Source organism: Vibrio sp. Vb339, assembly GCF_902751245.1.
In the GTDB taxonomy this organism is placed as follows: domain Bacteria; phylum Pseudomonadota; class Gammaproteobacteria; order Enterobacterales; family Vibrionaceae; genus Vibrio; species Vibrio coralliirubri.
Genome location: NZ_CADDIS010000002.1, coordinates 403,567 through 518,909, shown reverse-complemented (window position 1 = coordinate 518,909; position 115,343 = coordinate 403,567). Strand labels below are relative to the sequence as shown.

Here is a 115,343-nt window from a genome sequence, read left to right as displayed (position 1 = left end):
AGTCCAGTAGTTGAAAACAAACTCGCTAGGTTATTTTAGTTCTTGTTCTCTCTTTAACTTAGCAACCGTCTATCCAGGCATGGTTGCCAATGAACGTTTCTGGCAGCCATACTTCTTATGTGAACCATGAAGGTTTAATTTCCAATTGCCCGATTAGTAGGGGCTCGTTTATCCCAGCCTACAGCGCTGCCTATTGAAGTGTCCGGGATCATTAGACTAGGACACTAACAAAAGTTGTAGAGTTGAAGGGTAATATAGTTTGTCGGAAATGAACCTTTAAAATATTGCCATAACGATACGATTACCAAAGTTTGAGCAATTTTCAGCTCGCTTTGGGCAATCCTGAGTTACAGTTTTTAGTTAGGGTATTACAAAAAAGCTGTAATCTGGCTGAAAACTCACAATACCACTGTCAATAGCTAGCTCTCAGCTCCCCTAACATTGATAGAATTTCTATATTTCAGTGGAGTCTCTCCGCATCGATTTTTAAACGCACGACAAAAGTTTGCGGTTGATACATACCCTAACTGTAAAGCAATCTCTTCAATAGACCATCGATTATCATTCAAGAGCTCACAAGCCTTTTCGATCTTTATCTTTAACAAAAACTGGGGAAAAGTTAGCCCATCAGATTTAAGCCTACCTTTAAACTCACGGACAGACATACCAGCCATTGTTGCAACTTCTTTCATCGTTACACGTTTAGCCTTGTTAGTTGCGAAAAGCTCCGTCGTTATAGTTTCTGAGTAGTCTTGGTTAATAGTTGTTATGGTACAATTCGAACTATAAACTTCTAGCCATGCGCTAGGAAATTGAATAGAAATATGATTCTTAACAGATTTAACCATGCTTTGCTTCGGGATCAACTCGTTAGGAATTAGGCTAGGGTCTGTGAGCTGTATAAGGAATGAGTCACCTTGCCACTTATTTGTGATTTTGCTTTCAATTAAACCTAAGAAGAAACCTACAAAAGTTGCATCGCCTTGTCGCCTATCATTGACTTCTGAGTCGTAGGTACGTTTACCTGAAATCGTTACAAAGTCACTGCTCACTATATATTGATGGCTACCTGCAGTAGACTCTGAATCAAAATGACGAATAACAGCGCTCAAACAGTCATTCAGTGAACAATCTTCACTTAAAAATTGAGCAAATGGCCCATTTTTTTTCTGCGCCATCTCCCATCCAATATTGAAACCTAGTGTTTTCTCACCCATCAATTCAGACATTTGAACAACCGCTATATTCATAGTTTTAGAAGTAAGCAATTGGTTAGGGTCTAATAAAGTTTCAAAAGAAATGCCTTCTAATATTGTAATATCTTTAATGTCAAACCCCTTTGATAAGTAATACTTAACAAACGGAATGAGCATAGTCATTTTATTAAGCGGGGCAGGTTTACTTGGCATAGAAGCTCTCAATTTCGTCAAAAACATTCACTACAGGATGTTCTATATCCTATCACCATCACAACTCTTTGAAAGGGTTCAGTTTCCTTCTCAGTCAAAACATTCATCATCGCTCGCTCCTTCAGGAAATTATCAATCCATTGAATGAAAAATCTCATATGTAATTGTTCTAGTAACTGATATTGATCTAGTCTAAGTAGGAACTAATATGTGTTTGCTTTCAGTGCAAATTTATAACATGGACTGTTAAAAAAGGAACTTACATGAGCACTTCCAAATATTCACGTCGCGACATGCTCGCAATGTCGGCAAAAGCAACAGCAGCTGCTGCTTTTGCAAGTCAAATGCCTTTCGCTTTTGCCGCTGGCAAAGAAGATATTTATGGTGGTTACAGCGGTAACAAAGACTACAAATTCATTAAGACACCCGCTACAGTTTACGATTTTGGACTGACTCCAGAACAAGAGCTTCAGGCGGCCGAGATTCATAAGAAAAGTATTGTATTCGATGCGCTAATGGAATGTACTTTCTATCCTGAGTTGATTCAAAACGCAAAAATTGGTGGCCTTACATCAGGTAACTTCTCAATTGGTATTACTGACATGTTTGGTTGGAGACCTGACAACATGTTTGACCCTGATGAATGGTGGACTTGGGAAGCTGTTACCAAAGATTTAGCAAGAATACCGGGCTTAATGCGTACGTTCAGTGATGATGCAATGGCCACTTATAATGCTGCCGATATCATTGAAGCTAAAATGCAAGGGAAAGTCGGCTTCATGCCTGGCACTCAGAACTTACAGTTTATGGGGCGCGATACTCGCCGAATAAAAGAAGCATACGATATGGGGCTTCGTATAATCCAGCTAACTTATAATCCTACGAATATGATTGGTTCTGGTAGCATGGAAAAAGTAGACTCTCGTTTTGGTTTATCTACTTTAGGTGAGCGCGCAGTTGGCGAAATGAATCAACTAGGCATGCTTGTTGATACTGGTCATTGTTCTCCAAATACAATGATCAAAGCGGCTCAAGTTTCAGAAAAACCAATAGCAATCTCTCATGCTGGCATGATCTCAAAAGTCGATCAGTTCCGTGCTACTACTGATGAAGCATTACGTGTTGTCGCAGATCGAGGTGGTGTTGTGGGTGTTATCAGCACACCAGGAGCTATCGCAGGCAGTGACCGCTGTACTGTAGAGGACTATATTGACAATATCGAACATGCAATAAATATCGCTGGTATTGATCATGTGGGTATTGGTTCTGATTTCATCATCCCAGGTTCATTCGAGCAAATTTTAACTGCACCTTCTTGGGATCCTGAGGTTGCTGCAAGTATTGGTAGCTTCGAAGTGTGGCCATGGTCTGACGGCCATGTAGGCTGGGAAAATAACGCAGCTTATCCAAATATGACACGTGGACTACTAAAACGTGGTTATAAAGAAGATGAAATTGCCAAAGTTCTTGGTGGAAACTTCTTACGTTTGATTAAAGATACAATAGGTTAATCTAGTCTCATTTAATATTTAACTCACAAGTTAAACTGTTCCTACATTTTTCTTGTGAGTTTTTTCGATCTCATAACTATAGGATGTATTTATGACTTCAATTTTTCGCCCAAAATCGATATCACTTATTGTACTTCTTTCCGTAATTTCTCATAACAGTTTTGCCATTGATGCATTCGCAAAGATTAAGAAAGAACGACCAATGCACTTAGATACTTCAACGCAGTTAAGCTCAGGTGGTTTGACAATTGGGTATATACCCTTAATGAGTCATAGCAATGTAATGTCAGAAGATATCAAGCATGATGTACCACTGAATAAGATTCACAATTGGACGTTAATGCTAACCCGTAGAGATGGCAGTCCAGTAACGAATGCGGAAATTGAGACCATTGCTGAAATGCCTGAACATCTGCATGGAATGACCACCACACCGGTTATAACTGAAACGATGGTGGAAGGTGAATACTTAATTGAAGGAATGAATTTCCATATGCCTGGTTGGTGGGTGGTAAGCTTTGATGTGTCTGGCTACGGCTCTCGCGCACTTGTGCGGTTTCATCTAGTTGTAGGCGAGGATGGTGAAAATGCTAGCGTGGAACAGATGGATCACAGCAAGCATGGAGATCATTCAAATATGGAAATGAAAGACCATGAGGGTCATTAAGTACATTAAATGGCTAGTAGTTGGTCTACTTGCCAGTTACTCTCTTACAATACCTGCAAGTGACACTTTGCCGCATAAGCTTACATCTTCAACGTTAGATTCGTCAGTAAATTGGAACAACCGAGAATTAGCGTTGATAGATTCGCTACGCCTGTCAAGTTTGCCCTCAATACCAAGTTCGCCTAGCAACCAATATGCGAACAACAAACTAGCGGCTTATTTAGGCGAGAAAATATTCAATGACACACGTTTTAGTCAAAATGGACAAGTAAGTTGCGCCACATGCCATAAGTCAGAATACAATTTTACGGATGATAAACCCGTAGCGATTGGAGTAGGGACAACAAATAGACGCTCTATGCCGACTGTAGGCATGGCTTATCAACATTGGTATTTTTGGGATGGACGTGCTGACTCATTATGGTCGCAAACATTAGGCCCTTTGGAAAATCCATTAGAGCATGGAATATCTCGAACCAAAGTAGCTCAACTAATTCAGCAACACTATTCAACCCAATATCAAACCATAGTAGGTTCTCAACTTGGGGACTTCTCTTTGTTTTCTTCTGCTGCCATGCCAAATGAATTAAATACCAAAAATTCTCAAGCATGGATGAGTATTCGTGAAGACAATCGCGAGGAAATTACTCTGGTATTTGTTAATACAGGAAAATTCTTAGAAGCTTTTTTAAGAACCATTAATCCGCAACAATCGCCTTTTGATAGTTATGCTGATCAGTTATTAGATTCTGATAACAACCTGAAAGAAAATCCATTTTTATCCGCAAAGCAAATTCAAGGACTCAAACTATTTATTGGTAAAGGTAGCTGTATTAACTGTCATAACGGTCCTATGCTGAGTAACGGCGAGTTTCACCATGCAGGGACGCCCACTAGAGACAAAATCGATTTAGGGAGAGCTGATGTTTTGCTTCAAATTGCAGACAATGAATTTGGATGCATGAGCCAATGGAGTGATAATACCAACCCAAATGATTGCCTACACGTGCGTTTCCTGAACAAGCGCGTTGACATTATGGAACAAGCCTTTAAAACCCCATCGTTAAGAAACGTTGCAACTCGCCCACCTTACATGCACGCGGGGCAATTTAAAACCCTTGACGAGGTTCTCAAGAATTACCAGAAAATTGCCAACACAAGCCCTTTAACGGATGAGTTATTCCATGGTGAACTCAGTGATTTAGATCTCGAATACTTAGAAGCCTTTTTACACACTTTAACGACGGATTAAACTAAAAAAACCTATTCCATTGATATTGGAATAGGATTTGAATCCAACTAAATCACTCTATTTTGGTGGATTATAGTTAGACAGAATATCTTGCGCGTTTTGTGCTGACTCTTTCATTTCTAATGTTGAAATAACTTGAGTCGCCGTTGAGTTACCCGCACTTTGAGCGTTTGAGCCATATAATGCAAACATGATAGCAGCAATATCCGTGTCTTTATCACAATCGGCTATGATGTAGGTTTTCAAGTTGTGGACACCTTGGTAGTACCCTGTCACGTCACAGCCAGCGCCTTTAAGTAGTGTTTTTGCGGCTGGGCCTCGGTCTTGTGGGTTCTTTACTAAGCCATTAAATACAGCTGGTGTAGTCACCGCTTCAAAAATGAAACTGTTTTTTCCTTCGTCGCTCTTCGCCGACACAGGTGCAACAAAAACCATAGAAACGGCTAGACCCAGTGTAGATATTACTTTTGTAACAACATTCATATATGTACTCCGATTAAGCTTTCTCTCTATTGTTAGAGAAATAAAAACTATAAAGATTACGCTGCCAACTAATCCTGTGTAGACATCAACTCATGAAATGAAGTGCTCACTTCGTTTCAACTGAACACAGTAAAGCCGATTTAATGACACATATAAATTGAATTTTCGTGAAAATTATCATCAGAACAAAAAATAATAAAACCACCTATCCTAGAGATAGTTTTTTAAGCCATAGTATTGATATTGAAATATTTTTAACTACTCTTGCCTACGAACAATGAATCTTAAACTACATAAGGCTTACTTTTTCAACCTTATGTTTTTAAAGAACAAGCATAGTGCCAACAATGAACTAAGTTCCCCCGAACTAAGCTGGTTAAATAAACTAACTTCAAGTGGAAGTCCTAATATGAACCGTAAATACATAGCCCTCTCTGTTCTCGCTTTATTGATGTCGCCGTTCAATGTGCATGCAGAGAAAACGGAAGAGACTAACGAGCATAAGGCTGGCTATGACAAAAAGCCCGACTTTGGCGGTCCAGATAGTCCACAAGGGCAGTTAGAAGAAGATGACCGTATCAAATCCTCAGCATTTCGTTTCCCCGTATTTGATGAGATGTTCGCTGGTTGGAACCAATACAAAAAAGAGTTAGATCAGAGGATTGGACTAAGATTTGGTGGTCACTACTCCATGATGTATCAAAATAATGGTGACGATTCGGGGTTGGCAGGAAACTTAAGGTTAAATGCTCAATGGACACTTGTTGGACGAGGAACTGACACCCCAGGTTATATTTCATTTCTCGCAGACAATCGCCATAGCATTGGAAACGATGGAGCGCCAGGAACCTTCGGTAAATTTGGCCAGTATGGTATATCAGCGGTTCATTACGGTGATTTTGATGGCAACTTCAAAATACTGACAATGGCATGGAACCAAAAACTCACAGACAGTACTGGGTATATTATCGGCTCATATGATCCAAATGATTACATCAATGTTCAAGGTTATGTTAATCCGCAGACCACTTTTTCCAACATCAATATTCTTTTAGAAACCTCACAGGCATTGTCCGATACGTCTTGGGGCGTTGCAGGTGGGCATTGGTTCAATGATTCTTGGTATGTCCAAGGAGGAATCAATGATGCCAATGGCTATGGTGGCGACGGTAATGAATGGTTTGTCGATGGCTCTGAGTTTTTCAAGTGGGCTCACCTTGGTTGGAGCCCTTCAAAGGGTGAACGTTATTTCAAGAACGTTCATATTGCGGCTTGGCATACTGATGAAAGAACAAGCTATGGTCCAAACGGCCAAGAAGCCGTATGGGGAGCTTCAGCTGGATTAAATTGGACTTTTAATCAAGTGTTTATGCCTTTTGTTAAAGCAGGATTTTCGGAAGGTGATCATGACTTCTTTAATAATACTGTTGCTGTAGGTATGTTATACCAGTCAACACCAAACTCAGATCTGCTTGGTATTGCAGGTCATTGGGGCCGATTCTCTAATAATCACTCTAATGGTTTAGGTGGAGAATCCCAATTTACCTCAGAGGTATTTTATCGTTATCAACTTTCTCAAAACTTAGCTATTACACCGAGTCTGCAATTTATCGATAACCCATTACTCTCCGTCCCCTCTGAAAACACCGATTTGATCTTTGGTATAAGAGCTCGTGTCGCGTTTTAGATATCAGATTAAAATAGATATTAAGCTAGAGGCTTACACCAGCACCTAAGCTTTGAATTTAGTACCTAAGTGGACGTTGATAGTTACTAAAGGCTTTCACCAATAAGTTCAAGTCTGTCAAAAGATAATAAATGATGTACTTTTCCTTGGCAGATTACTTCGACTTACCATAGAACAGTTACAGACTGATTATCTACCTAAGTACTGTTCCTAGTGTTTGTTACGTTTCTAAATAAGTTAGAGGTGGTCAGCTAGTTTTGATATACAAAAAGTAATGCTTAGCAAAACGCAAGACGTTCGAACAGTACAGTAACGGGGATTTTCTATTGACAAAATAGCTATAGTAAATGGAGTCACAAATATAACTGTAGTGGATAAATGAATTTGGCCCAAAGGTTAGAGATTTTGCAATAACCCAGGTAATCCGTGAAAAGCTAATTTAGTAAAATCACTGACAAACTTTTGTCCAACTCCGTGCTAGCAGGTACCAGGATATTCCGTGATTGTTAAGTTCGATGAAGAGATAAAGCCTTCAAATCAACCTAAGTATGTTTTGAAATGTGATTAAAAAGGCTGAATCAATCAACTGATCAGCCTCTATCGATTTATTCCATTAAAGGTAGCGGCTTCTTAAATGATCTTTGAAGTATTGCGCATTCAAGGTTTCACCGGTTGCGCCTTTCACCAAGTCATCAGTGGTCAGCAGGCTGCCTTTGCTCCAAATGTTTGATTCTAACCAAGTGAAGATTGGCGATAGGTCACCGCTTTCAATCACAGAGTTCACATCGACCGTTTTCTTCATTGAAGCCATGAACTGAGCCGCGTACATCGCGCCTAGTGTGTAAGATGGGAAGTAACCGAATGCGCCGTCTGTCCAGTGAATATCCTGCATACAACCGTCAGTGAAATTGCCTTGAGTGCTTAAGCCAAGGTATGACTGCATCTTGGTATTCCATAACTCTGGAACGTCGGTGTGTTTAATCTTGCCGTTGATCAAGTCACGCTCAATCTCATAGCGCAGGATAACGTGTGCAGGGTAGGTGAGTTCATCAGCATCGACACGGATGAAGTCTTTCTTCACGCGCGTGTAGATCTTCTGGAAGTTCTCTTTCTCAAATTCTGAGCCTGAGAATTGCTGACCAGCCAAGTTCGCTAAGTGTCCAATGAACGGGTCGCTGCGGCCGACTTGCATCTCGAAGAATAAAGATTGAGATTCATGAATGCCCATAGAACGCGCTTCGCCCGCTGGTTGTCCTGCTAGGTGTTTTGGTAAGCCTTGTTCGTAACGTGCGTGGCCTGTTTCATGCACAATTCCCATTAAGCTTTGAACGAATTCTGCTTCGTCATAGCGCGTTGTGATACGTACGTCTGAAGGTACGCCGCCACAGAATGGGTGGACACTTTCATCCAATCGGCCGTGTTCGAAATCGAACTGAAGCAGCTTCATGACTTCTAAACCCAGTGCTTTCTGTTTCCCGGTCGAATAGACACCTGATGGTGCGTTAAATTGCTCGCTCGATTGTTTTTCGATCACTTCATCAATTAAACCTGGAAGCCAAGTTTTAACATCTGCAAATAGGGTATCAAGTGAAGCAGAGCTGGTGCCCGGTTCATAGATATCCAGCATCGCATCATAAGGCGTTAAATTAGCTGCGTCGGCGCGGATCTGTGCTTCTTCAAGAGATAGCTCAACCACTTCACGCCAGTTCTTTTCGAATCCAACCCAGTCGTTTTCTCCACGCTGGCTACGCCACGCATGTTCACATTTTGAACCCGCTAGAGATTTCGCTTCCACCAGTTTTTCTGGAAGTAGGTTAGCTTGTTGCCATTGGCGTTTAATTTCACGTAGAGACGATTGTTGATCGTTGCTCAGTGCTTCGTTTTCGGCGTCTGCAATCCAGTCACCAAGCTGTGGTTGCGTCATCAACCCGTGAATATGAACCGAAAGCTCGGCCATCGCTTCACTACGCGCTTGGTTACCACCGGCAGGCATCATTGAAGCTTGGTCCCAACCACAAATAGAGGCTAGGTGTTGAAAGCGTGAACATTTTTGAGAGTGTTCGACTAGTTTTTTGAATGCGCTCATTTGACTACTCTTAATTTGGTTTCTTTAAATGATCCTTAGCGCTGCGTCAGCGTTAAGGTTCATCTCTCGTGTACTTTGATTATGGCTCTGCTTTTTAAAGACGCTGACCTTCGTAGTTGAAGGTATAACGAGAAAAGCATGAGGCGGTACGATGCCTTGAATTTACTATTTCTTAACAAATTAAACTGTTCTATTGTGCACAAAATCAGTGAGTTGTATAGCTGGTAGCAATTGTTGCTTGCGAATTGTTCAGATACACGGTATTGATGATAGATCGCTGAACAAGAATGACAATGATATGGATATTTTGAACTTTGAGGCATTTCTAATTGCCATCACTATTTTAACGCTAACGCCGGGCTTAGATACGGCTTTGGTGATTCGTAATACCAGCCGCTCTGGCTTAGCTGACGGTTGTATGACGAGCTTTGGTATTTGTAGCGGCTTGTATGTACACGCGTTTTTCTCTGCTGTGGGTATTTCTGCAATCCTCGCCCAATCCGCTGAGCTCTTTCAAGCCGTTAAGATGGTAGGTGCGGTTTACCTCATCTGGCTTGGCTTAAGCAGTTTACGAGCTTTGATGAAAAACGGTGGCGGTTTGAAGGTAGGTGAACAAGCTCAGCAAGCATACAGCGCCAAGCGTTCTTTGCGTGAAGGCTTTCTGTCTAACGTTCTTAACCCAAAAACGGCAGTTTTCTATCTGGCGTTTCTACCCCAATTTGTAAACCCTGAAGGCTCGCCTTTATTGCAATCTATGTTGATGGCTTCGGTACACTTTATGATTGCGATGGTATGGCAATGTGGTTTGGCTGGCGCTCTTAACTCGGCTAAAAACTTGCTCAAAAACGCGAGTTTTATGAAGTGGATGGAAGGCGTGACGGGCATGGTGCTGGTTGGGCTGGGTGTTAAGCTTCTGATGGAAGAGCCTGTGTAGTTCACCGTTTCCAGTTGAACATGAATATATGAAAGCCCACGATGTGTCGTGGGCTTTGTGCTTTATTACTGGTAGATCTTTGTACCGATCTTATTCAACAGCGCAGTTATTCAACGACGCTAATGTTCATCTCAGCACCTTCGAAACCTAAGTCACTCAACTCATCAGCATTGAAGTTGGTGGTAACTTCGATATCGCCAATGCGCTCAGTAGATTCGTTGACGGAATCAGTACTTCTTTTGCTGCGTAGATTGTTAGTAATTGGTGTTGCTTGTCCAATTTCAATAGTACCTGCAAATTGAGATTCAGCGTAGAAATCACCAGACACGTAAGAGTGGAATGGGCGCAAGCTTCCGCCAGTCGCGTATTGCATGCTTGATAAGCCAGCTTCTTTAATCGCCCAGCCCCAATCCCACCATTTTGTTTCACCTGGGATGTAACGGTGATCCCATTGGTAGCGAATGTCGGCAGATTCACTGCTGCCACGACCCATGGTGAAGGTATGAGCCTTGTATGAGCGGTTATCTGGATGAGAGTGCCACGCGTTGCCACCCCAACGAAGGAAGCCGTTGAATTCAACATCGTAGCTAATATCGGCGTTGAATCGGTACGGGTAAGAAATGCTTGAACGATACAGCTCAACTCGAATCGGTAGCTCTGAGTTTGCTGGAACCATAGGTCGCGCTTGAAGTGTTACTTGTTCGCTAGTGGAGTTACCATTTGTTTCAGCGAAGCTTTGGTTAGCCTCGAACTTAACGGTGAGCTTAGTTTCGCCAACCAAAGGCCACTTGAAGGTATTTTCTGTTTGAACGCTCTGTGAGAATCCATAGCTGTTCGTTTTCGACCAGTTTGTTGATTCGTCTACTTTTAGGTCGACCACCACTTGTTGTGCGATGTTGCTGTTGTTTCTTGCCGTCGCGTAAACCGTCTTCACTAGTTCACGATCCGACTCGACAACGTCACCATGCCAAAAGTTGTCATCGTTAACGGTGTAGGCAAAATTGTCGACGGTGATTTTGGTTTTTTCATCACAGCGATAGCCACTACAAGAGCCATTGTTATTTCCCTGTATCACCCAGCTGTTGCCAGAGCGCTTTATCGTCATGTCTTCGCCAACGTACTGACTGTTATTACCGCCAACCCATGCGTAACCTAGGTTGTGGGCTAAATAGCTTAATGGGCGAACAAAGTCGTTTCGGTTGTTCACTAATTCATACTGAACATCGATTTCGCTACCTTCCTGAACCGATTTGGCGGAATAGTTAGGGATTTCAGATTGGTCGTTGTTTGGGTAACAGAACGTTGACCCACTGCTTGATTGTTTAATTTCGCCATGATAACCCGGCCCCATGATTACCCAGTTTCCTTTTAACCCGGTGATCTGCCAAGTGCCCATACGAGCGACCAAAGCACTCTTCTGCTCTTCGGCTTCATAACGGTCTATAGGGCGATAACCAGAGCGACATACATCTTCACCAAGTTGGTCAAACACTATTTGGTCTGGGTAAATCTTCGCATTTACACCGGTTGATAGAACAGACAACACTGCGGTTGCTAAGAGACTTCTGTTTACTGTGATCATTAACAATTCCCTCATTTGTAATTTTTCTATTTTGATAATGTTTTGTGTGCCGTGCAGTTAACAAGACAAGTTCACTTTTTCATGTTGATAAATAGATAGATACTGAAAAGGGTTGAATTAAATTACCCAGCTAATTCAATGGCTTGTATTGTCATTAGTGTTTTTACGGTGAAAGAGTATGCAACTGAACGTAAATTGTTTGATGGGGCTCAAACCGTTTTTAGAAAAATGAAGGCCCATTATTCGGGCTTAGACGTCAAAATTATTTGACGTTATTTTTGGCGCTTGTATGAATGGTTAATTAGAAGAACAGATATAACCATTCACAATGCTCGTAGTTTTAAGGTGGGCAAGTAGTGAGTGATAAGGAGTAAAAATCTAACTTGAATATTTTGATTTGCTATCGGTTTTAAAATGCAAACACTTAAAGTAAGGAAAACGGTAATAATTGTATTACTGATAAAATAATGAAAATAACCATCCGTTTTTTATGTGTAATATCGGAAAAGCTTGCTACTTGATAATAGGGCACTTGTTGCTAGTGGTTAAACTATCTCTAATTATCGTTTGGCCAGAAGTTGCGTTCGGCCTGTATTACACGTTTTAATGATGGCAAATAAATCACTCGAACTTAAGATATCAATCTTTACCGTTAATGGGTCATTGTTGATTAACAGGTAAGGCGACAATCGGCTGTCATTCATTGTTTTATTTATTTTTTGCACAGAGACTAAGTCGATGGTGCCAGAAATAGAAAAGAAAAGTGATTGAGAAGGGCGGGCTGTTCCCCTGAATCGCAGAACAAGTGGGTCGGGCATGTTGTCATCTTGAACGGACATCAGGTGCAGCACCTTGTTGTTACTTATTTTCGTTAATCCGTCGGTACGTAATACATTGTCATTCACTATTAGGTCCACCACGCTATGTTGGTAGCGATGCTCTTCTTTTGGTTGGGGCGAAGGGATACTCCATATGCCAACCAATAAAACGAATGCAGAAATGAGCGCAACGATTGGCATCATAATTGACCTCTTTCTAGGAATAACGCCAGTTCGGTACTGGCTTGATCTAGTTGGGTTGGCGTGTAAAAGATGTTGACGGACTGGCGTGTGGCTTTGTTGAGAATAGAGAGCTCTGAATATTCAGCTTCTTCGCTAATGTACGCCACACAATCACATTGATATTGATAGAGAATGCTTTCTAGATCTGGCGTCATCGCCATTTCAGGGGCTTGGAAAACTTGTATTTGACCTATCCATTGCTCACTGAGCCGGTTAACGGGATTGATATCGCTGAGGTTTCTCTCATTAACCTTAGCAAAAGCCAATAACGCTGATGCCAACAGTAAGCAACCAGTGGCGAAGTAGCACAACTTGTTTCGGTTTTCAGCAGTAGGAAAGTAAGCCGACGAACTTTGTTTAGGGTAAGGCTGAGGTTCGACTGCAACGGCTGCACCGATAGCAATACCGTTATTGCCGACGGGTATTAGGTTGCTCGCATCAGTAAGGGGAGTTGTGGCTGCATTATTGATGGGGGAGTCGATTACCACGCACTCATCGATAAGGCGATAGCCCACCTTAGGAACGGTGACGATTGGGGTTTCTTTGATGCCTAATCTAACGAACCCTTGGCGCAGTAAACTTATACTTTTCGCTAGTGACGTATCCCCTATGAACTCGTTTCCCCAAGCGAAGCTAATAATATCTTGTTTGTTAACAATATCGGGGGAGTTTTTATGTAATAACTCCAGAACTCGAGTTTCACGGTATCCTACTTTAATAGAACGTTCATCGTTATAAATACGGTTTTTAATCGGGTCGAATCTGATCATATAGCCAACGTTTTATTTTTATTATAATTCTCTCTACAATGTAGATGACTATAAACTGACTAATATATGAATTAAAGTCACATGTTTTATTCTTCTGGTTTTTGTGTTGTTGAAACAAAAAGAAATTTAATCTATTTGTGACAAAACGCCCGACACCAACGCACAATCTGTTAAATATAAGTAATATCTAATTAAGTGTTGGTTTTATTAGTGTCCTTTTTATTAGTCTTCTATTGGCTTTGTTAAATCGCATAGTAGTCGATTTAATATTCTTGTTATTTATAAGGGCATATGTGCTGCATAATAATTTAAGACGTTTCGCTATGTGATGAAAATAAAAAAGCCCGCAGTTGAGTGCGGGCTTGGTATTCAATCAATTCAGGTTACGCTTTAACTGCTTCACAATCTTTTGAAGAAGTTAACGGTTTGAAGAATAGCTTGGTTTCTTCGATAACAACGTGGCGCAGCAAGATAAGCCCGATTAAGTTCGGAATTGCCATTAGGCCGTTCACGATATCAGCTATTATCCAGATCATGTCGAGCTTCAAGAATGCACCAGAAGCCACCAAGGCGATGAAGATAATCTTGTAAGGCAAGACTGCTTTGGTGCCTAGCAAGAACACAACACAGCGCTCACCGTAGTAGTTCCAACCTAAAATTGTTGTAAACGCAAAGAAGATTAAACCAACAGAAACCAACATAGGGCCAAGGGTGTCTGCATTCAAACCAACAGCGAATGCGTGAGTGGTCATCGCAGCGCCTGAAAGATCAGTCTGCCAAGCACCCGTTAAGATAAGCGCCAAACCTGTCATCGTACAGATGATGATGGTGTCGAAGAAGGTACCTGTCATAGAGACAAGTCCTTGTTTCACACATGAGTCTGTTTTAGCCGCTGCTGCAGCCATTGGTGCGCTACCTAGGCCAGATTCGTTCGAGAACACACCACGAGCGATACCTGATTGGATAGCAAGCATGATGCTCGCGCCAAAGAAACCACCGGTTGCTGCTGTGTTGGTAAACGCAGAAGTAACAACAAGAGTAATGGCATTCAGTAGTTGGTCGGCATTTGAAATCAGAACGCTTAAACACGCGACGACGTACATAACCGCCATAGTAGGAACAACTTTCCCTGCCACTTTAGCGATAGATTGGATACCACCAAGGGTTACAACTGCCACCAATATCGTAAGAACGACAGCAGACATCTCACGAGAAGCGCCAAATGAGATTTGAGTTGCGTCTAAGATAGCGTTGACTTGTGAGAAGGTACCGATACCGAAGCAAGCAACGCCGAGCGCGAAGACAGCGAACATTACCGCTAAGATTCGTGAGCCGACACCGTATTGCAGGTAGTACATTGGGCCGCCAACCATTTCGCCATTACTATCGGTTCTGCGGTATTTAACGGCGAGTAGACATTCTGCGTATTTGGTCGCCATACCAAATACAGCGGCAAGCCACATCCAGAATAGGGCACCAGGGCCACCAATCTTGATTGCGGTCGCTACACCAACGATGTTACCTGTACCAATGGTTGCTGAAAGTGCAGTACACAAAGCCGCGAAACTCGATACGTCACCCGTACCAGATTTGTCTTTGCTGAATACCATTTTCAGTGCAGTTGGGAGGTGTCTAAACTGGAGTAAGCCTAAGCGAAAAGTAAAGTAGATACCTGTACCCACTAGCAGAATAAGCAGTGGTGGTCCCCAAACGAATTGGTTGATGGTTTGTAGTGTAGCTTGTAGGTGGTTCATAGATTCCCCTTAATAAATTAAAAATTTAAGGAGAAGAGGGAAGGCAGTGCAGATCACAGGGATCAAGAGCACTACTTAATACATACGGATTTCTAGATAGAATTCTTTTGTTAATTAAGGCTGTTGCTTTCCACTCCTCTGTCCTTTTGCCTGAGAGTTTCACTTAGCGAATCACTTATAGATAAGTAACGGGCACTAAGCTTGCTCCTTCGGCGACCGATCTAACGGTTCTCTCCAGAGGTTCCTCCAACGACAGTCCTCACTTTTCTGGATTTCTCCAGCATAAAGCACCTGAAAGATTTACTTCTTCGGCGGGTCAATCTAACTAAATGTTAATATTTAGTTAAAAACCACTCTCCTGCAGTCTTCATCGGAACAATTACCTAAATAATTAGGTAATCTGTAGGCGTATCCTAGATCATATAAAATGTGATGTCAGCTACAAAATATCTGTTTGCACAAATGTTGTTCAACTAAATGATCAAACAACGAGTCTCTGACGTAACTTGCTTATTTAAATGGTATAAAATAGAGAAACAAGGAGGAGTTATGACTCGACTAATAGCGATTGTTTTTTTATTGGCTTTGGCATTTGTACTATTTCGTTACCGGACAAACGAAAAACTGCAAAAATGGGTAGTGATAGTTATCGTTAGCAGCTTCCTTTTGTATACTGCCAGCTTGATGATTTCGGAGTTAACTCGTTAAGCCTGCCTGTAAACAGGTGGGATGAATGTGTTAGCAGAGCTTAAGTGCTTAAGTGCTTCTGGCTTGAGCGATAGGTTTAACTGAGCCTACACTATCAGTATTGGCATTCGTGTCAGTGACCGCGTAACGTTAAACAAATTTTTGGGAGTACCCGCTAGTGAACCAGCAATCTGGACAAAGCGAACAAGATGAAGTGGTTGTTATTGAAGAACGCGATAAGCGCAGTCAGCTTTATATCGGCATTGCTGCGGTTATAGGTTTAGCACTGGGTGGCTTAATTGGTTCTACAGTTACGGCTTCAAAGTGGGAGTCCACTTATCAGGTACTCGAAACTCGTTATCAAGAACTGCATGATAGCAGAGCACAGTTGATGACATCCGTTGAAACTAAAGTGGCAAAAGTTGATACCGAAATCGATGCGAAAGTAGAAGCCGCTCTAGTGAAACAAACGGAAGAGCATCAAAAAGAACTCCAAGAATTAGCAAAACAGTCTTCGGTTTTAGAGAAGGCTAACTACTCGTTAGAGCAACAGCTAAATGAACAGAAGCAAACGTTAGAGCAAACTCAGCAAGACAACCAGAAACTGAATCGTCAGGCTGACATGCAATCGACTTTGTTTGAGCGTTCGCGTGAAGTTTTCCGAAAAGAACTGCAGATTTCCCAAGAACTTGAAAAGCTTGAGAAAGAAAGAGATCAACTCGAGCAGAACCTTGGCTCTCTTAAGAAAGCGTGTGATGTTTACTTAGATGGCACATCATGGGACGCGAAATCTGACGCGTGTGAGAAGCAAGATAACGCTAACTCTCGACTGAGTGATATCAGACAAATGATTGAAGTCCACACCATGGATCTCAAGCAGATCAAAACGCTAACCGAAGAGATGGGTCTATAAGTCGAAGGCTTTACCAACCTAACGTTAGTTTTACAGTAAATATTGAAACGCCCACATCACACACGTGATGTGGGCGTTTTTCGTTTTCTTGGGAGCATAGATCCGGTTCTTTCTCATTATTGACTATTTGCGTGTTTTCATTATTTAATTAGATATTTGTGAATAGTTACGTATAACCATAATGATATGTCACTTGTTGTCTATTGAATGACTTTGCATACATATTTTCAGATCAGAGTCGCTGCATAATAGTATTGTTCAGGATGAACACGCAGTTGATTGCTCGCTCGCATTTGGCTGCTTTGACGACAAGGGATGGAGTGATGCCAGAGTATCTTTGTGAGAACTGCACCATAGCTTATTGTTTCGATGATTGTCGCTCGCCATTAGCGCAAAAAGAGATGATCGAAGTAGAAGAGTTGGTTCGTCGTGTCGATGTTGAACACGATAGTGAAAAGGGCGAAAAGAGTGAGCAGGGTATTGAAGATAACAATTAACCTAATCATTCAGATATAAAAAATCCCCACAAGCCAAGCTGGTAGGGATTTTGGATAAGTTGCAGTCCTGTTCTCGCTTTCTCAAGCAAAGGGTCTTACAAAAATTTTTAGAACAGTTTCGTTTATTCGAGCTGTATCGTTTCTTAAAATCCAGTTAGCTACTAGAGCAACCTCATTCCACTAAACGTTATTTCTCATACGTTTTGATTTCGCCTGATTTCACACGAGCAACAAACGATTGGAGTTCTTTCTTCACAACTGGCATCAAGAAGTACAGACCAAGAATGTTGAAGATAGACATCGCAAAGATAGCTGCATCAGAGAAGTCGATTACCGCACCAAATTGAATCGTGGCACCAATAACAACAAACACACAGAACATCACTTTGAAAATCAGCTCCGTTGTTTTGCCTTCACCAAATAGGTAAGTCCAAGCTTTAAGACCGTAGTACGACCAAGAGATCATGGTAGAAAACGCAAACATGATTACCGCGAGAGCGAGTGTGTATTTGAATACTTCTGCCGTTTCAGTAAACGATGCAGCAGTCAGCGTTACACCTGTTAAACCAGAACCATCGAATGGACCTACGTTTAAACCAGCGATAGTGATAACCAATGCGGTCATTGTACAAATGATTACCGTATCAACGAACGGTTCTAATAGTGATACTAGACCTTCGGTGATTGGTTCTTTTGTTTTAACCGCGGAGTGAGCGATAGCTGCTGAACCTACACCTGCTTCGTTCGAGAACGTTGCACGCTTCAAGCCTTGAATTAACGCACCAATAAATCCACCAACAACACCTTCACCAGTAAATGCACCTGTAAAGATTGCGCTGAACGCAGGGCCAACTTGATCAAGGTTAGAACCGATAACAATCAGAGCCATACCGATATACAGAGCAGCCATCCAAGGAACAACTTTTTCCGTTACCGATGCGATAGAAGGCATACCACCAACAATCACAGAGAAAACTAAAGAGGCAAGTACAAGGCCAGTGATCACACCGTATTCGCTTGGTACATCAAATGCGTAAGTTAACATGGCGTGTGCTTGGTTAGCTTGGAACATGTTACCGCCGCCCAATGCGCCTAAAATACACATTAATGCGAAACCAATAGCGAGCACTTTACCTAGTCCGCCTAAACCTCTTTCACCAAGACCTTGACTTAGGTAGTACATTGGACCACCCGAAACAACACCTGAAGGTAGGATAGTTCGGTATTTCACACCTAAAGTACACTCACAGAACTTAGAAGCCATACCCAGAAGGCCACACAAGATCATCCAGAATGTCGCGCCAGGACCACCAATCGCAAGTGCAGCACCCACACCGGCAATGTTACCAAGCCCGACAGTACCAGAAAGCGCCGTTGTTAACGCTTGAAAGTGAGAAACCTCGCCGTCCTCTTTAGAGTTAGGATCGGTATACTTACCTTTGATAATGTCTATCGCCATGCCGACACGTTTAAATTGAACAAAGCCAAAATAAACAGTAAAGATGATCGCAGCGAGCAACAGCCAGCCAACAATCACGGGGAAGTTAGCTTCACCAATCGGTACACTTTTAAATATCAGCCCAACGAACCAACCTGTGTATTCGTTGAAAAACCCATCAACACTTTGACTTAAGTTGCTGATAGCTTGGTTAAATGATCCTTCTTCTGCAAATGCACTGGAACTAAACAATAATATAAACCCAAAAAATAATTCACGTATGTTTTTCATGGTTTTCCCTGTCTTTTTAATAAATTATGTTTGTTGCTGTTGTGTTTGTTTTCTATTTGATTTGTATATCTCAGTGGTTTATCTACTTCATTCGACGGCAACATAAACGGCTGTAGCTAGGTCGAAAAACGAAATAAATATAAGTACTGATCTTGCTTTGTATGGATATCCTTTTGGTATGTGCACCAATAAGACTATGGTATTCGGGTTACCAAGCCCTACTGATAATCCTATACATAAAGATAATACCAACAAAGAAATTTTTACAATAAATTTACAATTGTTCGGGTTTTGTCATCATTTGGGAATAAGTCGATGCTTTTTTTGCTGAGAAAAGCATATGCAGTAGCTGTTATAGAGGCGAATGAAGGAGAATTCAGAGTGATGGGCTGTCGGGACATAGGGGGGACATAGAGGGAACGTAGGAGAATTCGAGTATTCGATATGTTTTGGCGGTGTTTAAACACTCGAAGGCTAAAGGTGTGTTCGGGTCTGAGGATATTAAAAAAGCTCTTTATCAGAGCTTTTTGATGAGCGGAAAGCATGAATACTTTGCGCTAGAACATAACACTAAACGGCTCGATGACTATTGCTATTGCCAACCGTGCCTTTGCTGGATTTGTGGTAGAGCTTAAGTGCCAATAACGAACCCCACAACAAAACCTGTCCCCATAGCAATGTCCATTGAGACGCCACCTCTTGCCAAGATGCGCCCATCTGATTAAGTGCTAAGAAACCTTGGATAGCCGGTGTGCTTGGGAACAGCTGTGATAACAGAACTAACCATTCTGGCATCATTTCAACTGGCCAGATAAACCCAGACGAGAAGATCAGTGGCATTGAACTGATTAATACCACAACCGTGACTAGCTCTCTTCGTGGTACTAACTCACCAATAAAAATCCCGATCAAACAGCTGGCCAGTAAGAAGGGCAGAAGTAAGGTTAAGATCTGTGTTGTTGAGGCGAGCTGGTTTATCCCATACATCGAAAAGCTAGCGCCGAAGTAGTACATCGACAGCAAGTAATAAATGCCGACTAAGGTACAACAGCGAGCAAGCATCAGTTTCGCTGGAGAGGTTTTACTCCAGTAGCCAAACGTTGATTGAGCATTTTGGGTTGCCCCCACTAAACCAGAAGCCATGGCTAAGGTTTGTTGCAGGATTAACACAAAGACGGCTGGAACTACGTAATCGATGTATCCCATGCGACTATTAAACGTTGGTTTCAGGTTCAAGCTGAATGCACTGTAGCCTTTCGCTGCCGATTCTAAAGGCACACCTTCGACTAACAAATGACTGACCTTAACTTGCGCAGCTAACGTACCTCCTGCTTTGGCAAGCCCTTCAACAATCGTTCCGTAGACCAAGAAGTAAGAAGCATCACCAGCGTAAGAAAGTGTCGGGCTCTTACCGAGCAGCAAGTCTTTATAGAAGTATTCTGGAATGACAAGGAACCCGCCAATCTCTTGATTAAGCACGGCTTGTTTTGCATCGGCGATGGTGGAGTCTCGACGGACCAATTCGATTTGAGAGGTGGCATCCACCATTCGCTCTAATTGGTAGCTGCTTTGACTCTTATCCAAGTTCACAACCGAAGCTTTCAGTTGTTGAGGAACTTGGTTCGCGTAAGGCAATGGATACAAGAATGAATAGAAGACCACACCACCAAATACTGTAAGAAGCACGACAGGGTTGCGCAATACCGCTAAGAGTTCTTGCTTGAGCAGTTGAGTAAAGCTCATCGTTTTACTCCTTGTTGTGCTGATGCTTCTGGCTGTGTTGATGGCGTTGTTTTTGCAGATATAGCTACTTTTGTAGATAGATCCGTTTGTGCAGTTAGAGTTGATTGCGCCAAGTGTTTCTTAATTAGCAACATTACCACCAAAGCAGGAACTGTGTACCACAACATAGAAGAGAGGCTGATCAGCGACTGTGCTGCGCTCACACCATAACTAGACTGCGCCGTTTGTACTTCGATGTAATGACTCACGGGCAATAAGCTTCTCCAAATTTGAGCAGCTGTGTTCATGTCTGTTACTGGAAAGGTAATACCCATGAACGCAAAACTTGGTGCCGTAAACGCGCCAGCGAAACTCATCGCCCTCGCTGGGTCAAGTGTTAAGAAGAAAAACAAACAACCCATGATGATGCAACTAATCACGGTAAGCAGTTGGGCAATGGTCAATGCCACAAAGCTGCCGTTAAATGGCCAGTCTAAGAGCACATAGAACCAAAAGCTAAACGCGATACCAAACATCAAAAACAAGACAAGGTAGGGCGCTAATGTTGATGCGAGTGACTTCATAGGGGCGTTGGATAACCAAGCGTGAAGCCCACGAGCTCTAACGTTCGCCGTCAAAACCAATATCGTGCCCACCACAATCATGATCTGCCACAGTGCAGGAATAACTGCAGACACCAAGAACTGAGCATAACTGGTGTTCTTGTTGAACAGCGGCGTGATTTGGCTTTGCACTGTTACTGCTTGGCCTAATGCGGATTGCACCGTGGTATCACCGTGTGACAGCTGTTTCACGACTTCAAGTTGCGCGTTAAAAGTCCCTTGAGCCTGCAGCAACGCAGAGTTCACCAGCTTACCGATTAAGATAAATTGGCTGTTATAGAATACAGACACTTGCGGATTCAAGCCGAGCAGAAGGTCTCGGTCGAAGTGCCTTGGTATCACAACATAACCATAGATATCACGTTCGATCATCGCTTTCGCCGCATCACTCGCAGAGCTGTATTTCTGAGTGACTTGCAGCGTTGGTGACGCATCAACAAGGCGTGTGAACTGTTGCGAGATTTGACTGTGTTCCAAGTCAACAACTGCAACCGGTAAGTCACGAGCGATCCCTTGTGAAAAAATCAGCCAGATACTGGCAGCAAGCAGCAAAGGGATCCAAGTTAGGCAAGACAACAACCATTTGTCTTTGCGGACAATCGCCCACTGCCTAAGCAAGGTATTCTTCGCTCTATGATGCTCAGTTGATTGCGAGCATCTAGATTGCGATCCAGTATATTGAGAGTTAGCAGACATAAGTCACCTAAAGCTCAACCACTAGGCTCATGCCCATACGCAGTGTTTCGCTCGAATCGACAGGGTGCGCTTCTACTTCAAAAGTACGTAAGTCGAAGCCTTGTGCTGCGTCTGTTGAGCGCCAAGTTGCGAAATCACCCATTACGGCGATGTGAGTCACTTGGAAAGTTAATGATTTATCCAGAGCCGGTAGGTAAGCCTCAAACTGGCTGCCTTTCTCGAAATGCTTAAGCATGTCTTCACGGACATTGAGCACAGCCCAAGCATCCTTGGTGTCGATAACAGTCACAACAGGGAAGCCTTGTGGTGCAAGCTCTCCACTGCTCAATAGAACCTGAGAGACTTCGCCATCAAACCAACTGTGGATCTGTGTGTCTTTTGCGTAAGCTTCAACTTCCGCTACCGCACCCGCTGCCATTAACGCTTTTTGAGCGGCGGCCACTTTGGTTTCGTCACGAGCACCTTCTTGCGCCAATTGATACATTTGGAACGCAGCGCTTTCGGTGTACTTCGCCGCTTGCCACTGTGTTTTGGCTTCATCACGCTTCTGTTCGGCAACCACACCATCGTTGTAAAGGTTGTTTACTCGTTGGTAGGTTTTGTCCATCAGATCGGCAGCTGCTTTGGCTTTTAACCACTGGTCTTTAGCGGCTTGGATCTGTTGAGTACGCGCGCCATTCTCTGCTTCTTGTGCTAATGCACCAGCGGCTTTCTGACCAGCTTTTGCTTGCTCTAGCTTCGCATCAATCTCAGGGCTTAGTAGAGAGTAGATCAATTCGCCTTTTTCAACCGAATCGCCTTTGCGCACGAATATTTCATCAATTCTGCCAGGTACTTTCGATGAGATGCTGTATTGCTGCGCATCGATTTGACCTTGAAGCTTAACCGGCTGAGGTTGATAAGCTTGGTAGAAACTGTATCCGACCCAGCCAATAACGCCGATACCAACTAAAGATAGAAGAAGGGGCTTAATAGGTTTCATGAATTATCCTTTTGACTGGCTATCAGTGTCTGTATTTGAGTCGAAATCAGACGTAACAGAAGAGGTTAAGTAACTGGAGTAAGCATTCATTTCGCTGGTTAGCGCTAACAGCTTGTTGAGAGAGATTAGGTATTTGAATCGCGCAGCAGATTGCTGGGTTTTAATGCTCGCAAGATAGAGCTCTGCATCAACCACTTCTAATGAGTTAGATAACCCTTGTGTGAAGGCTTTTTTACGAAGCAATAGATTTTCCTGAGCTAAAGACAAGCTAGAGTTTAGGCCTTGAACCTCTTCAATCGCTTGGTTTGCTTCAAGGTAAGTTTTTTGTACCAACACGGTTAAGTCTTGCTTAGCTTGTGATTTAAGGAATTGCACCTGTGAGACGGCACTGTGAGCGGCGGCGACTTTGTCGGAACGGCCTGAAGTGTCAAGCAGTGGTACATTCACACCAATGCCAACCAACCAATCGGGTTTCATTTCACTGGCTAAAGAGTCATCTTCATACAGGCTGTAATCACCATAAAGGTATACCTCTGGGTAGTATTTACCTTTCTCGGCTTTAATTAAGCTGCTTGCTTGTTTCTCTTTTGCATCAAGAATTTTAAGGCCGGGGTAGGTCATGAGTGTTTGGTCAATGAACACGTCCATATGAGGCAGGTTCTTATTGATAAACAGTTGTTCAGAGGGTTCTACACTTTCACTTTGACCAAGGATCTGAGTCAGCGCCAATTGAGCAATTTTAAGATCGTTCTGAGCTTTCGCGCGTTCAACAATGGCTTTATCTAAAGAAGCATCGGCTTGCAGGCGTTCTACTCGGGCTATTTGTCCTTGCTGTTCAAGCTTGATGGCGAAATCACGATGCTGAGTTAAGCCTGCTTCAACGGCTTGACGCGTTCTCACGACGTCTTCCGCTAAGATCACCGAGAAGTAATACTTACTTAAGTCTTCGTAGCGAGCTTGCTTCTCCATTAAGAGTTGGCTTTGTGCTTCTTCGCTTTTACCTTCAGCTGCTGTTTGTGCTGCGGTTATTCGACCACCAGTGAAGATAGGCCACACAGCACGAATGGAAGAGCTAAAGATGTCTTGTTCGGTAATCGTTGAGGTAACGCCACCTAATATGGGCTGAAGAATCCCGCCAATAGCCCCCAAATTTGGTACGCCACTCAAACTGTTTGAAAACTGTTCACCATTAATCGTCACATCACTATCAAGGTGCGTGTAGTTAGCCCCTAAGGTAATAGAAGGTAGATTAAGGCTACTTGTTGAATTCTGAAGATGTTGATAACGTTCAACGTTGGCTTGTTGAGCCGCAAGTGAGTTGTTGTTTTCTTGCAATATTTGCCACGCTTCAGAAAAAGTGAGCGGAGCTGCATAGCCTGGCGAAGCCATAGTGCCGAGAAGCATACTGGCGATCGCAAGGTATCGGAATTTTGGTTTGGTCATCTGCATTAAATACCAATTAGAGTATTAACTCTAATGTTAACAGGGCGATAGTCATTTGTCTTGAATAGATTGTCTCATATGAATAGAAATTCTCATAACTCGTTAATCAAGTGTAAATAAGATTGAGTGACGTGAATATCAAAGATAAATGAAACTTAAAAAGCACGCATAAGCGTGCTCTTTAAGTTCAGTATAGAAGTGTTTTTACAAAATGAAGTGGCTTATTTAAAGCTAGGACAATGGTGATCGGCGCGCCATACCAATTGTCTTGAACCTTGCATTGTTTGTAATAAATCTCTACCTGACATTTGCGGGAATGCTAACAATACCTTGAGATCGAGTGGGGAGGTGCCATCTTTCTCATAGGCTCTTACGTGAGTAAAAGTCGATTGTAAGTGTTTGAACAGCATAGTCTTAGTAAGACAAATTCCAAAGTTATCGCGTTTCATTGCCTTGTTTCCTTTTCAACAATGTTTATACGTTATGTTTTTTATCCTGTTTCTATTGGACGTTGCCACTGATCGATACTTCCTGCTCATCAATGCTTTATTATTGGGTGCTGCTTTTATCAGTCACCTCTTCGTTGTCTGGCTAGCCGAGTTTGAAATAGCGATGGATGAATAGGGGAGAATACTTAATCCGTTTGTCCATCATTCGTAACGGCGAACGAGTAACTTTTACTTATCGATACGTCCAGCGAGTGAAGAGTTGTTGCCTTTCTGTTAACCGAAAATCCGGTTTAAAGCGCAGTCTTAAAATTGCAACGTATAGCTTGGCAACAATAAACTTCTTCATATGCAACCATTATAATTGTATTTATTTTAAACAACCTAAAAAACACCTAAAAGCTTAGTGATCTAGCTCAATATTTATTCGTTTATTTTGGTTTTTAAGCTAATCCGTTCTAAAAATGAACGATTAATCGAGATGAACAACGTAAAGGATTATCAATTAACAATCTGCTCAATTATTTAGTTGAGTAGCAGTCACAAATTCACGTCCATAGAAAGGTCATGCGATTAACTTGGTGTTAACATTGATCGTCTAACACTAGGGACGGTGGAATATGAAATGGAGCAGTATCAGTTTCCGTAAAAGGTTACTGATTATCATGACGGTCACTGGCCTCGTTGAACTTTTGATTCTTGCAGCGGCTGGTTTTTACTACATCAAACAATCTCAAGAACAAGAGATGGGTTTGAAAGCGTTAGGTGTTGCTGAATTTCTATCTGAATCGCCGCTTGTCACCAGCATTATTCAAGATAATGGAACGTTGGACCCTAATGGCGTTCCCTACGTTTTGTCTGAAGAAACCCAAGTTAAATTTCGTAACCTTACTCAGCTAATTGGCGCGGCGTTTATCGTTGTGGGAGATGATAAAGGTATCCGCCTGATTCATCCTTATGATGACAGGCTCGGTAAACCCATGCGTGGTGGCGATAACCAAAAAGCATTGGTATTGGGCGAGTCTTATGTGTCGACAGCCAAAGGATCGCTTGGTTTCTCAGTTCGTGGTAAATCCGCGGTAAAAGACCCCCAAGGTACCGTTATTGGCGTGGTGTCAGTTGGTTACTTATTGGATTCTTTGCAAGATCGAATCGAACCTTACTTAGCCTTTTTGATTGTGATGGCGTTGCTGGTGGTTGCGGTCAACGCTTTGATTTCGAGTTACGTATCTCGCCGTTTTCAGCGTGCTATTTTGGGCTTTGAGCCTGAAGAGATAGGCAGGTTGTATGTTGAGTTAGACGTAACCATGAGTACCGTGAAAGAGGGCATTCTGAGCATCGATAAGCACGGCATTTTACGTTCAATTAATAAAAGTGCCTGCGATATTTTATCGATAGACAGGGATAAAGCACTCAATCAACAGCGCCTTTCTGATGTATTGCTAGGCAGTGATTTAGAACAACTGCTATCAACCGGCGACACCGACCACGATGTTGAGTTGTATTTAAACAATAAGCGAATTATTGCCAACCGTAGCCCCATTATAGTGGCAGGTGAAGTGGTCGGAGCGGTATCGAGTTTCCGATTACGAGATGAAATTAACGATTTAACAGACCAGCTCTCACAAACCAAAGAATATGCAGATCTACTGCGTTCACAAACCCATGAGCATCAAAACAAGCTCAACACCATTAGTGGCTTGATCCAGATGGGCGAGTTGGATTCAGTACAGCAACTGATTGGCCAAGAAACGGCGCACTATCAAAGCTTGATCGAGTTCTTGCGTGAAACCGTTAAAGACCCGCTCATCGCAGGTATGCTCCTTGGGAAAACGGAGCGCGCGAGAGAAATTGGTTTAGAGCTTAAAGTGGAAGAAGGCTCAAGGCTTGAAGCGCTGCCTAGCTGGTTAAACGCGGATGACGTTGTCACAATTCTTGGCAACCTGATTGATAACGCCTTTGATGCCACCATGACGGCGATTAAGCAAGAGGGTCAAATTTCACCAGCGCGTCGGGTTATTGAAGTTTCAATCAGTGATTTTGGTAATGAAATTATCGTAGAAGTAGAAGACAAAGGGTGCGGTTTGCCGAAAGAGTTGGCAACCAAAGCACTTACCGAAAAAGGCGTATCGAGCAAAGCGAAGCAAAATCGTGGTGTGGGTTTGTATCTGATAAAGCAGCTGGCAGACCGATATCAAGGGCAGCTTGAAATGGTCGACAACCACGATTTTGGCACGCGAATGACGGTTTATCTGCCAAAAGAAGAACAATAATAATTAAGCACGAATCGATCTTGTGAAGATCATCGTGACGGAAAAAGCATGGTTAAAGGAAGAACATAAATGAACGCAATCACGAGAGTCATGGTCATTGAGGATGATATTGCGATTGCAGAGCTACACCATCGTTATTTAGAACAGATGGGTGGCTTTGACGTGGTCGGCATTGCCACAACACAGTCTGAAGCGCTCATGCAACTGGACATCTTAAAACCGGATTTGGTGTTATTGGATGTGTATCTGCCGGACGGATGTGGGCTCGATATTCTTAATCACGTAAGAGGGAGCAATCAAGGCTGCGACGTTATCTTGATTACTGCTGCTCGGGATGTGGATACGCTGCAGCAGGCAATGCGCGGTGGAGTGGTCGATTATCTATTGAAACCAGTAATGTTCCCTCGTTTGGAAGCGGCGCTGAAAAAGTATCAATCTCAACAGCAAGAGTTTGAAAGTGTGTCGGATTTGAATCAAGGTTTGGTTGATAAGATGCTGCAAGCCAATGCCAAAGCGGACTCTGGAAAAGTATCCACCTTACCCAAAGGCATTGATGGCGTAACGTTGGATAAGATCAGAGCCATTTTTCAACAAGCTGGTGCCGTTAATATTACCGCCGATGAAGCCGGAGAACGAATTGGTGCTAGCCGAACCACCGCCAGACGCTATTTAGAATTTTTGATTACCACTGGTGAGTTAGTTGCGGACTTAAATTACGGTACCGTAGGTCGCCCGGAGCGCTGCTACAACAAAGCGCAAAGATAAACACGACACCATTAAAATAAATATAAAGCCAGTTGAATAAGCTGGTTTTACTTTTCTCTTCCTTTCCTATTGCTCACTCCACCGACCAGATACCGTTCTTTCTTGACTACACTGTTTGAGAATGCCGATTTGCTTCTCCCTCGGGTCAAATGAATGGAACTATCGATTAGAATTTGTTCGAAATGAGTCAATATTTAATCGATTGCTTTCACAGTGGTTGATGTAAATCAAATAGTCATAGACAATACTGTCCCGAATAGAGGTGATAGCTTTCACCCTCGTTTACCAAACGCATTCTCAAATTTAATAGGTGCTTACTATTGATGTAATAGTTAAGACCTATTATCTATTTTCGTATGTCGCTGATACCTTTGGCGAATACTAAAAACCTTGTTTTTATAGGAAAGATGATGGTAATACCTGAAAACAGCAGCATCGTTATTTTTGGTGCGTCGGGAGATCTAACTTACCGCAAGTTAATTCCTGCTTTGTACCACCTGTATGCTAGCAATCAACTACCAGAATCCTTTGCGATTCTTGGAGTGAGCCGTACTGAGTACAGCGATGAGTCTTACCGTGAGAAGCTGAAGAAGTCTCTTCAGGAAATGGAAAAAACTGAACCTGAGACGCTGAATGCATTCATTGAACATCTGCATTACCAAGCGATCAACACTTCAGATGTAGACGATTATGCTCGTTTAGCACAACGTCTAGACAAGCTTGAGCAAGACTACCAATTCGAAAACCATAACACACTGTTCTACTTGGCAACCCCGCCAAGCCTATACGGTGTGATTCCAGCAAACCTTGCTGCGCATGGCCTTAACGATGAATCGAACGGCTGGCGTCGTCTGATCATCGAGAAGCCATTTGGTTACGACTTAGCATCAGCTCAAGCGTTGGATGAAGAGATCCATCATCACTTCCAAGAACACCAGATCTACCGTATCGACCATTACCTTGGTAAAGAGACGGTTCAAAACCTTCTAGTGCTTCGTTTCTCAAACGCGATGTTTGAACCACTGTGGAACCGTAACTTCATTGAATACGTTGAAATCACAGGTGCTGAGTTCCTTGGCGTTGAAGAGCGTGGCGGATACTATGACGGTTCTGGCGCAGTTCGCGACATGTTCCAAAACCACCTGCTGCAAGTGCTAGCGATGGTAGGTATGGAGCCGCCTGCACAAATTAACGCTGATTCTATTCGTGATGAAGTGGTTAAAGTGCTTCAGTGTCTGAAACCATTAGAAGAAGATGATCTGCGTAAAGACTTAGTATTAGGTCAGTACACAGCATCAGATGTTCGTGGTCAGCACCTACTAGGTTACCGTGAAGAGCATGGTGTAGCGGATGACTCTCGTACCGAGACTTACATCGGCTTGAAAGCTCACATCAATAACTGGCGTTGGAATGGTGTTCCTTTCTACGTACGTACAGGTAAACGCTTACCAACACGTGTGACTGAAATCGTGATTCACTTTAAGAACACGCCACACCCAGTATTTGGTCAAGATGCACCAGAGAACAAGCTGATTATCCGTATCCAACCGGACGAAGGTATTCAGATGAGCTTTGGTTTGAAAGAGCCAGGTGCAGGCTTCAAAGCAAAAGAAGTGAAAATGAACTTCTCTTACTCTGACTTGCCTGAAACTCAGATGCTGACGGCTTATGAGCGTCTTCTTCTTGATGCACTGAACGGTGATGCAACTCTGTTTGCACGTACCGATGCTGTAGAAGCGTGTTGGAAGTACGTTCAACCAATCTTAGACTTCAAGCAAGATCCTCAAGCACTGTTTGGCTATGCTTGTGGTACTTGGGGCCCACAGGAAGCAGATGAACTTCTGCAACGTGATGGCCGCGCATGGCGTTTCCCATGCAAAAACTTAACAGACACGGATTACTGCGAACTATGATCAATCACAAGATCTTTGCAACGCCTGAACTGGTTGTTGAAAACCTAGCAAATGAAATGAAAGCATACAGCGAGCAGGGCACACCTGTTCACATTTCACTGTCTGGTGGCAGCACGCCAAAAATGCTTTTCAAGCTTTTAGCACAGGCGCCTTACGCCGAAGGTATTCAATGGAATAACCTTCACTTCTGGTGGGGCGACGAACGTTGCGTTGCACCAGACGATGCTGAAAGCAACTTCGGTGAAGCGAATGCATTGTTGTTTACTCAAGTAAACCTTCCTGCTGAAAACATCCACCGCATCCGTGGTGAAGATGAACCAAAAGCAGAAGCAGAGCGTTTCGCAAAAGAGATGGCAGACGTAATCCCAACAGAAAACGGCACGCCTGTATTCGATTGGATTCTGCTTGGTGTTGGCGCAGACGGCCACACAGCTTCACTATTCCCGGGTGCAACTAACTACCAAGATGAGAACCTATCTGTATTAGCTTCTCACCCTGAGTCTGGTCAAATCCGTGTTTCTAAAACAGCGAAAGTTTTAGAAGCAGCAAAACGAATCAGCTACCTAGTACTGGGTGCAGGTAAAGTTGAGATCGTTAAAGAAATTCATACAACTCCTGCTTCAGAACTGCCTTACCCGGCAGCGAAAATCCAGTCTAAAACTGGCGAAACAGAGTGGTTCCTAGATTCAAATGCAGCAAGTGCTATCGCATAAGTGCGAATAGCCGCAAGGAGATAAAATAATGAAAGGTGATATCGGTGTAATTGGCCTAGCAGTAATGGGTCAGAACCTTATCCTAAACATGAACGACCACGGCTTCAAAGTTGTGGCTCATAACCGTACTGCTGCTAAAGTAGACGAGTTCCTAGAAGGCCCAGCTAAAGGTACTAACATTGTTGGTGCTTACTCTCTAGAAGAGCTAGTTGAGAAACTAGAAGCGCCACGTAAAGTGATGCTTATGGTTCGTGCTGGTGACGTTGTAGACACGTTCATCGAAAACCTAATCCCACTTCTAGACGAAGGCGACATCATCATTGATGGTGGTAACACTAACTACCCAGACACTAACCGTCGTGTAGCGCATTGTCGTGAGAAAGGCATCCACTTCATCGGTACTGGTGTATCTGGTGGTGAAGAAGGTGCTCGTTTCGGTCCTTCAATCATGCCAGGCGGCGCGGCTGAAGCTTGGGAAGCGGTTAAGCCAATCTTCCAAGGTATCTCTGCAAAAACTGACGCTGGTGAGCCTTGTTGTGACTGGGTTGGTAACGACGGTGCTGGTCACTTCGTTAAGATGGTACACAACGGCATCGAATACGGTGACATGCAGCTTATCACTGAAGCATACCAGTTCATGAAAGATGGCCTAGGTATGTCTGCTGACGAGATGCAAGCAGTATTCGCTGACTGGAACAAGACTGAGCTAGACAGCTACCTAGTTGAAATCACTGCTGACATCCTTGGCTACAAAGATGAAGACGGAGAAGCGCTAGTTGAGAAGATCCTAGACACTGCAGGCCAAAAAGGTACGGGTAAGTGGACGGGTATCAACGCACTAGACCTAGGTATCCCGCTAACTCTAATCTCTGAGTCTGTATTCTCTCGTTGCCTGTCTGCCCTTAAAGACCAACGTGTTGAAGCTGAAGCTTTGTTTGAGAAGACAATCACTCCAGTTGAAGGCGACAAGCAAGAGTGGGTTGATGCACTACGTCAAGCTCTACTGGCTTCTAAGATCATCTCTTACGCTCAAGGTTTCATGCTAATGCGTGAAGCGTCGAACGAAAACGGCTGGGACCTAAACTACGGTAACGTAGCGCTAATGTGGCGTGGTGGTTGTATCATCCGTTCTGCATTCCTAGGCAACATCCGTGATGCGTACGAAGCAAACCCAGACATCGCGTTCCTAGGTTCTGACGAGTACTTCAAAAACATCCTACAAGGCAGCCTAGTTGCATGGCGTAAAGTAGCAGCGAAATCTCTAGAGTCTGGTATCCCAATGCCATGTACGATTTCTGCGCTATCTTTCCTAGACGGTTACACAACTGCACGTCTACCAGCGAACCTGCTTCAAGCTCAACGTGACTACTTCGGTGCTCACACTTACGAGCGTACTGACCGTCCACGTGGTGAATTCTTCCACACAAACTGGACTGGTACAGGCGGCGACACTGCTTCTACAACTTACGACGTATAATCGTTAGTTAGAATCAGTTTAGAACCTTGTTGTTCTTATCAGCTGTAAACTAGAAAACAAAAGGATGCCGATTGGCATCCTTTTTTGTTGGTTCTGCAAGAGAGTCAAGTAAAGTAAATTTAATACAACCCGTTAAGCGAGCGCAGCTTGTGGACTTTGCACATCACTGTATTGCTCTCGTATCGACATGAAGTATTCTAGGTTTTGCTTCAGAGCAGACACACACTCTGGATCAAACATCAGCCCAGTATGCGCTTCAATGTAGTCCATTACCTTAGATGCTGACCATGCGTGTTTGTAAGCTCGTTTACTCAGTAAAGCATCGAACACATCTGCTAGCGTGACAATTCTTGCCTCCAGTGGAATCGCTTCTCCAATGAGCGCATCTGGCAATCCCGAGCCATCAAACCGTTCATGATGGTGACGTACAATATTCTTGATGAACTGAACTTCTTCGCCGCACATTGAGCTGTGGTGGGAAAGGGCAACCACGTCATCAATCATCTCTTCGCCATATATCGTGTGATTGTTCATGATGTTTCTTTCTTCTTCCGAAAAACGCTCAGTACTGAAGAGCACTTTGTCTGGGATTCGGTACTTACCAATATCGTGAAACGGGGCATACAAGCGAATGCGGTGAACGAATTGGTGGGTAATCTCATTGTTACTATGCGAAAGCGTACGTGCCAGCTGCTCGCTGTATTTTCCCATGCGAATCAGGTGCTCTTTAGTTTCAGGATCGCGAGCGTGCCCCATATTGAGGGCGATCGCTAATGAGGACTGAAAATGTCTCTGACGTTCGAAGAGTTGCACAAACAGGTTCGAAATCGCTTGAGTGAGGTACGCGATGTCGCTTTGTATTGTCTGCTTAGCAAAAAAGTCAGTGCATGATGCGTTGATGAAAACGAACCCAAGGTTACTCTCTTGGTAGTGGATTGGAGTGGTGTAGCTACTTTGGTGACCAAGCTCGAGCAGATGAGAGATTTGCTTAGTCGGATTCATCAAAGAGAGGTCATCAACAATTCTTGTTTCCAATGATTCAGCCAGACGACTCAAAGCAGAGTTGGGTTTGATCTCCTGTTCGATGTAGTGATGCTTGGCGTTTTGGCACAGTGAATCTGATACAAAATAATTCGATGCTTTATTTTCACTGCATAGCACCACGGATAGCCGAGATAATATGGGGTAGTGTTCACGAGCTAGCTGGAAGAGGTCATCGACTATGGCGACGATGTCTTTGTCTTGGGCCGCTGCTCTACTGAAATGGGAGTAGTCAAACATGTGGCAAGCCAACCTTTAATTATAATTATGTCATTGTTTAATCGAGTTTTTTACCGTTTCGATATTCAATAAAACCATAGCACTGTGTTATTAAAATGTAATACTGCGTACTGAAAAACTTTAATGTCATCACTAAATATATGGTTTTTGCATACGGTTACCGTAGGTTTTGTTAAGTTGAACCAGTTTCATAACCTTTGGGGTGAAGGTTTGTTTGCAGAATGTGCTTAGTCTGTATAGCGAGCTAAGGTAGGGTGTTAAGTGACCAATTCGAAATTAATTTCAAAGATAAATAGGATAACGAGTATGCTTTATGCCATCATAAAGGCATAAATAAGGGCAATGGATGTAATGCCCAAGTGATTGAGCTAGAAATGGTCAGTGATGACGGTGTTCTAGAGTAAATTCAAGGCCTTTAGTTGCCTTGAAAAAGGTATTGTTATGACTGAAGAAGAAAGAATCGAACTGCAACAAAATAACCCGCTACACGGCTTAAAGCTTGAAACCATGATCACTGAATTAGTGGATCACTATGGTTGGGAAATTTTAGATGCGGCAATGCGTATGAACTGCTTTAACACTAAACCTACAGTGGCAAGCGCAGTTAAATACCTGAAGAAAACCGAATGGGCTCGTGAGAAGGTTGAAAACTTCTACCTTTACCGTTTCAAGCGCATGCCTAAAGCATCGGACATTGAATACCAGATGCCTCCGCGTTCACGTACATTCCGCCATGGGCTAGAGCCTCGTGAGCCAATGGAACTAACGGTTGAGTCTATCCACGCTTCTCAAGCTAAAGCTGCGTCTGCATTTAAAGAGCGCCGCGGCGGTAACGGTCGTAACTTCCGTCGTTAACAAGAAGGCGTCGCTAGAAAGGACCGTCGTTAAATAAGGCGTCGGCGATTAGTACGCCTAATTAGATAAGCGAAAAACACAAAAGGAGCCTATGAGCTCCTTTTTTAGTTCGTTCGATTTAAACCGTAAATGGCTAAGCTTCGCGGTTCTTTCTTTGATTCTTCCAAATATCGGTGACATAAACGATCGCACTGACCAGTAAGAATAGCGCTGACACAGAAAACAGAGCGGGCATTTTTAGAATCCACGCGAATGTGGCAGCAAGAAAAGCGACAAAGCAAATGAGTCGACTTGATGACATGACATGACCGAGTTTAGTGTTCATAACGCCTCCTAATGAAGTCTCACTTTCGACAGGAGAATTATCCCACCTTTGGCAAAATAAAGGCTAAAAAACAGTCTAAATTGTTATCAAATTTGCTAATTGAAAGACTCGTCTCACATATTTTGGCTTGGCTATTTTATAAGCAATAAAATAGCGAAATAGGTATGAGGACGGCGTAGTCTTTTTGCTTTATCTTTCCAGTTACAAGCCTTATTGACCGAATGTCTAGTTAGCTTAAAACCGAGTTGGCACAGAACTCACTTAACATAGAATCTAGTTGGTATAGAACCTACTTAGTATAAAACCTAGTTAGCATAGAAAAAGTAAGCGGTGATCAAAAAGCTCGCGATGATCACTGTGGTACGAATATATGGTTGAGGGATGCGGCGAGAGATTTTTGCTGAATAATAACCACCAACCAATGTACCCAATAATACAGCCATGCCAGACGGCCAATCAATCGAACCATTGACGATAAAAAACACGATCGCTGCTAGGGAAGCACACGCGGACACGAGCAGTTTGATGCCATTCATCACGTTGATGTTGGTGTAACCGGCCAGCGCCAAATAGCTCAATGTCACAATCCCCAAACCTGCATTAAAATACCCACCGTAGATACAGACAATCAAAAGCAATAAAGCGGAAAAGAATGCGCCTGCGCTGGTGGCGTGCTTATGTTTTGCTGTAGCTTGTTTAAGCCATTTATTGAGCGTGCCGCCAAACGTGAATAGCAAAGCTGCAAACAGCAGCAGCCAAGGAACGGATTGAGTAAACAGAGCTTCTGGTGTGTGAAGCAGCAAGAAAGCCCCGATACCACCGCCAATGACACATAAAGCTATAGTCAGTTTTAGCTGCTTAGTACCAGATTGAATTTCGTGGCGCAGAGCGTAGGCTCCGCTAATGTACCCAGCACACGAAGCAAAGGTATTGGTCGCGTTGGCTGCTATTGGTGGAACCCCAGCAAACAATAGAGCAGGGAAGGTGATGAAGCTACCGCCACCCGCAATGGAGTTAAGCACACCGCCAATCACCCCTGATAAGAACAGAATCAACCAATCCATAGTTTTAGAATCCAATACGTTAACTAACTGGTTACCTTACTTGAATTTGTTATGAATATCAGCGCGATGTGTGTTGTAAAGATAGGTTTGTGAGTTTGCTACCATCTTTAACCGCTGGTTTGAATTGAGGCTCTAAATGAAAAAAGGAGCCAATGGCTCCTTTCGTTGAGGTTTAGTTGATTCGGTAGAGCTTTACACTTCTACTGGCTTCGCTCTAAAACTCTTAAATAGTTTCACTAGAATCGGGCTAGACAGCACCAGTACCGCCAGAATAGTGAAGGTCATCGTAATAGGGCGTTCCCATAAGAAGTTCAGCTCACCATCACTGATCATCAATGCACGTCTTAAGTTCTCTTCCATCAAGCCGCCCAATATGAAGCCTAACAGTAATGGTGCCAATGGGAAGTTGGCTAGCCTTAATGCTATCGCTGCCATCGCTACCAGTAGCATCACAAATACGTCCATCGTGTTGAATGACACCAAGTACACGCCAGTGATTGAGAAGAAGATAATCATTGGCAGTAGAACCGTTCTAGGTACCGCTAGCAGTTTAGAAATATAAGGGATTAAAGGCAGGTTCAAGATAACCAGTACGATGTTGCCAAAGTACATAGAGATGATGACTGACCAAAATACATCTGGGTGTTCAACGAACAAGCGAGGACCTGGTTGAATACCGTAGGCAATCAATGCACCAAGCATAATCGCAGTTGTACCAGAGCCCGGAATACCCAGCGTTAGTAGCGGAACGAATGAGCCACTTGAAGCTGCGTTGTTTGCTGATTCAGGTGCAACAAGACCACGAATGCTGCCTTTACCGAACTCTTTCTGTTTGTCTTTTGGCGCTAGGCTACGCTCCATACCGTAACTTAGGAATGCCGCAATAGTGGCTCCTGCGCCCGGTAGAACACCGGTAAAGAAACCGAGAATAGAAGAGCGGATCGAAACTGGCGCCACTTCTTTGAACTCTTCTTTGGTGACTTTCATGCTACCAATATCAGACATCTTTTGGCTTTCTTCTGCGCTGGTATCTTGCTCTGGCTTAAGAATACCCATCAAGGTTTCACCCAGTGCGAATGTTGCCATCGCTAATAATAGGAAGCTGAAGCCATCCATCAGATCCGTTAGGCCAAAAGTGAAACGTTCAACGCCAACCCCTTTGTCGATACCTACGGTTGATAGCATTAAACCAAGAATAGTCATCATCCACGCTTTAATTACCTGACCTGGGCCTGCAAACGCCGCTACAGCGGACAAACCTAATAGCATCAATGCAAAGTAGTCTGAAGACTGGAAGCTCAGTGACACGCTTGCCAGAGCCGGAGCTGCAATCAAAAGCATGATTGCTGAAAGCGTACCGCCAGTGAAAGAAGAGTAAGCCGCGAGAGCAAGTGCTTTACCTGCTTGACCTTTTTGAGCCATTGGGTAGCCGTCAAACGCGGTTACTACCGTTGAAGAACAACCCGGAGCATTGATTAAGATGGATGACGTTGAGCCACCAAATACAGCGCCGTAATACACACCAGCCATCAAGATTAGGCCAGAAGATGGGTCAAGGCCGTATGTAATAGGGATCATCAACGCGATTGCTGAAATTGGACCTAACCCCGGTAGCATACCGATGAAGGTGCCAACGAAACAGCCCACAATTACCATCATGATGTTCATTGGCATCACAGCGGTAGAAAGTCCTTGTAAAATTCCGTCTAACATAATGTTATCCCTACCAAAGAGTGAAGATTAAACCAGGCTCTAGGTAGATATCTAAGCCTTGAGTTAATAAAAGAAAGAACGCGATAACGAAAGGGAACGACGCGCCAAATAAAACTGCTTTGCGGCGCTCACCCAGTAGGTAAAAGCCTGCAAGTAAGAAGAAGCTGGTTGCTAAAACAAAGCCAAGATAAGTCAGCCCAACACCGTACAGTGCCATTAACACCAAGAAGCCAATCAGCAGTTTCCAGTTCAGCGGCGTTGTGTCACATGTGACTTTCTTATCCGGTTGTCCTGTTATTAGCAGGATCAACGAAAGGCCAATGCCGATAAACGTCAACAAGGTAGGTAAGGTTCTTGCTGTGAAGGGTTCGTACTCGTCACCGGGAAACAAAGGAATCAGCGTGGTTTGGTAGCCGTAGCACAAGCACGCCAGCATAAAGATCATGGCTCCGATGCGATCCTTCGAAAGCAAAGATTCCTTACTCAGAAATTTGGTTGGTAAGTCCGACATATCCAACTCCATTTGGGGTGGTATAAAAAGTAAAAAAAGCCGTACATGAGCGAGTTAATGAAGAATGTCTGGGATCACTAACCAAAGGTGAGCGAATTACATGACTTGGTTAAGCCACTTGCCTCTACAACGAATCAGCAAGCTTTAGCAATACACTACGAATAAACAAAGGAGTTTTAGTTAACTCATGTACGGCGAAACAGGAAAGAGTAAGAGGGCACATAGACCCTCTCTGGTTGTTGGTTACTTCAAGAAGCCAAGCTCACGCATTAGGTCGCCCATCTGTTTTTCTTGGTCTTCTAGGAAGGCGTAAAAATCTTTGTCAGCTTTGTAGTTGTCGATCCAACCGTTACGGTCACGAACCACTTGCCACTCATCGGTTTTGTACATTTTGCCAAGAGCTTCGTTCCACTCGTCGATTTTTGCTTGGCTTGTACCCGGTGCCGCGAAGAAACCACGCCAGTTAGCAAATACTGTCTCGTTGCCGTATTCCGTCAGTGTTGGGATGTTAGGCGCAGCGTCAAGACGCTTTGGAGCCGTTACAGCAAGCACTTTTACTTGGCCAGACTTAGACATCTCTAGTACTTCACCAAGGCCAGTTGAAAGCAGCTGTGTTTCGCCAGAAAGCAGTGCCGCCATCGCTTTACCACCAGCATCATAGGCAATGTAACGCACTTTCTTCGCATCAAAACCTTCGCCTTTGAACGCTGCAGCTACCACAAGGTGGTCCATGCTGCCACGAGCTGAACCGCCAGCAATCTTAACTTTACGTGGGTTGGTTTCGAACTCTTTAACGACGTCTTCCCAAGTGTCGTATTTAGAATCCGCAGACGCGACGATTGCACCGTAATCGGCAATGGTTGCTGCTACCGGAGTTAGGTCACGGAAAGATTGTGGGAAGATACCTGTTAGTGAACGAACAACGATAGGCGTTGAGTTCACCATTAGCGTGTCTTCTTGGCGTTGTGCCGTTTCGATTAGGTGAGCAATCGCTTTACCGCCACCGCCACCAGACAGGTTTTGGAAAGATACATTTTCTACGATGTCTGATTTCACCAATACATCACCCGTACCACGAGCTGTCATATCCCAACCGCCACCAGCGCCGCCAGGGATTAGGAAGTGGATTTTTTCTACGTCAGCAGCAAAAGTGTTGAAAGAAAAGGTTGCTGCGATGATAGAAGCCGCAAGAGTAGGTTTCAGTGCCTTGAACATGGTTCACGTTCCTTATGTAGGGGATCTCTTCAATGGAGAGAAACTTATGTTTTATTTCCAGCTACTAAACAGATGAGTAGAATATTGCTTAGCAGATGAAGCTAAAGTTAACGGTGTGTTAATGGAATGTCTGTAATGCGGTGATATTGAGAATAAAGAACATTGGATTAATATTGTTCATAAAGTTCACGGTGACGTGTTGTGCGAAGGTGAAAAAAAGAGAGCCATGTCAGGCTCTCTATAAAATTTGGAATTTTTGTAACGAATTCCTTTATTTGTCAGACGGTTAACCAGACAAGGTCGATCCTTTTAAGATCTCAGTTGCCTTGTCAAAATCAAACTCTTCCAACGAAACTTCGAGTCGTTTGAATTCTGAAGGGGATAATCCAATCTTAGCGCCATCTTCAATGTTAAGAATTATGGTGAGCGCATCGGTGTCATCATTGGCCGTCGCCTCCAATAATTGGCGGTAGAGTTGATGATCAGTAGTCGATTGTTGCTGCTGTTCAGAGCTCTCTTCTGACTTCGCAGAATTGGTCGCTACTGAATCTTTCGATACTTCAATTTGAGACAAGGCTTCCGTAAATGATTGGCTTAGTGATTTGCTTAGTTTAAGCGATGTGTCGATCACACTGTTTTTTAAATCGGCATCATCTGGCTGTGCTTCTAGGTTTTCACACAACGTGTGCAGTTGTTTCGCCCCCAAATTACCAGCCACCCCTTTCAGTGTATGAAGATAGCGTGGTGCGCTGCCGACTGTTAGCTCGCTTTCAAGCTTATCTTTGTCAGAGTAGGCCTCGACAAATCGATGCAATAGCTTGCTATACAGTTGGTGATTATTGTTGGCTCTGATTAAGCCAAGAGTAATGTCTAGACCTTCAACTTTGGAAAGCGCTTCATTAAAGGCACTGTTGTCTTCTGACTCGTTAGAGCTAGAGTTCACTGATTCTGCTTGATGTGATATTGGATCAACAAACGCAACAGGACGAGAAGGTGAGACCCAATTCGCAAGAGTGGCAAACATGGAACCGACATCGATAGGTTTAGCAATAATGTCACTCATACCACAATCGAGCGCCTTTTCCTTGTCTCGCTCCATGACATTAGCTGTCATCGCGATGATCGGTATATCTTGATCGTTGATCTGCTGACGGATGTACTCTGTTGCTTCATAGCCGTCCATTACTGGCATTTGGCAATCCATCAAAATACCATCGAACGGTTGTCCGTCTGCAATGGCTTGTTGGTAAAGTTCGATCGCTAGCTTGCCATTTTCGGCTATCGAAACCTGAATTTGCTGTCCTTCTAATAGCTCAGTCGCGAGTTCTTGGTTGATCTCATTATCTTCAACTAGGAGTAACTTGGCTCCCGCTAGTTGCTGGACGTTGGCTAACTGAGTTTGTTGCTCAAGTTCACTGCGTGAGACACGGTCTGAGTCGAGCCCATAGAGTGAGACAATAGAGTCATAAAGGTGAGAGGAGGTGATTGGTTTGTCTAGAATACTCGGTACTTTAAAGTTTCTTTGTTCAATCGCTTCAGCAAGCTCTTCTCGATCGTAAGCGGTCAGCATCATGATCTTAGGTATTGTGTTTAGCTGCTGCCCATTGTTGAGCTCTGCTAATAAGTCTACGCCATCTCGCTTAGGCATCTTCCAGTCGGAGATAACCAAATCAAATGGCTTGTTCTGAGCGTCAGCGGTATGTAACTCAACAAGAGCGTCATCGACCGATGAACTTAGTGTTGGCGTTAGCTTCAACGACTCTAGAATATCACCCATGATCAAGCGTGCGCTGGAGTTGTCATCGACGACCAACACTTTCAAGTCGTTAATTGATGCAGGCACCACCACGCGATGCTGCTGGATAGAATGACTGACGCGAGTGGCAATCGTAAATGAAAAGGTAGAGCCTTTACCAAGCTCCGTTGAGACATGAATATCGCCTCCCATCAGTTGGCTCAGTTCTTTACTAATGGCGAGGCCTAAGCCCGTACCACCGTATTTTCGTGTGGTTGAGCTATCAGCCTGAGTGAACTTGTTGAATAACTTGGCGGCTTGCTCTTGCGTCATACCAATCCCACTGTCTGAGACGGCAAAGTTCAGCTTGATGTCATCGCCTTCTCTTTCTGCAACCGAGATAGCGATTTTCACTTCGCCTTTCTCTGTGAATTTGACAGCATTGTTACTTAGATTAATCAATATTTGCCCAATTCTTAACGGATCCCCAATCAGGTTAGTCGGCACGTCTCTGTCGACTTGAATGAGCAGTTCTAGGTCGCGTTCTGAGGCTCGTAAGCCAACCAAGTTAGTAATATTGTCGAGTACATTTTCAAGTTGGAAGTCCACTTTCTCAATGTCGAGTTTTCCGGCTTCAATTTTCGAGAAATCGAGAATGTCATTGATTAGGCCGAGTAGGGTATCGGAAGAGAGCTTCACTTTATGGATGTAGTTACGTTGTGCCTTGGTCAAATCTGTTTTTAATGCCAGGTAACTCATGCCGATGATGGCATTCATTGGTGTACGAATTTCGTGGCTCATGTTGGCTAAGAAATCGGATTTTGCTTGGTTTGCGGCATCTGCTTCATCCCTTGCTGCAGCTAGACTTTGCGCGAATGCTTCTAAGGCTGAGTGTGCTTTACTGGCGAGCAAGCCCATTAACAAGATAATGACGAAGAAAATCACACCACCTATGGCTAAATGGAACGTCACGCTAGAAGAGTCTTTTACATTGACGCTTTCTGAAAGGTGACGTTGAGAGACGAAATCTCGAAATTCTAAGAAGCTCTCATCCATCGCGTTGAGTAGTTGGTGACCTCGCATTTGTGAACTGACTAACTCCATAAATTGCGACTCGTAAACACTGATATGCTCGTCAAAGGCAGTGATTTTTACGTTTGGCGCATACAGGGTAATAAGTCGTTGCGCGTTGCTAGATTTGGATTGCATCTCATTAATCACATGTGACACTTTGTCGGCGATGAGCTTCTGTTCCTTTGAATTTGCGAGCAGAAAATCTCGGTTGAATCGATTTGAACGGCTTAATAGCGTGCGAATCGCCAGTAGGTCTTGCCCTATGAGCAATTGGGAAGATAGCTCTGCTTGAGATTGAGAAACGAGATGACTCAGTTCCGCGACTTGGCTCTGTTTGGTTTGATAGAGCAAGCTAACTGAGCGTGAGAATTCAGAGCCACTAAGGGTGACTTGATTGATAAGGGGTGCTCTTAACTTTTTCGAAGACGCCGGTATGCCTTGCAGCTGAACTAAGTTGGTGTAATAGCGATTTTTTGCCTTATCTACAACCTCTAAAAGTTGTTGTCCTTTGTCATCCAAAATCTGCTCTTGCAACTCTGAAATGAGCCGTGAAGCCTTTTGCATCTCAAGTTTGACTAACGAGTGAGTCTTTAGGTTGCCGTCGAGTAAATACTCTTTTTCAAGGTTTTGTATGTTAACAGCGAGAGTAGCAAGTTGACTGGTTTTTAGTGCGACGTTGGTCAGTTCTTCGCTGTTTAGTCGTAGACCGCGAATTTTCTGATTGTTTTGATTGAACGCTTGATTGTGTAGATCCCTCATCTCTCGCAATAACTCTGTCGCGGCATTGGAGCGCTCGTCCATAAGCGTTCGAGTTGATTGGTTCAACTCAACAATGTCGACATATTGCTTGAATTGAACCAAATATTCTGTGAGTAAATTGATAGGAAGGGACGTTGCATACTGGTCGGCATAATCATTGGCTAGAACCACGGTTTGTTCTGCTTCTTGATCAAAGCTAGAGATGACTTGTTCGCTGTAGTCGTTACTAAAAGACAACTCATAAACGCGGAGCTTATCGAGCGAGGTCAATAATCGGGTACTGGAAGCGTATTGTTCAACGCCGATGAAGCGATCGTTGAGATTGATCCAAGCGCCTACCGCGACAGAAAACACCACAATGGCTGCGACCAGAAAAGAGGTTAAGATTAATTTCGAATCAGTAGCAAATCTTGAAACAGTATTCATAAAGTGCCTGTATTGATAAAGTACCAGCGAACTTAGTGTTCTTGTTCATCAGTAAAAGAGTCTTTGATAGTGAGCATTTCATCGAGCTTACTAATGAAAATAGGAACCAAGTTAGGATCAAAGTGATGGCCAGCTTGCTCTTGTATTAACTCAATCGCTTTTTCAATCGGCCAAGCTTTCTTGTATGGGCGTTCGCTGGTGAGGGCATCGAATACATCTGCTATTGCAACAATACGTGCACTTAGAGGGATGTCTTCGCCTGATAGCGTATGAGGGTAGCCGCTGCCATCCCATTTCTCATGGTGATAAAGAGCGATCTCTTGGGCGAGTTTTAGCAATTTAGAGTCGTTGTCTCCGATAATATCCCCGCCAATCGTTACGTGTGTTTGCATGATTGCCCATTCATCCGCATCAAGCTTGCCAGGTTTACCTAATATGCAGTCAGGAATACCGATTTTGCCAATATCGTGCATTGGAGCTGCTTGGAATAACAACTCTACCCACTCTTCACTGACGTCTAACTGCTGAGCCAGAATCTTTGAGTAGTAACTCATTCTTACAACGTGCATTCCGGTTTCATTATCCTTGTATTCAGCGGCGCGGCCGAGCTTGCGGATTATCTCCAATCGACTCATGGCGAGGGCTTCCGTTCTCTGTCTTACCTTGCGAGACAGTGCCAAGTTTTGGTCATACAAGGAGATATGTGTGACAACGCGAGCTTTCACGATAGGGGGGCTGACTGGTTTAGTGATGTAATCAACAGCGCCGAGTTCAAAGCCTTTCTGTTCGTCGACCACATCCGTCTTAGCTGTCACAAAGATAACGGGGATGTCAGAAGTGACAGGGTTACTTTTAAGTCGGCGGCATACTTCATAACCGTCCATCACAGGCATCATGATATCGAGAAGAATGAGATGAGGCTTTGGGTGAGTAGAAGCAATTTTTAGCGCTTTTTCTCCGGATGTCGCAGCCTTAATTTTAAAGTCGTCGTTCAGGATCCCTGAGAGGGTATGTATGTTGTCCGGAATGTCATCAACAACCAGAATGATCGGTTTATCTGTCGTAATTTGATTCATTTTTCGTCCCTAAAAAATTTAATCAGATTGCTATGTTTTATATTAATAAAGCGTAGTGGAATTTGGCGGAAACGCATGATTTTAGGAGGGTTAATTGTTGATTCTGGAATCTAACAAAATAATGGTACGCCTTTTTATTAATAGATATTTTATATATTAATCGTTATTTGACAAAGAATAACCAAATGGATTGTGTCGTAGTGCGATCAAGGTTGAATAGTTCAGGTTCTCGTTTGCTAACACTGAATCATTCAGAGTTACTCAGTCGTTCAATTAGCTTTTTAAATCTATCGTGAACTTGCTACAGGGGAAAACACGCGATGCCGAATATCGGGCTTATCTATGCTGTTTCAGTAGAACCTGATATCGACTTGGCAGTGCCGCAGCATCTAATAGTTCTTCTAATATGACGGCAAGTGCGAACCAATCATCCAGCTTGTTTGTGACTGATTGATGCCTTGAATATCGAGGTGTGTAGCTTTCAAAGCGAAGCGCAGTACGTTCAGTCCGTATTTTAGTGACGGAGCCAAAGTCGATGAGTTGGGCTTGTCCTTGTGGGCTGAGCACGATATTGGATGGCTTAATATCTCCATGAACAAAACCAAGAGTATGGATTCGGTTGATGGCTGATTCTAAAGTGCTAATCCATTGAGAGGGCATATCGGCATTGATATTTGATCTGTTTTGAATTTCCAGCAGTGTGTTACCACTCAAGTGAGAAAGAACGAGGCAGTCAGTCTGATGAATCGAAAAGTAATCACAATATGTAGGCCAAATATCGTTTGTGCCGGAACTTGTAAAGGAGCTTGTATCGGAATGAAGAAACTCCGCCTCTTGTTTTAAAAAGTGGCGGTGCTTGAGCTCTTTAGCATATTTGATGGTCACCAGTCCCCAACTAGGGTGTTGGGCTCTGAAAACTCGTGGACTTAAGCGAGTGAGATTAGTGTAGCCATGAGCTTTAAACGCTTGTCGAAGCTTTTCATCTTTCACATGTCCTTTCACGTCTTCTCTGTTTGAAGATACATTATCCTCAAAAGGTTGAGCTCGCCTTGATGGACAAGACGAGCTGTTTGAAAATGCGTTATCAGATACCACTTGGCAGAGAGAATCCAGAGAAGAAGCCAGGAACAAACGGGTTCGATTGACCCTGAGTCTTGATTGTTAACTTCACCTTGCTGTCGCCGTAAACAAACTCCACCTGAGTGTCTTGTGCAGACGTAAAGTTCACGTTTGGTTCGAATAAACGGAACCAACTCCATGTGCCTTTTACTGTGTTCTGGCCAATTGTAGAGTCCTGCGCATTAAGCTGAATACCTAGTTTTTCGATAAACTTCGCGTCACCTTGCCATGATTGCTGGCTCCATAACGTCGGCCCATGACGATAGGTAAAGATTGGCTTATCCGAAATGATCGAAAACTCCGTGATGTTTGGCGTCATATCGACCGCTTTCAATTGGAAATTGATCAGGATGTTCGATGGGTCAGCTAAGAATAGGGCACTCTTTATATCGCCGGCTTTGTCCATCATTGTCCAAACCTCTGGCGTAATCGATAAACCTGTACCCGGCAATAGTCCCGGTAAATAAGGCGCTTCGTCACTATCTTTAACGAATCCATTTAGGCGATTTTGAGAGAACTTGTCGACTATGCCATTCGTAACGAAGAAGGCTTTGACATCCGCCACACTGACGTCCGTTTTAGACTTTCGATTGAACGGATAAAAAGCGGCCAAGCGCTGTTGATAAGGTTGATAAATTTCGTTCGACCACGCCGTGTTTAAGTAGTCGTGAGCCAGTGACATCACCGTTTCATTACTTTGGTGTACCACCTTGTTAACCAGCTCTTCAGCGACCGCTAAATGACTGTTGGATAGGCTCGATAGTGACGCTATAGGGTTACCGGCTTGCAGAGTGACAGACAGCGTATCAAAGGCAACCTTTTGCGGCTCTTTGGTTTCGTAAAACTTGTCTCCCCACTTTTTAGCGTTGATAAACGCAGTAAGCAGGTTGTCGATTGGCTTCTTACCTTGGTCGTTAGCTGTAACTTGCTTTTTGTAGGCTTGGAAACTGAGTGATATCTGACGAGCGGATTCTTTTTTATCAGGGTCTTGAATCGGCATACTCGCAGGATCTTGTTGCTTGTCATCCTTTACAGGGATTTCAAGCTCAACATAGGTGTATTTAGCGATCGTCGAGTACAAGCTGACTAACGGGTTATTGCTTGCTTCCGACAGGCTCGTTAATGCGCTTTTCAGTTGTGTAGGATTAGCCACTTCTTTGACTTCGACATTACGAACTAAATCACGCCAATAGTTGATGTAATCATTCTGGTAAGTTTGCTTTAACTCTCGACTGATTCGATGCAGCTCCAGTGCGCTAGGGTAAGCCCCTGCGACGCCTTCATAAGACTGTAAAGCGGATTTTAGAGTAGGGGAATTCACCGATAAATCGAGTTGGTTAAACCCCGTCGGGGTAAAGATATACGGAACCAAGTAGCCAGCGTAACTCGGTGAAAACTGAAGCACTGAGCCGAAATTGTCACCTAGCTCACCGCGAATATCGACGCGCTTAGCATAGGCCGTAGAACTCTGAATGTGTTCGTACAGCAGGGTTTCAATGCCCGTTTGCGTGATGACTTTCTTCGCTAGACTTTCTAAATCATGATTCGATTTTACTGGCGTCAGGTTACGAGCAAAGATGTCATTGAGCAGTACGTCAAGCTGAGCGATGTTGACGCTATCTGCTTCGCCTTGGTCTTGGAGCGTGCGAATGTAGTAGTTCTTGAGCTCTTGGACGTTGGTTCTGTCTTTGCTAAACAACAGACGATAGTTGTTTAACAGAGATAGCGTCTGAGATTGATCCTCAAGGTTTACATACACAAACAGGTCTTTCTCTAGCGTGTTTTCCATAGAAGGAATCAGGACTTGTTGTAGCTCGGTGAAATAGGCTTCTTCGACTTCTTCCTTTATGCTCGGATTTGGCATAAACGGCAGGCTGTACCAAGGCTCTGGCTGCTTGTAGAGGTTATAGATACGCTGCAGTGAGAATAGGTTGGGGATATTATCAGCCATATTCTCGATGTCATAAGGCGATGCCGATATCGCCTCTTTATAACGCTCAAGCATGATATCCGCTCTGGTTTCACGTTGATTCTGGAAATCAAAATCAAACTTAATCACCAGCAACACTGCGGCGAGCAAGGCAATCCAAGATAGGGTGAAAACGACTTGGTTAACGAGCAGAGTGTTCTCTTTGCGTTTGTTGACGCCGACCAGCTCATGTTCCGATAGGATCACGTGAGTCATTAGGTATTGAGCAAATAAGGTTTGGTTAACCGGGATTTGCTCGTTTTGTTGATAATGCTCGTGACCTACTGAGTAAGAAACAGCGCTCGCCAATAAATCTGACTGCGCTGAACTTTGTCCATCATGCGTGAAGTAAAAGCCGCGGAATTGCAGAGCATCACTAAGTTGTTCTCCTCTGTATAAACGATTGAGGAACAACCAAAGATTCTGCTTTAATAATCCAAACTGGAAAGGGGCACTGGCTATGGAGTTGCGATAATCTTGATTGAGTTGTCCGGCAAGCGCATTGCTCATATTAGCAATCAGCTCGCTGATTAAGTGATCATACTCATCGTTAAACCAGTCTGCATCGATCCCACCGTGTTTAGAGTAAGGCGCGGTGGCACCAAACACTTCGTCTCTTTTGGATTCATCAAACGCTGAGAAGAACTGACAAAAGTCGCTGATGCTACCCATATTCGAGACAACATTATAAATCGGTAAGCTGACCCCAAATGCTTGATTAAAAGTCTTAATAGTCGATTTAAGCTCATCAGCTTGCTGTGTAATTTGCTCATTGTTTTCTAATAACGAGGAAACATCGGTGGTAAGCAATAAGCCATTGGCTGCTTGTCTTGGTCGCCACGCAGTTAACGACTGACATAGCGTTTTCAGGTACTCAGGGTGTTGGTCTTCTCCCATACTGATAGAAACCAAAATCGAGTGCTCACTGACCCAAAACAGGATTGGGAATTCAATATCATTGCCGAAGTCATCGAGCTTATACGCTTCATAGCCCATTTGAGTGATGATGCTTTTGTCTTTATTCGGGTTCTGACTTAGCAGTAGATAGATTGGCTGGTCGTAACGGCTGGTTAAGCGAGTTTTACGTTTCTGCCCACTGATCATTCGTTTGAAATGACTGGCTAGTTGCTTTTGTCGCTTTTGAATCAATTCTTTATCTAATGACTCTTCTTGTGATTTTGCGCTGCGTTTGATCAGCACCCAGTAACAAATGAAGCCGATAAGCGTGGATATAATGGCGATAGTGGCCAGCGCCCACACCAAATAAGCGTTGAGAGGTGTTAGCAGAATGACGCTAGAAGCGACGGTAAAAAAGGCGACAGAGGCTAGGGCAGAAATGCCTACTGTTTTTTTTACATTGCCTGACTTGTTTGATTTGGCATCCGGCATAATCAGTTAGACTCTTCCTTGTTTAACTCGTGTGCAGAAGTGCGAACGATAATGGCGTTTATTTGGTCGTTTTCGACATACCACGCCTTGGTGCTTCTCGCTTCTTCTGAGGTGTTTGTTCTTAGTATCACTCGGTAGTACTTCTTGTAAGGAGAGATAATCGGCTCATAAGCTGAAGGTGATAGGTTCTTGATGAAAGCTTCGGCGTTTTTCTTACTTGAGAAGGTGGCGAGTTGAACCAACCAATTTGCTGTACTTGGCGTAAAGTCGTTGGTTTGTGATGCTTCTATTGCGTCCGCTTTGCTGGCGTGACGAGGTGGATTTACCAAGTCTTTATCATCGCTGATGAATACGATGTCTTTGATTTCGCCCGATAAGACGTAACGTTCGCTAAAGCTTGGCAAGAATGTGAAATCACGCGCTCTTTGCTCGTGGGTCTTGGTGTACCAAAATTCAGTTAAGCCAATGCTGGTGGCGATTAAACAGAAGAAAAACAGGCTAGTGATGAAGTAACGTTTACGCCTAGTCGGTTTCCTTACTTCTGGGAGTTTTACTTTAGTACGACAATGCACACCGCTAGCCGAGCGATATTGGCTGATGGTTTGTTCTAGCTGGTGAACAAATGCTTTTAACTGTTCAGCGCCGCCTTCACGATATTGGCCTTTGAATCCGATATTGATAAATAGGTAGATGATCTCTAAAAGGTCTATCAGCTTGTGGGGTTGTCTTGCGGCTTTTTCTGCAACAGAGAAGAACAGTTCGCCACCATTACGCATGCCAAACAGTTCGCTAAGCAGGGTTTTGTTTTCCCAGCCGCGTTTCTCTCCCCACTCGGTGTAGATGATGAATTCATCAATGACTACAGCGTATAAAAAGCACAGCTTATCGATCACCGCGATAGGGTAAGTGAGCTCGGTTGCTTGAGCTTTTATGTCGTTGATGCCTTGAATAAATTGTTCACGAAAGACCGTGAGATCTTCGGGTTCAGACAGTGTGGATATCTTGAGTGTTTTAGTCAGTAAATCACTGCTGATGTTGATCAGTTGATTCTCTGCCTTATCAAAATGACGCAGAAACTCTTCTTGAGTGCTGGTGGAGTGCACCGCAACCAATTTAGATAATGCCTGATCAGACTCTGTGTTAGCAGAGCCTTTTGATGCTTTATCGATGACCAGTGTTTCTTCGTCTAAATAATCCATAGCCATTATCTCAACGCGTATAGAACGACTTCGAGAGCAGGAATGCGCGCATCAACGTGAAGGGCAATCGCGTCACGTGTGTCTAGCATGTCTAACCAATTGCGATCCTTAGTATCCACTTCGAAATAAGCGACGCCTTGCATCGGCTTAAGCTCGCTTGGTGCAATCGGAAGCGGTGTTAATGAGATACCAGAAAGCGAGCTTCTTACTAGTTCTACGATCTTGTTGTTACTGCTTAACTTAGCCGAAATAGGGAACAACTCATTAAGCTCTGTACTGCTGATGTCGGATTTAACACTTAGAACGAAGCGACGGTTATAAACGCTGCTTGGGTCTTTGATTAAGGTGCGAAGTAGACGACGTTTCTCAAACAGAGAAATATCCCATTTGAACTCGATGACTGAATCTTGTTGAACCAGCGTGAGTAGGTTTCGTAGGCTCGAAAACAGCGGGTTAAAGTTGTCATAGAGCTTGTCATATTTTAAAGGCTGACACTCACCTGGAATCGCTGGTGTTAACGCCATGACTTGAGCTTCAAATTGTTTTAGTTTTGAATACAGTTCATGGGTCGGGTATTTGGTGTTGCTGATGGTCAACTCAAACCACGGTAGCCAGGCGTTGAGAGTTTGTAGCCATAGAAAATCTTGCATCATAGACTGAGGGCTTTTTTGACCTTGGCCAGCTTCAATGCGTTTTAAAAGGTTTTGAGCTCGGTTGCTTACCAGCGCGTGGATCTCTTTGACTCGTTCGCTGAGTAGGGTTGAAGCACCGTAATGCAAGCAAGCAGGGATGAAGGCTCTATCAAGCATGACTTCGTCTGAGTCGCTGATTTCTAAAATCTTAGCCACTGGAATGAGGGTAAAACCAGAGGTGTCTTCTCCCGCGAATTTGAGCCCGATATTCAGTTGAGCTACATCGACTTCTACACTGGCGTTTTCGGAGGTAGAAGTATCGAATACATTGATTGAACGGGTGATGTAACGACTCTGTTCTTGACCATCTTCGCTGTAGTCATTATTGCCTTGCAAAGAGATTGGCAGAGCAAGGTAGACGATGGTTTCAATGGTGCCTTGCGGAATATCGACAACAATCTCTTGTTTGAGGTTGAATTGGGTTCCATCGGGGAACACACCTGAACAGCTCGGTATAGATAGCTTACCGATCTTTAAGAGATCGTGGTTAAGCACTAGCTCAGTGATGCCAAAGAAAGGGGCAAAACCAGCCAGTGTTTCAATGTTCTGACGAATGTAGTTTTGCACATAGCGATCTTGCTGCTGAAAGTGCTGAGGGGCAATAAACATCCCTTCTTGCCACACTACTTTTTTGAAAGCGTCCACGTAAAATCCTTTTCTATTATTTTTATATATTGGCTTTTTTATTAAAAGATTTGCCACCAGCTCGAGTCAGGCTGTATCACGGCTAACTCTGCTTTCTTCCCTGTAATCGTTAACTCTAAGGTTTGCTCTGGATCGGAAGGCATAATCAAAACGGTCTTGGTTGTGCCATTCTGGTAATCCGCGAATTCGACCAGAGCTGCAATGTATTGCGTGTTTTTGTTGATGTCTAACGTCAGCTTTTGCTCTGAGTTAGGCAGTACTATCGGTAACACCTGTTTTGAAACTAAGTTTGCCGCCAATAACTGCAAGTCATTGTTGTACAAATCAATAAACGGCAGCTGTTTGAACAGCTGTTGATCCGTGAGTTGGTAAAGCCTAACCACAACAGGGTTCGCTTGGTCATCATTGTATTGGTTGACGGTCGCATCAGCTTTAACGGTCAACGAATATTGAGTGACAACAGGAGTTGGATCTGATGAAGAACATGCTGTGATCAATACACAAAGAGATAAGAGTATGAGACGTTTCATTCTCTTTCCTCACTTTGCTTTTGCATGTTCTCCATAAACAACGCTTTGAATTGGCGTCTGAAATCTCCGTTGTCTTGACGGTGTTGAAAATGCTTTCGGTAAATCTTCCAATACTTTTTATCTTTATTGGTAAAAATGCCGCTACTGACATACTCACTAAATTGGCTCTCAAGCTGCTTTGGTGCGAACTCATTTAAGAACTGATCAACGGTTTGTTCTAGGGCGTCGAACAGCGCTTTTTGTTGAAGCTGAGGATTCTGTAAGTATTGTTGGTTCTTTTCGGTCAGCGTGATGAGTTTGTCGATCGACTCTTCAATGCGAGTATTGTTCTCAACATTGACGGGCAGATATTCTAACTCTGCAGAAGAGAGTGTGTTGTTATCGGCGTGAGAGATTTCGTCTACTTCAATGTTTGGTATGACTTTGTCATCGTCTAAATCTTCAAATGGGTCAGATGAGAAGGGGTCGTCACTCAGAACATTCTTTGAAGAGAAATTCGAGGTCTTCTGAACGACTGCAACTTCTGGTGAGTCATCTAAAAAGTCAGTATCGCTGTCATCAAGCTTTAAGTTAAAAGGTTCAATAAAAGTGTCATCCTGTGTGGTGTTATTGGCCGCGTTGACTTTTGGGTCACTCAATAAGCTAATCAGCAGTGTATAGCCACCAAGTTTGATGATGTCGCCGTCGGTAATGACGTACTCTTTCTCTTTTGCCAAAGACTTGTCGTTTAGCGATACGCCGTTGTTACTGATGTCTTTAATCACGTAACCTCGATCTGTCGGGTAGAGCTGACAGTGAGTTCTAGAGATCCATTTTGATTGATCGGGCAGCGCAATATCACATGACGGAGAACGGCCTAAGCTTCCGCCACTTTCGGGCAGATACGTCACTCTAGAGGAAACAACCTCTTCAGCAGGTACAGAAATCATGTGGACACTGATGGACAATGGCTACTCCTTGCACTTGGATATGGCTGAATTAAAACTGTCTAAGAAACCCGAATAGGTTTTAAGGAATCGATTCGAAAAATAGACCCCCATATCCTTGGTATCTAAATTCGTCGAATTGAAGTAATCGAGTGGTAAAGAAGCTTTATTCAACTCTCTTTTAAAGACCAACTCATCTTCTAAAACAACATCAATTTCCCTTTGTTTTAAAAGTCTTAGTAATACTTTAGCATCTCGTGGCTGCTTAACGACGTTAAATCCATTACGTTTTAGCCAAAACCATTTGTTTGAGCCAAATTTGGCAGAAAAGTTAAGGTTTAACTTTGACAATTCATCAACCTTCGGCTCCACTCCTGGGCCAAAATACCAATTCAACGTCTGTTTTGCGATGGGTGCCGAGAGCGTAGCGTATTCATCACGCTCAGAAGTTTTAGTGGCGACGAAAAAGCCGTGTTGGCTACCGCTATGCACGCGCAGTTGTGCGTCCGACCAAGTTGTCATTGTGAGTTGGTAAGGCTGTCCCATGATACCTAAGGCACATTTAACCTTGTCCAAAGCAATTCCTTGCATTGTCGCGTTTTCGTAGCTTTGGTAAGGCGGCCAATCTTGTGTGGTCAGCATTAGGCGAGATGGCCCAATTTTTACTTGAGCAAAGACACTCATCGACCAAAGCGTCGAGATGAGTAGGGTGACTAACGATAGTCTGATGGTAGAGGCTCTAGTTAACGTCATTAGAGTGTCCTATCACTTCAGAAATCTTCAAAATAGACACTGGCGGGTAATAGTCGAGCTTGTGTGCAGCCTCGATATTAACAATATAGGAATATTGGCTTAGTGATTCTATTGGGATGTCTGAAGCTTTTTGAGTTCCTTTCAATATGTTCTTCGCTTTGTATCCAGCGAATTGACCAACATTGTAGTAACGGCTAACAATGCCAAACAGGGCCTTATGTTTTCTTATCGGACTCTCGGTCGCCGAAAAAGTAGGTATACCTGCGGAATGTAGCCCCGATACGACTTCCCCACCTTGGGTGATAATGTATGAATCCGGGGGTAAATAAGCCATATCGATACCATCACGTTTCATATTGTTTATCGTGATGTTAATTAAGTCGCTGTTTGACTTGGTTTTATCAATGTTTAATGGATACAACATAACACGCTTGTTATAAATTTCCGACAACTCCATCATTTTATTTGCGGTGATAATCGAATTATTTTCGTCAGCGTTATATATAACCCCAAGGCTCGAAATGTTATTGAGCTTTTCTATCGCTTTAAACTGTATTTCATGGGGTACGATGTGCGATACACCAGTAAAGTTTCTGTCTGTTGAAGACAAATCAGTGATTAACTTAGAACCCACAGGGTCGGTCACGATACTGAATACAACCGGCGTCGTGTTGTTTATTCTAAACTCGCTAGGTTCTGTATAAGTTCCTAATAAATTCAATGTGATAGTGGTACCAAATGAATAAATGAGGTCGGCTTCTTTATATTCTAGATCTCGAATATGTTGTTTGAGCTGAACTTTATCTCGGTTTGCATCAAGAACGGTAAATCTCACATCAATATGTTGGGATAAATAATCCATGAAGCCTTGTTCAGCATCCGTTACTCCTCGCCATAATAAAAGAATGACGTGTTTTTCATCACTTTTAGCGAATGAGGGGGGCGACATTAAAATAAAGCTAAGAACGAACACTATAAATCTCATGATTGAACCCCTAGCTTCTGTTTATCAGACTTCAGGAATATCGAGAAAAACACAATTAAACTAAAGGAGCTCGCGAGAAGCGACGCGCCAAATATAAGAATAGTTTGGTCGTAACCGAAGATACTCAAACAAACCCCAGCCAGCATTGGCCCCGCGATATTACCGATACGCTCTGTAAGTCTAAATATACCGATGATTTTTCCCTTCTCTATGCCCTGTCCAGACAGGAGGTCGATGACCAAAGGTATTTGTGGAGAAACACAGATGCCGTGTGCGATACCAATAATGATCACGATAAGTAGCAGCCCTAATGTGCCTTGGAAGAAGTAGAAGTTGAGCAAGGCAAGGGATGAAAGCAAACCACCGATAAAAATGAAGGCCATTTTGTTTTTAAGCTTATCAACTAATATCGCGCTTAATGGTGAAATTAATATGATAGCGAGGCCATACGCCATAATCACCCGTCCAGAAACAGAGCTGCTTTCGCCTAGGAATTGCAGATAGACAGGGCAGATGTAGTAGAGGAAGCCTGTCAGTACGATCTTCGCCGGTATCGCACTGAATATCGTAATTAATGCAAAATACTTATTACTCAAAAGAAGCTTAAAGTCTTTCAGCTGAACGGGTTTACTCGCGTTGCTGGTGGTCGACTTTTCAAAGAACACATACACGAGTAACACACTGAGCGTTGCCAATAATCCCGCAAGCATAAACGTTTCTGAATAGCCTAGCTTCTCTGCAAGAATTCCACCGATCGCAGCACCACATAACGAACCAGAGAAGAAGGCTGACAAGAAAGTCGCCATTCCTTTGGTGCGGTTAGTGTCGTTTGTGGTATCTGACACATAACCTTGCGCTGAAATAAATACGATACCGTAGCCTACAGCGGTAAAAGCCCGAGCTACCAACAAGAGTTCAAGAGATTGAATGAAAGCAGTAGCAACCAAGCCTATACAAGTGATGAGCCCACCTGTCATCAATGAATGTCTTCTACCTACTTTATCTGACCAGTAACCTGCAAATGGCAGTGAGATAGCCCAACACAACATGAACAGAGAAATGGGTAAGCTCGTGACTAGGTTTTCAGGGATCCAACCGGTTGTGTTTTCCAGTGAAGAGACAAACCTAGGGAAGAAGGCGAGTGAAGATGCTTCTGAGAACACCAATAAAAACAGTGGCAAGCGAATGAATCGAAAGTCTTGCTTATCGATGTCTTGTGATGGTTGAGTCGGGTTTAACTTAGTGATCGCTTGGTTAGTCAGATTGAGCAGTTTGCCAATTTCGTCGCGCGTAGAGATCTTGGCTAAGTGATTCACGATGTCGCGGTTGACCAACATGAACACTTTCTTTACCTGATTCCAAGGCGAAATAATCATGAAGTTACACATGAATAGAATGATTTCTGCAACCACAAGGCAAGAGGCAACCAACACGGTAATCATGTCCATGACGCTTTCTTTAAGCAGGTTAATGATTAAGTTGTTGTCGGTGGTGACGTTCAGTTGAATCGTGTGGCTGTTGTTGAGTGAGAATGTCGATTCGCGGATAAAAGGGTGCTCAACTTGCTCTGCAGGATAACGATAAGAAGTGCCCGATTGTCCTTCAAAGTTAATCGATAGAATCTCGCTATGATGATCAACGAAGAACGCAAATTCGTTTTCTAAGCCATGTAGCTTATCGGCAGGAACGCCTTTATCGAGTAGCTCTTTAATCATTTGATTTAAAGAGTCGCCAATCAGATTGGACTTTTGTTCGAGCTTAACCTCGTAAATCTGTGAAAACTTGTCTAGAGATTGATACGAAACCCCTAGGTTAGCAATGATCGTCAACAGGATGGCAAGAGAGATGATAAACACTGGGAAGTGCTTGTTTTTCAACTTCTCAAACTTAGACAATGAGTTTGGGGATTGCAGCGCCTTGTGAGCTTGGGTAATCGTTGGCAGTAATTCATCCGAATCGGTCGCGGACTCAAATATTGCAGTTGCGCCTTTTACTCGGCCGACAATACCTTTCAATAGGTACTTCAAAGCGACAAAGGCAAACAGGCAAGAGAGTAGTATCCAAATTGCCGAGTAGAGGAACTGGAGCTTGAGCAAGAAGGTTTTTTGTTGTTCTAACAGAGTTGTGGAGTAGTAGAGCTTTACTTGCCCCTCAACCAATCCAAAAGAGTTGGTGATATCGAGCGATAGCTGACGGTTATTCTCGTTGTTTTGTTCTCCGGTACCAAACAGTCGTTCGCCAGAGCTTGAGACGACAACCAAGGCGGTAATACCGTCAACGATTTTTAATCGACGATCCAGCATGCCTTGTATGTTTGATATTGCAGAAAGCGGCAAGCCTAAACTGATCGCCTGGTTGATATCGTTATGTGTTTCTTCTAATACAATTTCATAGATGGAGTCGGAGGTTTCAGTGAGCCTTTTCTCGAAATTAAAGTAGTTTAGCGTTGCATTTAAGGTGATGGAAAACAGCAAAACCGCCATGATAGCAAGCATCAACTTAACCCTAAGTGACAGGTTAACTAATGAAGGTTTGGTCAATGTTTGGCTGGCTTTGCTGTTCATAGTTAAAACCTACTTAATCGATAAATCGAAGTCAGCACTATTGTTGGTTGCGCTAACGGTGACTTGAGTAATAGGTTCGCTTCGGCTTAGCCTTCCAATACACTCTTCAGCTAATCTCGGCATCAATGAGCGGTTAATGATTTGCTCGACTGCACGGCCGCCTGTTGTTGGATCGGTGTTACGGTCAACCACGAATTGAATGAAGTCTGCGTCCCAAGTAAAGGAAGCTTGATACTGTTCAGCCAGCTTTTTCTTGATTCGATTTAGCGAGATCTCAGTGATTTTCGCTAACTCTTCATCGTTAAGTGGGTAGTAAGGGACAATGGTGGTTCGTCCTAAGAAAGCGGGTTTGAAATATTGCTGCAGATCTGGACGAATCGATTCAAGTAGCTCGTCGTTGTCGATACGGTCTGTTGTCTTCGCACACACATCACAGATAGCTTGGTCAGCTGCGTTCGACGTCATGATGATGATGGTGTTTTTGAAATCGACAGTTCGGCCTTCACTGTCTTTGATATGGCCTTTATCGAAGATTTGATAGAACAAGTCGTGTACGCCAGGGTGTGCTTTTTCCATCTCATCCAACAGTAGTACTGAGTATGGGTTACGTCGGATAGCTTCCGTCAACACACCGCCTTCACCAAAGCCGACATAGCCAGCAGGTGAGCCGAGTAGCATCGAAATCTTATGTTCCTCTTTAAACTCGGTCATGTTAATCACGGTAAGGTCGTTGCTACCTCCGTACAGTTGCTCCGCAAGTGCCATGGCGGTTTCAGTTTTACCCACACCACTCGGACCACACATCAGGAACACACCAATCGGTTTACGATTATCGGTTAACCCAGCGCGTGATATGCGAATCGCTTTTGCGAGCTCGTTTTTCGCGACATCTTGCCCAATAACTCGAGTATTAAGCTCGTCTTCTAAGGTCAGCAGCTTGGCGATTTCATCACTCATCATGTTACCAACAGGAATACCGGTCCAATTTGCAATCACTTGAGCAATGGTGTTGTCATCTACCATGGCGTAAACAAGAGGTTCTTCACCTTGCAGGTCGGCCAACTCAGTACGCAGGGTGTCGAGCTGTTTTCGTTTGTTAGCGTCGACAGCATCTTGCTCTTGTTCTTCGGTGATCTCCTGTTGAACGGATTTGATTTGGTCAACTAACTCAATCTCTTTTTCCCAACGTGTGTAATACGCTGCCAATGCTTGTTGGTTTTCTTCGATTGATTGTGTGAGCTCTTTGATCAATTCAGCGCTATTTGAGAACAACGCATCTTCTTTTTCTAACGCCGACTTCTCATTTTCTTGGTAACGAATAGTTTGCTCTAACGTTTCCAATACTTCTGGTTTCGCACCTTGTGTCAGTGCGATTCGCGCACTCGCAGTATCAAGCAGGCTAATGGCTTTGTCTGGCAGTTGGCGACTTGGCAGGTAACGGATCGATAAGTTGACCGCCGCTTCAATCGCGGATTCAGCAATAAAAGCGCCATGGTGAGCTTGTAGTGAGGCCGCTACACCACGCAGCATTTGCATTGCATCTTCTGCGTTAGGCTCTTCAATCGTCACGACTTGGAATCGACGTGTCAGGGCAGGATCTTTTTCGAAGTACTTTTTGTATTCCGCCCATGTTGTCGCGGCGATGGTTTTGAACTCACCACGTGCCAAGGCTGGTTTTAGAAGGTTGGCCGCGTCGTTTTGTCCGGCAGCGCCGCCTGCACCAATAAGGGTGTGGGCTTCATCGATAAATACAATGATGGGTACTTCTGAGCTTTTTACTTCGTTGATGACGTCTTTTAAGCGGTTTTCAAACTCACCTTTAACGCTCGCACCAGCTTGCAGTAAGCCAAGATCTAAAGAGTGGATTTGTACGCCTTGTAGAGCACTAGGGACTTCGTCGGCTGCAATTCTTAACGCTAAGCCTTCAACTACGGCGGTTTTACCTACGCCGGGTTCACCGACCATAATCGGGTTGTTTTGGCGTTTACGACACAAGATATCAATCGCTTTTCTTACTTCGGCATTACGGCCAGAAATAGGATCGATATTGCCGTCAATCGCTTGCTGAGTCAGATTCACCGTGTACTTGCTCAGTGCGTCGTTTCCTGCGGGTGTGGTATCGACAGAGCCACCGGCTGAAGGCGTTGCAGAATTACGGGCAATAGGGGTTTTCTTTATCAGGCCTTGAAGAGATTCGAGTGAAACACTGCTCAGTGTTTCTAGCTGCAGGGTGCTGACGCCTAACACGTTCTGTTGCATCAGCGCTTGAATAAGATGCAAGCTGACGATTTCGCCATGACCATAGTTTACCGATGCAATCATCCAAGCATCTTTGATTAATTCAGTTAAGCCATGGCTTAGTGTCGGCTGACCTTCGCTGCCTTTTGGAAGCATAGATATTTTTTTGGAAAGCTCATTCACTAAGGCGTCTAATGACAGCTTTTGAGATTCGCACAACGCCATTAGCTTCGGATCTTTTTGGGAAATAAGCTGAAGGATCCAGTGTTCTGTTTCTATCGCTCCAACACCTTGGTTCATCGCCGCGCCCGCAGACGCTTCCAACGCTTGCTTCAGTTCGGGAGATAGCTTTCCTACTAAGTTAGTGAGAGTTACTTGTGTCATAGTCAATTCCTTGTATCTCTAAAATCTACACATTCCGTATTTATGAACTACAAAAGCAAAATCTTTACGGTTTCATTGGGGTTACGCTCAGGTGCAAGGTAGTCAATTTCACCCAAGCGAGCGGCTATAGAAACCTTGCTTGATAAACGGGGTTTGGTTAAATATGAACGTTTGACGTTCAGATAAATGGCAACAGGCGTGCTGTCTTTTAAATAGTGCTGAGTCAAAGACAACACGGCTTTTGCAAATTGGTCATCTTTTTGAATCTCGAGGAACTCATTTCTGTTCTTTGGGGTAACAAAAATACTCAAGTTGTTGAAATGAGCTAAACAAGTTTTGCCGACCAAAAAACCTTGTCCTAAGCGACTGTTAAAATCTCGATTAACACCAATGCGAGTTAACGAGTCGGTTGGCAATAGACGCTGTTCAAATGCCTTGCACTCCACTTCGATGGAGTAAGGGAAGAAGTCATTTAAAATCTTTTTCAGAGTCGTCAGGTTTCGGCTTTGTTGGCTTAGCAGTAGTGAATATTGGAGATACTCTTTGTGCTCTTTTCCAAGCGCAGCAAAGTGATTCAATAATGCAGTTTTCTTTGGCTTTTGCTCACTTTCAACGAGTAGCCAACGTCGAGCATTGGTTCGATAGGTGATTTCAAAGTGTCGTTGATTAAATACGTCCAGAAAATCTTGCAGCGAATGATCTTCATTGTGGATCGCGGCTAACAATTCTTCGTATATGTAATTAGGTATCACGCCTTTAACGCCCGAGAGCGCTTGTTTTGCCAATCTGAGTTTGGCTTTGTTTCCCTTTAACGAGAAGTATTGGATCTCTTGAGGGTTGCCAGTCGGCATCGCCTCCGATTTCAATTGGATCTGTATCGGCGCGCTACTTTGGGACTGAAGCTGCTCCAATAGCCTCATTGCCTGAGCGAAGTCGTACTTTTCAGGCTGAGCGGCTAGGTCTTCGATGAAAGGCTTCATATGTCCCCCTTACAGCCTAAGCTCTGGTTATTTTCAGTTCGCATCATTGCCGATATTCGCTGAGTTATAAGCACAATTGACTACCGTGAATCTTAGGATATTTTTTAACGACACCATCTCGACCGTAGATTCGGATCTTGAGTTGGATATATCGATCAAAGCTACAAAACTGTTGGAAGAAGCGATTCAGTACATCTGCAAACGCCAAGTAGGGTGAGGTTGCATCGAGTGTGAGTTCAATCTCTGTTCCTGGAGAGAATACGTTTTTGCCCAGAACGCGAATCGCAGACACTTGAGAGTTGAATGTGATCGAGTGAATCATCTGAATTTCAGCGCTCGATACTTGTTCTCGACTGCACAAACTCAACATATGCTTGAGGTCAGCAACCGGATTACTAGACTGCACCAGTGATGAAAAGTTTGTGTTCAGTAAGCTAATGAATTCCCAATGGATATTTTGGTCGACTTCCTTTGTTATGGGTGCCGAAGGCGGATAAATAGGTGAAAACTCACCGGGTAAATCAATACTCTCCAGGCATTCCAAAGTACCGCTTACGCCACACGCTTGCTTACCATTTGTACACAATAAGTGAGTACCAAGTAGCTTACTAAATTCAGCCTCTGGCGCTTCAGATAGCGAGATTGCGATGCTCATTTCACCAAAGTGATTGTGTTTACTTTGCCAGTAGTCGTATTGCTGATTGTGGGTGTATTTCTCTTTAAAAAGAGGAACTAACGGTATTTCACCGTTAGGCGTGATTTCATACACCTTCTGAATTTCGATGATTTCAATATTGTTGTCGCTATGCGCGTCGGCATTGACAGGAACTGAAAGGGTTCTGTGATCGTACGCAATAGGTTCGCCTGTCTGCTTAAACAAGTTAATCGCTGGCATTACGTTTAACTTGAAAACATCTTTATTGAATAGGCGGATAAATTCGGACGGCAAGGACGACATGAACAAGTTAATGATGATTTCTGACTTATCAAATTGGCCTGCGTAATCAGCAAAGTTCTTAAGCCTAAAGAACTGTCGCTTCTCTTTGAAAAAGAAGAACTCGTTAATCAGTTGGTAGCCCGTGAATTGATTACCATGCTCAGGTAAAAACTTAAACTCGAGATCGCTGATTCTATTTTTAAGCTGGTGGCTGTCAATGGTGACATGTCGAGTACATTCGTTGTCTGAGATAGAAATCGCTAAGGTGTTGTTGAGAAGAAGCTCGACTAGAGAATCCGCATTGTTTTCAAACCCTTTGACGAAGAAGTCGAGGTCATTCAGTTCTAAATGGCTGAAGTGTACTTCGGGGTCGCCGGTGTTCAGTGAGATCTGAACGACCGCTGAGCTTTGATTAGCCGATTTGGGTCTATTGAAGCTAAACGGAGCGCTTAGCGCTTTGATGTTGCCTAAGCTAAATGGCGCTATTTTGAGTTCATCAACCGTTCTAAATAGACATTCGTTCTTGGTGTTTGTGCTCGAAAACAGCGAACCCTTTGGCAAAGTACTCGATTCAATTGGGCCTTCTTCTGCGAGTAACTCAAGATAAGCAACGCTAGGAACGGTTTGTATATAAGAAGGATAGAGCACACCTAGTATACCTTCGATGACCTCAGGTAATTGCTCTGATAGTTTCTTTTCTACCTTAGCATTTAACAGTGCGACGCCATCTAATAGGCGAGCCATGCTAGGGTCTTCAATCTTCCCCTGATGAATATTGAGCTTCTCAGCGTGCATCGGGTATTCCTGACCGAACTGACCTAATGAACGGCGCACAAATGCCAGTTCTTGCTCGAAGTAACGCATAATAGGTTCAGTCATAGTTATCTTCTTCTAATGAGGTTGTTAGGTCACTTAATGCGATTTTGGAGTCAAAGATAAGGTCTTGTTCGCCATGACTTGTCTTAACCTTGGCGATGATGTTGAACGACAGTGAGTTGTCACCCTCTTTGCGCTCTCCAAGCTCTACCGAGATGTCATGGAGTCGTGGCTCAAAGCTTTTTATCCACGTTTCAATACGTAGAGTCAGCTGCGTTTTTTCAAGAGTGGCGCTCAGTAATTGAATATCTTCGATACCAAACTTTAAGTTAGAGCGATTGACTTCTATCAGTCGGTTATCGATATCTGTCAATGATGCCTCTGCTTCAAGTAGCTTGGTGAGATGGAACTTGATGTCTTCAATCTCTGCATCCTGATAGGGCTTTGAATCACTGATAAAGGTCTTCCAAAAACTCATTACGCCACCTCATTTAGGTCGGTGGTCAGCACAACTTCACCGCTGAAGTAATCAAACTGGTATTGAGGAACAATGCGCAGAGTGCAAGCGAAGCTGCCAGCTTGAGAGCTTGACTCTGTCACACTCACTTTGGCGAAGCTGAGGGGGTATTTAGATAAGGTCTCTTCATTGGCAAATGAAACGTTACTCGAGAACTTTTCAATCCAATGGGTCAAAAACAGCTCACACTCGGTTGCGTTGTTGAAGCTGCCGATCATCTCTCTGACTTGAACTTTTAGGTAATGAGCAATTCTGCAAGACATCAGTGTGGTTTGAATCTGTGTGAGCACTTTGTCATTGTCGTTTTGTCCGCACTGCCAAATTGAGTTGTTACCATTGAAGTAAAACTTATCGGTTAACGGGCTTTTCGCTAATGGGATAAAGCCGCTTTGAGCGTAGAAGTTCGACAGTTGGCCGAACAAGCTGATATCCGTCACTGGTTTTTGCAGGTGACTGTCGAAATAGTGATTGGTTGGTAGGTTAACGACGGCACCTTGCAGCTTGTCGTTCCAGCGGGATTTTAGGAAGCCAAACCAGTTCACGCGGTGAAACTCTCGCATGATAGTGGTAGCCAGTACCATATTGGCTAATCCCCAAGCCCCTTGACCTTGCTCGTTGTAAATGAAGCCAGCTCGTCGATTCTTGTATGCGTCTCTCAGGCGGATTTGTGGTAGCGCCATGCCAATAAAGCGAGAGCTCGGCTTACTGCGTAAATCCTGCCACGCTTTAAAGTCGGGGCCGGAAAGGATCTTATTGATACGTTCGATATCAGATAACCAATCGGCACCGCTTTCACCAAAGAAGGTTGATACGGGAGAGAACAACATAGGGCAGAGTGTCGCTTCGCCTAGTTTCCCTAACAGTTCTACGGTAAACAGATCGTCGTAGTCGGCGTCAAAATCGATGTCCATCGAGATAGGATGACTAAAGGTGATGCAACCAAAAGGGTGACCACCTAAGGTATTCAGTTCGTTATTACCAATCTTGTTATACAAGTCACTGGATTTGGTGGAATAGGCTTGATTGACGTCGCTAGAGATCTCCGCCCAGTTCATATCGAGCAGTTTTACATGCGCTCTTTGGTAACTGACGGGTAGGGAAACAAGCTGCTGAAGGCTTAACCAGTTACGTTCCAGTTTTTGAAACTCTGGCTCATGGAGGACTTGATCAAGCTGTAAACTGAGTTTGGAATCGATTGTTGATATAAGTGTAGATATCAATGAAATTAGTGAGGATTTAGAGCTTAAGGAGTGTTTGTCTAGCTCAGATAACAGAGATAAAGCCTCTTTCATAAAGGTATTATCTGTGTCATCTAATCGATTGAATTTGTTTTGCCATTCTGTATTTAACTTCATACAAAATTTTTGGCCGGATTGCTCCGGCCAAATCCATATTAGCCTGGAATCTTAGCAACCATTCGAACTGAGGTCGTCAGTTCTTCAAGTTGTAACCAAGGTCTTAGATGAGCGACAGCTGAGTATGCGCCTGGCTTACCCGGTTGCTCGACCACTTCAATGCGAGATTCACAAAGAGGTGTTTTTGCACGTTGCTCATTACCAATGGCACCCGCATTGGTGTATTGGTCGATCCATAGTTGCAGCTCTCGTTTGATATCCGGAGCTTCAAGATTCGAGCCTAACTTGTCGCGACCCATTACTTTCAGGTAGTGGGCGATACGGCTACTTGCCATGATGTAAGGAAGGCGAGCTGAAATTGCCGCATTTGCTGTTGCATCTGGGTCAGTGAAGGTTTTGGGCTTCTGAGTTGTTTGACCGCCGATGAACACAGCGTAGTTCGAGCTTTTGTAGTGAACCAAAGGAAGGAAACCAAGGTCAGAAAGCTCTTTCTCACGCTCATCTGTTAGGTTAACTTCTGTTGGACACTGCTGAAGTAGGTCGCCCGCTTCAGACTTGTACGTTAGGTTTGGAAGGTTCTCGACCTTACCACCGTTATCCAGACCACGAATAGACGTACACCAACCTGAAGCCGTGTAAGCTTGAGTCATTTTAACACCCAGATCGTACGCAGCATTAGACCAAACTAACTGATCATTGCTGGTTGGCTTAGGGTTACCATCCATATCAGTACCAAGCTCTTCATAAGCGAAGACATCAGTACTCAAACCTTTGTCACCATAAGGTAGGCGAGCAAGAGTTCGTGGCAGTGTTAGGGTTACGTAGCGAGCGTCATCACTCTCACGGAATGAATTCCATGCAGCGTAAGCAGGAGAGTCGAAACCTGCAGCAACAGGCTTGCCTTCAGAGAATGTTTGGAAGTCATTAAACTCGAACATCTCAGCATTGGCAGCAGCCACGAATGGTGCGTGACACGCTGCAGCAACTTCACCCATGTAGCGAAGTAGAGCAACATCTTCATCTTTCGCGCTGAACTCGTAATCACCGATGAATGTGCCGTATGGTTCACCACCCGCTGTACCAAACTCACCTTGGTAAACCGCATTGAATAACGGGCTACGGTCAATCGCTGGCGCATCTTCAAATTGATCAAGCAGCTCTTCTTGAGTGTAATCGACCATCTTGATCTTTAGATCACGACCAAGTTCGCTCTCTTTAACGAGTTTTTGTAGACCACGCCAAGAGCCTTCAAGCTTCTGTAAGTCTTTTTGTTGCATGACTTCAGATAACTGTTGAGATAGCTTCTTGTCTATCTCTGAGATTGCGTTTTCAATTGTTTTTGTAACGTTCTTATCCCACGTCACGGTGCCAGAAAGAGCTTGTTCTGTAAGTACAGAAAACAGTTCTTTTGTCGTGTCTGCAGGAGTTTGAGTGGTTGCTTCAATCGCACGGTCTAGGAAGCTCAGTGAGCCTTCCGCTGCTTCCGGCTGCGCTTGATTCTCAGTTTCAGTACTCATTACTCAGCTCCTTCTTCTTTAATGCCAAGCTCATCAGAAAGAGCATTAATCGTATCTGCATTTTGTAGAACTTCTTTAAGCAGCTTTTCTAGATCGCGTGAACGATCGGCTTTAGAAAGAAGTACCTTCAGTTGATTACGGGTTTCGACGAGTTTTTTAAGCGGTTCAACCTGTTCGATAATTGCCTCAGGTTCGAAATCTTTCATCGAGTCAAACTTAAGGCTCGCTTCAAACTGGCTGTCATCACCGGCAAGTACATTGTCTACTTTTAGGGATAATTCAGGGCCAACACGCTTCATTACAGTGTCGAAGTTGTCTTTATCAACGTTATAGAAGGTACGATCTTCCACTTCTTCTTTGTCTTGCTTATGGCCAGAGTAGTCACCAATAACCCCAACAACAAAAGGGAGCTCTTTGGTTTCTACAGCGCCATTAGTCTCAACGTCATAGGTAATACTTACGCGGTTCTTACTTACGCGTTTATGTTGGGAATTTAGTGCCACGGTAACTCTCCTTGTTTAATTACTTAGCAGTTGAAGTAACTTTAGCTGTAGTAGCATCGAAGCCAACCTCAGGGCCTTTCTCGATCTTACCGCCGTCTGCTTCAATGTAGTAAGCCTTAGAAATTTCTGTGTAGGTTAGGCTGAAAGACTCGCTTGGAAGTGAACCGTCTGTGCCAGACATGTTGTAGCTAGACATACGAGCCATCTTAAGCGTTAGAATCAGATATGGATCAGCACCAGAACCTTCACGGTTTGGTTTTGTCATAACGATTTCAACAGTGCGACCTTCTGGACCCGGCGCATATAAGAAAGTGGTTAGATGAGGTGTTGCACCATCACAGCCACGAGTCATGTTGACTTCACCAAGAGCAACCATACCTTGGTCCGCATTGTTTGCATTACCTACATCGATACCAACACCACGTACTGCACTCCAAGAAACGCTATCAAGTGCAAAGAATCCATCTTTACCCCCGATTTTTTCTACCGTTGCTGCACCTTTTGGTGTCGTACCATCAATTCTCATAAAAATAGAAGCCATTACTTTCTCCTTGCTCAACGCATTAATGTGCTTTACCACTCAAAATCTTGCAGGCTGCTCGATGATGAGTTGGAAGTCGGTTCAGATGTTTGGTTTGTATCTGTCGTACTATTTGAACTATCAGGAACTGGCGATACTGCCGCTGGCTCTTCAATAGTCGGTGTTGCTACCGGAGTTCTCTCCGGAGCGGAAGTCATTACTGGAACGGACTTTCCGGACAAATCGGTTTTGTCTAGGTTGTCCATTCCTGTCATTTGATTGATTTGGGCGATGACACTTTCATTGCCAACCATTTCTTGGAGTAACTCTGGGAAGCTCATGTAGCCCCAACGAATTGAACGTTCGAGTAAGAATGCAATAGGGCTATGAGGTTCTGTTTCTTTAAAGTACTCAGCTATTTTTCTAATTTCTTGAAACGCATGATCGCGATTAACAATGCCGTTAATGCTCGAGACGTTTTGAACAATCGTTTGAGTCTGGTTTTGAGGGGCAAGGTTGCTTAGTGCTTGGATGTCACTAGCCACGCTTCCGTTACCTTGATTTACCGGATTACTTGACCCTGAATTTTGGCTTGTTTCAGTTGTTAGACTCGAGTCATTCTGGGGAGCACTAGCTTGCATAGGTGCCGAGTGTGTCGAATCGTCTTGTTGAGGTGCTTCTGTTGAATTTTGGATAACGTGGAAGTTGTCATCCAGAGGCCAAGGAGCGAATTTTTCTCCAACGAGGAAATGTATCGCTTTAATTAAGTCACGTACGTTTGTCTTAATGAAGTTGAAGCTGATTACGGTCGCACCAACAGCTTGGCACTTTTCAGCTAAGTTTTTCTCAGCAATCTCTAATTCACTAAAAATACTCGCAAGTAGATAGAGTGTTTCTGAAACACTTCCATCAAATGAGCCTAATGCTGATTCTTTTAGCTCTGCGATATTGCCTTTACGCTCAGCAGTGAGGTAATCACCAAAAGTAACGCCTGCACAAAAATCAAGCATTTGAAAAGGAATATAAACGGAGCTTGAATCAACAGACTCACCAACGAGTTGAAGTAGGGGTTTAGTTTTAAATTCAGTGATTTCCTTTGCTTTCCCTGCATCGTCAGAAGCTTTGAGTTTAGCTTCCGGAAGCATAGGGTTTAGCGTATCCCAAAATTGGTCGATGAAAAGGTTTAAAGTCGGGATAGCATTCGCAAGGTTGTGAAATGGTTGAGAAGTAAAAAGTTGGCTTGTGATGTACCAACCTAATATCTCTAAGTCTTTAGATTGTGAGGTCAGCGTTTCCTCTGAAATCTTTCTTAATTCAGCCCAGTTGTCTGTATTGGTATCGACGATAGCGGGATCAGACGATGCATCAGGCGTTTCAACCAACTGTCGAAATGAGGATTGAGCGCTATTGTAAACGTTTCTCAAACTGCGATAGGCACTTCGATCTAACTTCAAATAAGAGCCTGAAGGCTCTTCATCCGAGATTGGAACAAGTAGGCGAGCGATTTCTGTCATATACATCCTGTAAAAATCTATTGTTATCCTGATCGCACCAAAGTGTCATATTTGATACATAATCCTTATGTTTCGTAAACACTTGTTAACATTTATTAATTCTAGAGCTTTTTCGTGAAAAGTCTCATGCAAAATAGATATTTACTCAAAACTTTGAACTTCATCTAAGAAAGTGGACCGATGTCACGGTTTCTTGAAACCCTATGAAAAGTAAGGTATTTAACCTCCAATCATCACAGTTGGCATACCTAGAACAATCGTACCGCCGTGGCTGGTTGTATCTCCCATGCGTGCTGCTGGTTTACTCATTATGAGCACAGTGGCACTGCCTTTGATGATGCTATCAGGAGGCCCGACACATACGCACATGTCCCCAAGCGTCGCGGCTGGCATATTGCCAATGAGAACTGTTGGTACTCCGGGCCCACTGATTGGCCCACCTACGTGAGGGATCGGCGGAACAGCGGGTGTCTGCATTGGGCAAACGTGCATGTCAGTTAATCGTGCGGCTAACGTCATCAGTAACTCCTATGCCTTACTGCCTTTGGCAAGCTCAAGGGCAATTCCAATAGATTTCTTATAGTACTCGTCGGTTTTATCCCAATTGGGCAGTGCTGCGGAGTGGTTTATCGCGCCTGCTACCGCTTTCGAATACAGAAAAGGGTCTGGAAGTACATTGGGTAAATCAGGTGCCACAATGCTGCCAGAACCATTCCAAAATACCGCTTGAGCTAACCAAGAAGGCCCGCAATTTAATTTGAGCTTATTAGAGAATAGTTCACTCTTGCGCCTTTGCTCTTCTGATGGCGATTTGACCCACGCTTTAGCTGTGGAAATACATTGCTTTTGCATTGCAGACCAGACGTCATTTCTCGCATCGAGCGTGTGCGCGCCCCACCAAATCGCTTCTCGAACCGGTAGTCCGTGAGCGAGAAACTGAACCAAATCGAAATAGAGCTCGTTTTCCAACAACGCTTCAATGGAGTCATCAATATTGAGTTCTTCATCGATCAGAGCTTGAGCTTCATCAGAGCTTGAGAACCTATCGAGTAACTGTCGGCCTGTCTGATACGGAATCTTTTTATACATGTTTTTGTTCTACCTAAATTTGTACTGCGGCGTGGTTTAAGTGCTGGCGATTTAAATTCGCTAATTCACCTTAACAATCGCACCTTTTAACTCACCCATCACGCCACCATCGAAAGTGCCTTTGAGGCCGGATTTAAACTCAGCACTTAATGAACCTTCTGCTGAGAGGGTAGTATCGGCTTTAATCGCGACACTGAGGCCTTTAATGCTGTTGGAGCTCGTTGCTTCTAGAGCCGTGGTAACGCCTGAAATCTTGTTTGCAGATGTAGCCTTGCTGGTCACGTTCATCCCTTCGAGATTGAGCGCACTGCTGGCTTTGATATCAATATTGCTAGCTTCGATACTGATTGAAGATGAAGACATGGTGATCTTACTTGAGCCAACGGTCAGCTCTATCTTGTCATCGGCTTCAAGTGAAATGGATTTGCCTTTCTCACTGATCGCTTTATCCGAGCTAAGTGTGTAGTTATCTTCTGTTGAGACGGTCACTTGCTTGGTGGTTTTCTGAAGCAACTCACCTTTGATCGTTTCAGTCAGATTGTTCTCGACTTCTTTGGTGAAATCTTTGGTCGCGTGCATGTACAACAGCTCGTTATCTTTCTTGTCATCGAAATAGAGCTCATTCGCTAAGCCACTTAATTTGGTGCTAATGCCTGTTTTTGTGGCGTTCGCCTCTTTATAAGGTGGAGGGTTTTTACTGTTATAAACGCTTCCTGTGATAATCGGTTGGTCAGGGTCGCCATCAATGAAGCTGACTAACACCTCTTGTCCGACTCTCGGAATAAACTGAGCACCGTAACCGCTGCCAGCCATCATCTGAGCGACACGCACATAGCAACTTGTTTTGTCGCCAGAGGCTTCGGTATCCCAATGAAATTGAATACGTACACGGCCTTGATCGTCTTGATTGATTTCACCTGCCGTACTGCCTGCGACAATCGCGCTTTGCAAACCGTGGATTTTGGCTTTGTCTCTCGGTGACGGGTAATTCGGAATTGATGTATCGAGAAGGGTAAGTTTAGCCTCACAGTGATTATCTGTGTTGTATCGAATGTGAAGTTCTGAGACCAGATAATCGCCGAGTTGAGACTTATCTAAATGGGAAGATAATGAGAACCAAGTGCCTAATTCAAATGAATCGTGTTGAGCTTCGGCTTCAACGGTTTGATAACTTTGTTCAAGCTGCTCTATTCGCCTTTTGACTAGGTTGCTAGCGAGATCTTCCATCCCACCAGTGATACCAAGGTTAGGGTAAAACTGCTTGGTCAATTTGGTATTGTTGGCGATCTTATGGCTGGATTTCTTCTCTTTACTGCTCACCAATTTGGTTTGTGAGTAGTCGTAGTTGGTTAGCTCAATGCTAGCACCATGAAATTGCCCCTGTGGCATCCATTTGTTGATTAATGGATTGCTGCCTGATGGGACCTCAATCATGTCTAGCTTGCCAGCATCCGATTTTTGAAAGGGGCTTTGCGCATCTTGCAGCATCATTAGATGGTCGGAATCGCTGTGTTGGAAAAAGTAGTGAACGCCTTCTTCTGCAAGCAATCGGGTTACGAAATCAAAGTCGCTTTCATCGTATTGAACGCAATATTCGCGTTTAGACGAAGGCATTGTGCCCGTCTTATATGAGCCACTGAAGCCTGCTTGGGTCAACACGTCTGAAACGATGTCTTTCGTTGATTGGTTTTGGTAAACGCGGAAAGAGTGGGTGTGCTTCAATAACCAGAACCAAGGCCTTAGAGTGACGCGGTAACTAGAGTACTGCAGGTTACCGTCCATACCCAGTAATTGAACCTGCGTAACAATACCGTTGAATACTCGCGTAGCGGTCAAATTATCGGTGTCGTTAACGAAGCGGGTAATAGAGAGCTTTTGCCCCAATTGATTATCGATGACAAAGTTTTTTGAGATGATGGTTAGTTCGATTTTAAAAGGCTTCGATAAGTACTCAGAAATAGCAAAATCGCTGACTGCATGCTCGTTGCTTTTAGAATCTTTTGCCACAATAGTACTGGCAGAAGGGGAGAAATTATCCGTCATAGGCTCGCCTGATAATGCTCGAAGATGTTCTGACATAAGGTTATGTCGATACTAACGAACTGACTTAATGTTAAAGTTTTATATCTAAATTTATAGCATAAAGTAAATAATATAATAAGCCTGACAACAAAGGCGTGAGGTGTTTCCATTTTATGAAAACTAATACCATTAAATTAATTATGGTAATTGGCAGCTGATTTATATTGTTAAATGTCATTTAAATACAATGATATTGCGACGTAGAAGGGGATATAGGGAGATGTTGAATAATATATAGAATAATGTGTTGCTAGAGATAGTATGCCGTAGTAATAATATAAATATTGCTAGCATGTTACATTTCTGGGCTAGTGGTTATTCAAGGATAGAATAATGGCAAACACAAAAATCTCGTTGCGGTTTACCGTGGGAGGGATGTTTTTACTTGCGACGGTGCTGACGGCGATCGTGGCGGTTTCACTTCAATACTACTTCAGTAAGAAAATGGCGACCGAGCATACCTTGTCGAAGTTGACCATGGTATCTCAGGATTTAAGCGACTATATCGGCAACGTCGATTCAGATGCGATAAATACCGCTCGCTTACTCTCTTCAGTGCATCGCTCTATTAGTCATCAAATCTCTCGCGAAGAGTCGCGTGGGATTCTCTCAGAAGCGATAAAAGATAACCCTCTTTTTTACAGTATTTATATAGGCTCTTCTAACGAACGCTTCTTCCAAATTATCAATCTGGAATCTTCTCCTTTTGTTAGAGAAAAAATTGGTGCCGATCGCTCAGACCGTTGGGTGGTGATCGAGATAAGCGACAGGGAAGCAGGTCGTATCCGCACGACTAAGTATTACGACCTTGAGTTTAACCTCAGAGACTCAAAGACTGAGCCAAGCAATTACTTTCCCACGACACGACCTTGGTATGTTTCCGCGAATACTGAGACAGTTGAAAAAACACAGCCTTATCTTTTCCAACACCTTCAGATCACGGGACAAACTTATTCCTTAGCTTTTGAATCAAAGGCCGTTGGTGACACGCAACATGTAATCGGCATTGATATCGTGTTGTCTTCGTTAGCGAGTAAGTTATCTGCGAGTGCGTTAGGTTTAGATGAAGACAGTCAAGTTGAGTCTTTTTTGTACTCTAAATCGGGCAATATTATTGCGTCTAATCGAGACACTGAAACGAAACATGTACTCCCTCAAACAAGTAAAATCGATTGGACTGCTCAGCAACAAGCCGTCATTGAGAACACGCCTCCTTTGTTACTCTCTAACCAAAGCGATTGGGGGCCAATGGATTTTGCAGTATCCGGACAGCCACACGGTTATGCGATTGATCTTCTGAAAATGATCAGTGAAATGAGTGGCGTTAAATTCGAGTTTGTTAATGGTTTTTCGTGGGCCGAGTTAACGGGCAAATTTCATGAGGGAAGCATCGATGGTTTGCACTCTATTCAGAATTACGCAAGCAACGGAGTAAAAGGCTTATATACGGATGCTATCTATGAGTTGCCTTTCTCTGTCGTCACGCGAGAAAACGCACAAACTGTCTCAAACTATGGAGATCTCAGCGGCAAAAAGGTGGCGATTTTATCTGGGTGGTCGGTGATTCCTCAACTCAGAAAGGATTTCCCAAATATAGAGCTTGTTGAGTTTCCTAGTATGGAATTGGCATTTGATGCTGTTGATCGTGGTGAGAGCTTTGCAGTACTCGACGCTAAGCCTGTGTTGGAATTTTCATTGGATAAGTTTTTCCATGCAAGATTGAAAGTTAATGAAGTGCTGTTGGATCTTAAAGCCAATTACCCAAACCAATTTCACATTGTGTTGCAGAACAAACATCAGCAGCTACTACCAATCCTAAATCAAGCCATTCGCGCACTCACTGATGAACAGATAGCAGTGTTGTCACAAAAATGGTTTCATCATCATGCTCTCAATACAGGCACAACCATTCCTTATACTGAGCTTTATGAACGTACTGCGACAGCCACTGCCGAAGGCGAAATGGTTAAAATTGTGCTCAATGGAGAACCTAAGCGTCTTTATCTGAAAAAGATTGAAACGGGCGAGCACTACTCTGAATATTTTGCCGTTGCGATACCGGAAGCGGAAATCTACAGCGCGGTAAACAAACGAGTTGCTACGTCTATTGGTGTGACGGTGCTTCTTATGAGCCTAACCTTGCCAGTAGCTTGGATCTTTGGTGCGCCTATTGTTCGCCCGATCCGTCAACTCAAAGCTGAAACGCAAAAAATTAGGCAGCGTGATTACGACAATGTGTCTGTGCTTAATACGCGAATCAAAGAGGTGTGGGAACTGTCTGTGGCAGTGAAAGGCATGGCTGCAGAGATTAGACAACATGAACAGACACAAGAGGCGTTTGTGGAATCGTTTATCAAGCTTATCGCCCAAGCTATCGATGATAAATCCGCTTATACGGCAGGGCACTGTAATCGTGTACCAGAACTCGGCTTGATGTTGGCTGACGCAGCTGAGAAATCACAGTCCGATCATTTCAAAGATTTTGAGTTTAAAAATGATGATGAACGTCGTGAATTCAGAATTGCGGCTTGGCTTCACGATTGTGGCAAGATCACGACACCTGAACACATCGTCGATAAAGGTACGAAGCTAGAAGCGAACTACAACCGAATTCACGAGGTGAGAACTCGATTTGAAGTACTTTGGCGTGATGCGGAAATCACCGCTTTGAGAAAGCAACTTGAAGGTCCGCTAACAACGCAGCAAATTTCCGATGAGCTTGCGACAACCAAACAACAGCTACAAGATGACTTTGCTTTTATCGCGACATCCAACGTTGGTGGTGAATTCATGAGTGATGACAAAGTCGCTCGCATTCGCTCGATAGCTGAGACGACTTGGACACGTAATTTTGATGATCAACTTGGTTTATCGCCAGTAGAGGCGTTAAATCGAGAACCGAGTTCGAGCTTACCTGCGACAGAGCCACTGTTAAGTGATAAAGCAGAGCATATAGTGAAAAGAGATAGACCGTTAGAGTTTGACCCGAAACATCAAATCAAAATGGATGTACCTGAGCATTTATACAACCTAGGCGAAGTCTACAATCTGAGTATTGCACGCGGTACGTTGACCGCTGAAGACAGATTCAAGATAAACGAGCACATGCTTGGCACGATTAAGATGCTTGAGAATCTGCCATTCCCGAAAGAGCTAAGCCGTGTTCCACGCTATGCTTCGACGCACCATGAAACACTCAAAGGTACGGGATATCCAAGGAAACTGACTGGTGATGACCTTTCAATTCCAGAACGTATTCTGGTGATCTCCGATATTTTTGAGGCGTTGACCGCTGCGGATAGGCCTTATAAGAAGGCGAAGCCAATCAGTGTTGCTGTCGACATCATGTATAAAATGGCGTTGGACGAGCATCTCGATATCGAGCTGTTTAGGTTGTTCTTAACCAGCGGTACTCACCTGCGTTATGCAGAAGAGTATTTGAAGCCGGAACAAATTGATTTCGTTGATATCAACAAATACCTAGAAGTTACTCGTCAGATAGCTTGATTAAAGGTTGGCTTGTTAGAACGGGTTCGATGAATGAAAGGCGCACATGAGTGCGCCTTTTTTATATCTGTTTATCGGTGAGCAGGAGGATAGACACAAAGGGATCTGCGTTTGACAAGTTCGGCTATAAGTTGTCGACACATTGATTTAAAATGATTTTAGGGTAGATATCGGGTTAGTGGTTATTAATCTTTTTAAAGTTATAAATAACAGGTGGTTAAGTTGTTTTTGGTGTCTTTTTAGGTGAGTTTTTATCGTCTATAAAAAATACTACCTTAGTCTAAATTGTCGACAATTTGCTTGATTGTCGACAATTTAATCGTGTATTTTATATTCATGTTATGGAATTGTTGACAATTAAGGTTCAGCAATCAGAAGTGAGCAGCGTGAATATGAATACTGCGATAAAAGATCTCAGCTTAAGTGCAAACACTAAGACGCGTGTGAGCGACAAAGAGAACACTAAATCAGAAAACCTCACTGAGTATCTTGTTGAGGCGATTGTTAACGGTGAATTACCACCAGGCAGTAAGATCTCGGAGCCTGAACTGGCTAAACGCTTTGAGGTAAGCAGAGGTCCACTACGTGAAGCGATAATGCGTGTTGAAGGGCTTGGCTTGATCGAACGCATTCCTCATGTAGGAGCTCGAGTTATTACCTTTTCGGCAGACAAACTACTCGAGTTGTACGCAGTGCGAGAGGCATTGGAAGGCATGGCGGCTCGCTTAGCAGCGCGACATATCACACAAGAAGAGCTTGTCGGGCTTGAAGGATTATTGTCGACACACTCAAAACACATCGATGAAGTCGAAGGTTCTTCTTACTTTCATCAACATGGGGATTTCGATTTCCATTACCGCATTATCAAAGCGAGTCGTAACAGCAAACTCATTTCGTTGTTGTGTGACGAGCTTTATCACCTATTACGTATGTATCGCTACCAATCGCCAAGAGCACAGTCTCGTCCCAAAGAGGCGCTCGATGAACACAAATACATCCTACAAGCGATTCGTAATCGTGATGAAGAGCTAGCAGAAATGCTAATGCGAAGACACATCTCGGGAAGCAGATTGCTTATAGAAAAACAAATTCAATCCAAAGATCTTGAATAACTGGCGACTGGTATTTGCCAGCGGTTCTTCGCTGGCGAGAGCTAAACATCAGTAGTCATATAGATTAGAAATTAACAATTAACAGGGAGCGTCATTATGAAGTTATCAGCAGGAGCTAAGTTCCGACAAGCTGTGCAAGACAACGACCCATTACAGATCGTCGGCACGGTGAATCCGTATTGCGCGATGATGGCAAAGAACTTGGGGCATCAGGCTATCTATTTGTCGGGTGGAGGCATCGCCAATGCGTCTTATGGTTTGCCTGATTTAGGTATTACGACATTGAACGATGTGTTGGTGGATGTTGAACGTATTACCAACGCGTGTGACCTGCCATTGCTGGTGGATATCGATACGGGGTTTGGCGGAGCGTTTAATATTTCACGTACCATTCGAGCGATGGAAAAAGCGGGTGCAGCTGCGATTCACATGGAAGACCAAGTCGCGCAAAAACGCTGTGGTCATCGACCAAATAAAGCGATTGTGAGCCAACAAGAGATGGTCGATAGAGTCAAAGCGGCAACCGATGCTAGAACCGATGAGAGCTTTGTGATTATGGCGCGTACGGATGCATTGGCGGTTGAAGGCATTGATAGTGCGATTGAAAGGGCGATTGCTTGTGTTGAAGCGGGCGCTGACATGATTTTCCCTGAGGCGATGAATCAACTCGATCAATACGTGAAGTTCTCGGCAGCGCTGAAATCAGCAACGGGTAAACACGTGCCTATTCTTGCGAACATCACTGAGTTTGGCCAAACACCACTCTACAACTGTAGCGAGTTAGCCCAATCAAGTGTCGATATGGTGCTTTATCCACTGAGTGCATTCCGCGCGATGAACAAAGCGGCGGAGAATGTTTACAAGCACTTATTAGTTGAAGGCAATCAAGAAGCTCTGTTGGATTCAATGCAAACCCGTAAAGAGCTTTACGAACACCTTAATTACCACGACTACGAGAACAAGCTTGATCAGTTGTTTTCAAGTGAAGGGTAAAACCAGTTTCAATTAATCAAAAATCAACTTAATCCAATAACGTGAAATGGTTAGTCGCCATATCCAGTACCGATGATAAAGATCATCGGACACATAAACAGGCAGCACCAAAGAGTGCAGGCGGCTAACACAGAAAAGGAGTTCACCATGTCTGTATCTTTGAGTGATAAAGCAGCTGTCGAAAAGGCTTTAACAGAAAACCAACAACAAAGCGAAAAACCCGAAAGCAAACCAGCTAGCGCACCTGCAATCGGTGGTGCTGGTCTACGTGGCCAGAGTGCGGGAACCACGGCGCTATGTACCGTAGGTAAATCAGGAACCGGATTAACCTACCGAGGTTATGATATTACCGATCTTGCTAATCATGCTCAGTTCGAAGAAGTGGCGCATCTGTTACTAAGAGGTCATTTGCCAAGTGAAAAAGAGTTAGACGATTACAAAACATTGTTGATTGGTTTGCGTGGCTTGCCTCAACCTTTGAAAGCAGCACTAGAGCTTATCCCTGCAGACGCTCATCCAATGGATGTGATGAGAACGGGTTGTTCAATGCTAGGTAATCTAGAGCAAGAGTCTGACTTCTCCGAGCAACTGCCTGCGACTGAACGAATGCTCGCGCTTTTCCCTGCCATTATTTGTTATTGGTACCGCTTTAGCCATGATGGCGTGCGAATTGATACTGAAGATAAAAGTGAAGCCTGTCTGGGTGGCTACTTCTTGAAAATGCTAACGGATAAAACACCTAGTGAACTTCATAAGAAGGTGATGCACTGCTCGCTAACCCTTTACGCGGAACATGAGTTTAATGCTTCAACCTTTGCCGCTCGTGTGTGTGCATCAACGTTGTCGGATATTCACTCGTGTGTCACCGCAGCGATTGGTACGTTGCGAGGCCCTTTACATGGCGGTGCGAATGAAGCGGCGATGGAAATGATCCAAGATTGGCAAACTGCTGATGAAGCAGAAGAGAACATCATGAATATGCTCGCCAACAAAGACAAAATCATGGGCTTCGGTCATGCCATTTATCGTGAGAGCGATCCACGAAATGCGCTAATCAAGCGTTGGTCAAAAGAGCTAGCTCAAGAGGTGGGTGATAAACAGCTTTACGCCGTTTCAGAACGTGTTGAAGCGGTAATGAAGCGCGAGAAAGGCTTGTTCTGTAATGCTGACTTCTTCCATGCATCGGCTTATCACTTCATGGATATTCCAACCAAACTGTTTACTCCGATCTTCGTGATGAGTCGCCTTACGGGTTGGACGGCGCACGTGTTCGAACAGAGAGAAAATAATCGCATCATTCGTCCAAGTGCAGACTACACCGGCCCAGAGCATCAAGACTGGCTGCCTATTCATCTACGTTAGTCCTCTATATCGAACCGACTTATGTCTTGAGGTGACTTTGTCTTCACATGATAAGACCTCGAGAACCAACGAATAGAATTTAACAGATAATGGTGGATGTATGTCTGATGTAAAACTTGAACAAGCTCAGTACCTTGATAAAAATCAGTACCGGAAACTTTTACCCGGAACCCATTTAGAGTATTTCGATGCTTGCGAAGCGGTAGAAGCGATATCTCCAGGCAGTTATAAAACCTTGCCTTATACGTCGCGAGTATTAGCAGAACAATTGGTAAGACGTTGTGAACCTGAAACCCTTAAAGACAGCTTAAAACAGATTATTGAACGTAAGAGCGATTTAGATTTTCCTTGGTATCCTGCGCGTGTCGTGTGTCATGACATTCTAGGTCAGACCGCTTTAGTTGATTTAGCTGGCTTACGCGATGTGATTGCCGATCAAGGTGGCGACCCTGCCAAGGTGAACCCCGTTGTCGAAACTCAATTGATTGTTGATCACTCTCTGGCAGTGGAACATGCAGGCTTTGATAGCGAAGCCTTTGATAAAAACCGCGCGATTGAAGAGCGCAGAAACGAAGACCGTTTTCATTTTATTGAATGGTGTAAAACCGCGTTTAAAAACGTGAGTGTAATCCCTGCTGGTAACGGGATCATGCACCAGATTAACTTGGAGAAAATGTCTCCAGTTATTCAATCTAAAGAAGGCATCGCGTTTCCTGATACCTGTGTCGGCACAGACAGCCATACTCCTCATGTCGATGCTCTGGGCGTTATTGCGATTGGTGTGGGCGGCTTGGAAGCTGAGACAGTGATGCTCGGTCGTCCGTCAATGATGCGTTTGCCTGATATTGTCGGCGTTAAACTGACGGGTCAACGACAAGAAGGGATAACCGCAACGGATATTGTGCTTGCGATTACTGAGTTCCTTCGCAATGAGAGAGTGGTCTCAAGCTATTTGGAATTCTTCGGTGAAGGGGCTCGTGCACTGACCATTGGTGACCGCGCAACCATCTCCAACATGACGCCAGAGTATGGTGCGACAGCGGGTATGTTCTATATCGATGAGCAGACTATTCAATACCTGAAGCTCACCGGTCGAGAGCCGGAGCAGGTTGAATTAGTTGAACGCTACGCCAAGCAAACCGGGCTATGGGCTGACGATCTAAACTCTGCTCAATATGAGCGTGTACTCGAGTTTGATTTATCGAAGGTAGAGCGCAATCTTGCAGGGCCATCCAATCCACATCGTCGTTTACCAACCAGAGAGCTGGCTGAACAAGGCATTAGCCAAGCTTCTTGGAAAGAGCAGCATGCTAAGCAGTACAGCGACGAGCAGATGCCTGATGGTGCGGTGATCATCGCAGCAATTACCTCTTGTACTAACACCAGTAATCCGAGAAACGTGGTAGCCGCAGCATTGGTGGCTAAGAAAGCCAATCAGCTTGGCTTAGTTCGTAAACCGTGGGTGAAAACGTCATTTGCGCCAGGTTCTAAAGTCGCCAAGCTCTATCTTGAGTCTGCAGATTTGCTATCAGAATTGGAACAATTAGGTTTTGGTATCGTCGGTTATGCGTGCACTACCTGTAATGGTATGAGCGGAGCCCTAGATCCTGCTATCCAACAAGAGATCATCGACCGTGACCTGTACTCAACCGCAGTGTTGTCGGGGAATCGAAACTTCGATGGTCGAATCCATCCATACGCTAAGCAAGCCTTTTTAGCTTCGCCGCCATTGGTGGTTGCTTACGCCTTAGCGGGCACGATTCGCTTTGATATTGAGAAAGACAGCTTAGGCACTGACAGCAACGGCAAACCAATCTACTTAAGTGATTTATGGCCGAGTGATGCCGAGATCGATGCCGTTGTCGGTGAGCATGTTAAACCTCAGCAATTCCAACAAATCTACGTGAAAATGTTCCAGCCAGACGAGGAACGGGTGACTACTGAACCGCTTTATGACTGGCGACCTCAAAGTACCTATATTCGCAGACCACCTTATTGGGAAGGTGCTCTTGCGGGAGAACGAAGTCTTTCAGGAATGAGACCTTTAGCGATTCTGGGTGACAACATCACCACGGATCACTTATCTCCTTCAAATGCGATTCTCGCTTCGAGCGCTGCGGGGGAATACCTCACCAAAATGGAAGTGCCGGAAGAGGATTTTAACTCTTACGCGACCCATCGAGGTGATCATTTAACCGCGCAACGAGCAACATTCGCCAACCCTAAGCTGTTTAACGAAATGGTGAAGGACGCTGGAGAAGTCGTGCAAGGTTCATTAGCAAGAGTTGAACCTGAAGGTCAAGTTACGCGAATGTGGGAAGCGATTGAAACCTACATGAACCGTAAACAGCCTTTGATTGTCGTGGCGGGTGCCGATTATGGACAAGGTTCATCACGTGACTGGGCAGCCAAAGGTGTGCGCCTAGCGGGTGTTGAAGTGATTGTGGCTGAAGGGTTTGAACGAATTCACAGAACCAACTTGGTTGGCATGGGCGTGCTGCCTTTGCAATTCAAAGCGGGGACCAATCGCAACACCTTAGAACTGGACGGCACCGAGCTTTACGACGTGTACGGTGACATTGAAGCAGGTTCTGATTTGGCTCTAGTCATCACTCGTAAAAACGGTGAAAAGCTTGATGTTCCTGTGACCTGCCGACTAGACACGGCAGACGAAGTGAATGTTTATAGCGCTGGTGGAGTGTTGCAACGTTTCGCCAAAGACTTTCTTGCAAATTAGGAGCTAGTTATGAACATCAAACAGATAAAAGTACCTGCTACCTATATGCGGGGCGGAACAAGCAAAGGTGTCTTTTTCAACTTAAGTGACTTACCTGAAGCTGCGCAAGTTGCCGGAGAAGCTCGAGACGCATTACTTCTGCGCGTGATTGGTAGTCCAGATCCTTATGGCAAACAAACCGATGGCATGGGTGGCGCAACATCCAGCACCAGCAAAACCGTTATTGTTTCGAAAAGCAGTAAAGCCGATCACGATGTTGATTACCTATTCGGCCAAGTAGCAATAGACAAGCCGTTCGTTGATTGGAGCGGTAACTGCGGCAATCTGTCTGCTGCCGTAGGCCCATTTGCAATTCATAGTGGACTGGTCGATTCGAATCGTATTCCAGAAAATGGTGTGGTCGAGGTGCGAGTATGGCAAGTGAACATAGAGAAAACCATTATTGTTCATGTACCTATCGCTGATGGGGAAGTCCAAGAGTTAGGTGACTTTGAGCTCGATGGTGTCACTTTCCCCGCTGCTGAGATCCAAGTCGATTTCCTAGACCCCGCCGATGCGAGTGGCTCTATGTTCCCAACAGGGAATGTTGTCGATTTTTTAGATGTTCCCGATCTGGGTTGCATCAAAGCGACATACATTAATGCTGGGATACCCACCATTTTTGTTGATGCTGAATCGGTTGGTTACCAAGGCACTGAACTTCAATCAGATATCAATAGTGATACCAAAGCCTTGGCTCTGTTTGAATCCATACGAGTACATGGTGCAGTAGCGATGGGTCTTATTGATTCTTTAGAACAAGCTGAATCACGTCAACATACACCTAAAGTCGCGTTTGTTGCTAAGCCTCAAGCGTACCAAGCCTCCAGTGGTAAATCGGTCGCTGTCGAAGATACTGACCTTCTGGTGCGTGCTTTGTCTATGGGACAACTGCATCACGCTATGATGGGTACGGCTGCAGTCGCCATTGCTTCAGCGGCGAGTGTTCCGGGCACGTTAGTGAACTTGGCAGCCGGTGAGGGGTCTCGAGATTTTGTGACCTTTGGTCATCCATCAGGAACCTTAAAAGTGGGTGCTAAAGCTATTCAGACGGAAAGCGGTTGGCAAATAGAACGGGCGATTATGAGTCGTAGTGCCCGAGTGATCATGGAAGGTGCCATCCGTGTGCCTTTTCCTAAGTAAAGCGATTGTCGTGAACGGTCAAATGTTCACGAACACAACGCTGAGAAAAGAGTGCACCCAAGTGACACTGCCAAAAGCTAGGCGCTTGGACTAATGGATAAATCATGGAGGAGGCACTATGTCTGCTACGAATCGAATGACTAGAAAAACAGATTACATCACCGAGTATCAATGGGCTAGGGAAGACCCCAATTCGTTCTGGGAAACACAAGCACAAGCGATAGATTGGTTTGAACCACCAAAAACGATATTACAAACTGACGATAACGGTATTGAACGTTGGTTTCCTGATGGGGTGATGAACACCTGCTGGTTGGCGCTTGATTACCATTGTGAAAATGGCCGTGGTGGCAATACCGCGCTGATTTACGACTCTCCAGTTACAGGAACTCAATCCTCGTACACTTACAATCAATTGCGTGACCAAGTGGCTAAAGTCGCAGGCATGTTGGCAACACAGGGCGTGACCAAAGGCGATCGTGTGGTGATTTATATGCCAATGATTCCCGAAGCTGCTATGGCCATGCTGGCTTGCGCTCGACTAGGCGCGGTGCATTCGGTGGTGTTTGGTGGTTTTGCTCCTCATGAGCTTGCCGTTCGAATTGAAGATGCCGAGCCGAAAGTGTTGATTACTGCCTCCTGTGGTGTCGAGATAAATAAAGTCCTGCCATATAAGCCGATGGTCGACAGGGCGATCATGGACAGCCGCTGGAAGCCTGAGAAAGTGGTGGTATTCCAAAGAGAGCAGTCTCTAGCCGAATTGAACAATGAACGCGATGTACTTTGGCAACAAGCGGTTGAGGATGCTTTGCCTCACGTATGTGTGCCTGTTCTAGCGACTGACCCACTATATATATTGTATACATCAGGGACGACGGGTAAGCCAAAAGGCGTGGTTCGTGACAATGGTGGTCACGCGGTCGCGATGAAATACTCGATGAGCACTATTTACGATATGCCGCAAGATGGTGTGTTTTGGGCAGCTTCTGATGTCGGCTGGGTAGTGGGGCATTCCTACATTGTGTATGCGCCATTGATTCATGGCTGTACGACCATTTTGTTTGAAGGCAAGCCAGTACGAACGCCAGATCCCGGGGCATTCTGGCGTGTGTGTGAAGAGTACAACGTCGATGTGTTATTTTCCGCGCCAACGGCATTTAGAGCAATCAAGAAAGAAGATCCTGAAGGCGAGTTGCTCACCAAGTATGACTTATCATCGCTCAAGTCGATTTTCATGGCTGGCGAGCGCTTAGACCCGCCAACATTGGATTGGGTCGAGTCTCATACCAATAAACCGGTTATCGACCACTGGTGGCAAACCGAAACGGGTTGGGCTATTTCTGCCAATCCAACAGGGCTTGAATCTTTGCCTGTAAAAGCGGGTTCTTCAACCAAGCCAGTACCCGGTTACCAAGTGGAGATCCTCAATGAATTGGGTGAAATCGCACAAACGAATCAACAAGGGTTTGTGGCACTTAAACGACCATTGCCGCCAGGTTGTTTACCCACGGTATGGCGCAATCATGATCGGTTTGAATCCGGCTATTTGAGTCAGTTCCCGGGCTATTATGTTTCTGGGGACGGTGGCTATCTTGATGAAGATGGGTATTTATTTATCATGGGCCGTATCGACGATGTGATAAACGTAGCGGGACACCGTCTGTCGACGGGAGAAATGGAAGAGATCGTGGGTGGTCACCCAGCCATTGCAGAATGTGCGGTAGTCGGTATTCACGATGACTTAAAAGGGCAGTTACCTCTTGGTTTAGTTGTGCTGAAAGATGGCGTAAAAGTCGATGGCATTGAGTTACAAGCGGAGTTGGTTGGCAAGGTTCGCAATGAGATTGGCGCGGTAGCCTGTTTTAAGCAAGCCTTGGTTGTTGAGAGACTACCCAAGACACGTTCAGGTAAGATCTTACGCAGAACTATCCGACAGATCGCAGAAGGTGAACAATATGTGGTGCCTTCGACGATTGACGACCCTACCAGCTTAACTGAAATTGCTGAAAAGCTCGGCAAGTAGACGTCGCAGTTTAGGTAATCTCACCTTCGGCTTGTTGATTTATACATAACCTAGCGTGATAGTTTACCTAAACTCTACTTTATTCATCCGCTTATCCATTGCGTTTACTATGACCTCATTATGAATCCCACATATTGAGGTCTTTTTATGCGAGCTTACTTTTTGTTGATTGCTTTACTGGTCAGTGGTGCTGCTAGTGCCAGTATTTCAAAGGATGAAGCGAGTAGAGCGTTGTTAGAACCTTTGAGTCACCCCAAGGTATTTAAGTGTGTGTCCAAGACAGGCGTCGATCTCTATCAAGCGGTTTTTGATATTGGCGTGGGATATGAAGCCGATCCTATTAACTCGAAGATGATCGTTAACTCAAGAAAAGGCCGCTACGAATATCAAATCCTAGGCGCAGTAAGGTCTGAAAGAGCCGGTGAGATTGTCGTGCTAACTCGCCATGTGGGAGATGGTGTTAAAGTTGCTGCTATGATTGATGACGCAAATGGCAAGATACTGGGGATAGGCGATAAAAATCATTATCGAGATTGCGGTGTTAGGCCACCACCTAGCGCAGCAAACATGCAAAACTTTTGGTCTAAAGGCTAAGAGAGATATGTGAAAGACAAGAATTATTGAGAAAGCTCGATTGAGGCGACCTTATTGGTCGCCTTTTTTGTTGGTGAGGATAAAGCGAGCTCAAAGCTATATATCATTAATCAGTTATGTGATGGCTGAATAATACATAGCTGAACATGATGTATCGTCTAAACGTGGCTTTATTTATCTCATTAACGGTTCTGCTTAAGATGGCTCTACTCCAAACGAAGAACTAAGCGAGACTTCTATGAAATTCACTAAACCTTTTCTTTTAGCGACACTGATTGTGACTCTTTCTGGTTGCGCATCACCAGCAATGGATAACGAAAATGAGAATGCCGCACGTAATCGTGGTGCTGTAGGTGGTGCTTTATTAGGAGCAACAGCAGGCGCTCTAACTGGAGATGCGAGTTTAGCCGTGAAGGGCGCTGCATTAGGTGGTGTGACCGGTGGTGTGGCGGGTTCAATGAAAGATACGGATGATGCAAGAAACGCACAACGAACCCAAGTTACTGCTGATGGTCTAGCGCAAGACAATCGCACCGATGCAGAAAAGCGAGTTGCTGAAGTAGAGGCGGAAATTAAGCTTATTGAACTAGAACAACAGCTTGCTGATCTCAAAGAAGAGAAAGAAGATAACGGTGCATAAAGCTGAAGCTACAGCAAAAGCCACAGCCACGGCAAAAGCCACAGCTTCGATATTCGTTTAATTCAAAATCATTCAAACAGAATGGCCACGTAATGTGGCCGTTTTTGTATCTAAAATACACACTTCAAACAATGAATTAATTCAATAACTTGTATAGATACTCACGCCAAGTAAACTAGACTCAGTTTAGATATTAATTTGGTTTGAGAAGCGCAATAGTCATGAATGTCACCTTAAGGGCCGCAAAGCACGCGGATTTGGAACAACTTAACGAGTTAATGTTCGATCTCCACCATCATCACCACCTTGCTAGCCCAGAGCACTTTAAAACGGCAGAAGAGATTGAGCAGGAAAAAAGCATTGCACGATACTTGGACGATCCTGAATGTTTGGTTTATGTGGCATTAAAAGGTGAGCTCATTGTTGGTTTTATCTCTGGGCATTTTTGTGAGCTTATCTCAACGGTGAGTAAACCAGTGCCGATGGGAAGTGTCGATGAACTGTTTGTGTTGCCTGATTATCGAAAAGAATCAATTGCTGAAAAGTTGTTTAACAAAGTTGAAAGTACTTTTGATGATTATGGGGTTGAACAAGTCTTTGTAGAAGTTTGGGACTTTAACTCACCTGCCAAGGACTTCTATCAAAAAATGGGGTTCACACCTCACATTCAATGGATGAGGAAGGCTTTGCACAAAACGTAGACAGCGATTTTGTGTGGCTTTGATTACAATAGTTCAACTGCAACAGCAGTCTTCAATATTCTTCTATTATTTTTTAGGTAAACTCGTTGGTTATTCGATATTTATTAGTTTTCATACTGTCTCTTTTGAGTACTACTTCCGCTTGGGCAAACGACACTTTGCCCGATCATATCGCGGGCGCCTTGTGTGTAGTACGTGCTGATAACCAAATCGTGTTGGTTGATGAGTTGATCACAGGTCAATTGTCTCTACCGGGAGGCACTGTTGTTTCAGGTGAGCCGCCAGCAGTCGCGGCGCAACGTGAAACGTGGGAAGAGGCGGGCTTGTCGGTAACGGTCGGTGATGTACTGGGTTATACCGACAGTGCCGTCGTGTTTGATTGTATCTCTGACTCTGAAGTGATCAGCTACAAGGCTCGGAATGAGTTAGGTGGCTTTGAGCTGCCGATTTGGTTTGCTCCTCATTATGGCGTGGAAGTCAGCCGAGCGATGTTACTTCCTCCTACTGAATTACAAGATCACCAATACCGCTACCCAGAACAGTGGTCTGAGATTAACGAGCTGTTTTTATCTGCGACAGATCAACCGGTGACGTATGTGACTGAGCTGGTGGGCGCGGCACCCAAAGTCCATCAAGTTGAATTAAATTGGATTGTGTCACTTCAAAACACGTTCGATAAGATGCCAAGCGTGTTTGCGAATACTGTGCTTTTGACTGACTTGTTGGCTAAGCCATGGGTTTTCATTGTGATATTGCCGTTAATTGCTTGGTACTTCGGCCGTAACTTCGCGTTGAAGTTTGGCTTCACTTTGATCTCGGTGACATTGCTTACTTTGATCGCACATCAAGGTTTTGGTTTTCCACGTCCACATGCTTACTTACCAACATTGAAACTGGTGATGAGCAGTGGGTATAGCTTCCCAAGTCTACTGGCTGCCTTATGGGTCAGTTTAACCTTGTTAGTTTTTTGGAAACTAAAGCGCCTCTTAGAGCAAAAAGCTATTCTGATAGTGCTCGCTGGCCTGCTGTGGATCATGCTATTTAAGTCTTATTCAGGTAGTGCGTTTTTTAGCGATGTATTAATGGGTGGTGTATTAGGCGCGTTAACGACGTGGCATATCGTGAGATTAGACGCGAAACCGGATGTTGATATTAGCGCTTTGTTGAGCTCTAAAGGTGTTTGGTGGGCATTGTGCTTACTGTCGATTGTTCTCACGGTGATATGGCCACTGCCAACATTCTCATTCTGGGTGGCGATTTTGATGACGATTGCATGCCTAGTGACGTTAACAGACTCGAAACCTTTGGTTGGTCAGTTCTCATTCAAGATCGTTCTTGGAGTGATGGCGATGCTGTTAGCGGGAAATTTGCTGATTAGCTGGGCAGGAAGCTTTGTCTCTTTCAGTGGTATTGCTTCATTTGCTATTGAAACGTTACGTTTCCCAGTCTTGATTCTGTTTGGTGTGGTGGCATTTCGCCTGCCATGGAAAAGAGAGTAAGTGACTCGACGAACACAAAATCAAAAAGGCTGTGCAGTGCACAGCCTTTGTCATTTCTGAAACAAGCAAAAAGTAATTCTTATTGGAACCTGTTGAGCGTTTATGAGTTGAAGATAAACTTCTCAATCGCGACCGCTACACCATGGTCGTCGTTGCTCGCTGTGATGTGATCCGCCAGTTTCTTGGTTTCTTCCATTGCGTTTTCCATTGCAATGCCAAGGCCTGCGTATTCAAGCATATGGTGATCGTTTTCAGCATCACCCATGCAGATGACTTCTTCCGCTTTAATGCCTAAGTGTTTCGCTATCGCTTCAATACCGACACCCTTGTTTGATTTCGGGTTTAGGAACTCTAAGAAGAATGGTGCACTTTGTACGATAGTAAACTGAGTCTTAAGCTCTTGTGGCAACTTGCTGATGATTTCAGTCAGCTTGCTTGGTTCAGCGACAATCATAGTTTTGATAATTTCGTGGTCGTCTTCTAGTTGAGAAAAGTCGAACTCGGTAATATCTAAGCCATTAATACGCGCTTCAATACCAGTGTACTCATTGTTCTCAGGTGTGATTAAGCCGTGGATCTTGCTGAAAGCATGGACATAACCACCAAGCTGTTCAGCGAGGGCAGCAATCTCTTTTGCGGCTTTACCGTTGCTGATCTCACTGTGAATGATCTCTTTTGTCGATACGTTCTGAACCATAGAACCGTTGTAGAAGAGTACAAAGTCATCTTCACCGTTAATTGATAGCTCATCTAATTTGCTTTGCATGCCTTCTAAAGGGCGACCAGAAGCGAGAACCACTTTCACACCTGCAGCTCGTGCTTTGGCGATTGCATCTTTGTTCTCTTGAGAAATCACTTTTTCACTGTTGAGTAGTGTGCCATCCATATCAAGAGCAATCAGTTTGTACATGTTGTTCCTTACTAAAAAATTAAAAGCTAACGAAATCTATGGGCGAAAGGATAAGGGAACTTGAAAGTTCAGGCTAGGGCTTTGATCAACTCATTTATCAGTACTCATTTGTTTGACCAAAAGGGGGAAGTGCTTTAAGGTCTGCGGTTGATTAATTTCATCAAATGATTGAGCTGAGGGAAAGTTGTACAAGATTAATGAAATGTTTGAAACCATTCAGGGCGAGGGCGTGTTTACTGGCGTTCCCGCTGTTTTTGTTCGTCTGCAAATTTGCCCAGTGGGCTGTTCTTGGTGTGATACCAAGCAGACCTGGGAAGCGTTGCCAGAAGATGAAACCAGCCTTGGCGATATTATGGTTAAGACAGAAGATTCACCTACTTGGTCAGCAATCGATGCTCAAGGAATCGTGAATGAATATATCAAGCAAGGTTACACTGCTAAGCACATTGTGATTACTGGTGGTGAGCCATGCATTTATGATCTTGTTCCTCTTACTGAAGCATTTGAGCAGCACGGTTGTCGCTGTCAGATTGAGACAAGCGGAACATCAGAAGTTAAAGCCACACCGGATACTTGGGTTACGGTGTCACCGAAAGTGGCGATGAAAGCGAAACTGGAAATCATAGATAGCGCCTTGCAACGTGCTAACGAAATTAAGCATCCAGTAGGCACAAGCAAAGACATCGAACAACTTGACGGTTTATTGGAGCGAGCTGCGGTTGCTAGCGACACTGTTATCGCTCTGCAACCAATCAGTCAAAAAGACCGCGCTACTCAGCTTTGTATTGATACCTGCATTGAGCGCAATTGGCGCTTATCAATACAAACTCACAAATATTTGAGCATCGCATAGGTTGTATTTTTACTGGGCAAGATAAGTCGCCAGTAGAAGGTTCTCGTAAGGATTTAAGATGAAAAAAGCAGTGGTAGTATTCAGTGGTGGTCAAGACTCAACAACGTGTCTTGTTCAGGCATTAAAAGAGTATGATGAAGTTCATGCGATTACGTTTGATTATGGTCAGCGCCATAGACTCGAGATTGGAGTTGCGGAGTCATTGTCGAAAGAGCTTGGTGTGAAAGGGCACAAAGTGATGGATGTGACTCTGTTGAATGAACTGGCTATCAGCTCTCTGACTCGTGACGATATTCCTGTGTCTCATGAGCTGCAAGAGAATGGGCTGCCGAACTCATTCGTTCCTGGTCGTAATATTCTATTTTTAACTCTAGCGGGTATTTACGCTTACCAAATCGGTGCTGAAACCGTGATTACCGGTGTGTGTGAAACAGACTTTTCTGGTTACCCTGATTGCCGTAATGACTTTGTGAAGGCGATGAACTCTGCACTTGTACAAGGTATGGATAAGCAGCTTGATATCAAAACACCGCTAATGTGGTTAAACAAGGCTGAGACATGGGCGCTAGCAGACCAGTACTCAGCACTTGAACTTGTTAGAAACAAAACACTGACTTGTTACAACGGCATTGTTGGTGATGGCTGTGGCGATTGTCCGGCATGTGAACTACGTAAAGTTGGCCTTAACGATTACCTCGGTGATCGCGAAAGCATTATGGCTGAGTTGGTTCGCAAACAGGCTGAGAATAAATAATCTCAGGTAAATCAATCGGTTCGTTATATGCATCAATAATACAGTTTCGACCGTTGCTTTTGGCTTGATAGAGCGCTTGGTCAAGCACTGAATACAAGTCATCAAAGTCACTTAATGCGTTTGAGGTTGCTAGATAAGCAAAACTCGCGGTCACATTAAGTGACTTTTTGCTTTCTGATAAGAAGACAGTACTTGAAATGGCGTAGTGCAACTCTTCAACGCGTTCTCGTACCTCTGTTGGTTTGGTATCGGTTAGCATGATGACAAATTCTTCACCCCCTAAGCGACCAAACAATTCACCATTCACTAAGTGTTTTCTAATTTGATCGCTAATATGGACCAGTGCTAGATCACCGGTAGGGTGCCCATGCTGATCATTAATCTTCTTAAACTTATCGAGATCGAGCAGCACGAGCACATGCTGTTTGTCCGTCCCTTTACAGCGTTTCACTCTTTTGATTCTTCGAATTATCTCAGTTCGGCTATATGCTTTCGTTAAGCCATCAATTGCTGCTTTTGCGCGAACCGTTTTGTTGACCAATACCGTAAAGCTTGCAGCGCAAAGCAACAAAATAACAACGATGTTGTACATCCATCTTTGATGTTCCATTTTTTCAATTTGAACGCGGTCGAGCTTCGCCTGATGTGTCAGGAAAGAGCTTTCCAGTTTCTGTTCATATTTGGCGTGCGTCAGGCCGAGCGCTTCGAGTGCGAGTCGATTGTCGATATCTCTAGCTTCCATTTGTATTGACGAGTATCGCTGGTAGAAATAGAAAGCTTGTTGGTAATCGCCGAGTGATTGATGAATATCAGAAAGCTGCAAAAGTGACTGCGCGATGTATTTATGCCTTGTGACTTGTTCTGCTATTTCTAGCGCTTGTTGAGCATAGTTGAGCGCTTCAGTTGGCAGTTTCTGTTCCTCGAATATATCGCTGATCGCCAAGTAAGCATTGATGCGAATGACATCATTACTCAGTTCGCTCGAAGCTGAAAGAGACTCGATTAGGTAGGCTCTCGCCACATCATAGTCTTTCGTTTGAGTGTATGCTTTTCCCAAGCCAAGACTTGTGAGTGCGATACCGTAGCTATGCGACGATGATCTCAACAGTGTTTTTGCTGCCTGAAAGTGGTGAATTGCTAGGTCACTTTGCTCTTGGTTAAGGTAGAGATCCGCAAGGCTGTGATGCACTTGTGCTTTCATTAAATCTGAAGCGTTTGCTCTGAGAGCTAGAGCTTGCTCTAGATACTCCGCCGATTTTTCATATTGCTTTAATTCTTTGAGCAAGTTACCCACATCGTTGTAAACCCCTGAAATATCATGTCCTTGTGGAAATACATTTATTAGTGATAGGTAGGTGTCTAGTGCAGCTTGATAGTCACTGCGGAAATGGTGATTGTTGGCGATGACTCGATAAGTCCCGAATTTTGGTAATACAGGGTCAGCGATGTCATGTAAATCTGACTGAAGGGCAGAGCAGTAATAGTTAGCTTGATGGTATTTAGCTTGCTCGTTAAGCGATCGGCATAGCTGGTATTTTAGTAAGGCTTTTCCAGTTAAATCACCACGAGATTGCATTTTCGCCAAAAGTGTTAGAAAGCCTTGTTGTGCTTGTTCATATTGGCCTTTGCCATCTTTCATCAGAGCAGAAATAAACACTGTTTCTATCGCTTGGTAGTCGCTGTCGTTTGAAGCGATTCCGTAAAACGGCTGATCTCGGTGGCTCATGTATTGATACAGAAGAGACGCAAGGTAAAGCTTATCTCCATAAACCGTTGACCCGATGTAGCGTGTTTGCAGCATGTTTAATGCGCGCTCAGGAGAGTGGTTTAAAGTAGAGAGATAAAGCGCGTTCCAATCAGCATTTGGAGTAGAGCTTAAATTGGAGGTATAGACTGGTGAATTGTGGTCACGATCTGATGTTGATACTTGGCTATAAGAACAAAAGCTAATGAATAGTAGAAAGGTAACAAAAACGAAGTGATTCACAAGAGACGATCAATCAGATAAAGAACGATATTCTATTATTAGTTTGATGTTGCTTCAAATTTTGAATGATGCGGCTACGAGGTTATGCGAGGTAAGTCTCTAATTTATTGATACTAATCAGAGATATATCGGTCGCACGACTCGCGCGACCGATATCGGAAATTAGATGTATAATTTCGCTAGGTCAGAAGGCTCAAGTTCTTTGCCTTCTAATGTTGCATTCCAGTTAGTACCAACAAGAACGCCGTCCTCAGCAAGAGTCAGTAACCAATCTTCTACAAAGATATCTAATGGAATTTCTAATACTTCGAAGTCTGCCCACTCCTCAACGTTGTGAGTTTGAGCATCTTCTTTTGAAGACCAGAATGGCATCACTTCGCTGTTTTCGAATTCACTTGAGTCACATGCTAGCCAACCTTCTTCGTTGCGAAGGCCCCATACCAGTTTAGTTTCTTGTGTTTCAGAAACGAAAAGTTCTAGATTTGCTTGAGTATCAGCTGTTAGTTTGCTCATGGATTAATTCTCTATGTTGATAACGTGGCAAGATTAACATTATAGACGGCTTAGGTATATGCTATTCAAGGAATTATCACCATACTGAAAGGTTAACTTAAGATAACGTTTCAGTATGGTAAAAGCAGGGTACGCCTACTTTTTAATTTTGGTGAAGATGTGCCATTCTTCTTTGATATTACCCTTAAATCCAACAACCGAAGCAACAACTTTTCGATGCAGTGCGTGATTGATTTGAGTGTCATCGCTGCTGAATTCAGAATCACCGTGACCGACGATGTTGACTCTAGATGGCTGAATACCGTTGCTGATTAGCGCACGTCTTACATGCGATGCACGTTCCTTCGAAAGCTTTAGGTTGTGTGCCGCGTTACCTACTTTACTGGCATAACCTTGCAATTCAATGCTGGTACTCTCGTAGCGCTTCAAAAACGCAGCCATTTGGCGTATCTGCCCTAGAAAGACAGGGTTTATTTCCGTGGAATTATTAGCGAAGAGTATATGTAGCTCTTTCTTTTCCGATGACTCGAAATATGAACCACAACCGTCGTTATCGATCTCGGCACCAATTTGCGTATCGGGACATAAATCTCGCGCGTTGATTACACCGTCGTTGTCATCATCTTGAAGATCGTAAATTTGAGTGACCGGCGGTAGAGCGCGATATTCGAATTCATCTTCGTTGTTTTCAGCTAAAGCATTGGCAGATACAACCATGAAGCAAAGCGATAATACTGTGTTGGTAAGCTTCATTAATATTCCACCTTTTCATTCCATTCTTCTGGGATCTCAACTCGTAAACCGATGAGTAGGTTACCAGTTGCGTTCATTACGCGATATTTTGCGTATTGCTCGTCATACTTAGCATCTAAATAGCCTTTACGAGCTTCGAATAATTCATTCTCGGTGTTAAGCAAGTCGAGAAGGGTACGTTTACCGATGCGGTATTGTTTCTCATATGAGATTACCGTGTCTGATGCCGAGTCTACGTGGTCAGATAGGAACTCTTTTTGCTGAACCGTTAAATCAAGTGCGCTCCATGAAAGACGCAGACTCTCTTCTACATTGCGGTAAGTACTTTCGCGAAGGTCCTTGGCTTTGTTGAGTTGGTAGGCTGCACTTTCTGCGCGGTCTTGATCCGAACCACCATTGTAAAGGTTGTATCTTAAACGAACCATGGCAGAAAACTCATCGCTGCTGCCTTCTGTGCCACCGGCGTCATCACGCCAAGTTTGAGCGGCTTCAAAAGAAACGGTCGGGTAGTTGGTGCTTTTGGATTGTTTGTACTGGAACTTCGCCGAGTCAACATCGGCTTGTGCAATCTTAATGACTGGGTGCTGGTTAAACGCTTTTGCCAACGCACCATCAACGGTATAAGGAATCGCGCCCACATCTGCGCGAGGGAAGGTTAACCCTAACGGAGATTGACCAACAATTCTTTTAAACTGTGTATGTGTATCAAAAAGGTTGTTTTGAGCAGCAAGCAAATTCCCGTGCGCTTTCGCAATACGAGCTTCAACTTGTGACATATCTGCGGTTGAACCAATACCTGACTCCACGCGCTTACGAATATCGTTATATATCTCTTTGTGGGTCGCTAAGTTACTTTCCGAAAGAGAAAGCACTTCATAGGCTTTCACTGCGTCAAGATAAACCTTTGTGACTTCTAAAGCGATGTCTTGCGCGTTAGATAGTAGTTGATAGCGCACAGACTCTGCATCAGCGGCAGTACGGTCGATATCATTGGATGTATTAGCACCATCCCATATCAACTGGGTTAACGTGATCGTTGCTTCTTTTCTAGTCAGATCGGTAGTGTCTTGGTTGGTTACAAGATCAGTATGTTCATAACCAATCCCACCATCTAAGTCTATACTTGGTCGATAAGCACCACCAGAAGCGTCGTTAAGATAACGCTTACTGATATATTCGTTATAAGCACTTTTGATTTCAGGGTTGCTTTCTAAAGTAAACGCAACGGCTTGCTCTAAGGTTTGTGCTGTTGTCGGCAAACTTAGCGCTATAGCTAACCCTAATGTTGTCGTTTGAATGTAATTCAATTTCCATCTCTCCAAATTGGACTGCATCTAAACCTACGCTTTTTAATGTGCTAGATACGAAATTTAGATGAACCGCCAAAAAAATAACGTTCGCTCGAGAAGCTACCGTAAATGGTTGTAAAGTTGTTAACAGTTTGCTGTGCGTTTTATGATGATTTTAAGAACGTCAATTTTACGTTTTTAGCTCTGTTATTTTTCGCAAACACAATAACTTATATTGATAGTGTGAGCACTTTCATTATTGTGTGATGTGATCAGCGTCATTACCTTGGCAGTCGGTATGTTAAATGCGCGATTCATAACTAGGAATTATGTGACGTTAAATGTTATATTTTGGCTAATATTATAAATAAGATGTCACAAAATTGACGTGGCAAGCGAAAATTGGTTTTAGGGGTTGATATGGACATTACAGCATTGAATTTGACTGGTGCACTTGCATTGGGTCAGCGCATTGTTATTTCAGTGGATGGCACGGTTAGAGTACTTGAAGACGGAGAGCCTCTTCAGGCTGGAGATGTAACTCTTGAATCTCAAAATACACCTAATGAACCTCAGGTATCAGTTAAGCGTTTTTCACCTGAAGACGGTGAAGTTGAACTAGACCAAGATATCGCAAATATCTTTGCCGCATTAGAAGAAGGTGAAGACCCTACTGAGTTAGGAGATGAGTTCGCTACCGCTGCTGGTCAAAATGGTTCAAGCTTAGCAACTAGTGGGACTGTAGAACGAGACGGTGAAGAAACGATCCCTGGTACTGAGTTCATCACTACGGGTTTTGAAGCCCTAGGCATGTCTCGAACTCAAAGCTTAAGCCTTCTAGAGCAATTCCGTTCGTTTGAGCAAACTAATAGCGCCCCTACCTTTGTTGATACCAATAACTCGCCTGTCGGTGACACTCTCTCATTTACAACCGATGAAGATACTCCAGTAAGCGGAACCTTGTCAGCATCAGATGAAGATGGCGATTCGCTGTCTTTCGTTAAGTTCACCGATCCATCAAACGGTACTGTCGTTGTCGATGAAAATGGTGATTGGACTTATACCCCCAACGAAAACTACAACGGTACCGATAGCTTTACGGTTATCGTCGATGATGGAAATGGTGGTACTGACACAATTACGGTTAACGTTGGCGTAACTCCCGTAAATGACACGCCGATAGGTAATGACCTTTCAGTAACCACCGACGAAGACACCCCAGTAAGCGGAACGCTAAACGCAACAGATGCGGACGGAGACTCGTTAACATTCTCAAAAGGTACAGATCCGTCAAACGGATCTGTAGTCGTTGATGAAAATGGTAATTGGACCTATACGCCTGACGAAAATTACAACGGAAGCGATAGCTTCACCGTTGTAGTTAGCGACGGGAATGGAGGCACAGATACTATTACTGTTGATATTGGGGTGACGCCTGTAGATGACGACTCTTTGTTTTTTGACCAAGAACTAAGTTATGCGGAAAACCAAGTGGCGGACGCGGTGGTGGGCACCTTGTCCGGCAGCGATCTGGATGGCGTGACCAAATACGAGTTCAAACACAGTGACGGCACCTTAAGCACCATCAGTGAAGACGGTTTCTACAGTGTGGATGCGGCCGGCAACATCAGCATCACGACAGCGGGTGTGGCGGCGGAGGTGAACGACTTCGAGCAAGACACGAACAGTGGCGATTACCAGATAGTATTAACAGATGATTTAGGTAATTTATCAGAAGCTACGGTGACGCTGAACGAAACGAACGTGAATGACAGCGCGACCGAGTTCACTGAAGAGAGTGATACGTTCGAGTATGCGGAAGGCACGGCAGCGGGCGAGACGCTGGGCACGGTCACGGCGACCGACGCGGATGGCTCAAACATCAACTACAGCATCGCGGCGGACGACAACGTGTACGCGGCGGATGATGCAGCGAAAGCGAACCCGTTCTACACGGTGGATGCAAACGGTAATGTGAGTCTGACGGCCGCAGGCGCGGCAGCGTTCACCAACGACTACGAGTTAGATAGCAACAGCCACCAAATCACCGTGACGGGCACGGACGGTTCGGGTGCTGACACGGTTGATACGATCGTGGTGACGCTGAACGAAACGAACGTGAATGACAGCGCGACCGAGTTCACTGAAGAGAGTGATACGTTCGAGTATGCGGAAGGCAYGGCAGCGGGCGAGACGCTGGGCACGGTCACGGCGACCGACGCGGATGGCTCAAACATCAGTTACAGYATCGCGGCGGACGACAACGTGTACGCGGCGGATGATGCTGCGAAGGCGAACCCGTTCTACACGGTGGATGCGAACGGTAATGTGAGTCTGACGGCCGCAGGCGCGGCAGCGTTCACCAACGACTACGAGTTAGATAGCAACAGCCACCAAATCACCGTGACGGCGACGGGCACGGACGGTTCGGGTGCGGACACGGTGGATACGATCGTGGTGACGCTGAACGAAACGAACGTGAATGACAGCGCGACCGAGTTCACTGAAGAGAGTGATACGTTCGAGTATGCGGAAGGCACGGCAGCGGGCGAGACGCTGGGCACGGTCACGGCGACCGACGCGGATGGCTCAAACATCAGTTACAGCATCGCGGCGGACGACAACGTGTACGCGGCGGATGATGCTGCGAAAGCGACCCCGTTCTACACGGTGGATACGGACGGTAATGTGAGTCTGACGGCCGCAGGCGCGGCCGCGTTCACCAACGACTACGAGTTGGATGACAACAGTCATACAATAACCGTGACGGCGACGGGCACGGACGGTTCGGGCGATAACACGGTGGATACGATCGTTGTGACGCTGAACGAAACGAACGTGAACGACAACGACACGGTCATCGATAAAGCGACAGATACGTTCGAGTATGCGGAAGGCACGGCAGCGGGCGTGACGCTGGGCACGGTCACGGCGACCGACGCGGATGGCTCAAACATCAGTTACAGCATCGCGGCGGACGACAACGTGTACGCGGCGGATGATGCTGCGAAGGCGAACCCGTTCTACAAGGTGGATGCGAATGGTAATGTGAGTCTGACGGCCGCAGGCGCGGCCGCGTTCACCAACGACTACGAGTTAGATAGCAACAGCCACCAAATCACCGTGACGGCGACGGGCACGGACGGTTCGGGTGCGGACACGGTGGATACGATCGTGGTGACGCTGAACGAAACGAACGTGAATGACAGCGCGACCGAGTTCACTGAAGAGAGTGATACGTTCGAGTATGCGGAAGGCACGGCAGCGGGCGAGACGCTGGGCACGGTCACGGCGACCGACGCGGATGGCTCAAACATCAGTTACAGCATCGCAGCGGACGACAACGTGTACGCGGCGGATGATGCTGCGAAAGCGACCCCGTTCTACACGGTGGATACGGACGGTAATGTAAGTCTGACGGCTGCAGGCGCGGCAGCGTTCACCAACGACTACGAGTCTGTGGCAAACACGCACACCATCACGGTGACGGCGACGGGCACGGACGGTTCGGGTGCTGACACGGTTGATACGATCGTGGTGACGCTAAACGAAACGAATGTTAACGAGGGTCCAGTAGCCAATAATGATTCTTATAATGATGTTCAAGAAACTACGCTGCTTACTGAGTCCTTTGAAAACATGACAAACACAGGTCGTTGGACAGTAGTAACTGGCAATGAACTAGGTGATTGGGAAGCAACAAATGGTCTAGAGATTCAGCGTGACGGTCTCATAGCTGACGCGACAGACGGTGACTACCTCGCTGAGCTTGATGCTCATCAAAATACCGCGATCACAACAAGTATTAATACGTCAGACCAAGATAGCGTGCGTGTTGAGTTTGATTACAACCCTCGACGAGACGGTAATTCATCTTCTGACATGACGTTTAAAGTCGGTGACACGTTAGTTACTGTTCACGCCGATGGAACTCTATCGGGTGCCGACGGACTTAATGTCCAAATAGGGCAACCTGACGCAGATGGTTGGTATAAGGTCACGGCTGAGTTTGAAGTCCAAGGGGACGTTACGGACCTTACATTTGCAGGTGCTGGAGCTTCAGATAGCTATGGTGCGTTGTTAGATAACATTACAGTGACAGGTATTAATCAATCTAAACTTGTTACTGCTGAAGACACGTCTATCACGATTTCTTTTGATGAGTTGTTGGCGAATGATACTGACATTGATGGTGATGAGCTCTCAATTGTTGTCGGTTCAATTACCTCCGCGGCTAATGGTGAACTGTTTGTCGACTACACAAACAATACAATTACATTCACTCCGGATACCGACTATAACGGGGAGGCAACTTTTAAATATAAAGTGACCGATGGGAACGGTGGGGAAGACGAAGCAGAAGTTACGCTTAATATCACTCCTGTGAACGATGCACCAGTGCTGATAGGTGATTTGTTTGGTGAAGTGGATGAAGCAGGCAGCTACACCATTACGGCTGAGGACCTAGGCTTCACGGACGTTGATGATACTGACACCGGTGTGACCTTCACGGTCGGTAACGCGAGCAACGGCACAGTCTTAGTGAACGGCGTCGCGTCGAGCAGTTTCACGGTGGCGCAGTTGGCGGCGGGTGAAGTGACGTTCAAGCATGACGGCAGCGAAACCACGTTGGCGTCGTTCGACGTTAACGTTGAAGACGGCAACGAAGATGGCAGTACACCGGTAGACAGCACGTTCAACTTGACGGTGACGCCAGTGAATGATGCGCCGGAGCTGACAGGCGATTTGGCGGCGGAAGTGGATGAGGCAGGCAGCTACACGATCTCAGCAGCTGACTTGGGCTACACAGACGTTGACGATACAGACACAGGCGTGGCCTTCACGGTTAGCAACGCGAGTAACGGCACAATCTTAGTGAACGGCGTGGCGTCGAACAGCTTCACGGTGGCGCAATTGGCGGCGAGTGAAGTGACGTTCAAGCATGACGGCAGCGAAACCACGTCGGCGTCGTTCGACGTTAACGTTGAAGACGGCAACGAAGATGGCAGCACACCGGTAGACAGCACGTTCAACTTGACGGTGACGCCAGTGAATGATGCGCCGGAGCTGACAGGCGATCTGTTGGGTGAAATGGATGAAGCAGGCAGCTACACCATTACGGCGGCAGATCTTGGCTATACGGACGTTGACGATACAGACACCGGTGTGACCTTCACGGTCGGCAACGCGAGCAACGGCACAATCTTAGTGAACGGCGTCGCGTCGAGCAGTTTCACGGTGGCGCAGTTGGCGGCGGGTGAAGTGACTTTCGAGCATGACGGCAGTGAAACCACGTCGGCGTCGTTCGATGTTAACGTTGAAGACGGCAACGAAGATGGCAGCACACCGGTAGACAGCACGTTCAACTTGACAGTGACGCCAGTCAACGATGCGCCTGTAGCCATTAGTGATTCTTACAAAAACGTTCAAGAAACCATATTGCTTACCGAGTCATTTGAAAATATGGCAAACCCAGCGGGTTGGACGGTTGTTTCTAAAGACCCATCAGAGGTATGGGACTTTACTAATGGTATAGAGATTGAGCGAGACGGCTTAATTGTTGATGCTACCGACGGTGATTTTTACGCAGAGCTAGACCCACATAAAAATACGGTGATGACGACATCAATAGATACGTCGGATCAAGACTCTTTGAGGGTAGAGTTCGATTATAACCCTCGCCAAGACGGCAACTCGTCGTCTGATATGACTTTTACTGTTGGGAATAGAACTATTACGCTGCATGCGGATGGAACAGTGACTGCTCCAGAAGGCATTTCTGTAACACTAGATGGTCCGGATAACAAAGGTTGGTATCAAGTAAATGCTGAGTTTGATGTTAGTAGTGATGCTACTTTAATCGCTTTTGCTGGTGCGGGTAAATCTGATTCGCTTGGTGCGTTCATCGATAACATTACAGTTACCGGAATAGATGCACCCAAACTCATAACGGAAGAAGATCAGGCTCTTACTATTAGTGGTAGTGAGCTGCTAGCCAATGATTTCGATATTGATGGGGATGACATAACCATTTTTTCTGTCAACGCAACCGATGCTACAAACGGTTCTGTTCAGCTGATAGATGGCAATGTCGTGTTTGAACCTAACCAAGACTTCAATGGTGAAGTGACTTTCGAATACACCATTGTTGATACTCATGGTGAAAAAAGCACTACGACAGTGACCGTTAATGTCACACCAGTAAATGATGACCCTATCGCGAACGATGATTCAAGAGCATTAGGTGATAACCTGATCGTCAATGGTAGTTTTGAAGACTATGAATCGGTATCAAATGCCGGTTGGGGTTCTCGAATCGACCAACTAGATGGTTGGTCCTACGATGCAAGAACTGGCGCTTTAGATTCAGTTCAAGAAGGCTATGCTGTTGATGAAACAGACGGCGATCGTATGATTGATATGGAAGGTAACGGTGACAATGTAACCCTTACCCAACAAATTCAAGGTGTAGAAAGCGGTACCTTATACCAACTGTCTTTTGATACGGCAATGTACGAACGATTGCCAAGTGCTGAGCTTGAGGTCATTTGGAACGGCGAAGTTGTTGCTACGATCACCCCTGAAAGTAACATAATGCAAACCCAGTTATTGGAATTATTAGGTGGTAGTGGCGATGGTTCAAATACCCTTTCATTTAGAGAAGTTGGCACTGAAGGTGACAAGAGTGGGACTTATCTAGACAATATCAAATTTCAAGAAGTGATTAAAAACCTTCAGACGCAAGAAGATGTAACTCTCGACATCCCTAGTAGCGAGTTACTTTCGAATGATTCTGACGTTGATGGTGATACGTTAATTATTTTAGATAGTTTAGTGATTGATCCAACATACGGTCAGGTGGAGTTAGTTGAGCTACAAGATGGTTCTCAAACCGTTCGTTACACTCCAGCGGATGACTTCAATGGTATCGCTACGTTTACTTACACAGTTTCTGACGGTAAAGGCGGTACTGATACCGCCGTGGTTACGATTAATGTCAATCCAGAAAATGATGCTCCAATATTTGTCAAAGATGGAGTGCCGATTGGCGATACTGATCAAATAAGTGTATCGACTAAAGAGGATAACTCTGTATCTGGTAAGGTTACTGCAACCGATATTGACGACACTGACCTGACTTACACGGTGAGCCAACCTACAAACGGTAGTGTTGAGATCGACCCTGAAACGGGCGAGTGGAAGTACACTCCGAACAACGAGTTTGATGGAGATGATTCATTTGTTGTTACCGTGTCGGACGGTAACGGTGGTACAGATACGGTTGTAGTGAATGTTGATGTATTACCTGTTGCTGAGCTAACAGTTACGGCAGGTCAACCAGTTACAGAAGCAGAAGAAGCATTCCTATCTTTTGAAATCAACTTAAATGAACTAGTTTCAGAAAACGTGGCTCTAGACCTGACTCTGGGACATGCAGATGATACCGCAACTAAAGGTGTCGATTACGAAGACAAGATCTACGTTAAAGATGGACAAGATTATAAAGCGCTTTCAGAGCAGGAGCTTGCCGATCTTATTATTGTTAGCGGCTCTGATAGCTTAGAAGTCTTCATCAAGGTTCTTGATGATAAATTGCTTGAGGGTGAAGAAGCTGTAACTCTAAATGCTAGCTCAACTAGTGAGTATGTTGAAAATGACAAACAGGACTCAGATACAGCTAAGATTGTCGATGAGACAGACACAAACGACAAAGATACCGTTACAGTTGGCCTGACTGGTCCAGATTCAGTTATTGAGGGTGATAAGACAAGTCCATTTACGATTACGTTAAGTGAACAAGTGCCTGAAGATAGTGTGGTTACTCTTCAGTACTCTTACACAAACGCGAGCAATGAAGATATTGTTGAAGTTATAACTGTAAACGTAGACGCAAATACAAATACAGCGACCTTTGAGATTCAAACTGAACAAGACAACGAATACGAGGTCGGACAAGAGTTTAACGTTAGTGTTGTATCCGTAACTCAAGATGGTACCGATGTATTTGAGAAGCTAGATACGTCTAGCGCTGATAAAAATGTAGCTATTGACGATAGCCATGATAACTCGCCAAAAGCTGAAGACTTCGCTATTTCTCTCAATGCAGATGGCTCTTCGCAAGTTATTTTCGATACCGGAATGGGGACTATCGAAGGTGATGGTACAGACCATATTTCTGATGATGAAGATGATAACGATAATGACGCAGGTACAAATCTCGGCGTGATCATCACAGAGCTGCCTGATTCAGGAACTCTTTACTATGTCGATGGTAATAACAAGGTTGAAGTGGTAGTTGGGCAAAAGTATGCAAACCCTAACAACATCGTTTATGAAGATGACCAAGAATCAACAGGCTTCTTCTTAGGTGTTGATGATACATCCACATTAGATAAAGGCCCTCATAGCACTGCAGAGTTCCATAACTGGGGTGATGAAGTAGATGCGTATACTCGCGAACTGAAGTTTGATAATGGTGATGTCGTCACCATTACCTCGGAAGGTCGAAATAACGTTGACGCTAAGCCGTTAGTACAGAACAACAGCCAGCAAGGCCATATGGGCTTCGGTATTGCATCGACTAATCGCGGTATTCACCAAGACGAGGCAATCAACATTGATTTCTCTTCTCGTCCAGCGGATTCAGTAACGGTTGGTCTAAGTGGTTTGGGTGGCTGGTTTGCCCCAAATGCTGATGATAGTGTTCAATCAAGAGCTGAGATTACAGTCACCTTTGATTATGGTAATGGTGTCACAGAAGAACAAACCTTCCTTTATGAGGATACCCACAATAATCAAAATGTCACAATTGTCGCTCCTGAAGGTGCTGAGATTGTTTCGGTGGAAGCAAGCACACAAGGACCAGGTAACTGGGAGCTGACTTCTCTTGAAGCTAAGGCGTCAGATTCATTCGAATATAAATCAGTAGACAGTGATGGTAACGAAAGTGAAGTTAAGACAGTTACTATCGATAAGTCTGGTGACCTGAATGCGAATAACGATCCGCAAGGCTTCGAAGTTAAACTGGGTGAGTTCAGTGAAGACAACGACTCTCCATGGTCGGCCGAAGGCGCTGAGCTAAATGCTAGCTTCAATGGCCAAGATAAAGACTTTGCACACAGCGGTATTAAGATTGGTGTTGCCGGCAAAGTAGGTGGATTGGGCGCTCAGATTGAATATGATCGTGCAGAGCAGCAATCTGAGAAGTTTGAAATCAACTTAGATAGCCCTGCGACTCAGTTTACATTTTCAGTATCTAACTTGTTTAAAAACGAAGGTAATGACGGTGATTTCACTGATAACCATGAACAAGGCAGTTGGGTAGCGTACCTCAATGGCGTAGCGGTTGCAGGTGATACGTTTATTGCTGAAGACGGTAACAATAAAGGTACTTACGAAATAACACCGCTTGGTCCTGATGGTACGCCAATCGCATTTGATACTGTGGTATTTGAAGCAACTGAGTATTCCAACCAAGCAACGCATGATAATGATGCTTCAGATTACTTCCTAACTGGTTTTAAAGCCTCTAGTGAAGGCGCATATGCAGTGAATCAAGGCGGCATTCTTGAGATTCCAACATCGAAGCTTGCTGGCATTATCGGTTCTGAGCTTCTAAATAACGATATTGATTCAGATGGCGACAATCTACGTATTACCTATGTATACGGTGAAACGGAAGGTAATGCGTATAGCAAAGATGGCATCGTATACTTTGATTTAACTGGCGATGATTTTGTCGGTGAAACAACGTTTAAATATCAGGTTACTGATGATAATGGCCAAATCGCGAGTGCTGAAGTTAATGTTATCGTCAACCCTCTACCGACTCCTTCTAGTGTTGCGTCTGTAGACCTGCTAGCAGACTCAGTAGTTGAAGGTGATGAACTTGGCTTTAAAGTCACTTTGGATTCAAGTGCACTTGTTGAATCTGCGTTGGACGTTACTTTTGGTAAGAACACGGATGCTGCGAATGATTCAGGTGACGAAAAAGATCTCGACCTGAGTCTGGTTCGTTTTACTAATGGCGTCACCTATGATCAGCAAAGTGGAAAGCTGATTGTCCCAATTGGAGTGAAGGGTTTTGCAATCTTGATTCCGACAATTGATGACAGTCTCCATGAAATCGCTGAAACATACACCGTGACTGTTGATGGTGAATCCTCAGTGGGTAGCATTACTGATAACGATGAAGCTCCAATTATCGATACAGTGAACAACGCGGTTAATATAAATAATGAACAAGTAATTGAAGGCGATGTAGCTGTCTTCACCGTGAACCTAGTTAACACAAGCAGTCAAGAGACTCGATTCGACTGGTCGTTAAACTCCGGTTCTGCCGAGCTCGGTGATAACAAAGATTTCACCGACAACGTAGAGTTCACTGAGGGCGTGACGCTTGTTAATGGTCAGCTTGTTGTGCCTGCGGGAGTAACGTCGTTTGACATCAAGGTACCAACTAACGAAGACGGCATTGATGAGTTAAATGAGAACTTCACGCTCGAAGTGGGTGGTAAGCAAGGTATTGCGACGATCATTGATAACGATGAAGCACCGCAAGTACAGGACTCACATGTCATTGGCGATGAGGCACAAGCCCAAGGCTCATCGATTACGTTTAAGTGGGCTGATTTCAACGTTTCTGATGCAGATTCCAGCGAATTGTCGATTGTTATCACTAGTGCTCCAGGTGCGGGTGATATGTATCTGTACAACGAATCTACTGATGAATGGGTTCTGTTAAATACTGAAACGATTGGCACAGGAGTATCAGTAAGCCAAGAGCAGGTTGAACAAGGTTTCTTGATATTCAACCCAGTAAGCTATGAATCTAGTACATCAATGTTTGATGAAGAGAATGTAGTAACTGGCAATAATCAACAAGATTATGCGGAGTTTAACTACCACAGTTCTGACGGCATCAACATCAGCTCTAGTACGACGATGTCGATTGATATTCGCCCTGATACGACACTTGCCAAGTTAGTTGTAGAAACACCAAATGTAGATTTAGATGAAGGTTTTAAGTTAGAGCAATGGGAAAACCTAGACTTTGATTACAACAATGGTAGCGGAGTGGCTCCAGACCTTGTTGAGCAAGCAATCGAGTCTGCAGGTGTTGCCAACACTTCAGAAGTTACACAGGCGCCAGACTTTGGCACTCAGAACTCTCCAGCTATCGAAAACATTTCGAGCAAACTTACTGGTTTAGTATTCCTAGTTGTTGGTGAGTCATACGTGTTTAGCGGTCATGCAGATGATTCATTTAGACTTGAAGTCGGTGGTGAAACCATGGCCTCTCAAACTTGGGGCGGAGGCGGTACCTATGAGTCTTCAGCCTTTGTTCCATCGGCATCTGGTTGGTACACAATTACTGCATTCCACGACAACGAGGCTGGTCCAGGTAATGCCACTATCAGTGTCGCGGTTGGTGGTAATGAACCCGTAGACTTTAACACGGACAACTTCGATATTGTTCCTGATGTAAGTTCGCTTGAGGATAAAGTTAATATCGGGGCACAGGTTGAACATGAATCCTTAGAGGGTGGTTATTACCCAGCGTTCGATATTAATGAAGGGCTGGAAGATACCTTTATCAATGTCTCTAAGATCACTACGCAGCTTGTTGATAGCGATGGTTCAGAGACGTTGAGACTCGTCGTGTCTGGTTTGCCTGAAGGTTCAATTGTTAAACTTGGAGATCAGGAGCTTGTTGTTAATGCTGATGGTGAAGTTGATATATCTGCTTGGTTAACATCAAATGGTACTGCCGAAACAGTGCTCGCTGATCTGATGATTCAGGTTGATGAGCCAGGCACTTATAGCGTTAAGATTGAAGCTATTTCAGACGAGATTGTCGGCGACACCAGTGAGATTTCGAATGGGGCCTTCGAGCTAATTGTCCATCCAGTACCTGTTGGACCAGATGCTGAAAGTAAGGAAGCCTTTGGACAAGAAGATACTATTTTAGTGCTATCGATTGATGATTTTGGGATTGAGTCTGGCAACGATGTAGTGATAACTCATCAACCACTCGATGGATCGTTGGTGATTAACCTTGGCACTGTTCAAGAGCCAAATTGGCAGCCACTAAACTCGACTCAGATTACATCGGCTCAATTAACTTCAGGCGTGATAGGCTTTAATCCAGATGCTAACGAATCTGGTTATGACGGCTTCAATGTTGAAGGTGTAGGCAATAAATCGAATGACTACGCTGAAATTAAGTTCAAGGCTGTAAACGAGAATGGTACGTCAGAAGAACATACGCTTACGGTAGATATTACGCCTGTGGCTGATGCTCCTGTTGTTACTATTACTATCGGTGATTTGAAAACAATTCGAGTGGAACCTAGCTTCGATACATCTGACGAACAGGCCATTAAAGATCTATTTAATAATGGCACTCTACTAGAAATGGGTAACACGGGTAATATTGTTGAGGGACTCACCTCTAGTGGAGACGTTATTAATAACGCTGATACTACTGATGATCGTACTGACAAAGATGATTTGTTTATAGCGAAAGATCAGCGCAATCCAGATGATGTAGCATTGTCTCCCGTCCACTTTGTCGGTGATGTATCGGCGGGTACACAGGGAAGTGATACATTTATAGGAAGCGCTTATAACGACCACTTTGACGGAGGTATAGGCTCGATCGATGATCCTAACCAAGTGGACAGTGTTATTTATACAGGGGACATATCAGACTACGTTTTACGTTGGTTCCCTGCTGATGATCATAGTGAAGTTCCATATTGGATTGTTGAAGACAAACGTTTCATTGATACGGCCGACCAAGTAGGTGCTAGTGATAAAGAAGCTGGTGATCACCTTTATGAGATAGAGCAGATTGTATTCAAAGATACTATCGTGAGTTTGGACAATGAATCTGGCACTTATCAAATTCTAGAAGAGCAAGTTCTACCGATTGATGTGTCAGTTGCGCTTGTTGATGTCGATGGAAGCGAGACCTTAAGCGACAAAGTTGAACTAACCGGGATTCCTTCAGGGTTGAAGCTAGAAATAGATGGAGAGGCTGTAGAGCCAGTATTATCTGAGAATGGTGTTGCAACTTATGAGTTAGATATTGACGCTGCAGGTAACGTTCTTGGAGATGTGCAGATTCGAGTACCTTCTGAGTACCAAGGCGACCTAGACTTTGAACTTAAGGCTACAGCAACTTCGGTTGAAGTGGATGGTACTTCGCAGGACAGTTATGCCACATCTTCTGCATCAGTCCGCGATCACAGTATATTAATGGGTGAAAGTGGATCTGATAACATCATTACTGATGAAAACAGTAACATTGTCATCGGCGATACATCAGGCTTGCAAATTATCCCAGGGCAGGATTACAACATCGCGTTTATTTTCGACACTTCCGGTAGTATGCAGGGTACGATTGCCGAAGCTAAGCCTGAATTGCAGGCGGCATTTGATAAGTTAGTTGAAGGTGCAGGCGGTGAAAACTCAGGTACTGTGAACGTGTTGCTAACACAATTTGAAACTAATGCGTCTCATGTCATTAGTATCGATTTGAGTTCAGCTAACCCTAAAACTCAGTTTGAGAACGCCCTCAACACGATAATTGATGACAACTCAGGACGAACCAACTATGAGGCTGGCTTCGATTCTGCGATAGACTGGTTTAATTCACTACCAGATAATGACGCGACTAATCATTCGTTCTTTATCACTGATGGTGAAATTAACCAAGCAACAGAGGATGATTTGGACGATGATGAACTTGATCAGTTCTGGATGTATGCGGATAAATCTAAGGGTGAAGCTCTAAGCTTACAAGATATCCTTGGTTCCGATTTTGACCTAGCATCTTTGCAGCCATCAGGAAGCATAGAAGTAAATGGTGTTAAGGTTGTTGAATATGATAATGATAATGATAATGGTCATGGCCATAACCATGCGCACGTATATTCACCTTATCTAGATAACAATGGTAGTCGCGTTAGGCTTGGTACGTTGAAAATTGATGGTAATGAGCTTGTATTTAGGGATAAATACAGCGCTTCCGATACAGGCAGCAATAAGGTGACCCCACAAGCCGTTCACATGTTTAATATTTTAGCTGGCTTGTCTGCGGTACAGGCTATTGGCCTTGGTGGTAATGTCGACAAAGACACCTTAGAAATGTTTGATACAGACAAAGTGGTTGACCACAACATCAAAGTTGAAGACCTTGCTGAAGCAATCGCTGGAGATACGGTTCAGGCTGTTCCGGGAGAAGATACGATCACCGCACAAAGTGGTGATGACATATTGTTTGGTGATCAGCCAGTGCTGTTTGCTGATGACGGTTCGACAGAGCTAACGCTCCAAGAATATGTAGCTCAAAAACTCAGTTCGGGTTTAGCTGACGTTGATGCTAAGACGATTCATGATTACGCCACTAGTCACAAAGAAGAGTTCGGCACTGCGTCAGAAAACGATGCTGATGATGAATTGTCAGGTGGTGACGGTAACGATATCTTGTATGGTCAAGGTGGAGATGACACTTTAGATGGTGGCTTGGGTGACGACTTCTTATTTGGCGGAGAAGGCAGCGATACGTTGACCGGTGGGGAAGGAGCCGATTTATTCGCCTGGTTAGACGGAGACTTAGATGGAAGCGCTGATATCATCAAAGATTTTGATGTGAATGAAGGCGATAAAATTGACCTTTCTGAACTATTTGAAGAGCTAAACTCAACTGAAATCGATTCTCTTTTAGGTGATATTAAAGACTCAGTCTCATCTAATGGTAATGGTGGTTCTGTTGTTACCGTTACTAAAGGTGGTGATTCAGTATCGATTGAATTTGAGGGAGTAGCGACGGATGACTTAGCCAACTATTTGTTTGACCAAAGTGGTCTAAAGTATACCGATGGGTAAATAAAAAGACCGAAGCATAAGCTTCGGTCTCTAGTCCAAACAGAAACCACCTTTGTGTAAGGTGGTTTTTATTTTTAGTGGCTATTATAAAACCTTACAAGCAAAACCTTTCAGGTAAAAACCTTCTGGGTAGGCTGTGTCTGTTAGATGATCGGCTGCTTGCTCGAAGCGTTCTACGAACTTAACAGTGCGGCCTGCATCTAATGCTGCATCAGCGATGATTTTTTGGAACAAATCAGTACCCATTAAGCCTGAGCAAGAGTAGGTGAGTAGAGTGCCACCTGGTTTCAGGATTTGCATTGCAAGCATGTTAACGTCTTTATAGCCGTTAGCGCCTGAAGTTAGGTTATTCTTGCTTGAAACAAACTTTGGTGGATCCATGATCACTACGTCAAACTTAGTGCCTTGGTCACGGTACTCTCGAAGCAGTTTGAAAACGTCAGCGTTTAGGAATACAGCACGCTTTTTCGAGATATCAAACTCATTAAGTTCAGCGTTGAACTTAGCTGTATCAAGAGCTAGTTGAGATACGTCAGCGTTGATAACACGCTTCGCGTCGCCTTTAAGTGCGTAAAGGCCAAAACCACCTGTGTATGAGAAGCAGTTAAGGACATCTTTGCCTTTAACGTACTTCATCGATTCTTTTCTGCTATCACGTTGGTCCATGTAGAAGCCCGTTTTGTGGCCTTCCATAATATTCACGCTGATCTTAACGCCGTTTTCTTCAATCACGATAGACTTCGGTGGTTCTTCACCGTGAAGAACGCCGACAACTTGTTCTAGACCTTCTTTTTTACGAACCGCTACATCTGAACGCTCGTAGATGTTGCAATCAGGGAAGCATTCAATTAACGCTTCAACCAATACGCTTTTGTTAAATTCAGCGCCAGCACTTAGCAGTTGGCAAACAAGGAAGTCTTGGTATTTGTCGATTGTGATACCTGGCAAGCCATCAGACTCTGCGGCCGTGAGGCGGTAGCCCGTTAGACCATCACGTTCGATAATGTCTTCTCGTAAAGACTGTGCGTCTTGAATTCGTTTTACGAAGAACGCCTTGTTGATCTCTTCTTTTTCAAATGTCCAAACACGAGCTCGAATTTGAGATTCTGGTGAATAAGCCGCTTTTGCAAGCCACTGACCATTTTGAGCATATACGTCTACAGTTTCACCTTGTTTTGGTTCGCCTTCGACCTTATCGATACCGCGTGAAAATACCCAAGGGTGTTTGCGGCGTAGTGATTTATCTCGGCCTTTAGCTAGATGAATTGAAGGAGTCATAATTTACTCTGTTTGTTGAATTTGAAGGAGGGGTATTGTCGGGGAAGTGCAGGTGAAAAGCAAATAAGAAAGGGCTGCAGAAGCAGCCCTAGTAATGATTAATCAACACATTGTGGTGGGTATCAGTATTAAGCTTTAAGACCTGTCAGCAAACCTTCCATCGTATCGCTTTGTTTACGAAGTTGGTCAACATTGGAATTACTCTTACTGATCATCTCGCAGATACTGTCTGACTGATGACGAATCTCTTCAACACTCTGTGCAATGTTGTCAGCGACTACGCCTTGTTCTTCAGCCGCGGTAGCAATTTGAGTGCTGCTATCTGAAATAGACTGGTTTTTTTCCGCTAATGAACCGATCTCGACGTTCACTTCTGACATCAGTGTTTGGCCTTCGTTAGCATTGTTCACCGTGACTTCCATCAGCTTGGTCAGTGATTGACTGTTACGTTGTAATGATTCAATCATGCTTTGGATTTCAACCGTTGCTTGCTGAGTACGACCGGCAAGGGCACGAACTTCATCGGCAACAACCGCAAATCCACGACCTTGCTCGCCAGCACGTGCGGCTTCGATAGCTGCGTTCAACGCTAACAGGTTAGTCTGTTCAGAAATACCGTTGATGGTTGTGACGACTTCATCGATCTGCGCTGCGTTGGCATCCAGCTCTTCTACTGCTTGTGAAGCGGATTGGATCTCTTGAGATAGGCTAGAGATAGACTCCAATGTATTTGAAACCTTGACTTGACCGCTCTGAGCAACGCCGCGAGCGTCCATCGTTTGTGAGCTAGACGCATGAGCAAGGGTAGCGACTTCGCGAATCGTAGCCGCCATTTGTTCCGTCGCACTTGCCAAGCTATTCAGGTGTTCCTGTTGGTTACCTGAGATGTCTGAACTTTGTTGTGTTGACTGGTTCAAGTCCGAGCTGATCTGCTGCGTGAGAGCGACAGACTCTTGGATTGATAGAACCATGTTTTGTTCACGTTCAGCAACTTTATCGATTGTAATCGCGATTTCACTGAACTCGTCACGAACTAAGAAGTAGTTCATGCGGCAAGTTAAGTCGCCATTCGCTAGGGTGTTCAGAGCTTTGTTCATAGAGAACATCGCGCCACCAATGAAAGTCATGATGTAGTAAACACCTAGTGCGATAAGCGTTAGGGTTACAGCGATGATAGAAACCTGAGTCGTCGATAGAGCAGACCAAAGGTTTTGGTCATGGTTGGCAACTAGGCTGAATGCACCATTCATTACTGAAACAGAACCAGCACCGTAGCCCAAAGAGATGGTTTCAGAACTGCTGACAAGCTGAGCAACTTGATCTTTAGTGAGTTGACCTGCTTCGATAAGCCTTTTCATCAAGAGCATTTCTTCTTGATAAAGATGAGCAAGTAAAGAGTCCGCGGCACTATCTAAAACGAGAGTTAATATAACCAGGGCGAGAAGAGGCAATAAGAAGAGTAGATAGAACTTTTCTTGGATTTTTAGGTGAATGAGATATTTGTCAATCCAACGAAATGGGATTTCTTTCATAATCGTTATACTCGAAGTAAGTCCACCAATAAGCGGTGAATGAATAGAAGCTCGACTATATCATTCATATAATTTATGAGGCAACGTTATGGAAAGTTCACAATATATTTTTGTCGTGTCAGGCATAGTTCAATGTGTTGGGTTTCGTTACCACACCAGCAGGCAGGCGCAAGCTATGGGTCTCTCAGGTTATGCGAAGAACTTAAATGATGGTCGAGTTGAAGTGTTAGCTGTCGGAGAGAGTCAGCAAATAGAGAAGTTACATGCTTGGCTCAATATTGGCCCTTCGAGCGCAACAGTAGACAACGTAGTAATGCATCAAGTGAAAGATAGTGAGCGCCAGGACGTACGCATAGGGGCGTTTAAAATACTGTAGATATGGCACTACAGTATTTATATCGAACGTAACTTAATGACCTAAAGCGGGTTAGGTTTTACAAGCACTTTGCTGGTTTAGGTAAACCGGCGAGCTTGGTCGCTTGTTTTGCAGGGCCTTTTTTGAATAACTTGAAAAGGTACTTACTGTTGCCTTTTTCTGGGCCGTGAGCTTTTTCCATTGCTTTAACGAGCATGCGAACCGCTGGTGAGGTGTTGAACTCTTCGTAAAAGCTCCTTACAAAATGTACGACTTCTAAGTGTGCATCTGTAAGTTCAATCGCCTCATCTTGAGCAAGAATTTCAATCATGCCTTCTTCCCATTGCGTGTAATCCAATAGGTAGCCTTGAGCGTCGGTTTCGATTTGCTTGCCGTTATATTCAAACATGTTTAATCCAGAATCCAATTAACTATGCGGATAGGGTACATGACCAAGTTTGTCTTTCTCAACTGAAATTGTAGCTATCTAAAGAAATATCGCACTTATAGATACAAAAAAGCCCAAGAGATGGGCTCTTGGGCTAGATATTCTTCAGTGATGGGAACGATTAGTCGTCGCTGCCCATGATGCCTAGGATGCTTAGTAGGCTGATGAAGATGTTGTAGATCGATACGTACAAGCTAATCGTTGCAGAGATGTAGTTTGTTTCACCGCCACGAATGATGTTTTGCGTTGTAAGCAAGATAACACCAGTCGAGAACAGGATGAACATACCGCTCATTGCCAATGATAGTAGAGGCATTTGTAGGAAGATATTTGCAACCATACCTACAAGTAGTACTACGAAACCAGCTAATAGCATGCCATTAAGGAACGACAGGTCACGCTTAGTTGTTAGTGCGTAAGCTGATGCGCCCATAAACGCCAGTGCTGTACCGCCAAGTGCAGTTAGGATAACATCACCCATGCCTGCGCCAACGTACATGTTTAAGATTGGACCGATGGTGTAGCCTAAGAAACCTGTAAATAGGAATGTGAAGACTAGACCCATGCTGTTGTCACGGTTCTTTTCTGTTAGGAAAAGTAGGCCGTAGAAGCCAACTAGCATGATAATAAGACCCGGGCGAGGAAGGTTCATCGCCATGGATACGCCTGCTACAACAGCAGACCAAAGTAGTGTCATAGACAGTAATGCGTAGGTGTTACGCAACACTTTATTGGTTTGCAGAGCACTTTCTTGAGATGCTGTGCGTGAAAACATAGGGCTGTTCATAATCTTCCTCGTAAGGTGACTTCAATAGTTATTAGTACATTTATGGGGGTGAAAGTTCGAAAAATCAAGTCTCTCATTCCTCTTGTATACGTAAAATAATAATCAAAATAGTCGGTTAAGTGTTTCTGAAGGTGTAACAAAGTATTTCTTTAGACTGTAATTGAGTATAGCTAAGATACGATGGTCAACCTTTGGGCGTTCTATTCAGTTACTTAAAACTTTAAAAACTATCTATAAATTTGAAAAATAAAGAGGCGACCTAAGCCGCCTCTGTAGTTTATGCATCATAACACATTAGTGGTGTAAGATTTGGCTTAAGAAGTTCTGCGTTCTGTCTGATTGTGGGTTTTCAAAGAAATCGACAGGGTTGTTCTCTTCTATGATTTCACCGGCATCCATGAAGATAACGCGATCCGCGACCTCTTTAGCAAAGCCCATCTCGTGCGTTACACAAAGCATCGTCATGCCTTCCTCTGCAAGCTCAACCATTACGTCTAACACCTCACGAACCATTTCTGGATCGAGCGCCGACGTTGGTTCATCAAACAGCATCACTTGAGGGTTCATACACAAAGAGCGAGCGATAGCGACACGCTGTTGTTGACCACCTGAAAGCTGACCTGGGAACTTGTCCGCTTGTTCAGGGATTTTTACGCGCTCTAGGTACTTCATTGCAATCGCTTCGGCTTCTTCTTTTGGCATCTTTTTGACCCAGATAGGGGCCAGAGTACAGTTCTCTAATACCGTCAGATGTGGAAACAGATTGAAGTGCTGGAAACACATGCCGACATCTCTACGTACGGCTTCGATGTTCTTTAGATCTTCCGTTAATTCATTACCTGAAACGAAGATATGACCTTTTTGGTGCTCTTCTAATCGGTTGATGCAGCGGATCATCGTTGATTTACCCGAGCCTGAAGGGCCACAGATAACGATTTTCTCGCCTTTTTTAACTTCTAGATTGATGTTCTTAAGTACGTGGAATTCACCGTACCATTTGTTCATGTCTTTCAACTCGATCATAAGACCTTGAGAGTTGTTTTCTGTCTGCTGCGTCATAATACGTCCTTGATCTTGTTAATTATCGTTTGTGACCGGTGTGAAGTCTGTTTTCTAGCCATATCGAATATCTCGACATGCCAAAACAAAACACCCAGAACACTAACGCGACAAATACATAACTTTCTGTTGAATACCCAAGCCATTCAGGGTCGGTATTCGCGGCTTGGCCAATCCCTAGTACATCAAACATACCAATAATCAAAACAAGACTGGTATCTTTGAACAAACCAATGAAGGTGTTCACA

At 44.2% G+C, this 115,343-nt stretch carries 82 protein-coding genes and 1 riboswitch (2 of these 83 only partly in view); of the genes, 29 read left to right on the top strand and 53 right to left on the bottom strand.

All coding sequences use genetic code 11. From position 1 onward, the window contains the following. On the top strand, nt 1–39 hold the end of the coding sequence (locus tag HRQ85_RS11100) for a hypothetical protein (RefSeq protein ID WP_172379618.1). 801 nt of this gene lie to the left of the window's left edge; the window shows 39 of its 840 coding nt (coding positions 802–840); its start codon lies beyond the left edge, outside the window; it ends in the stop codon at nt 37–39. Between the two features lie 380 nt (nt 40–419). On the opposite strand, the gene HRQ85_RS11095 is transcribed toward HRQ85_RS11100, so the two are convergent. After that, nucleotides 420–1,409, bottom strand: coding sequence for a helix-turn-helix domain-containing protein (locus tag HRQ85_RS11095; RefSeq protein WP_172379617.1), 990 nt, complete (start codon nt 1,407–1,409; stop codon nt 420–422). A gap of 263 nt (nt 1,410–1,672) precedes the next feature. On the opposite strand from HRQ85_RS11095, the gene HRQ85_RS11090 reads away from it, so the two are divergent. The 3 genes from HRQ85_RS11090 to HRQ85_RS11080 all read left to right on the top strand — a co-directional run bounded on the left by HRQ85_RS11090 (nt 1,673) and on the right by HRQ85_RS11080 (nt 4,839). Then, a complete protein-coding gene (locus tag HRQ85_RS11090) occupies nt 1,673–2,920 on the top strand; it encodes a dipeptidase (RefSeq protein ID WP_048606598.1) in 1,248 nt (415 codons plus the stop codon). Nucleotides 2,921–3,011: 91 nt separating this feature from the next. Next, the gene (locus HRQ85_RS11085; protein ID WP_048606601.1) at nt 3,012–3,587 is read left to right on the top strand and encodes a FixH family protein; all 576 of its coding nucleotides are present in this window, start codon (nt 3,012–3,014) and stop codon (nt 3,585–3,587) included. After that, complete coding sequence (locus tag HRQ85_RS11080; protein ID WP_048613656.1) at nt 3,574–4,839, top strand: cytochrome-c peroxidase; 1,266 nt, start codon at nt 3,574–3,576, stop codon at nt 4,837–4,839. Before HRQ85_RS11085 ends, HRQ85_RS11080 begins: the two co-directional genes overlap by 14 nt. Before the next feature lie 57 nt (nt 4,840–4,896). Here HRQ85_RS11080 and HRQ85_RS11075 read toward each other — a convergent pair whose 3' ends face one another. Then, the gene (locus HRQ85_RS11075; protein WP_048613658.1) at nt 4,897–5,322 is read right to left on the bottom strand and encodes a hypothetical protein; all 426 of its coding nucleotides are present in this window, start codon (nt 5,320–5,322) and stop codon (nt 4,897–4,899) included. 409 nt (nt 5,323–5,731) lie between these two features. Between HRQ85_RS11075 and HRQ85_RS11070 the strand changes: the two genes are divergently transcribed. After that, a complete protein-coding gene (locus HRQ85_RS11070) occupies nt 5,732–7,009 on the top strand; it encodes a carbohydrate porin (RefSeq protein WP_172379616.1) in 1,278 nt (425 codons plus the stop codon). Between the two features lie 613 nt (nt 7,010–7,622). On the opposite strand, the gene HRQ85_RS11065 is transcribed toward HRQ85_RS11070, so the two are convergent. Beyond that, nucleotides 7,623–9,095 (bottom strand): carboxypeptidase M32, encoded by a 1,473-nt coding sequence (locus HRQ85_RS11065; protein WP_172379615.1) that lies wholly within the window; start codon nt 9,093–9,095, stop codon nt 7,623–7,625. A 298-nt stretch (nt 9,096–9,393) separates the two neighbouring features. Here HRQ85_RS11065 and HRQ85_RS11060 point away from each other — a divergent pair, with 298 nt between their 5' ends. Then, complete coding sequence (locus HRQ85_RS11060) at nt 9,394–10,029, top strand: LysE family translocator (protein WP_017058961.1); 636 nt, start codon at nt 9,394–9,396, stop codon at nt 10,027–10,029. A 106-nt stretch (nt 10,030–10,135) separates the two neighbouring features. Here the strand turns inward: HRQ85_RS11060 and HRQ85_RS11055 are convergent, their stop codons facing one another. The 4 genes from HRQ85_RS11055 to HRQ85_RS11040 all read right to left on the bottom strand — a co-directional run bounded on the left by HRQ85_RS11055 (nt 10,136) and on the right by HRQ85_RS11040 (nt 15,196). Continuing rightward, complete coding sequence (locus HRQ85_RS11055; protein ID WP_172379614.1) at nt 10,136–11,611, bottom strand: aerolysin family beta-barrel pore-forming toxin; 1,476 nt, start codon at nt 11,609–11,611, stop codon at nt 10,136–10,138. Between the two features lie 560 nt (nt 11,612–12,171). Further along, on the bottom strand, nt 12,172–12,633 hold the full coding sequence (locus HRQ85_RS11050; protein WP_172379613.1) for a hypothetical protein: 462 nt from the start codon (nt 12,631–12,633) through the stop codon (nt 12,172–12,174). Next, on the bottom strand, nt 12,630–13,442 hold the full coding sequence (locus tag HRQ85_RS11045) for a winged helix-turn-helix domain-containing protein (RefSeq protein WP_172379612.1): 813 nt from the start codon (nt 13,440–13,442) through the stop codon (nt 12,630–12,632). The genes HRQ85_RS11050 and HRQ85_RS11045 overlap by 4 nt, the downstream gene beginning before the upstream one ends. A 383-nt stretch (nt 13,443–13,825) precedes the next feature. Next, entirely contained in the window at nt 13,826–15,196 is a 1,371-nt protein-coding gene (locus HRQ85_RS11040; RefSeq protein WP_172379611.1) for an alanine/glycine:cation symporter family protein, read from the bottom strand. Between the two features lie 128 nt (nt 15,197–15,324). Continuing rightward, nucleotides 15,325–15,444, bottom strand: a riboswitch (glycine riboswitch). Nucleotides 15,445–16,061: 617 nt separating this feature from the next. Between HRQ85_RS11040 and HRQ85_RS11035 the strand changes: the two genes are divergently transcribed. Together HRQ85_RS11035 and HRQ85_RS11030 are read left to right on the top strand one after the other, a co-directional pair. After that, nucleotides 16,062–16,796: a chromosome partitioning protein ParA gene (locus HRQ85_RS11035; RefSeq protein WP_048606944.1), complete on the top strand. Its 735-nt coding sequence runs from the start codon at nt 16,062–16,064 to the stop codon at nt 16,794–16,796. Nucleotides 16,797–17,119: 323 nt separating this feature from the next. Continuing rightward, the gene (locus tag HRQ85_RS11030) at nt 17,120–17,293 is read left to right on the top strand and encodes a hypothetical protein (RefSeq protein WP_164091120.1); all 174 of its coding nucleotides are present in this window, start codon (nt 17,120–17,122) and stop codon (nt 17,291–17,293) included. 187 nt (nt 17,294–17,480) lie between these two features. Here HRQ85_RS11030 and HRQ85_RS11025 read toward each other — a convergent pair whose 3' ends face one another. From HRQ85_RS11025 to HRQ85_RS11000, 6 genes are all read right to left on the bottom strand, one after another. Beyond that, nucleotides 17,481–19,022: an alanine/glycine:cation symporter family protein gene (locus HRQ85_RS11025; RefSeq protein WP_017059723.1), complete on the bottom strand. Its 1,542-nt coding sequence runs from the start codon at nt 19,020–19,022 to the stop codon at nt 17,481–17,483. Nucleotides 19,023–19,592: 570 nt separating this feature from the next. Continuing rightward, nucleotides 19,593–20,765 (bottom strand): ABC transporter permease, encoded by a 1,173-nt coding sequence (locus HRQ85_RS11020; protein ID WP_172379610.1) that lies wholly within the window; start codon nt 20,763–20,765, stop codon nt 19,593–19,595. After that, nucleotides 20,762–22,063 (bottom strand): ABC transporter permease, encoded by a 1,302-nt coding sequence (locus tag HRQ85_RS11015; RefSeq protein WP_172379609.1) that lies wholly within the window; start codon nt 22,061–22,063, stop codon nt 20,762–20,764. The genes HRQ85_RS11020 and HRQ85_RS11015 overlap by 4 nt, the downstream gene beginning before the upstream one ends. Nucleotides 22,064–22,070: 7 nt before the next feature. Continuing rightward, nucleotides 22,071–23,045, bottom strand: coding sequence for an HlyD family secretion protein (locus HRQ85_RS11010; RefSeq protein ID WP_172379608.1), 975 nt, complete (start codon nt 23,043–23,045; stop codon nt 22,071–22,073). 3 nt (nt 23,046–23,048) lie between these two features. After that, nucleotides 23,049–24,494, bottom strand: coding sequence for a TolC family protein (locus HRQ85_RS11005; protein ID WP_172379607.1), 1,446 nt, complete (start codon nt 24,492–24,494; stop codon nt 23,049–23,051). 215 nt (nt 24,495–24,709) lie between these two features. Further along, a complete protein-coding gene (locus HRQ85_RS11000; protein WP_009846577.1) occupies nt 24,710–24,937 on the bottom strand; it encodes a hypothetical protein in 228 nt (75 codons plus the stop codon). Nucleotides 24,938–25,554: 617 nt separating this feature from the next. Here HRQ85_RS11000 and HRQ85_RS10995 point away from each other — a divergent pair. From HRQ85_RS10995 to gnd, 5 genes are all read left to right on the top strand, one after another. Further along, on the top strand, nt 25,555–27,207 hold the full coding sequence (locus tag HRQ85_RS10995; RefSeq protein WP_444823270.1) for an ATP-binding protein: 1,653 nt from the start codon (nt 25,555–25,557) through the stop codon (nt 27,205–27,207). A gap of 69 nt (nt 27,208–27,276) precedes the next feature. After that, nucleotides 27,277–27,972 carry a response regulator gene (locus HRQ85_RS10990; protein ID WP_081229642.1) on the top strand — a complete coding sequence of 232 codons (696 nt, stop codon included), beginning with the start codon at nt 27,277–27,279 and terminating at the stop codon, nt 27,970–27,972. A 410-nt stretch (nt 27,973–28,382) separates the two neighbouring features. Then, the gene (gene zwf / locus HRQ85_RS10985; RefSeq protein ID WP_017059714.1) at nt 28,383–29,885 is read left to right on the top strand and encodes a glucose-6-phosphate dehydrogenase; all 1,503 of its coding nucleotides are present in this window, start codon (nt 28,383–28,385) and stop codon (nt 29,883–29,885) included. After that, a complete protein-coding gene (pgl, locus tag HRQ85_RS10980; RefSeq protein ID WP_048606936.1) occupies nt 29,882–30,598 on the top strand; it encodes a 6-phosphogluconolactonase in 717 nt (238 codons plus the stop codon). The genes zwf and pgl overlap by 4 nt, the downstream gene beginning before the upstream one ends. 28 nt (nt 30,599–30,626) lie before the next feature. Then, nucleotides 30,627–32,075 carry a decarboxylating NADP(+)-dependent phosphogluconate dehydrogenase gene (gnd, locus tag HRQ85_RS10975; RefSeq protein ID WP_017059712.1) on the top strand — a complete coding sequence of 483 codons (1,449 nt, stop codon included), beginning with the start codon at nt 30,627–30,629 and terminating at the stop codon, nt 32,073–32,075. A gap of 132 nt (nt 32,076–32,207) precedes the next feature. Here gnd and HRQ85_RS10970 read toward each other — a convergent pair whose 3' ends face one another. Continuing rightward, nucleotides 32,208–33,368, bottom strand: coding sequence for an HD-GYP domain-containing protein (locus HRQ85_RS10970; RefSeq protein WP_172379606.1), 1,161 nt, complete (start codon nt 33,366–33,368; stop codon nt 32,208–32,210). A gap of 429 nt (nt 33,369–33,797) precedes the next feature. Here HRQ85_RS10970 and HRQ85_RS10965 point away from each other — a divergent pair, with 429 nt between their 5' ends. Continuing rightward, nucleotides 33,798–34,211, top strand: a complete 414-nt coding sequence (locus HRQ85_RS10965; RefSeq protein WP_010438513.1) for a VF530 family protein — start codon at nt 33,798–33,800, stop codon at nt 34,209–34,211. 133 nt (nt 34,212–34,344) lie between these two features. On the opposite strand, the gene HRQ85_RS10960 is transcribed toward HRQ85_RS10965, so the two are convergent. The 28 genes from HRQ85_RS10960 to HRQ85_RS10825 all read right to left on the bottom strand — a co-directional run bounded on the left by HRQ85_RS10960 (nt 34,345) and on the right by HRQ85_RS10825 (nt 71,293). Beyond that, entirely contained in the window at nt 34,345–34,536 is a 192-nt protein-coding gene (locus HRQ85_RS10960; protein ID WP_086774597.1) for a hypothetical protein, read from the bottom strand. A gap of 305 nt (nt 34,537–34,841) precedes the next feature. Beyond that, nucleotides 34,842–35,600: a sulfite exporter TauE/SafE family protein gene (locus HRQ85_RS10955; protein WP_172379605.1), complete on the bottom strand. Its 759-nt coding sequence runs from the start codon at nt 35,598–35,600 to the stop codon at nt 34,842–34,844. A gap of 192 nt (nt 35,601–35,792) precedes the next feature. Further along, complete coding sequence (locus tag HRQ85_RS10950) at nt 35,793–37,313, bottom strand: tripartite tricarboxylate transporter permease (protein WP_012603793.1); 1,521 nt, start codon at nt 37,311–37,313, stop codon at nt 35,793–35,795. Nucleotides 37,314–37,323: 10 nt separating this feature from the next. Beyond that, a complete protein-coding gene (locus HRQ85_RS10945) occupies nt 37,324–37,824 on the bottom strand; it encodes a tripartite tricarboxylate transporter TctB family protein (RefSeq protein ID WP_041472791.1) in 501 nt (166 codons plus the stop codon). Nucleotides 37,825–38,067: 243 nt separating this feature from the next. Further along, nucleotides 38,068–39,039: a tripartite tricarboxylate transporter substrate binding protein gene (locus HRQ85_RS10940; protein ID WP_048615086.1), complete on the bottom strand. Its 972-nt coding sequence runs from the start codon at nt 39,037–39,039 to the stop codon at nt 38,068–38,070. A 286-nt stretch (nt 39,040–39,325) separates the two neighbouring features. After that, nucleotides 39,326–43,033 (bottom strand): response regulator, encoded by a 3,708-nt coding sequence (locus tag HRQ85_RS10935; protein ID WP_172379604.1) that lies wholly within the window; start codon nt 43,031–43,033, stop codon nt 39,326–39,328. Nucleotides 43,034–43,065: 32 nt separating this feature from the next. Beyond that, entirely contained in the window at nt 43,066–44,109 is a 1,044-nt protein-coding gene (locus tag HRQ85_RS10930; RefSeq protein WP_172379603.1) for a response regulator, read from the bottom strand. Between the two features lie 336 nt (nt 44,110–44,445). Then, complete coding sequence (locus HRQ85_RS10925) at nt 44,446–45,111, bottom strand: protein kinase domain-containing protein (protein ID WP_048606923.1); 666 nt, start codon at nt 45,109–45,111, stop codon at nt 44,446–44,448. A gap of 82 nt (nt 45,112–45,193) precedes the next feature. Beyond that, the gene (gene tssM, locus HRQ85_RS10920; protein WP_172379602.1) at nt 45,194–48,586 is read right to left on the bottom strand and encodes a type VI secretion system membrane subunit TssM; all 3,393 of its coding nucleotides are present in this window, start codon (nt 48,584–48,586) and stop codon (nt 45,194–45,196) included. 2 nt (nt 48,587–48,588) lie between these two features. Then, on the bottom strand, nt 48,589–49,785 hold the full coding sequence (icmH, locus tag HRQ85_RS10915; protein WP_050646564.1) for a type IVB secretion system protein IcmH/DotU: 1,197 nt from the start codon (nt 49,783–49,785) through the stop codon (nt 48,589–48,591). Between the two features lie 5 nt (nt 49,786–49,790). Next, entirely contained in the window at nt 49,791–51,122 is a 1,332-nt protein-coding gene (tssK, locus tag HRQ85_RS10910) for a type VI secretion system baseplate subunit TssK (RefSeq protein WP_172379601.1), read from the bottom strand. A 41-nt stretch (nt 51,123–51,163) separates the two neighbouring features. Further along, nucleotides 51,164–51,652, bottom strand: a complete 489-nt coding sequence (gene tssJ, locus HRQ85_RS10905; protein ID WP_121603180.1) for a type VI secretion system lipoprotein TssJ — start codon at nt 51,650–51,652, stop codon at nt 51,164–51,166. Continuing rightward, nucleotides 51,649–52,599, bottom strand: a complete 951-nt coding sequence (locus HRQ85_RS10900) for an FHA domain-containing protein (RefSeq protein WP_172379600.1) — start codon at nt 52,597–52,599, stop codon at nt 51,649–51,651. The genes tssJ and HRQ85_RS10900 overlap by 4 nt, the downstream gene beginning before the upstream one ends. A 3-nt stretch (nt 52,600–52,602) precedes the next feature. Continuing rightward, nucleotides 52,603–53,331 (bottom strand): transporter substrate-binding domain-containing protein, encoded by a 729-nt coding sequence (locus HRQ85_RS10895; protein WP_050633447.1) that lies wholly within the window; start codon nt 53,329–53,331, stop codon nt 52,603–52,605. Further along, nucleotides 53,318–54,316, bottom strand: coding sequence for an ABC transporter substrate-binding protein (locus HRQ85_RS10890; RefSeq protein ID WP_172379599.1), 999 nt, complete (start codon nt 54,314–54,316; stop codon nt 53,318–53,320). Before HRQ85_RS10890 ends, HRQ85_RS10895 begins: the two co-directional genes overlap by 14 nt. Further along, entirely contained in the window at nt 54,313–56,880 is a 2,568-nt protein-coding gene (locus HRQ85_RS10885; RefSeq protein ID WP_172379598.1) for an MFS transporter, read from the bottom strand. The genes HRQ85_RS10890 and HRQ85_RS10885 overlap by 4 nt, the downstream gene beginning before the upstream one ends. A gap of 9 nt (nt 56,881–56,889) precedes the next feature. Further along, the gene (gene tssH / locus HRQ85_RS10880; RefSeq protein WP_172379597.1) at nt 56,890–59,502 is read right to left on the bottom strand and encodes a type VI secretion system ATPase TssH; all 2,613 of its coding nucleotides are present in this window, start codon (nt 59,500–59,502) and stop codon (nt 56,890–56,892) included. A gap of 47 nt (nt 59,503–59,549) precedes the next feature. Then, nucleotides 59,550–60,482 (bottom strand): type VI secretion system baseplate subunit TssG, encoded by a 933-nt coding sequence (locus tag HRQ85_RS10875; RefSeq protein ID WP_172379596.1) that lies wholly within the window; start codon nt 60,480–60,482, stop codon nt 59,550–59,552. Between the two features lie 64 nt (nt 60,483–60,546). Next, complete coding sequence (gene tssF, locus HRQ85_RS10870) at nt 60,547–62,298, bottom strand: type VI secretion system baseplate subunit TssF (protein WP_172379595.1); 1,752 nt, start codon at nt 62,296–62,298, stop codon at nt 60,547–60,549. Then, nucleotides 62,291–62,713 carry a type VI secretion system baseplate subunit TssE gene (gene tssE / locus HRQ85_RS10865; protein ID WP_048606902.1) on the bottom strand — a complete coding sequence of 141 codons (423 nt, stop codon included), beginning with the start codon at nt 62,711–62,713 and terminating at the stop codon, nt 62,291–62,293. Before tssE ends, tssF begins: the two co-directional genes overlap by 8 nt. Beyond that, the gene (locus HRQ85_RS10860; protein WP_172379594.1) at nt 62,713–64,107 is read right to left on the bottom strand and encodes a type VI secretion system contractile sheath domain-containing protein; all 1,395 of its coding nucleotides are present in this window, start codon (nt 64,105–64,107) and stop codon (nt 62,713–62,715) included. The genes tssE and HRQ85_RS10860 overlap by 1 nt, the downstream gene beginning before the upstream one ends. Before the next feature lie 38 nt (nt 64,108–64,145). Then, a complete protein-coding gene (gene tssC / locus HRQ85_RS10855; protein ID WP_172379593.1) occupies nt 64,146–65,624 on the bottom strand; it encodes a type VI secretion system contractile sheath large subunit in 1,479 nt (492 codons plus the stop codon). Continuing rightward, a complete protein-coding gene (gene tssB, locus HRQ85_RS10850) occupies nt 65,624–66,127 on the bottom strand; it encodes a type VI secretion system contractile sheath small subunit (protein WP_172379592.1) in 504 nt (167 codons plus the stop codon). The genes tssC and tssB overlap by 1 nt, the downstream gene beginning before the upstream one ends. A 19-nt stretch (nt 66,128–66,146) precedes the next feature. Beyond that, on the bottom strand, nt 66,147–66,668 hold the full coding sequence (locus tag HRQ85_RS10845) for a type VI secretion system tube protein Hcp (RefSeq protein ID WP_017110736.1): 522 nt from the start codon (nt 66,666–66,668) through the stop codon (nt 66,147–66,149). Nucleotides 66,669–66,700: 32 nt separating this feature from the next. After that, a complete protein-coding gene (locus tag HRQ85_RS10840; RefSeq protein ID WP_172379591.1) occupies nt 66,701–68,161 on the bottom strand; it encodes a type VI secretion system protein TssA in 1,461 nt (486 codons plus the stop codon). 219 nt (nt 68,162–68,380) lie between these two features. Further along, entirely contained in the window at nt 68,381–68,680 is a 300-nt protein-coding gene (locus HRQ85_RS10835) for a PAAR domain-containing protein (RefSeq protein ID WP_017110734.1), read from the bottom strand. 9 nt (nt 68,681–68,689) lie between these two features. Beyond that, the gene (locus tag HRQ85_RS10830; protein ID WP_048606891.1) at nt 68,690–69,250 is read right to left on the bottom strand and encodes a DUF6931 family protein; all 561 of its coding nucleotides are present in this window, start codon (nt 69,248–69,250) and stop codon (nt 68,690–68,692) included. 60 nt (nt 69,251–69,310) lie between these two features. Continuing rightward, nucleotides 69,311–71,293, bottom strand: coding sequence for a type VI secretion system Vgr family protein (locus HRQ85_RS10825; protein ID WP_172379590.1), 1,983 nt, complete (start codon nt 71,291–71,293; stop codon nt 69,311–69,313). A 372-nt stretch (nt 71,294–71,665) separates the two neighbouring features. Between HRQ85_RS10825 and HRQ85_RS10820 the strand changes: the two genes are divergently transcribed. The 11 genes from HRQ85_RS10820 to HRQ85_RS10770 all read left to right on the top strand — a co-directional run bounded on the left by HRQ85_RS10820 (nt 71,666) and on the right by HRQ85_RS10770 (nt 87,682). Beyond that, nucleotides 71,666–74,839 carry an HD domain-containing phosphohydrolase gene (locus HRQ85_RS10820; RefSeq protein ID WP_172379589.1) on the top strand — a complete coding sequence of 1,058 codons (3,174 nt, stop codon included), beginning with the start codon at nt 71,666–71,668 and terminating at the stop codon, nt 74,837–74,839. A gap of 392 nt (nt 74,840–75,231) precedes the next feature. Continuing rightward, a complete protein-coding gene (locus tag HRQ85_RS10815) occupies nt 75,232–75,951 on the top strand; it encodes a GntR family transcriptional regulator (RefSeq protein WP_172379588.1) in 720 nt (239 codons plus the stop codon). Between the two features lie 96 nt (nt 75,952–76,047). Beyond that, complete coding sequence (gene prpB / locus HRQ85_RS10810; protein WP_108162233.1) at nt 76,048–76,944, top strand: methylisocitrate lyase; 897 nt, start codon at nt 76,048–76,050, stop codon at nt 76,942–76,944. Between the two features lie 147 nt (nt 76,945–77,091). Beyond that, a complete protein-coding gene (gene prpC, locus HRQ85_RS10805) occupies nt 77,092–78,306 on the top strand; it encodes a bifunctional 2-methylcitrate synthase/citrate synthase (protein WP_172379587.1) in 1,215 nt (404 codons plus the stop codon). A 100-nt stretch (nt 78,307–78,406) separates the two neighbouring features. Continuing rightward, nucleotides 78,407–81,043: a Fe/S-dependent 2-methylisocitrate dehydratase AcnD gene (gene acnD / locus HRQ85_RS10800; protein ID WP_172379586.1), complete on the top strand. Its 2,637-nt coding sequence runs from the start codon at nt 78,407–78,409 to the stop codon at nt 81,041–81,043. Nucleotides 81,044–81,052: 9 nt separating this feature from the next. Continuing rightward, nucleotides 81,053–82,225 carry a 2-methylaconitate cis-trans isomerase PrpF gene (prpF, locus tag HRQ85_RS10795; protein WP_172379585.1) on the top strand — a complete coding sequence of 391 codons (1,173 nt, stop codon included), beginning with the start codon at nt 81,053–81,055 and terminating at the stop codon, nt 82,223–82,225. 118 nt (nt 82,226–82,343) lie between these two features. Beyond that, nucleotides 82,344–84,248, top strand: a complete 1,905-nt coding sequence (locus tag HRQ85_RS10790) for a propionyl-CoA synthetase (RefSeq protein WP_172379584.1) — start codon at nt 82,344–82,346, stop codon at nt 84,246–84,248. 147 nt (nt 84,249–84,395) lie between these two features. Further along, entirely contained in the window at nt 84,396–84,842 is a 447-nt protein-coding gene (locus tag HRQ85_RS10785) for a hypothetical protein (protein WP_172379583.1), read from the top strand. Between the two features lie 238 nt (nt 84,843–85,080). Further along, nucleotides 85,081–85,482, top strand: a complete 402-nt coding sequence (locus HRQ85_RS10780) for a glycine zipper domain-containing protein (protein WP_017062298.1) — start codon at nt 85,081–85,083, stop codon at nt 85,480–85,482. A 221-nt stretch (nt 85,483–85,703) separates the two neighbouring features. Further along, complete coding sequence (locus HRQ85_RS10775; protein ID WP_009846623.1) at nt 85,704–86,183, top strand: GNAT family N-acetyltransferase; 480 nt, start codon at nt 85,704–85,706, stop codon at nt 86,181–86,183. Nucleotides 86,184–86,269: 86 nt separating this feature from the next. Continuing rightward, nucleotides 86,270–87,682, top strand: a complete 1,413-nt coding sequence (locus HRQ85_RS10770) for a bifunctional NUDIX hydrolase/phosphatase PAP2 family protein (protein WP_172379582.1) — start codon at nt 86,270–86,272, stop codon at nt 87,680–87,682. A 100-nt stretch (nt 87,683–87,782) separates the two neighbouring features. On the opposite strand, the gene HRQ85_RS10765 is transcribed toward HRQ85_RS10770, so the two are convergent. Next, the gene (locus HRQ85_RS10765; protein ID WP_172379581.1) at nt 87,783–88,592 is read right to left on the bottom strand and encodes a Cof-type HAD-IIB family hydrolase; all 810 of its coding nucleotides are present in this window, start codon (nt 88,590–88,592) and stop codon (nt 87,783–87,785) included. A 184-nt stretch (nt 88,593–88,776) separates the two neighbouring features. Between HRQ85_RS10765 and queE the strand changes: the two genes are divergently transcribed. Next, nucleotides 88,777–89,445 (top strand): 7-carboxy-7-deazaguanine synthase QueE, encoded by a 669-nt coding sequence (queE, locus tag HRQ85_RS10760; protein ID WP_367646127.1) that lies wholly within the window; start codon nt 88,777–88,779, stop codon nt 89,443–89,445. A gap of 58 nt (nt 89,446–89,503) precedes the next feature. Then, nucleotides 89,504–90,199, top strand: a complete 696-nt coding sequence (gene queC / locus HRQ85_RS10755; protein ID WP_172379579.1) for a 7-cyano-7-deazaguanine synthase QueC — start codon at nt 89,504–89,506, stop codon at nt 90,197–90,199. Here the strand turns inward: queC and HRQ85_RS10750 are convergent. From HRQ85_RS10750 to HRQ85_RS10735, 4 genes are all read right to left on the bottom strand, one after another. Next, complete coding sequence (locus HRQ85_RS10750; RefSeq protein ID WP_172379578.1) at nt 90,159–92,186, bottom strand: diguanylate cyclase; 2,028 nt, start codon at nt 92,184–92,186, stop codon at nt 90,159–90,161. The genes queC and HRQ85_RS10750 overlap by 41 nt on opposite strands. A gap of 162 nt (nt 92,187–92,348) precedes the next feature. Then, nucleotides 92,349–92,699: a DUF2750 domain-containing protein gene (locus HRQ85_RS10745; RefSeq protein ID WP_017062305.1), complete on the bottom strand. Its 351-nt coding sequence runs from the start codon at nt 92,697–92,699 to the stop codon at nt 92,349–92,351. 135 nt (nt 92,700–92,834) lie between these two features. Beyond that, nucleotides 92,835–93,452: an OmpA family protein gene (locus HRQ85_RS10740; protein ID WP_048606859.1), complete on the bottom strand. Its 618-nt coding sequence runs from the start codon at nt 93,450–93,452 to the stop codon at nt 92,835–92,837. Further along, nucleotides 93,452–94,759 carry a TolC family outer membrane protein gene (locus HRQ85_RS10735; RefSeq protein ID WP_172379577.1) on the bottom strand — a complete coding sequence of 436 codons (1,308 nt, stop codon included), beginning with the start codon at nt 94,757–94,759 and terminating at the stop codon, nt 93,452–93,454. The genes HRQ85_RS10740 and HRQ85_RS10735 overlap by 1 nt, the downstream gene beginning before the upstream one ends. Before the next feature lie 402 nt (nt 94,760–95,161). On the opposite strand from HRQ85_RS10735, the gene HRQ85_RS26230 reads away from it, so the two are divergent. Next, complete coding sequence (locus HRQ85_RS26230; RefSeq protein ID WP_253918851.1) at nt 95,162–109,636, top strand: tandem-95 repeat protein; 14,475 nt, start codon at nt 95,162–95,164, stop codon at nt 109,634–109,636. An 84-nt stretch (nt 109,637–109,720) separates the two neighbouring features. Here HRQ85_RS26230 and HRQ85_RS10695 read toward each other — a convergent pair whose 3' ends face one another. Together HRQ85_RS10695 and HRQ85_RS10690 are read right to left on the bottom strand one after the other, a co-directional pair. After that, complete coding sequence (locus tag HRQ85_RS10695) at nt 109,721–110,914, bottom strand: class I SAM-dependent methyltransferase (protein WP_017059708.1); 1,194 nt, start codon at nt 110,912–110,914, stop codon at nt 109,721–109,723. 128 nt (nt 110,915–111,042) lie between these two features. Beyond that, nucleotides 111,043–112,446: a methyl-accepting chemotaxis protein gene (locus HRQ85_RS10690; RefSeq protein WP_172379576.1), complete on the bottom strand. Its 1,404-nt coding sequence runs from the start codon at nt 112,444–112,446 to the stop codon at nt 111,043–111,045. A gap of 88 nt (nt 112,447–112,534) precedes the next feature. On the opposite strand from HRQ85_RS10690, the gene yccX reads away from it, so the two are divergent. Then, nucleotides 112,535–112,822 (top strand): acylphosphatase, encoded by a 288-nt coding sequence (gene yccX, locus HRQ85_RS10685; protein WP_059019871.1) that lies wholly within the window; start codon nt 112,535–112,537, stop codon nt 112,820–112,822. A 58-nt stretch (nt 112,823–112,880) separates the two neighbouring features. Here the strand turns inward: yccX and HRQ85_RS10680 are convergent, their stop codons facing one another. The 4 genes from HRQ85_RS10680 to HRQ85_RS10665 all read right to left on the bottom strand — a co-directional run. Then, the gene (locus HRQ85_RS10680; protein WP_017057205.1) at nt 112,881–113,210 is read right to left on the bottom strand and encodes a TusE/DsrC/DsvC family sulfur relay protein; all 330 of its coding nucleotides are present in this window, start codon (nt 113,208–113,210) and stop codon (nt 112,881–112,883) included. Nucleotides 113,211–113,370: 160 nt separating this feature from the next. Next, nucleotides 113,371–114,036, bottom strand: a complete 666-nt coding sequence (locus tag HRQ85_RS10675; RefSeq protein WP_017057206.1) for a Bax inhibitor-1/YccA family protein — start codon at nt 114,034–114,036, stop codon at nt 113,371–113,373. A gap of 294 nt (nt 114,037–114,330) precedes the next feature. Beyond that, on the bottom strand, nt 114,331–115,095 hold the full coding sequence (locus HRQ85_RS10670) for an amino acid ABC transporter ATP-binding protein (protein WP_017059704.1): 765 nt from the start codon (nt 115,093–115,095) through the stop codon (nt 114,331–114,333). A 22-nt stretch (nt 115,096–115,117) separates the two neighbouring features. Continuing rightward, nucleotides 115,118–115,343, bottom strand: partial view of an amino acid ABC transporter permease gene (locus HRQ85_RS10665; protein WP_017066317.1) — the final stretch only. The gene runs 872 nt beyond the window's last position; the window shows 226 of its 1,098 coding nt (coding positions 873–1,098); its start codon lies beyond the right edge, outside the window; the stop codon is at nt 115,118–115,120.

What these genes read in the sequence shown, in the direction of transcription:
- HRQ85_RS11075 (WP_048613658.1), bottom strand. Translation starts at nt 5,322, where the DNA reads ATGAATGTTGTTACAAAAGTAATATCTACACTGGGTCTAGCCGTTTCT.
- HRQ85_RS10945 (WP_041472791.1), bottom strand. Translation starts at nt 37,824, where the DNA reads ATGTCGGACTTACCAACCAAATTTCTGAGTAAGGAATCTTTGCTTTCG.
- HRQ85_RS11000 (WP_009846577.1), bottom strand. Translation starts at nt 24,937, where the DNA reads ATGAAACGCGATAACTTTGGAATTTGTCTTACTAAGACTATGCTGTTC.
- HRQ85_RS10895 (WP_050633447.1), bottom strand. Translation starts at nt 53,331, where the DNA reads ATGACGTTAACTAGAGCCTCTACCATCAGACTATCGTTAGTCACCCTA.
- prpB (WP_108162233.1), top strand. Translation starts at nt 76,048, where the DNA reads ATGAAGTTATCAGCAGGAGCTAAGTTCCGACAAGCTGTGCAAGACAAC.
- tssM (WP_172379602.1), bottom strand. Translation starts at nt 48,586, where the DNA reads ATGCCGGATGCCAAATCAAACAAGTCAGGCAATGTAAAAAAAACAGTA.
- prpF (WP_172379585.1), top strand. Translation starts at nt 81,053, where the DNA reads ATGAACATCAAACAGATAAAAGTACCTGCTACCTATATGCGGGGCGGA.
- gnd (WP_017059712.1), top strand. Translation starts at nt 30,627, where the DNA reads ATGAAAGGTGATATCGGTGTAATTGGCCTAGCAGTAATGGGTCAGAAC.
- HRQ85_RS10780 (WP_017062298.1), top strand. Translation starts at nt 85,081, where the DNA reads ATGAAATTCACTAAACCTTTTCTTTTAGCGACACTGATTGTGACTCTT.
- HRQ85_RS10955 (WP_172379605.1), bottom strand. Translation starts at nt 35,600, where the DNA reads ATGGATTGGTTGATTCTGTTCTTATCAGGGGTGATTGGCGGTGTGCTT.
- prpC (WP_172379587.1), top strand. Translation starts at nt 77,092, where the DNA reads ATGTCTGTATCTTTGAGTGATAAAGCAGCTGTCGAAAAGGCTTTAACA.
- HRQ85_RS11030 (WP_164091120.1), top strand. Translation starts at nt 17,120, where the DNA reads ATGCCAGAGTATCTTTGTGAGAACTGCACCATAGCTTATTGTTTCGAT.
- HRQ85_RS10990 (WP_081229642.1), top strand. Translation starts at nt 27,277, where the DNA reads ATGAACGCAATCACGAGAGTCATGGTCATTGAGGATGATATTGCGATT.
- HRQ85_RS11060 (WP_017058961.1), top strand. Translation starts at nt 9,394, where the DNA reads ATGGATATTTTGAACTTTGAGGCATTTCTAATTGCCATCACTATTTTA.
- HRQ85_RS10820 (WP_172379589.1), top strand. Translation starts at nt 71,666, where the DNA reads ATGGCAAACACAAAAATCTCGTTGCGGTTTACCGTGGGAGGGATGTTT.
- HRQ85_RS10680 (WP_017057205.1), bottom strand. Translation starts at nt 113,210, where the DNA reads ATGTTTGAATATAACGGCAAGCAAATCGAAACCGACGCTCAAGGCTAC.
- HRQ85_RS11005 (WP_172379607.1), bottom strand. Translation starts at nt 24,494, where the DNA reads ATGCAGATGACCAAACCAAAATTCCGATACCTTGCGATCGCCAGTATG.
- HRQ85_RS11020 (WP_172379610.1), bottom strand. Translation starts at nt 20,765, where the DNA reads ATGAGCTTTACTCAACTGCTCAAGCAAGAACTCTTAGCGGTATTGCGC.
- HRQ85_RS10670 (WP_017059704.1), bottom strand. Translation starts at nt 115,095, where the DNA reads ATGACGCAGCAGACAGAAAACAACTCTCAAGGTCTTATGATCGAGTTG.
- HRQ85_RS11050 (WP_172379613.1), bottom strand. Translation starts at nt 12,633, where the DNA reads ATGATGCCAATCGTTGCGCTCATTTCTGCATTCGTTTTATTGGTTGGC.
- tssC (WP_172379593.1), bottom strand. Translation starts at nt 65,624, where the DNA reads ATGAGTACTGAAACTGAGAATCAAGCGCAGCCGGAAGCAGCGGAAGGC.
- tssF (WP_172379595.1), bottom strand. Translation starts at nt 62,298, where the DNA reads ATGACTGAACCTATTATGCGTTACTTCGAGCAAGAACTGGCATTTGTG.
- HRQ85_RS11065 (WP_172379615.1), bottom strand. Translation starts at nt 9,095, where the DNA reads ATGAGCGCATTCAAAAAACTAGTCGAACACTCTCAAAAATGTTCACGC.
- HRQ85_RS10875 (WP_172379596.1), bottom strand. Translation starts at nt 60,482, where the DNA reads ATGAAGCCTTTCATCGAAGACCTAGCCGCTCAGCCTGAAAAGTACGAC.
- HRQ85_RS10785 (WP_172379583.1), top strand. Translation starts at nt 84,396, where the DNA reads ATGCGAGCTTACTTTTTGTTGATTGCTTTACTGGTCAGTGGTGCTGCT.
- HRQ85_RS10830 (WP_048606891.1), bottom strand. Translation starts at nt 69,250, where the DNA reads ATGTATAAAAAGATTCCGTATCAGACAGGCCGACAGTTACTCGATAGG.
- HRQ85_RS10845 (WP_017110736.1), bottom strand. Translation starts at nt 66,668, where the DNA reads ATGGCTTCTATTTTTATGAGAATTGATGGTACGACACCAAAAGGTGCA.
- HRQ85_RS11090 (WP_048606598.1), top strand. Translation starts at nt 1,673, where the DNA reads ATGAGCACTTCCAAATATTCACGTCGCGACATGCTCGCAATGTCGGCA.
- HRQ85_RS11010 (WP_172379608.1), bottom strand. Translation starts at nt 23,045, where the DNA reads ATGAAACCTATTAAGCCCCTTCTTCTATCTTTAGTTGGTATCGGCGTT.
- queC (WP_172379579.1), top strand. Translation starts at nt 89,504, where the DNA reads ATGAAAAAAGCAGTGGTAGTATTCAGTGGTGGTCAAGACTCAACAACG.
- HRQ85_RS10860 (WP_172379594.1), bottom strand. Translation starts at nt 64,107, where the DNA reads ATGAAGTTAAATACAGAATGGCAAAACAAATTCAATCGATTAGATGAC.
- HRQ85_RS10675 (WP_017057206.1), bottom strand. Translation starts at nt 114,036, where the DNA reads ATGAACAGCCCTATGTTTTCACGCACAGCATCTCAAGAAAGTGCTCTG.
- tssH (WP_172379597.1), bottom strand. Translation starts at nt 59,502, where the DNA reads ATGACACAAGTAACTCTCACTAACTTAGTAGGAAAGCTATCTCCCGAA.
- HRQ85_RS11025 (WP_017059723.1), bottom strand. Translation starts at nt 19,022, where the DNA reads ATGAAAAACATACGTGAATTATTTTTTGGGTTTATATTATTGTTTAGT.
- zwf (WP_017059714.1), top strand. Translation starts at nt 28,383, where the DNA reads ATGGTAATACCTGAAAACAGCAGCATCGTTATTTTTGGTGCGTCGGGA.
- HRQ85_RS10890 (WP_172379599.1), bottom strand. Translation starts at nt 54,316, where the DNA reads ATGAGATTTATAGTGTTCGTTCTTAGCTTTATTTTAATGTCGCCCCCC.
- tssE (WP_048606902.1), bottom strand. Translation starts at nt 62,713, where the DNA reads ATGAGTTTTTGGAAGACCTTTATCAGTGATTCAAAGCCCTATCAGGAT.
- HRQ85_RS10775 (WP_009846623.1), top strand. Translation starts at nt 85,704, where the DNA reads ATGAATGTCACCTTAAGGGCCGCAAAGCACGCGGATTTGGAACAACTT.
- HRQ85_RS11070 (WP_172379616.1), top strand. Translation starts at nt 5,732, where the DNA reads ATGAACCGTAAATACATAGCCCTCTCTGTTCTCGCTTTATTGATGTCG.
- HRQ85_RS10995 (WP_444823270.1), top strand. Translation starts at nt 25,555, where the DNA reads ATGAAATGGAGCAGTATCAGTTTCCGTAAAAGGTTACTGATTATCATG.
- tssJ (WP_121603180.1), bottom strand. Translation starts at nt 51,652, where the DNA reads ATGAAACGTCTCATACTCTTATCTCTTTGTGTATTGATCACAGCATGT.
- HRQ85_RS11040 (WP_172379611.1), bottom strand. Translation starts at nt 15,196, where the DNA reads ATGAACCACCTACAAGCTACACTACAAACCATCAACCAATTCGTTTGG.
- HRQ85_RS11015 (WP_172379609.1), bottom strand. Translation starts at nt 22,063, where the DNA reads ATGTCTGCTAACTCTCAATATACTGGATCGCAATCTAGATGCTCGCAA.
- HRQ85_RS10815 (WP_172379588.1), top strand. Translation starts at nt 75,232, where the DNA reads ATGAATACTGCGATAAAAGATCTCAGCTTAAGTGCAAACACTAAGACG.
- HRQ85_RS11095 (WP_172379617.1), bottom strand. Translation starts at nt 1,409, where the DNA reads ATGCCAAGTAAACCTGCCCCGCTTAATAAAATGACTATGCTCATTCCG.
- HRQ85_RS10745 (WP_017062305.1), bottom strand. Translation starts at nt 92,699, where the DNA reads ATGAGCAAACTAACAGCTGATACTCAAGCAAATCTAGAACTTTTCGTT.
- HRQ85_RS10950 (WP_012603793.1), bottom strand. Translation starts at nt 37,313, where the DNA reads ATGTTAGACGGAATTTTACAAGGACTTTCTACCGCTGTGATGCCAATG.
- HRQ85_RS10940 (WP_048615086.1), bottom strand. Translation starts at nt 39,039, where the DNA reads ATGTTCAAGGCACTGAAACCTACTCTTGCGGCTTCTATCATCGCAGCA.
- HRQ85_RS10835 (WP_017110734.1), bottom strand. Translation starts at nt 68,680, where the DNA reads ATGACGTTAGCCGCACGATTAACTGACATGCACGTTTGCCCAATGCAG.
- yccX (WP_059019871.1), top strand. Translation starts at nt 112,535, where the DNA reads ATGGAAAGTTCACAATATATTTTTGTCGTGTCAGGCATAGTTCAATGT.
- HRQ85_RS10965 (WP_010438513.1), top strand. Translation starts at nt 33,798, where the DNA reads ATGACTGAAGAAGAAAGAATCGAACTGCAACAAAATAACCCGCTACAC.
- HRQ85_RS11055 (WP_172379614.1), bottom strand. Translation starts at nt 11,611, where the DNA reads ATGATCACAGTAAACAGAAGTCTCTTAGCAACCGCAGTGTTGTCTGTT.
- acnD (WP_172379586.1), top strand. Translation starts at nt 78,407, where the DNA reads ATGTCTGATGTAAAACTTGAACAAGCTCAGTACCTTGATAAAAATCAG.
- pgl (WP_048606936.1), top strand. Translation starts at nt 29,882, where the DNA reads ATGATCAATCACAAGATCTTTGCAACGCCTGAACTGGTTGTTGAAAAC.
- HRQ85_RS10960 (WP_086774597.1), bottom strand. Translation starts at nt 34,536, where the DNA reads ATGAACACTAAACTCGGTCATGTCATGTCATCAAGTCGACTCATTTGC.
- HRQ85_RS10840 (WP_172379591.1), bottom strand. Translation starts at nt 68,161, where the DNA reads ATGACAGAAATCGCTCGCCTACTTGTTCCAATCTCGGATGAAGAGCCT.
- HRQ85_RS10765 (WP_172379581.1), bottom strand. Translation starts at nt 88,592, where the DNA reads ATGTACAAACTGATTGCTCTTGATATGGATGGCACACTACTCAACAGT.
- HRQ85_RS11045 (WP_172379612.1), bottom strand. Translation starts at nt 13,442, where the DNA reads ATGATCAGATTCGACCCGATTAAAAACCGTATTTATAACGATGAACGT.
- HRQ85_RS10690 (WP_172379576.1), bottom strand. Translation starts at nt 112,446, where the DNA reads ATGAAAGAAATCCCATTTCGTTGGATTGACAAATATCTCATTCACCTA.
- HRQ85_RS10935 (WP_172379604.1), bottom strand. Translation starts at nt 43,033, where the DNA reads ATGAATACTGTTTCAAGATTTGCTACTGATTCGAAATTAATCTTAACC.
- HRQ85_RS10740 (WP_048606859.1), bottom strand. Translation starts at nt 93,452, where the DNA reads ATGAAGCTTACCAACACAGTATTATCGCTTTGCTTCATGGTTGTATCT.
- HRQ85_RS11085 (WP_048606601.1), top strand. Translation starts at nt 3,012, where the DNA reads ATGACTTCAATTTTTCGCCCAAAATCGATATCACTTATTGTACTTCTT.
- HRQ85_RS10930 (WP_172379603.1), bottom strand. Translation starts at nt 44,109, where the DNA reads ATGAATCAAATTACGACAGATAAACCGATCATTCTGGTTGTTGATGAC.
- HRQ85_RS10695 (WP_017059708.1), bottom strand. Translation starts at nt 110,914, where the DNA reads ATGACTCCTTCAATTCATCTAGCTAAAGGCCGAGATAAATCACTACGC.
- HRQ85_RS10825 (WP_172379590.1), bottom strand. Translation starts at nt 71,293, where the DNA reads ATGACGGATAATTTCTCCCCTTCTGCCAGTACTATTGTGGCAAAAGAT.
- icmH (WP_050646564.1), bottom strand. Translation starts at nt 49,785, where the DNA reads ATGGATTATTTAGACGAAGAAACACTGGTCATCGATAAAGCATCAAAA.
- HRQ85_RS11080 (WP_048613656.1), top strand. Translation starts at nt 3,574, where the DNA reads ATGAGGGTCATTAAGTACATTAAATGGCTAGTAGTTGGTCTACTTGCC.
- HRQ85_RS10790 (WP_172379584.1), top strand. Translation starts at nt 82,344, where the DNA reads ATGTCTGCTACGAATCGAATGACTAGAAAAACAGATTACATCACCGAG.
- HRQ85_RS10885 (WP_172379598.1), bottom strand. Translation starts at nt 56,880, where the DNA reads ATGAACAGCAAAGCCAGCCAAACATTGACCAAACCTTCATTAGTTAAC.